Genomic DNA, 111,968 nt, shown 5'->3' with positions numbered 1-111,968 from the left:
AGTCGTAGCGCAGGAGTTCGTCGAGGGCCGCGGGGATCAGTTCGGGGCGGTCGCGCAGCCGGGCGGCGGCGTCCGGGTGGGCGAGCAGGGCCGACACCGCGTTGCCGATGAGGTTCGTGGTGGTCTCGTGCCCGGCGACGAGGATCAGCACGGCGAGCGAGACGAGTTCGTCCTCGCCGAGCCGGTCGGCGCCGTCGCGCGCGGCGATCAGCGCGGACAGCAGGCTCTCGTCGGGCGCCGCCCGCTTGGCGGCGACGAGCCGGCCGAAGTACCCCGCCACCTCGTACGACGCCGCGTCGATGCGGTCCGGCGCGCCGGCCTCGAACAGCTGGTCCGACCAGGCACGCAGCTGTGCGCGATCCGCCTCGGGCACGCCGAGGAGGTGGCAGATGACGGCGACCGGGAGCGGCCCGGCGAGCCCGGCGACGAGGTCGACGGTGTCCCCGGGGCGCCAGTCCCGGGTCAGTTCGGCGGTCAGCTCGTCGACGTAGGGGCGCAGCCGGGCGGCGGCGCCCGTGGTGAAGGCGGGGGCCACCAGGCGGCGCAGCCGGGTGTGGTCCGGCGGGTCGGTGGCGAGCATGGTGTGGGCGAGCGCGGGGTGGAGCCGGCGGTCGGAGGGGCGGTCGGCGAAGTAGCGCGCGGTGTCCTTGGACAGCCGGGGGTCGGCGAGCGCGGCGCGGGCGGCGGCGTAGCCGGTGACGAGGAAGCTCGGCGGGCCGTCGCCGCGCGGTGGCAGGGGATGCACGGGGGCCGCGGACCGCAGGTGGGCGTAGGTGGCATAGGGGTCGCGGAAGAAGTCCGGACCGTACAGGTGCGCGCTCATGGTGTCAGTACCGTAATGGTGTGCGTCGGTACCGTGATGCCTCACGTCCCTACCGTGACGCCACGCGTCAGTACCGTAATACCGTGCCGGCATGACGACGACGCCATCGAACCCCACGGACTTCGCCACGCCCATCGCCGAGCGGTACTTCGAGGACTACGTCCCGGGCGCGGTGTACACCTACGGCAGCATCACGCTCACCGAGGAGGAGATCCTCGACTTCGCGCGGCGGTTCGATCCGCAGAGCTTCCACACCGACCCGGTGGCGGCGGAGGACGGGCCGTTCAAGGGACTGATCGCGAGCGGCTGGCACACGAGCGCGGTGATGATGCGGCTCTACGCCGACCATTACGTGAGCAAGGTGGCGAGCCTGGCGTCACCCGGCGTGGACGAACTGCGCTGGGTGCAGCCCGTCCGGCCGGGCGACGCGCTGTCGATCCGTACGACGATCCTGGACGCGCGCGTCTCCCGGTCCAAGCCGGACCGGGGCATCGTGCGCACCGGTATCGAGGTGCTCAACCAGCGGGACGAGCCGGTGCTGACCCTGACGGCCCTCAACTTCTTCGCCCGCCGGCCGGACCGCTCCTGACCGTTCTGCGCCGGTTCTGCGCCGGATCTGCGCCGGACCGCTCCTGACGGCTCTCCGTCGGCTCGGCCCTAGCGGCTCTCCAGGCGGAGCTGGACCTCTTCCTCCTGGTCGCCCGCGGCCGTGCCGACGACCGACACCACGAAGGCGGGCAGCAGCGCCTTCCGCAGCTGGTCGACCGCCTGGTAGCCGCCTTGCAGGGTGACCGTGCAGGGGGCGGTGAGCTGAGTGGGCCCGGGCGTGTCGCGACTCTGGTTCACGTCGAAGGTCGCGGTCCACACGCTCGGTCCCCCGCCGGCCGTCTCGCGGGGCGCGTCGTCCGCGCTGCGGTCGGACGCGAAGGACGTCCGCAGCGCGGTGAAGATGGCTTGCGCATCCTCCGGCTTGCATCCGCTGCACTCGACCGTGACTTCCGCCGCGTGCTCCGCCTGCGTCTCCTGGTGCGCGCTGTCCACTGTGCAACCTTCCTGTCGAGCCGTACGCGGATACCGTCCCCGTCCAGGCTCACCCCGCGGGATCGCGTGTGCGACCGGGAGGAGCGGGTGTCCGCGCATTGTCACTCGCCCAGCGGTACGAGTGAGAGCAGCCGGGTGCCCGGGCGGACCGACCCGGAAACCGGCACCCGGCGGATGACGCGTCACGGACGGCATGGCCGTCGCCCGCACACCGCCCCCGGGAAGTGTGGTGTGCCACCACATACGCGCGGTGTTCCCGGCTTCCTACCGTGTGGCGACATCGCAACGTCCCCCTTCCGGTTCCGGAGTGAGCCCATGGCCGCCACCGCGCACGTCCCACCCTCCCCCGCCGGTCTGCGGCGCATCGTCGCCGCGAGCCTGATCGGCACCACCGTCGAGTGGTACGACTTCTTCCTCTACGGATCGGCCGCCGCGCTGGTCTTCAACAAGCTGTTCTTCCCGGACTCCGATCCGCTGGTGGGCACGCTGCTGTCGTTCCTGACGTACGCCGTCGGGTTCGCGGCCCGGCCGGTCGGTGCGCTGGTCTTCGGCCACTACGGCGACCGGCTGGGCCGCAAGAAGCTGCTGGTGCTGAGCCTGCTGATGATGGGCGGCGCGACGTTCGCCATCGGCCTGCTGCCCACGCACGCCACGGTCGGGTCGGCCGCACCACTGCTGCTCACCCTGCTGCGGCTGGTCCAGGGGTTCGCGCTGGGCGGCGAGTGGGGCGGCGCCGTGCTGCTGGTGAGCGAGCACGGTGACGCGCGGCGGCGGGGCTTCTGGGCGTCCTGGCCGCAGACCGGCGCACCGGCCGGGCAGCTGCTGGCGACCGGGGTGCTCGCGGCGCTGACCGCGACGCTGCCGGACGGGGCGTTCGTGTCCTGGGGCTGGCGGATCCCGTTCCTGCTGTCCGGCGTGCTGGTGCTGCTCGGGCTGTGGATCCGGCTGTCGGTGGACGAGTCGCCGGTGTTCAAGGCGGCGCTGGCACAGGCCACGGCGCGCAAGGGCAGGGAACCGGCGGCGGAACGGCTGCCGCTCGTCGCGGTCCTGCGATACCACTGGCGCGACGTACTGATCGCGATGGGCGCACGGATGGCCGAGAACATCTCGTACTACGTGATCACGGCGTTCGTGCTCGTCTACGCCACCGAGCACAGCGGCCTGTCCCAGCAGACCGCGCTGAACGCCGTACTGATCGCCTCCGCGCTGCACTTCGCGGTGATCCCGGCGTGGGGCGCGCTCTCGGACCGGGTGGGCCGGCGGCCGGTGTATCTCGTCGGCGCGTTGGGGGTCGCGGCATGGGCGTTCCCCTTCTTCGCGCTGGTCGACAGCGGGAACTTCGGGCTGCTGCTGCTCGCGGTGACCGTCGGGCTGGTCTTCCACGGGGCGATGTACGCGCCGCAGGCCGCGTTCTTCGCGGAGATGTTCGCTACGCGGATGCGGTACTCGGGCGCGTCGATCGGCGCGCAGTTCTCCTCGCTCGCGGCCGGTGCGCCCGCGCCGCTGATCGCGACCGCGCTGCTGGCGGACTACGACAGCCCGACGCCGATCGCGCTGTACGTCATCGCCGCTGCGGTGCTGACGCTGATCGCCCTGTACGCGGCCAAGGAGACGCGGCAGCGGGACCTGTCGGCGATCGAACCGGAGGCTGTGGACAACGCGTCGGCTGTCAGTGGGACGCGGTAGCTTCACGGGTACGGGTGTGGTGTGGAGGGGAGGGAGGTGGAGGAGGGGCGTTGCCACCGGTGGGGAAGCTCTCCCCGTGGATGGGGAGCCGGTGCACCCGGGAGACGCCCTCGCGCAGCTCGGTCCGCGACTGCTCCGTATCTCACTCCGCCAGCGCGGAGGACAAGTGGTGGAGTTGCAGGGCCAGTTGAAGCTCCAACGCTCGCGAAGGCGACTGCCAGCCCGGGCCGAGCAGGCGGCCGATGCGGTCCAGGCGTTGGGCGACCGTGTTGACGTGTACGTGCAGCGCGTCCTTCGTACGAGCCGGACTCATGCCGCTGGCGAAGTAGGCGTCGAGGGTGCGCAGCAGGTCCGTGCCGCGGCGCTCGTCGTAGTCGACGACCTCGCCGAGCGTGCGGCGGACGAAGCCGTCCACGTCGCGGCCGTCGGCCAGCAGCAGGCCGAGGAAGCCGAAGTCCTCGGCGGCGGCGCCCTGTCCGCAGCGCCCGAGGACCCGCAGGGCCTCCCGGCAGCGCCGGGCCTGCGCGTAGGCGGTGGCGACGGCGGCGGGCGTGGCGGCCGGCGCCGGTACGGGCGCGGAGGCGCCGACGGTGACCGGCGCGTGGACGGCGGCGCCGAGTTGGCGGGCGGCCTTCCCGGCGGCTTCGCCGGGGTCGCCGTCCCGGCTCAGCGGGAGGAGCAGGACGACGCCGGCGTCCCGCGCGGCGGCCAGCCCTTGGCGGGTGGCGGCGAGGTGGGAGGCGGCGGACCACAGGCGCTGCCGGCCGGTGGCCCCGGCGGCGTCCGGGGCGGTGGCGCCGGGTGCCTCGGCCCGCACCGTGCCGTCGGCCGGGGCGGTTCCGTCGCCCGACGGGTCTTCGAGGCACGCGGCGAGTACGACGTGCGGCGTGTCCAGGTCGGCGGCGACGCGGGCGGCGCGCTCGCGCAGCAGCCGCGGGTCGCGGTCCGGGGCGTCCAGCAGGTCGTCCAGGAGTTCGCCGCGTACCCGCTGTTCGGCCTCGCCGGCGGTGCGTCGGGCGAGCAGCAGCAGGGAGGTCACCATCGCGGCCCGCTCCAGGGTGCGCTGGTCGACGGGGTCCAGGCGGGGATGGCCGCGGAGGACGAGCGCGCCGAGCACCTCGCTGCCGGAGCGGACGGCGGCCACCCAGTCGTCGCCGTCGCGCACGGCGTGCCCGTCGGCGCGCGAGCAGCGCTCCAGGGCTTCGGCCGGGACCCGGTCGACGTCGGTGAACTCCACGGTGCCGTCGAGGACTTCGGCGACGGCGGCGGCCACGTCCTGCACTCCGCCGCCGCGCAGCACCAGTTCGGCGAGCCGGTCGTGGATGTCGGAGGCGCGCTCGATGACGCCGCTGCGGTCGCGGATGATCTCGTTGGCGGCCTCCAGCTCGGTCATCGCCTTGCGGGTCTCGGCGAGCAGGTTGGCGGTGTCGATGGCGACGGCCGCGTGGGCCGCGTGCGCGGCGAGCAGCGCGATCTCGGCGTGGTCGAAGACCCGGACCCGGCGGTCGGCGGCGAAGAGCACGCCGATGACGCCGCTGCCGAGTTTCAGGGGCACGCCGAGGATCGCGACGAGGCCCTCGTCCCGTACGCCCGTGTCGATGGTCCGGGTGTGCTGGAAGCGGGGGTCGTCGAGGTAGCTGTCGGTGACGTAGGGGCGGGCGGTCTGCGCGACCAGGCCGCCCAGGCCCTCCCCCATGCCCAGGCGCAGCTGCTGGAAGCGGGCGGAGACCGAGCCGTCGGTGACGCGCATGTACGTGTCGCCCGCGACGGGGTCGTTGAGGGTCATGTACGCGGTCTCGGTGCCGAGCAGGGAGCGGGCCCGCTGCACGATGGCGCGGAGCACCGCGTCGAGGTCGCGCAGTCCCGCGAGGTCGTGCGCGGTTTCGTACAGCGCGGACAGTTCGGCCTCGCGGCGGCGGCGGCCTTCCAGCTCGGTGCGGACCCGCAGGGCGAGCAGCTTGGCGCGTTCCAGGGCGGCGAGCCGTTCGGGGGACGCTCCGTCGGCCCGGGCGCGCAGGACGGCGCGTTCGAAGTCCTCGGCGGGCGCGCCGGTGGCGAGCAGGTCGAGGAAGGGGGTCTCGGCCGGTTCCGCGGGCTCGGCGGGCTGCTGGGCTGGCATGGACCCAGGGATACCGCCGGTACGCCGCGGTGCGCCAGTCGCGGCGCGGGGCGGCGGACCGGCGGGGCCGGGCCCGGGGGTCAGTGGGCCGTCCATCCGCCGTCCATGGCCAGTGAGGTGCCGGTGATGAAGGAGGCCTGCGGTCCGCAGAGGTAGGCCACGGCGTCGGCGACCTCGTCGGGCTCGACCAGCCGCTTCACGGCGGAGTCCTTGAGCAGGACCTCGGTCAGCACCCGCTCGGTCGGGATGCCGTGCGCTTCGGCCTGGTCGGCGAGCTGCTTCTCGACGAGCGGGGTGCGGACGTAGCCGGGGTTGACGCAGTTGGAGGTGACGCCGTGCTCGGCGCCCTCCAGGGCCGCGACCTTGGACAGGCCTTCCAGCCCGTGCTTGGCGGCGACGTAGGCGGACTTGTAGGGCGAGGCGCGCAGGCCGTGCACGGAGGAGATGTTGACGATGCGGCCCCAGCCCTGGGCGTACATGTGGGGCAGCGCGCCGCGTACGAGGCGGAAGGGTGCCTCCAGCATGACCTTGAGTACGGTCGCGAAGACGTCGGGCGGGAAATCCTCGATGGGGCGGACGAGCTGGATGCCCGCGTTGTTGACGAGGATGTCGGCGCCGGCCGCGCTCTCCTCTGCGGCGTCCAGGTCGGTGAGGTCGAGGGTGACCGGCCGGAGCGTACCGGGCAGGCCGTCGGCGCGCTCCGCGAGCCGGGCGAGCCCGTCGCCGTCCCGGTCGACCGCGCGGACGGTGGCGCCGTCGGCGGCCAGTCGCAGCGCGCAGGCCGCGCCGATGCCGCCGGCCGCGCCGGTGACGAGTGCCGTGCGGCCGCCGAGGCCGGACGCGGGGGCGGTACCTGGTGTGGAGGTGGCGCTCATGGGCGTCACCTTAAGCAGCGCACGGTGCCGTACCGATGTGGGGCGGGACCATAAGGCACGACATGCGCATGTGTGCGAGGCCCTCAGAGCACCCCACGAGGCCGGAACTGGATGCTGATGCGGGGGCCGGCCCCGCGTGCGGTCTTGGGGATGGCGTGGTCCCAGGTGCGCTGGCAGGAGCCGCCCATGACGATCAGGTCGCCGTGCCCGAGGGAGCGGCGGACGGTCGGGCCACCGCCGTCGCGCGGGCGCAGCGCCAGCACCCTGGGTTCGCCGACGGAGAGGATGGCGACCATGGTGTCCTGGCTTCGGCCGCGGCCGATGCGGTCGCCGTGCCAGGCGACGCTGTCCTCGCCGTCGCGGTAGTAGCAGAGGCCGGCGGTGCGGAACGGTTCGCCGAGCTCCTCGGCGTAGTACGCGCCGAGTTCTTCCCGCGCCTCGTCGAGCACCGGATGCGGCAGCTCCACGCCCTCTGCGTAGTGGCACAGCAGCCGCGGCACATCGACCACCCGCTCGTACATCTGCCGCCGCTCGGCGTGCCAGGGGACGGCTGCCACCAGCTCTTGGAACAGCTCGTCGGCCCCGGTCAGCCAGCCGGGCAGCACGTCGATCCAGGCGCCGAGGCCCAGGGTCGTGCGCTCGACCCCCGCCAACGGCCGCAGACCGATGTCCTCGACCCCGTCGAAGAGCGAGCTCTGCAGATGCGTCGTGACCATGGCGCCAGCGTACGCCGTGTTCGAATTTTTGTGCGAATATCTTTTCGGTCAGGAATCGCGGAACACGGCCGCCAGCTCACCCCGCGAGCGCACGCCGAACTTCGCATAGACGTGTGTGAGGTGGTACTGCACGGTCTTCACCGACAGGAACAGCTCCGACGCGACCTGCGCATTGCTCATCCCGCGCGCGACCAGCCGGGCCACCGCCCGCTCCTGTGCGGTGAGCCGGGAGAACTCCGCCACGCCGTCCCGTTTCAGCCCGCCCGCCTGGAGCTCCCGCTCGCAGCGCTCGACGTACGTGCGGGCGCCGAGCAGCACGTACGCGTCCCGGGCGTTCTGGAGCAGCGCGTCCGCCTCCCGGCGCTTGCCCGCCCGGCGGAGCGTCTGCCCGTACGCGTAGCTCACCCGCGCCCGGTCGTACGGCAGCGGCAGGTGTTCGAGGTGGGCCAGTGCGCCTTCGAAGTGGGCGCGGGCCGCGTCGAGGTCGCCCTCGGAGCCGGCGATGCGGCCGCGTACGTAGCCGAGCCGGGCCATCGTGGAGCGGTGGCCGCGGTCGGCGGCCAGCTCTTCGAAGGGCTTGAGGAAGGCGTCGGCCTCGGGCACCCGGTTGGTCATGACCAGCGCGTTGGCGTAGACGTCCGGCCAGGGCCAGAAGCCGGGCTCGTCGATGCCCTCGCGGTGCCGCAGCCGCAGGACGGGTTCCAGCGCCGCGGTCACCCGCTCGTACTGGCCGCGCGCCTCGGCGACCTGGGCGCGGGCCAGGCAGGCCGGCACCACCATCGCCTCGTAGTGCTGCATGTCGGCGGAGGCCTGCCGGGCGTGGTGGTACGCGGTCGGCCAGTCGCCGCGCAGGGCGTGGACCTGCGCGCCCGTCCAGTGCACCAGCGGGCGCAGCAGCTCCATCCGGACCTCGGCGAGCTGCGCCGCGGCCCGGTCGACCGTGCGCACCGCGTCCTGCCAGGCGCCCAGCGCGAACTGGGTGCGGGCCAGCCAGGCCTGCGCCCACAGCGAGATGCGGGTGGAGCCGCTGCGGAAGCCGGTGGGCACGGCGCCCTCCAGCTCGCGCCGCGCGGCCTCCGGCTCGTCCCTCGCCAGGTCCATCCAGCCCCGGCCCATCTGCACGCGCTGGGACTGGGCGCTGTCCGCGATCCGGGCCAGTACGTCGTCGTAGGCGTGCGCGGCCTCCTCGGTGCGGCCCATGGCGGCGAGTCCGAGCCCGAGGATCGCCTCCGACTCGACCGCCGACGGCTCCATCGGGCCGACCAGGTCGACGGCCTTGCGGGCCCAGTGGACGAGGTCGGCGGCGCGGCAGCGGCCGAGGGAGTGCAGTACCCGGCGGTGGCAGATGGCGGCGGCCAGCTCGGGCCGGCGGGCCGGGTCGCAGCGCTCCCAGGCGTGCGTGAGGCGCACCTCGGCCTCTTCGGGGCGGCCGCGGGTGATGGCGAGGTAGCCGAGGACGGAGTCGCGGAGCGCGCCGGGCGGGTAGCTCTCCAGCTCGGCGGCGAAGGTCTCGGCCTGCGGCCGGTCCCCCGCGCCGACCAGCGCGTCCACGGCCCGCAGCAGCCGGTCGCGGCGGGTGGCGCGAGCGGGGGTGAGCCGGCTGGCGGCGACCAGCGCGCCGGCCACCTGGGACCAGGCGCCTTCGGCGGCCCGGTCGGCGGCGAACCGGTCCAGGTCGTCGGCCAGCTCGGCGTCGGCGGTGGGGGTGGCGGCGACCCGGTGCATCAGGCGGCGGCCGTGGTCCTCGACGATCTCCGCGGCGCGGCGGTGCAGGTCGCCGCGTTCGACGAGGCCGAGCGCGCCGTGCACGGCGGCCCGTACCAGCGGGTGCGGGAAGGTGAGGAGGGTCAGTCCGGGGCCGTCGGCGGTGGTGAGCAGCCCGGCCCGGCGGGCCTCGTCGACGGCCGCGAGCGGGTCGGCGACGCCGGACAGCTCGGCGGCCTCGGCGAACGGCACGGACTCGCCGAGCGCCGAGCAGGCCTCGATCAGGGTGCGGGCCTGCGGGCCGCAGGCGTCGAGGCGGCGGTGCACGGCGGAGGCGTACCGCCGGGGTGCGGGCAGTGCGGGCTGCCAGTCGCGCCAGATGCCGGCGGGCACCTCCTGCAGCAGGTCGGTGATGTGCAGCGGGTTGCCGCGGGTGTGGCGGCAGAGGATGCGGGCGGCGGGGAGCGAGAGGTCGACGCGTTCGGCGCTCCAGGCCAGATGCTGGACGTCCTCGGGGGTGAGCGGGCCCAGCCGCAGCGCCCCGTCGCGGTAGCCGGCGAGGAAGTCCAGTACGTCGACGGGCAGCCGGTGCAGCTCGTCGTCGGCGGCGGCCAGTACGACCAGGACCTTCTCGGTGGACATTCGGCGGACCGCGGAGGCGACGGCGCGCAGCGAGGCGGCGTCCGCCCAGTGGGCGTCGTCGATGACGACGACGGCGGTGTCCGCGCGGTCGGCGCTCCATATCTCGTACAGCCGGCGGCCGGCGGCGAGCGGACCGGGCGGTTCGGCGGGCGCGTCGTCCGGGAACAGGGCGGCGCCCGCCGCCTTGGCCAGCTGGTCGGCGACGCCGAGGTCCAGCTCGTTCTCCCAGCGCACGCCGCCGGCGCGGTGCACGCGGACGGCGCCCTGCCCGGCGGGGCCGTGCTCGCCGGGACCGCTCTCCCGCACGAAGTGCTCGATCAGCGCGGTCTTGCCCATGCCGGAGGCCCCCTCGACCAGCACGATCGAGGGGTGTCCGGCGCGCGCGTCGGCCAGCAGGCGGTGCAGGGCCGCCAGCTCGGCCCGGCGGCCCGCCGGGCCCCGGTGGACCGTCCCGCCCACGCCGTCCGGAAGGAGAGGCGAACCGTCGTGATCGTCCATCGGGACTCACCTTAGCCGCGCGGCGCCGCGGGCTCGCGCGGGCCGCTCATCCCTGGTCACCGCCGGCGACGGGCAGCACCGACGCGGTGATGTACGAGGCTTCGTCGGAGGCCAGGAAGCAGATGGCGGCGGCCTGCTCGTCGAGGGTCCCGTACCGCTTGAGCAGCGAGAATTCCACCGTCTGGTCGACGATCTGCTGGTACCAGGCGCGTTCCTGCGCGTCGGTGGCGGCCGGGCCGCGGGCGACCCGGCGGGGCGGCGCGTCGGTGCCGCCGGGCGCGGTGGCGACGACGCGGATGCCGTACGGGGCGGCCTCCAGGGCCAGCGCGGAGGTGATGCCGTTGACGCCGCCCTTGGCCGCGGCGTACGGGACGCGGTTGACGCCGCGGGTGGCGACCGAGGAGACGTTCACGACGGTGCCGGCGCGCCGGGCGATGAGGTGCGGGAGAGCTGCGCGGCAGGTCCACAGCGTCGGGAAGAGGGAGCGCTGCACTTCGGCCTGGATCTGCTCCGGGGTGTAGTGCTCGTAGGGCTTGGCCCAGATGGTGCCGCCGACGTTGTTGACCAGGATGTCGATGCGGCCGCCGAGCGCCCGGTGGGCCTCGGTCACGGCCGCTTCGGCGCCCGTGTACTGCTCCAGGTCGGCGGTGATCCCGTATGCGGTGGCACCGCCCTCGACCAGCTCCGTCGCCACCTCGTGTACGAGTTCCGCGCGGTCCACGAGCGCGACCTCGGCGCCCTCGGCGGCCATCCGGCGGGCGACGCACTCGCCGATGCCCTGTGCCGCCCCGGTGATGACGGCCTTCTTGCCGGCGAACCGGCCGGGGAAGTGCGTCATCGGGCGGCGCCGACGAGGTCACCGGCTCCGGTGGGAGCGAACTTCTCGTGGTGGAGATTGGCGGGTGTGACGCCCTGTCGCCGGAAGTGTTCGCGTACGCCCTCGACCATGGGCGGCGGTCCGCAGACGTACACGTCCACGTCGCCGTCGTGGAGGTGCTTCGGCTCCAGCCGCTCGGTCACGTACTCCCTGACGCAGGTGTCGTAGGTGAATCCGGGGATCACCGCGGCGTAATCGGCGAGCGTCTCCAGGCGGACCAGGTCCTCGTCGGAGGAGACGCCGTAGATCAGGTGGACCGGGTGGGACGGCGGCTCGGTGGTCATCTTCTCCAGCATGGACAGCATCGGCGCCAGCCCGGTGCCGCCGGCCAGCAGCAGCGCGGGCCGCCGGATCTCGCGCAGGTAGAAGCTGCCCATGGGGCCGGTGAATTCGAGGCGGTCGCCGACCTGGGCGCGGTCCCGCAGATAGCTCGACATCGCGCCGTCCTCGGTGAGGCGGACGAGGAAGGAGCCCAGGCCCTCGGCGGGTCCGTTGCTGAACGAGTACGACCGGGTGACGTCCGTGCCGGGCACGGCGACGTTGACGTACTGGCCGGGGAGGAAGGCCAGCGCGTCGCGGTCGTCGAGTTCGAGCGTGCAGCCGACGGTCGTCGCGGACAGCCGCTCCAGCCCGACAAGGGTGGCCTGATGCCTGACGGCTGCCGTCTTCGCGGCGTCCGACGTGGTGGGGATGCGGAGCACCAGATCGCTCCGCGGGGTCATCTGGCAGGGCAGCGCGTACCCCTGCGCGGCCTCCTCGTCGGTCAGCGCCTCCTCGATGTAGTCGCCGGCGTCGTAACTGCCGCTCTCGCAGCGGGACTTGCAGGTGCCGCAGGCGCCGTCGCGGCAGTCGAGGGGGATGTTGATGCGGGCCTTGTACGAGGCGTCGGCGACGGTCTCGTCCGGTCCGCAGGTGACGAACCGCGTGATGCCGTCCTCGAAGGCCAGGGCGACCTGATAACTGCTCATGGTGAACTCACTTCGGGGGGAAGGGCGTTGTGATCAGATGTGGTAGATGTCGACCACGTGATGAATGCAGTCGTTCTTCAGAACGACCTTCTTCTTCCTGATCAGTGGGGTCTCGCCCGAGAAGTCGATGGTGTAGAACGACGTCCCGAAGTACGGGTCGATGTTCTGGTAGCGGTAGTACAGCGTGTGCCAGTTGAAGCGGATGTCGATCTCGGCGCCGCGGCGCTCGACGACCTCCACGTTGGCGATGTGGTGGCCGGTGCGCGGCTCGGGGAGGCTGGTCGCGCTGGAGCGGTCCGTGCGGATGCGGAAGACCCGGTCCTCCAGGCCGCCGCGGTTGGCGTAGTAGATGAGGGAGATCTCGGTCCGGGGGTCGCGGGTGAGCTCGTCGTCGTCGGCCCAGGCCGGCATCCAGAATTCGACGTCCGGGTGGTAGCACTCCAGCCACTTCTCGAATTCGCGGTCGTCGAGGTGGCGGGCCTCCCGGTAGAGGAACTGGCGGATGTCCTCGACCGTGACGTCTGTGGTGGTCGTCATGGCGTCGCTCCGTCCTCGGCGGCCACCGCGCCGCGCATGGTCTCCAGCCAGTACCCGTGCTGGATCGGGTAGAGGGTCTCGTCCTCGGTGCGCGCGCCGCTGGCGATCGGGTTGATGCCGAGTTTCTTCGCGTCCTCGTCCGGGCCCTCGATCTTGTGGGCGACGCCGCGGCTGAGGTCGTTCCAGGGGGCGGCGCCGGCCAGGTAGGTCTTCTGGCAGGAGCGGAACTCCTCCAGGTCGTCCGGGGTGGCCATGCCGGAGGCGTTGAAGAAGTCCTCGTACTGGCGGATGCGGTTGGCGCGGGCCTCGGCGCTCTCGCCCTTGGGGGCGATGCAGTAGATGGTGACCTCGGTCCTGTCCACGGCGAGCGGGCGGAAGTGCCGGATCTGGGAGCTGAACTGGTCCATCAGGTAGACGTTCGGGTACAGGCAGAGATTGCGCGAATACTCGATCATCCAGTCGGCCTTGACCTCGCCGAACTCCTCGACCAGTTCGTCCCGGCGCTCGTTGAGGGAGCGGTTGGACGGGTCCTCCCACCGGGTCCACAGCAGCAGGTGGCCGTGTGCGAAGGAGTAGTAGCCGCCCTTCTGGCGGGCCCAGCTGCCGGCGTCCATGTTCTTGGTGTCGTTGGCGGACTCGCCGGAGGTGCGGCGCGCGGTGGTGGCCGCGTAGTTCCAGTGGGTGGCGGAGACGTGGTAGCCGTCGGCGCCGTTCTCCGCCTGGACCTTCCAGTTGCCGTCGTAGGTGTAGGTCGAGGAGCCGCGCAGCACCTCCAGGCCCTCCGGCGACTGGTCCACGATCATGTCGATGATCTTGGTGGCCTCGCCGAGGTGCTCGGTGAGCGGCAGCACGTCCGGGTTGAGGCTGCCGAAGAGGAAGCCGCGGTAGTTCTCGAAGCGGGGGACCTTGGTGAGGTCGTGCGAGCCGTCCTTGTTGAACTGCTCGGGGTAGCCGGCGCCGCGGCCGTCCTTGACCTTCAGCAGCTTGCCGGAGTTGTTGAACGTCCAGCCGTGGAACGGGCAGGTGAAGGTGGTGCGGTTGTCCGTCTTGCGGCGGCAGAGCATCGCGCCGCGGTGGCTGCACGCGTTGATCAACGCGTGCAGTTCGCCGTCCTTGCTCCGCGAGATCACCACGGGCTGGCGGCCGATGTACGTCGTGACGTAGTCGCCGATCTCCGGGATCTGCGTCTCGTGGGCGAGATAGACCCAGTTGCCCTCGAAGATGTACTTCATCTCCAGCTCGAAGATCTCCTCGTCGGTGAAGATCTTCCGCCGGGCCCGGTGGATTCCGTTCTCCTCGTCCTCCACCAGGGCGTCGTCCAGGATCGCCCGGGTGGTGACCGACGTCTGCGTCATGGTCCCTCCAAACCTGCGCCCGGTGCCCCGTCGTCCCGTCGGGGGCTCTCACGGCCGCTTGTCAGCACCATGGCAGCGGGGTGACGACGCCACCCCGGGCATTCCCCCAGGGTTGACCCAGGGCCCTATTCAGATTCCTTGCATATCAATAGACGGGAAAAGAGTATTTCTCTCGTCTGAGAGCCGCTGCCTACGATGAGCCGCAGCCGGCGGCAAGGAAGCCAAGGAGGCCCCCATGGAACTGCGCCACCTGCGCTATTTCGTCGCCGTCGCCGAGACCCGGCACTTCGGCCGCGCCGCGGAGAACCTGCACATGGCACAGCCCCCGCTGTCCCAGGCGATCCGGCAGCTGGAGGCGGATCTCGGGGTCGAGCTCTTCACCCGCACCACCCGCCAGGTGGCCCTGACCGGGGCCGGCGAGGTCTTCCGTACCGACGCGGTACGCATCCTGCAGTCGGTCGACGAGGCCACCACCCGCGTGCGCCGCTTCGCGAAGGGCGCGGAGGGAATCCTGCGGCTGGGTCTCACCGGGACCGCCTGCTACCGGCAGCTCCCGGAGATCGCCCGGCTGGTCAAGGAGGAGATGCCCGGGGTGGCGCTGGAGATCCACACCGAACTGCTGACCCCGGCGCAGGAGCTGGCCCTCACCGAGAACCGTCTCGACGTGGGCATGCTCCGGCCGCCGGTCCGCCAGGAGGGCATCGCCTGCCGGGAGGTCGCCCGGGAGCCGCTGGTGCTGGCGGTCCCCGAGGACCACTGGCTGAGCGACGCGGAGGCCGCCGAGGTCGGCCAGCTGCGCCACGAGAACTTCATCATGTACGCGGTCAACTCCCGGTCCGTCGTCAACGACGCCGTCACCCGGAGCTGCCTCGCGGCGGGCTACTACCCGCACTGCGCACACGATGTCACCGAGACCTCGACCGCGCTGGCGCTCGTCGCCGCCGGCCTGGGGATCGCCCTGCTCCCCGACTCCGTCCGCTCGGTCTCCCGGGACGGCGTCGTCTTCAAGCCCGTCCGGGACGCGGAGACCGTCGGACTCGCCCTCGCCTGGCGCGAGAACGACGCCTCTCCCCTGCTGGAGAAGCTGATCGGCGTCCTGGAGACGCACGGCGTGTTCGTCCCGGACCCGGCCGCCGGGGACCACTGAAAGCCACCGCATCCGATCCGGCCCCCGAGGACGGATGACAGCCACCGCAGACGAGGACCGATGAAGATCACCGACATCGAGGCGATCCCCTTCGCCATCCCCTACAAGAAGCCGCTGAGGTTCGCCAGCGGCGAGGTCCACACGGCCGAACACGTCCTCGTCCGCGTGCACACCGACGACGGCCTGGTGGGTGTCGCCGAGGCGCCCCCGCGCCCCTTCACCTACGGCGAGACCCAGGACTCCATCGTCGCCGTCCTCGACAAGATCTTCGCGCCGCAGCTCACCGGCCTGGCCCCGACCGCACGCGAGGCGGTCCACCACCGCCTGAACCGCACGGTCGGCAACCCCACCGCCAAGTCGGCCGTCGACATGGCCCTGTGGGACATCATCGGCCAGTCCGTCGGGCTGCCGGTCACCGAACTGCTCGGCGGCTTCACCGACCGGATGCGGGTCTCGCACATGGTCGGCTTCGCACCGCCGGAGCAGATGGTCGACGAGGCCCGGCGCTTCCGCGACACGTACGGCATCACCACCTTCAAGGTGAAGGTCGGCCGCCGCCCCTTCCAGCTCGACGTCGAAGCCTGCCGCGCGCTGCGCGAGGGCCTGGGCAACGACGTCGAGCTGTACATCGACGGCAACCGCGGCTGGACCGCCGCGGAGTCGGCCCGCGCCCTGCGCGCGATGGACGGACTCGACCTGACGCTGGCCGAGGAGCTCTGTCCGGCCGACGACGTGCTCGGCCGTCGCCGGCTGGTCGCGCACACCGACATACCGTTCGTCGCCGACGAGAGCGCCACCCGCCCCGGCGAGGTGACCCGCGAGCTGCTGGGCGGTTCCGCGACCGCCATCAGCATCAAGACGGCCCGTACCGGCTTCACGTACTCCCAGCGCGTCCACCACCTGTGCGAGGGCCTGGGCGTCGAGGCGGTGATGGGCAATCAGATCGACGGGCAGATCGGCACGTTGTGCACCGCCGCCTTCGGATCGGCGTACGAGCTGACGTCCCGCCGGGCCGGCGAGCTGTCCAACTTCCTCGACATGAGCGACGACCTCCTGGCCGAACCGCTGCGGATCGAGGACGGCACGCTGCGGGTCCGCGAGGGCGCGGGCCTGGGACTCGTACTCGACCCGGAAAAGCTGGCCCGGTACCGGCAGGACACCTGAACGACCAGAGGAGCGACATCATGACCGACACCACCCAGGCCACCGCCGCCGCGTCCGGCGCCTCGGCGACCGAGGCCTTCCGCGCCAAGCAGCGCTCCGAGGCCGCCGTCAGCCAGGAGCGCGTCTCCACCCTTGCCACCGAGGTCATCACCGCGGTGCACGACGTCATCCGCCGCCACAAGGTGACCTACGCCGAGTACGACGCACTGAAGGCGTGGCTCATCGGCGTCGGCCAGGACGGCGAGTGGCCGCTCTTCCTCGACGTGTGGATCGAGCACGTCGTCGAGGAGGTCGCCAACGAGAACCGGCAGGGCAGCAAGGGCACCATCGAGGGCCCGTACTACGTCCCGGAGTCGCCGCGGCACGAGGCGGAGGCGACGCTGCCGATGCGCGCGGACGAGCCCGGCACCCCGCTGCTCTTCCAGGGCCAGGTCCGCGCCGTGGACGGTACGCCGCTGGCGGGCGCGCACGTGGAGATGTGGCACGCCGACGACGACGGGCTGTACTCGCAGTACGCACCGAACCTGCCGGAGTGGAACCTGCGCGGCACCGTCGTCGCCGACGCGCAGGGCAACTTCAAGATCCACACGATCCAGCCGGCGCCGTACCAGATCCCCACCGACGGCTCCTGCGGCAAGCTGATCGCCGCGGCCGGCTGGCACGCCTGGCGCCCCGCGCACCTGCACCTGAAGGTGTCGGCGCCCGGCCACCAGCTGATCACCACGCAGCTGTACTTCCAGGGCGGCAGCCACGTCGAGGACGACATCGCCCAGGCCGTGAAGCCCGAACTGATCCTGGACCCGAAGCCCGCGACGAGCGGGAAGGGCAACGAGGTCACCTACGACTTCGTCCTCGACCCGGTGGAGGCCTGAGCAAGCATGCTGTTCGCAGTGAAGATGGACGTCGACCTCCCCGCCGACCTGGACCCCGAGGTCAAGGCCGACACGATCGCCCGTGAGAAGGCGTACTCCCAGGAGCTGCAGAAGTCCGGGAAGTGGCCGCACATCTGGCGGTGCGTCGGCCAGTACGCCAACCTCAGCGTCTTCGACGTGGAGTCCAACGACGAGCTGCACGACATCCTCTGGGGCCTGCCGCTCTTCCCGTACATGTCCATCGAGGTGACGCCGCTGGCGGTGCACCCCTCCGACATCAACGCCTGACGGAGGAGAGCATGGACAAGGTCGTGGCGTCCGCCGCCGAAGCGGTGGCGGACGTGCCGGACGGCGCCTCCTTCGCCGTCGGCGGTTTCGGGCTCAGCGGCGTCCCCGACGTGCTGATCCAGGCCGTGTACGAGACGGGCGCGAGCGGTCTGCGCGTGGTCTCCAACAACTGCGGCGTGGACGGCGGCGGGTTGGGCATCTGGCTCGGCGCCGGCCGGATCGCCCACGTCACCGGCTCCTACGTCGGCGCCAACAAGGAGTTCGCGCGGCAGTACCTCGCGGGCGAACTGGAGCTGGAGCTGACCCCGCAGGGCACGCTCGCCGAGCGGCTGCGGGCCGGCGGCTGCGGCATCCCGGCGTTCTACACCCCGGCCGGGGTGGGCACGGACGTCGCGGACGGCGGGATGCCACTGCGGTACGGGCCGGATGGCGGCGTGGCGAAGGCGTCGCCGCCCAAGGAGGTACGCGAGTTCGATGGCGTGCCGTACGTGATGGAGCGCGGGATCACCACCGACTTCGCGCTCGTCCGAGCGGCGAAGGGCGACCGGCACGGGAACCTCGTGTTCCACAAGGCGGCGCGCAACTTCAACCCGCTCGCGGCGATGGCCGGCAAGGTCACCGTCGCGGAGGTGGAGGAGCTGGTCGAGCCGGGCGTGCTGGACCCGGACGAGGTGCAGCTGCCGGGCGTGTTCGTCCAGCGGGTGGTCGAGCTGACGCCCGCTCAGGCGGCGGACAAGAAGGTGGAGCGGCGGACGGTCGCCGCGCCGCCGAAGGGCGAAGGGACGGTGCGCGCCTGATGGCCTGGGCCAGGGAAGAGATGGCAGCGCGGGCCGCGGGCGAGCTGCGCGACGGCGACTACGTGAACCTGGGCATCGGGCTGCCCACGCTGGTGCCCAGCTATCTGCCCGAGGGCGTGGACGTGGTGCTGCAGTCCGAGAACGGGCTGCTCGGCGTCGGCCCGTACCCGGCCGAGGACGAGGTCGATCCGGACCTGATCAACGCGGGCAAGGAGACCGTCACGGTGCTGCCGGGCGCGGCGTTCTTCGACTCCGCGCTCTCCTTCGGCATGATCCGCGGCGGCCACATCGACACCGCGATCCTCGGCGCCATGCAGGTCTCCGCGCGCGGCGACCTGGCGAACTGGATGATCCCGGGAAAGATGGTCAAGGGCATGGGCGGCGCGATGGACCTCGTGCACGGCGCCCGCCGGGTGGTCGTGGTGATGGACCACACCGCCAAGGACGGCAGCCCGAAGATCGTCGAGAGCTGCTCGCTGCCGCTGACCGGCAAGGGCTGTGTGCACCGGATCATCACCGACCTCGGCGTCCTGGACGTCGCCGAGGACGGGCTCGTCCTGGTGGAGACCGCCCCCGAGGTGTCCGCCGAGGATCTGCTCGCGCGCACCGCGGCCCCCGTGCGGATCCCCGCCGCACGCGGCTGACCCGCCGTCCCGCCGGCCGGACTCCCGGACAGCCGTCCGGCCGGCGGGAGCGCTGCCCGGCCGGTGCGGGCATCCGGTCCCGTACGCGCCCCGCCGGGTGCCCGGCTCATGCGGCGCGCGACGGGACCCCGCACCGGCCACGGGCGTCCGGATCCGTCGGACGCCCGGCGGCGGTGGCGCGGGCAGGCCGCTCCGTCCTGTCCGCGCCCCGCCGTCCCCCCGTACGTTCCGCAGGAGACCCCGTGACCCGCACCGCTCCCCCACTGCCGCACCACCGCCTGGACGGCCCCGCGGACGCGCCGCCGCTCGTGCTCGGCCCGTCCCTGGGCACCTCGCTCGCCGTGTGGGAACCGCACCTGGCCGAACTGACCCGCACCCACCGGGTGCTCCGGTTCGACCTGCCCGGGCACGGCGCCACCCCCGTCGGCGTGCTCCCCGACCCGGCACCCGGCGCCACCACCGTCGCCCACCTCGCCCGGCTGGTCCTGGACCTGGCCGCGCACCACGGCTGGCACGCCTTCCACTACGCCGGGATCTCGCTGGGCGGGGCGATCGGCGCGCACCTGGCCGTGCACCACACCGACCGGCTCGCCTCGCTCGCGATGATCTGTTCCTCGGCCCGCTTCGGCGAACCGGCCGGCTGGCGGGAACGGGCCGCCACGGTGCGCGCGCACGGTACGGCGGCGGTGCTGCAGGCGACGCCGGGGCGCTGGTTCGCCGATCCCGGCACCGCCGCGGGACCGCGCGGCACGGCGCTGCTCGGCGACCTCTCGGCCGCCGACCGGGCCGGGTACGCCGCCTGCTGCGACGCGCTGGCCGGCTACGACGTACGGTCCGCGCTGTGGTCGGTCACGGCTCGCACCCTCGTGATCGCCGGGCGCCAGGACCCGGCGACGCCGCCCGCGCACGCCCGGGAGATCGCCGACGGGGTGCCGGGCGCCGCGCTCGTGGAGGTCACGGGCGCCGCCCATCTGGCGGGGGTGGAGCGGCCGGACGCGGTGGACGCGGCGCTGCGGGTGCATCTGGACGCGGCGACCGCGGGCCGCTGAACCGCCGTACGCCCGCGCGGCCGGCTGCCGTCAGACGGCCTCGCCGCGTGCCGGGGCCGGCGTCGCCGCCTGTTCCTGCCGGGGTACCGGAAAGCCGCCGGGCGGGCCCGCGAGGACCTTCCCCAGGCGCTGTCCCGGCAGCTCGACCAGCCGGTGCGCGAGCATGCCGAGCGGCAGCAGCAGCGCGAGGTAGGCGGCCACGAGCAGGGGCGTGTCGTGCTGCTGCCACGGCACGGCCAGGTCGCAGACCTCCAGGACGAGCGGGTGCAGGAGGTAGAGGGAGTAGCTGATCACGCCGCAGAAGGCGAGCCAGCGCGGTACGCGGTGGCGCCGCAGGGCCATCGCCGTACCGAACGTGAGCAGCGCGAGCCCGACCGTGAACGCCCAGATCCGCACGGCCGCCTGTGGGGTGGCGCCGCCGGTGACCGCGTCACCGCGGGTACCGATGTGCAGCGCCGCCGAGAGGACGCAGGCCGCGAGCACGGCGCCCGCGACGGCCGTCCCCGCTGCCCTGCTCAGCTGCCCGCGCTCCATCCGGTACAGCACGGTCCCCGTGAACATCAGGGACAGCAGCGCGAGCCCCTGCCAGGGCGGGATGCGGCCGTTGCAGAGGACCAGCACGGCCGCCAGCCCGCCCCCGAGCAGCGCGCCGGCCCGGCACCACGGGGCCCGGCCCGAGGCCACGGCGCACAGCGCGGCGGCCGCCCCGAGCGCGGTCGCCGCGATCACCGGTGCGCCGCCCAGGCCGCGGGTCAGCGCGGCGGCCGGCAGCAGGCCGCCGGCCGCGACGCCGAGCGCGGCCAGGCCGAGGGCCATCGGCGCGGAGCGGCGGTGCTGCCGGAGCGCGAAGAGCGCCACGACGAGGAAGTAGAACGCCATCTCGTAGGAGAGGGTCCACAGCACGTTGAGCGCGTTGGGCACCCCGAGGAGGTCCTGCAGCATCGTCCCGTGCGCGAGCAGCACGCCCAGCGCATCGCGCTCCGCCAGCCCCTCGCGCAGCTGTCCCGGGCCCCACCGGGCGAGCAGCGCCGTGGCCGCGAGCGCCACGATCAGCAGCGGGTAGAGGCGGCAGATCCGGCCCACCCAGAACCGCCGCAACGAACCGCGCCGCTCCAGGGAGGCGGGGATGATGTACCCGCTGACCAGGAAGAAGACGATGACGCCGTACGTGCCGGGGTTGAACCAGCGCAGCACGGTGGCGGAGAGCTCCGGGAGGTAGCGCGGCGCCGCGTGGTGCAGCGCGACCATCAGCGCGCCGATACCCCGCAGCGCGTCCAGCCACGCGAGTCTGCGGTCGGGTCCGCCGCCCACGCCCGGCAGATCGGGCACGTGTGCCGGGCGGGACGATCGGGTCGACATCAGCCACAGCGCCTCACTCATCGTCACACCGTACGTACGCGGCGTAGCCTTCGCATGTCGGACTGACGCCGTATCAGTCGTACGGGTCATCGAGGGTGCTCCGGGCCGCCCGTCGCGCAGCGGGCGGGCCTGCCTACACTGGGCCGACCAGTGGACCGCAGCCGAGGAGCCAGCCGCATGACCGCCGTTCACCCGTCGGCCCGTACCGCAGGCCGGCAGCGCGACGCGGCGCGGACCCGGGCGGAGATTTTGAAGGTCGCGACGGAGGAGTTCGCGCGGCAGGGGTACACGGGCGCCCGGGTGGACGAGATCGCGGCCCGCATCCACACCACGAAGCGGATGATCTACTACTACTTCGGCAGCAAGGAGCAGCTGTTCACGGCCGTGCTGGAGGAGGCGTACGCGGTCATCCGGCAGCAGGAACAGCAGTTGGACGTCGAGCATCTGGATCCTGCCGCGGCGATCCGGCGGCTGGCCGAGCTGACCTTCGACCATCACGAGGCGCACCCGGACTTCATCCGCCTGGTGAGCATCGAGAACATCCACGAGGCGGAGCACATCGCCGCCTCGGAGACGATCGGCCGGCTCAACTCCCCGGCCATCGAGGTGATCGGCCGGATCCTCGAAGAGGGCTACGCGCAGGGCGTGTTCACGACGGAGGTGGACGCGGTCGACCTGCACGCGATGATCAGCTCGTTCTGCTTCTTCCGGGTCTCCAACCGGCACACCTTCGGCGCGCTCTTCGAGCGGGACCTGACGGCCGTGGACCGGCGGGAGCACTACCGCACGATGCTCGGCGACATGGTGCTCGGCTATCTGACGGGGCCCGCCGCGGGCTGAGCCGCACGGCCGCGTGCGGGCGGGAATTGTTTCGGCGAGATGTCTTGACAGTGTCCTGTGGGCGGTTCACGATCGCTGCACCCCCCGCAATTAACTATCTAGTACGTTAACTCGCCGCCACCCGCCCCTCACGCCGGTGGCCCTCCCCCCGTGGAGCAGGCATGTCCGCTCTCTCGTCCGAGGCCGGGGCCCCGCCCCCCGCCCGGCCCCGCAAGGCCGCCGTCGCCGCCTGGATCGGCAGCGCGCTGGAGTACTACGACTTCTTCATCTACGGCAGCGCCGCCGCGCTGGTCTTCCCCAAGGTCTTCTTCGACCCGTCCGACCCGGCGACCGCCACGCTGATCTCGCTCGCGACCTTCGGCGTCGCCTACGCGGCGCGCCCGATCGGCGCGCTCTTCCTCGGCCACTTCGGCGACCGGCTCGGCCGCCGCAAGATCATGGTCTTCACCCTGATCCTGATGGGCCTGTCGACCTTCCTGATCGGCTGTTTGCCGACGTACGCGCAGGTCGGGACGGTCGCGCCGGTCCTGCTCGTCCTGATGCGCGTCCTGCAGGGCCTCTCCGCCGCCGGCGAGCAGGCCAGTGCCAATTCGATGACGCTGGAGCACGCGCCCGAGGACCGACGGGGGTACTACACGAGCTTCGCACTGAACGGCACCCAAGCGGGCCAGATCATCGCCACCCTGGTCTTCATCCCCGTCGCCGCGCTGCCCGAGGAGCAGCTCCACACCTGGGGCTGGCGCCTGCCGTTCCTGGTCAGCGTGGCCGTCACGGCCGCCGGGTACCTCATCCGGCGCAAGCTCTCGGAGACCCCGGTCTTCGAGCAGGCCGCGGCCGAGGACGCGGTGGCCAGGCTGCCGCTCGCGGACCTGCTCCGCAACCACTGGGCCGACGTGCTGCGGGTGATCGCGGCCGCCCTGATCGCCACCGTCAGCACGATCTTCTCGGTCTGGGCCCTGGCGTACGCGACCGGCGACGCGGTCGGCCTGGACAAGTCGGCGATGCTCTGGGTCGGCGTGCTCGCCAACGCGGTCGCGCTGCTCGCGATCCCGCTGTGGGCGAAGCTCTCGGACCGCATCGGCCGCAAGCCCGTCTTCCTGATCGGCTCGCTGGGCTCCGCCGTCATGATCTTCGTGTACCTGTGGGCGGTCTCCACCGGCAGCTACCCGCTGGTCTTCGTCACCGGCATCCTCTTCTTCGGCGTGGTCTACAGCGCGGCCAACGGCATCTGGCCGTCCTTCTACGGCGAGATGTTCCCGACCCGGGTCCGGCTGTCCGGCATGGCGATCGGCACGCAGATCGGCTTCGCGGTCGCAGGCTTCGCCGTGAGCATCGCCGAGCGGATCGCGGGCCCGGCCGGCGACAACTGGCTGGGCGTCGCCGCCTTCACCGCCGGCACCTGCGTGATCTGCTCGCTCGCCGTGCTGACGGGCCGGGAGACGTACCGGGTGCCGACCGTGCTGCTCGGCGAGAAGCCGGGCGTGCCCGAGGACAGCGGCAGCCCGGCCCGCACGGCCTCCGCCTGACCGGCGCCCGTTCCGGAGGGCCGCTGGCCCCCTTTTCCCCGCGGCCCTCCGCCGTCATAATTAACTAACTAGTACGTTCATAGCGCACCACCAGGGAGTCGCGTTGTCCACGCCCTCGTATCTGACCGGCCTCATCGGCTCCGGCATCGGCCCCTCACTGAGCCCGGCCCTGCACGAGCGGGAGGCCGACCGGCACGGCCTGCGGCTGCTCTACCGGACGCTCGACCTCGACACGCTGGGCGTGGCCGCCGAGTCCGTCGGCGATCTGATCGCCGCCGCCCGTACGCTCGGCTTCGATGGACTCAACATCACGCACCCCTGCAAGCAGCTGGTGATCGAGCACCTCGACGAGCTCTCGCCCGGCGCCGCCGAGCTGGGCGCGGTCAACACCGTCGTCTTCCGGGGCGGCCGGGCGATCGGTCACAACACCGACGTCACCGGCTTCACCCAGTCGTTCGCCCGCGGCCTGCCGGGCGCGGCGACGCGGCAGGTCGTCCAGATCGGCGCGGGCGGCGCCGGCTCCGCCGTGGCGCACGCCATGCTCTCGCTCGGCACCGACCTCCTCGTCCTCGTCGACACCGACCCGGCGCGGTCCGGGGCGCTCGCCGAGACGCTCGACGCCCGGTTCGGCGCCGGGCGCGCCACCACCGCCACCCCCGACGAACTGGCCGCCGTACTGTCCGGCGCCGACGGCCTGGTGCACGCCACGCCCACCGGCATGGCGGCCCACCCGGGCCTGCCGCTCCCCGCCGGGCTGCTCCGCGCCGACCTGTGGGTGGCCGAGGTCGTCTACCGCCCACTGGAGACCGAACTGCTGCGTACCGCCCGGGAGTTGGGTTGCCGGACGCTGGACGGCGGCGGCATGGCCGTCTTCCAGGCCGCCGACGCCTTCCGGCTCTTCACGGGCCTCGCGCCGCACGCCGAAGAAATGCTCGCCGACCTCGCCGACCTGGTCGGCGCGGCCGCGGTCTGAGGAGGCCACCATGCGCAAGTCCATCGCCACGGTGTCGCTGAGCGGCTCCCTCTCCGAGAAGCTCAGCGCAATCGCAGCGGCCGGGTTCGACGGCGTCGAGATCTTCGAGAACGACCTGGTGGCCGCCGCGCTCAGCCCCGAGGAGGTCCGGCTGCGCGCCGCCGACCTCGGCCTGTCGATCGACCTCTACCAGCCGTTCCGGGACGCCGAGGCGGTGCCGGAGGACGTCTTCGCACGCAACCTGCGGCGCGCCGAGCGGAAGTTCGCCGTCATGGAACGGCTCGGCGCCGACACGATGCTGGTGTGCTCCAGCGTCTCGCCGGACGCGCTCGACGACGACGCGCTCGCGGCCCGCCAGCTGCGCGCCCTCGCCGAGCGCGCCGCCGAGCACGGCATCCGCCTCGCGTACGAGGCGCTGGCCTGGGGCCGGCACGTCAACACCTACGACCATGCCTGGCGCATCGTCGAGCAGGCCGACCACCCGGCGCTCGGCACCTGCCTGGACAGCTTCCACATCCTCTCGCGCGGCTCCGACCCCAAGGGCATCGAGGACATCCCCGGCGAGAAGATCTTCTTCCTCCAGTTGGCGGACGCGCCCAGGCTGGCGATGGACGTCCTGCAGTGGAGCCGGCACTACCGCTGCTTCCCCGGCCAGGGCGGCTTCGACCTCGCCGGGCTGCTCGGCCACGTACTGCGTGCCGGTTACTCCGGTCCGCTCTCGCTGGAGGTCTTCAACGACGTGTTCCGGCAGGCGGACGCGGGCCGCACCGCCGTCGACGCGATGCGCTCGCTGATCGCCCTGGAAGAGGCGGCCGGGCTCAGCAGCCTGCCCGCGCCGGTCGTCCCGGACGGCTTCGCCTTCGCCGAACTGGCCGCGGCCGACACCGAACCGCTGCGCTCCCTGCTCGGTTCGCTCGGCTTCACCCGCACCGGCCGGCACACCGGCGGCAAACCGGTGGAGCTGTGGCAGCAGGGCGCGGCCCGGGTGCTGCTCAACACCGTGAGCGGCACCCGCCGCGACGGCCCTGGCCTGGTCGCCCTCGGCCTGGAGAGCCCGGAGCCGGCCGCCGCCGTACGCCGCGCCGAGTCGCTGCGGGCGCCCGTCGTGCCGCGCCGCCGCGCGCCCGGGGACGTACCGCTGGACGCGGTGGCCGCGCCGGACGACACCGAGCTGTTCTTCTGCCGCACCGACCGGGACGACCACCCGAGCTGGACGGCGGACTTCGGCGCCCCGGCCGCGCCGGACGGCGGCGCCGGCATCACCCGCATCGACCACGTCGCGCTCACCCAGCCCTGGCACCACTTCGACGAGGCCGCCCTCTTCTACGCGAGCGTGCTGGGCCTGCGGCCGAACGAGAGCCTGGACCTCGCCGACCCCTACGGCCTCTTCCGCAGCCGCGCCGTCGCGAACGCCGCCGGCTCCCTGCGCATCGCCCTGAACGTCGCGCCCGTACCAGGTGAGCGGGGAGTCCGGCCGCAGCACATCGCACTGGCCACCGACGACCTCCTCACGACCGCGCGCCGGGCCCGGGAGAACGGCGCCGCCCTCCTGCCGATCCCGGAGAACTACTACGACGACCTGGACGCGCGGTACGCGCTCGCGCCCGAGACCCTGGCGGCCTTCCGCGAGCTGGGTGTCCTCTACGAACGGGACGCGGACGGCGGGGAGTTCCTGCACTGCTACACCGTCACCGTCGGCCGGGTCTTCTTCGAGCTCGTGGAGCGGCGCGGCGGCTACCAGGGCTACGGCGCGGCCAACGCCACGGTACGGCTGGCGGCCCAGCACACGGCCGGCCTTCGGTGATGCATCAACAGCCTTGTTTCATAAGGTAGTTCACAGGTCCCTCCCAGGAACCTTCGGTACCGTGCGGAACATGACAGAAGAGAGCGCACCTCTTTTCAGCCGCCGCCGGCTCCTGGCCGCGGGCGGCGCCGGTATCGCCGTCGCGGGTCTCGGTGGGGCCGCCCTGGCCGGCGACGCGTCGGCCGAGGAGCCCGCCACCACGGACTGCCTCCGCCTCACGAAGGAGTCCATCGAGGGCCCGTACTACCTCGACTACGACAAGTACCGTTCCGACGTCACCGAGGGGAAGCCGGGCGTCCCGCTGACGCTCCGCATCCGCGTCCTCGACTCCGTGCACTGCCGCCCCCTGTCCCGGGTGGCCGTCGACATCTGGCACTGCGACGCGCTCGGCGTCTACTCCAGCTACGAGGAGGCGTCCTCCGGCGGCGGCACCACACCGCCGGCCGGCACCCCGACCGCCGACCCCACCGGCCCGCCGCCCGGCGGTGGCGGCGGGCACGTCGAGCCGGACAGCGACACCACCTACCTGCGCGGCTTCCAGCTGACCGACCGGGCGGGCTGGGTCACCTTCCGGACGGTCTTCCCCGGCTGGTACCGGGGCCGGGCCGTGCACATCCACACCAAGGTGCACGTCGACGGGGAGTTCACGGGCGGCAAGTACGTGGGCGGCACCGACTGCCACACCGGGCAGCTCTACTTCCCCGAGAAGGCCATCGAGGCCGTCGCACGCACGCAGCCGTACGCCACCAACACCACCGAGCGCACCACCAACGCCGAGGACATGCTCCACACGGGCGACACCGCGGCCGACGGCATGCTCGCGCTGCGGTACGACGAGCGGCGGGTGGGGCGCGGCGTGCACGCGGCGATCACCCTGGGCGTGGATCCGGACGCCGAGCACGACGGTCAGGACGGCGGTTTCCCGGCCCCGACCTCGTCTCCCTCGGCCTAGCGGCCACCGGCCACCTGGCCCGCCCCCTGCGTCTGCTCGTCCACCTCCACCGCGGAGGAGCGGCGGTTCCAGGCGCGGGGGGCGCGCCAGTGGAAGCGGAGGGCGAGCAGTCGGACGGCGAAGGCGACGACGGCCGCGAGGGCGCTGGTGCCGGGGTTGAGGGTGCGGAACTCGATGCACAGCGCGACGATGGCCGCGCCGACGATGGCGGGCACGGCGTAGAGGTCACGGTCCCAGCGGACCAGCGAGGGCACTTCGTTGGCGATGATGTCGCGCAGCACGCCGCCGCCGACCGCCGTGGCCATGCCGAGGGTGGCGGAGGCGGTGAGGCCGAGGCCGTACTCGTACGCCTTGGTGGTGCCGGCGACGGTGAAGAGGCCGAGGCCGGCCGCGTCGAAGACGTTGACCCCGGTCTGGATCCGCTGCACCTGCGGATGCAGGAAGAAGACGAGGACCGCCGCGACCAGCGGGGTGAGGAAGTACCCGAGGTCGGTGAAGGCGGCCGGCGGCACGGCCCCGATGATCAGGTCGCGGAACAGCCCGCCGCCCAGCGCGGTCACCTCGGCGAGCACCGCGATGCCGAAGATGTCGAAGTTCTTGCGTACAGCGAGCAGCGCACCGGAGATCGCGAAGACGAAGATCCCGATGAGTTCGAGCGTGTGCTGGACGGTGGGCGTGAACAGTTGCTGGAGCACACGGCATTCTTACGTGCGAACGGGAAAACGGGCCGTGACGTTCCACACTCCGGGCGGATCGCCCACCGCGGGGCACACCGGCGGCCCGCCGGTCAGCTGATCTGGCGGCGGACCAGTTCGTGGAAGAGGCCGCCGGTGTCGGCGAGCAGGTCGGCGGGGGTGCCCTGCTGGGCGACCCGGCCGTCCGCCATGACGATCACCCGGTCGGCGTCCATGATCGTGGAGAGCCGGTGGGCGATGACGACGCGGGTGGCGTTCAGCTGGCGGGTGCTCTCGGTCACCACCCGCTGCGTCTCGTTGTCCAGCGCGCTGGTGGCCTCGTCGAAGAAGAGGATGCGCGGCCGCCGGATCAGCGCCTGGGCGATCATCAGCCGCTGCCGCTGGCCACCGGAGATCGAGCCGCCGCCGTCGGAGAGCATGGTGTGCATGCCCATCGGCATCCGCTTGATGTCCTCGGCCAGGCCCGCCATCTCCGCGGCCGCCCACGCCTCCTCCTGCGTGAACATCTCGGCGCCGCAGATGCAGTCCAGGATGGAGCCGTTGAAGGGCTGCGCGTTCTGCAGCACCACGCCGCACTGCCGGCGTACGGCGGCCTGGTCCAGCGCCGCCAGGTCCTGGCCGTCGTACAGGACGCTGCCGGCGGCCGGCCGGTCGAAGCCGATGAGGAGGCGCAGCAGGGTGGACTTGCCGCAGCCGCTGGCGCCGACGACGGCGACGAACTCGCCGGGCCGCACCTGGAAGGACACGTCGTCCAGGACCAGCGGCCCGTCGTCGGAGTAGCGGAAGGACAGGCCGCGGGCCTCCAGGGCGCCGGTGAGGGTGCCGGGCCGGGTGGAGCCGCCGCGGACCTCGGGCCGCTCGTCGAGCACCGGCTTGATCTGCTCGAACATCGGCAGCACGGCGGCGGCCTGGAGGAACGCGCCGGTCAGCTGGGTCACCGCGGACAGCATCATGGTCACGGCGGTGTTGAAGGTGAGGAAGGCGCCGGCCGACAGCACACCGCGGGCCGGGCCCGCGAGCAGCATGAACATCACCAGAGTGCACAGCGGCAGGTAGATCGCGTTGAGCACGGTGGTGAGGTTCTTGATCCGGCCGACCTTCTGCTGCAGCTCCCGGCTGCGCGCGAACTCCCCCGCCCACGCGCCGTACGCGAAGGACTCGGCGGCCGCGACGCGCAGCTTCGGCAGCCCGCGCAGGGTCTGGAACGCCTGGTTGTTGAGCTTGTTGGTCAGCTCGATCAGGCGGCGCTGGTAGCGCAGCTGCCACAGCCCGAGCAGCAGGAAGACCGCGGCGATGGCGACCAGCATGGCGATCGCGACGACGGCCAGCTTCGGGCTGTAGACCAGCAGCAGGACGAGGTTCATGGTGCCGACCGTGCAGGCCTGCACCGCGATCGAGCCGATACCGGACAGGATGCGGCGGATGCCGCTGATCCCCATCGCGGCACTGGCCAGCTCGCCGGTGGAGCGCTCGCTGAAGAACTTGGTGGGCAGCCGCAGCAGCCGGTCCCAGACGGCCGGCTGGAGGGTGGACTCGATGCGTCCTTCGATGCGCAGGATGGAGGTGTTCTCCAGCAGCATGAAGACCGCGGCGACCAGGCTCGTGACGATCAGCGCGAGGGTCGTCTGGACGATGAGGCCGCGCTCGGCGTTGGGCACGTACTCGCCCAGCACCTTGCCGGTGGCGATGGGCACCAGCGCGCCCAGCACCACCGCGACCAGCCCGCCGATGGCGAGGTTGCGCAGGTCCAGCCGGGTGCCGCGCATCGCGAAGCGGGCCAGTCGCAGGGGGCCCATCGGGCGGTCCGGCAGCGGCGCGTAGAGCATGACGCCGCGCGGTTCGATCACCGCGGCGGTCTCGGCGTCGAGGCGGGTGCGCGTGCCGCTCGCGCTGACCGCTTCGTAGCGGCCGCGGCGCCACAGCAGCGCGACCGGTTCGCCGGTCTCGGTGCGGTGGCCGACCAGCGGGCCACTGTTCTCCTTCCACCACCGGCCGTCGAGCTTGACGACGCGGGTGCGGATGCGGGAGCTGACGGCGATCCGCTCGACCGGGCTCAGCCGGTCGTCGGTCGTGCCGCCCTCCTTGGGCGAGGTCAGCGCGATGCCGGCGGCGTCGGCGACCTTGCGGCACACGGCGAGCGTGGCGTCGTCGCTGGCGCCGGTGCGCGCGCCGCCGCGGCCCGGCCCGCCGATGGAGGAGATCAGGGTCCGGTCGGCCTGCGAGCGGGCTGCCTCACCCGCCTCGATGCCGGCCGCCGTACGGTCCTCGTGGGCGCGCTCCAGCCGCTCGATCCAGCGGTCCAGGGCCGACAGCAGCCGGTACTGCTGGTCGACCATGCGCTGCCACATCGTGCCGTCGATGAGCAGGTCGGCGGCGGCCTCGGCGCTGTAGTGCGCGCCGTACTGGAGGCTGCCGGGCTCGACCTGCATCCACAGGATGTTCTCGTCGGCCGCGCCCTGCGGATCGAGGACCCCGTCCGCCTCGGCGGTCTCGTACTCGCCGTCCAGCGGCGCCTCGAACAGCACCCGCTGACTGCGCCCGACACCGCGCGCGAAGGCGTCCTCCAGCGGGCTGAGCGCACCGTCGTACGCGGCGTCGCCCGAATACGGGGCCTGCCCCACGTACCGGCCGTACGCGTCGTACTCCGCGTAGCCGCCGTACTCGGGCCGGAACAGCTCGCGCAGCGCGATGCGGCGGACCGCGCAGCCCTGCAGGGGCCGGCCGACGAGGGTGTGCTGCGGGCCCTCGACGGGGCCGAGGAGCACGGTGCCGGGCGCGAGCCGGCCGAGGAAGTACCAGTGGCCCTGCTGCGCCGCGTCGACCGCGAAGAGGTCCATGGCCCCGGCGGTGACCAGCCACAGCACGTGCGGCCCTTCGAGGGGCAGGTTGCGCAGGCCCGTGAGGTCGGCCTCGGTGCCGAGCCCGCCCAGGGCGTGCAGCACGCTGTCGTCGGCGGCCGCACCGGCGGCCGCGGGGTGAGAGGTCGTCACCTCAGGACTCCTTGACCAACTCTGCGTACGCGCCCTGGGCGGCCACCAGGTCCTCGTGCCGCCCGCGCTCGACGACCGTGCCGTGGTCCAGGACCACGATCTCGTCGCTGTCGCGCACGGTGCTCAGGCGGTGCGCGATGACGACGCAGGCACAGCCCAGGCGCCGCAGGTTGTCCATGATGATCTGTTCGGTCTCCGCGTCCAGGGCGCTGGTGACCTCGTCCAGGACGAGGATGGAGGGGCGCCGGACCAGGGCGCGGGCGATCTCCAGGCGCTGCCGCTGGCCGCCGGAGAAGTTCCGGCCGTCCTGCTCGACGCGGCTGTGGATGCCGCCGGGGCGGCGGGCCACCACGTCGTAGGCAGCGGCGTTCTTCAGCGCCTCGATGACGGCCTCGTCGGGGATCGAGGGGTCCCAGAGCGCCACGTTGTCGCGGACGGTGCCCTCGAAGAGGAAGACGTCCTGGTCGACGAAGGAGACCGAGGAGGCCAGCGCGCCGCGGGAGATCTCCTCCAGCCGCTGCCCGTCGATGTGGATGGTGCCCTCCCACGGGCGGTACAGGCCGGATATCAGCCGGGAGACGGTGGACTTGCCGCTGCCGGAGCCGCCGACGAGGGCGACCTGCTGGCCGGGGCCGACGGTCAGCGAGAAGTCGGTGAGCAGCGGCTTGTCCAGCGGGCTGTACCCGAAGGTGATGCTGGTCAGCTCCACGTGGCCCTTGAGGCGGCGGGTGCTCGCGACCGGCTCGGGCCGGGTGTAGAGGGAGTCCACGGGGAAGGACTCGACGTCCTTCAGGCGGGCCACGTCGGCGGCGAAGTCCTGGATGCGGCCCGCCATGCCGTTGAGCCGGGTGATGGGCTGGGTGAAGTTGGTGACCAGCGCCTGGAAGGCGACGAGCAGACCCACCGACATGTGGCCCTCGACGGCGCGCAGCCCGCCGATGTAGAGGATCAGCGCGCTGTTGAGGGCGGCGAGGGTGGGCGCGACGACGGCGAGCCAGGCGGTGGGCACGCCGAGCCGCTGCTGCCCGTCCAGGGTGGTGGCGTGCTGACCGGCCCAGCGGCGGAAGTAGCCGTTCTCGCCGCCGGTGGCCTTCATCGTCTCGATGAGCTGGAGGCCGCTGTAGGAGGTGTTGGTGAGCCGGGCGGTGTCGGCGCGCAGCTTCTGCGTCCCCGTGGCGCGCATCCGTACGACGATGCGCATCGCGGCGACGTTGAGCAGCGCCACGGCCACGCCGATGAGGGTGAGCTGCGGGTCGTAGGACCACAGCAGCACGGCGTAGAGGACGACGACGACGGCGTCCACGGCGGCCGCTGCGATGTCGCGGGCCAGGGTCTCGGCGACGGTGTCGTTGGACTGCAGCCGCTGGACGAGGTCGGCGGGGTTGCGCTGGGCGAAGAAGGTGACCGGCAGCCGGAGCAGGTGGCGCAGGAAGCGGGCGCTGCTCAGGGTGGAGGAGATGATGCGGCCGCGCAGCAGGTTCGCCTGTTGCAGCGCGGTGAGCGCGGCGGTGAGGAGAAGCGTGGTGCCCATCGACGCGAACAACACGCCGAGCAGCGACGTCTGGTCGCCGATCAGGAACATGTCGATGTACGTACGGCTCAGCGCGGGCACCGTCGCGCCGACCACGACCAGCAGGAAGCTGGCGAGGACGGCGGCGAGCATGGTGCCGGAGGTGCCGCGCAGCCGGGGCGGCAGGGCGCCGAGGACGCCCGGCTTCCGGCCGCCCTTGCGGAACTCCTCGCCGGGCTCGAAGGTCAGCACCACGCCGGTGAAGCTGGTGTCGAAGTCCTCGGCGGGCACGAAGCGGCGGCCCCGGTCGGGGTCGTTGATGAACGCGCCCCGGCGGCCGAAGCGGCGGCCCATGCCGTCAAAGACGACGTAGTGGTTGAACTCCCAGAAGAGGATGGCCGGGGACCGCACCTCGGCGAGGGCCGCGGGCTCCATCTGCATGCCCTTGGCCGTCAGCCCGTAGGCGCGGGCCGCCTTGAGAAGGTTGGAGGCGCGGGAGCCGTCGCGGGAGACGCCGCAGGCAATGCGCAGCTCCTCCAGCGGGACGTGCCGGCCGTAGTGGCCGAGGACCATGGCGAGCGAGGCGGCGCCGCACTCCACGGCCTCCATCTGGAGGACGGTGGGCGTGCGGACGGTACGGCCGGTGCCCTTCGCGGGCCTGGGGTCGGTGCGGCGCCGGTCGGGCTTGGCGTTCGGGCGGTGCCGGCCGCGGCCGCCGGGCGGCAGCGGGGGCGTCGCCGGTGCTTCGGGCTGCGCGGTCACGGGAGGAGCCAATCGATCGGGCGCTGCGCGGTCAGGTGGACCGCACCGGTGACGGGTGTCATGGAGCCGATCGCGTTCGGCGGCCCGTCGGCGGTGGACCACTTGTAGCCGGACTTGGTGTCCGCGCGGTCCAGCTCGACGAGGACGGCGACGGGCTGGCCGTGCGCGGTGAACTGCTCGGCCAGTTCGCGGTCGCCGAGGAAGGCGGCGATCTGCCGGCTGCTCTGCGGGGCCCGGCCGACCGCCTTGACCTTGCCGCGCAGCACGCCGTACTGCTGCGTGGGCACGGACTGGACGGTGAGGTCGACGGTGGCGCCGACGGGGACGGTGGCGGCGCTGCGGCTGGGTACGTACGCCATGGCCACCAGCGGTTCGTGGGCGTTGCTGATGCGCTCGACGCTCGCGACGTCGGCGCCGACGGTGACCACCGAGCCGATCTTGCCGACCAGGCTGGTGACGCGGCCGGGCGCGACGGCGCGGACGGCGCGGTCGCCCTGCGCGGTGCGGACCTTGAGGACCGGCGCCCCGGCGCGCAGCGTCTGGCCCTCCTTGGCGAAGACTCCGGTGACCTGGCCGGCGACCGGGCTCTGCAGGACGTAGCTGCCCTGGGGGTGGGTGAGGATGCCGGGCGCGGTCAGCTTGGAGGACACCGACCCGGTGAACGCCCAGAAGGCTGCGGCGGCCATCACGATGACGGTGACGGCGAGGACGAGGCCACCCTGCGGCCGGGCGTAGCGCACGGGCAGGTCGAGCTCTTCAGGCGACTGGAGCTTGGCCAGCGCCTTTTGCCGGAACTGCACGGAACTTTTCCCTCGACTGCTTTTGCCTCGATCAACGCGGATGCGCCCACCAAAGGGCAGCGAAGAAAAAGGCGACCCAATGGGACACGGACGACACGGGCGACATGGCACCCCTATGAGGCAGGAAAATACCCGCCGTTCGGCCATGCCGAGCCATGACCGTAACACAGGCGGAAAAGCCCGCACTTGACGGGAGAAGGAGAAATCGGTCATTGACGTCCGAGAGCCCCGGAACGAATGCTCCGGGGCTCACGGCAAACCTATGGATACGGACATGTACGCATAGGTCGAGTCATGCCTGCGGCAATAGTGCCGACAGTGACCGTGGGTCTCAGAGACCGGCGACGACGCCGTTCACGTTGACGCCGGTGGCCTGCTGCACGGTGCCGGTGACGGTGCCGAGCACGTTGCCGACGGTGCCGCCGGTCACGCCGTCGACGGTGCCGACGACGGAGTCGGCCACGGGGCCGACGACGCCGAGGCCACCGGCGATGTTGTCCAGCTCGGCGTCGGCGATCTCAGCGGTCTCGACCTGGGGGGTGAAGTCCATGACTTGCGCTTCCCTTCAATTGCTGTGGGACGTACTCGAATAACGCGGGGCAGCGGCAGAACATCACCAGGCCGTCGAAAGAGCGGCCCGGCACCGGACGGAAACCGCGGGCATTCGCCGGACCCTCGCGTCGAAATGATCCAAGCACGCCAACTGGTAGCGCGGCCAACCCGCTTGCACCGGTCACTCGGCATATTCCACCGTCTCCGGACGATCGCGTGCAGTTTTGTGCACGCCTTGGTGACGACTCCTTCACAAGGTCGTTTATGCGCGGCGGAACGGCCGCGCGTACACGCCGGACCCATTCGGACATACCCGCGTCAAGCCCCGGACGCCCACTCGCGCTCGCGCGCCGTCGGGCACACGCCGTGCCGCTGATGCGCGGGCGATGTGGAGATTCTTTGAAACCCGCCTGCGCGGCTCAACCTCGGACGTGTGACGGCGTCCCCGCAGGTGCGCACGCGTGTCCGCAGCCACGCCTCAGGAGACCGACACCCCGCCGGGGAGCGCGGCGCGCCAGCCCCGCAGCGTCTCCAGCACCCGTTCCAGCTCGCCGGTGATCCGGTCCAGGTCGCCGGCGGTCCGCGCGTCGCAGGAGTACGGCAGGCGCCCCTCCGCCTCGATCACGCCCACCTCGACCACCGGGGACGTCCGGCCCGAGGAGCCTTCTTCGCACATGATGTGAAAGAGGAGTTGCGGGAAGCTCCGCTCGGGCTGTGCCGAAATGTTCCAGCTGACCGGCTCCGCCAGATGCATGATCCCCTCCCGACCGTCGGCCTCGGCCGCGGTGTGGACACGGTGGCACCACACCGGGCACATCACAGGCCGTACGGCCAGGGTCACGGGATCCAGCACGTCATCCGTCATGAGCACATTATCCGGTCATATCTCCGAAAATGCGCTTGTGCACACCGCGCATGCGGCCGTTCGGGGGTGTCTCTGCTGTTCGGGGGTGTCCCTGCCGTGTGGGGGTGCGGCCCCCGGCTCAGCCGGAGGCGCGGACGAGCAGTTGGGGGGCGAGGCGGATGGCGCGGCTCGGCCCCGCGCCATCGGACGGGCCCCCGTCCGCCGAGCGTTCCGCGAGCAACCGGGCTGCCTCCGCCGCGAGTTCGGTGACCGGCTGCCGGACCGTGGTGAGCGCCGGGTCGGCCAGGCCCGCCAACGGCACGTCGTCGAAGCCGGTGACCGCGACCTCGCCGGGCACGTCGGCGCCCAGCTGGCGGAGCCGCTGGAGGGCGCCGACGGCGATCAGGTCGTTGGCGCAGACGACGGCGTCCGGGCGGGACGGCCAGATGCGGTCGACGGCCGCGCGCCCCCAGGCCACGGAGAAGTCGCCCAGTTCGACCCGGCCGGGCGCCTCCGGGTCCAGCGCCGCGGCGCCCGCCTCGTACGCGGCACGCCGCTCGGCCGCCGTGGTGGTCGTACCGGCGGCGCCCACGAACCACGGGCGGCGCCGGCCGGCGGCCGCCAGGTGGTCCAGCACCAGCTGCATGCCGGCCGCGTTGTCCACCGCGACCGAGTCGGCGACGCCCGGGCCGCAGCCGCGGTCCAGCAGGACCACCGGCACCCGCCGGGCCGCGTCCGCCACCGCCTCCCGGCTGCGCCGCTCGTCGACCGGTATCAGCAGCAGCGCGTCCACCTGACGGTCCAGGAACTCCGCGATCCGGGCCGCCTCGGTCGCCGGGTCGTCGTCGCAGTCGGCGAGGAGCACGGCCCGCCCGGCGGCGTGCAGCGCGTGCTCCAGCTCCTGCACGAGGGCGGGGAAGAAGGGGTTGGTGATCTGCGGGAGGACCAGGCCGACGGTGCCGGTGGCGCGGCGGCGCAGCGCGCGGGCGACATGGTTGGGGCGGTAGCCCAGACGCTCGGCGGCCTCCCGTACGGTGCGGGCGGTCTCGGCCCCGACGGGGCGGGTGCCGGCGAGCACGCGGGAGACGGTGGCGACGGAGCAGCCCGAGGCGCGGGCGACGTCCTTGAGGGTGACTTCGGCCACGGGCGTGCCCTTCGCTCGGCTCGGCTGAGCCGCCCGCACCGGCGTACGCTGCGGAAACGGCGGGCAAACGTTATCACCGGGATGCCGCCGTGATCTGTGGGATGAATCATTGACAAGTGCCCCGGTATGCGGGTGAACTCTTCGCGACACATCGGAGAACGATTTCCCATCGCATCCTCCGGGGTCACCGCACCACCGTTCAACAGGGCAAAGGGGCTCATCCGTTGGCCAGAAAGATCATCCTCGACTGCGACCCGGGGCACGACGACGCGATCGCCATGCTGCTGGCCCACGGCAACCCCGACATCGAGCTGGTCGCCGTGACCACCGTCGTCGGCAACCAGACGCTGGAGAAGGTCACCCGCAACGCGCTGTCCGTGGCGCGCATCGCGGGCATCACCGACGTGCCGTTCGCGGCCGGCTGCCCGCGTCCCCTCGTACGGACCATCGAGACCGCACCCGACATCCACGGGGAGACCGGCCTGGACGGGCCCGTGCTGCCGGACCCGACGTGCGTCCTGGACGAGCGGCACGCCGTCGACCTGATCATCGACACCGTGATGTCCCACGAGCCGGGCGAGATCACCATCGTGCCGACCGCGGGCCTGACCAACATCGCGCTGGCGGCCCGCAAGGAGCCGCGCATCGTCGAGCGGGTCCGCGAGGTCGTCCTGATGGGCGGCGGCTACCACGAGGGCAACTGGAGCGCGGTCGCCGAGTTCAACATCATCATCGACCCCGAGGCCGCGCACATCGTCTTCAACGCGGGCTGGCCGGTCACCATGGTCGGCCTGGACCTCACCCACCAGGCGCTCGCCACCCCCGAGGTCGCCGAGCGGATCGCCGCGCTGGGCACCAAGCCCGGCAAGTTCGTCGAGGAGCTGCTGGAGTTCTTCGGCACCGCCTACCGGGACCACCAGGGCTTCGAGTCGCCGCCGGTGCACGACCCGTGCGCGGTCGCGTACGTGATCGACCCGGACGTGATGACCGTGCGCCGCGCCCCCGTGGACATCGAGCTGACCGGCACCCTCACCAAGGGCATGACCGTCACGGACTTCCGCGCCCCGGCGCCCGCCGACTGCAAGACGCAGGTCGCGGTCAAGCTGGACCACGGCCGCTTCTGGGACCTCGTCGTGGACGCGCTGGAGCGGATCGGCGATCCGGAGCTGCTCGGCGAGAACCCGCAGAAGCCCGGGGACGTCCTCGCATGAACGCGTCCACCACGGCCGGACCGCCCCCCGGCGGCCTGACGGAGCGGCCCGGCGTCCGGGTCGGCGTCCTGGTCACGGCGCTGCTGGCGGCGTGCTTCGCCTTCCAGCTCAACGCGTCCATGCTGAGCCCCGCGCTGAAGAGCATCGAGGACAGCCTGCACGCCACCTCGGCGGAGATCGGTCTCACCCAGACCGCGTTCTTCACCTCGGCGGCGCTCTTCTCGCTGTTCCTGCCGCGGCTGGGCGACGTCATCGGCCGCCGCAAGGTACTGGCCGGGATGATGGCCCTGATGGTGCTCGGCTGCGTCATCGCGGCGTTCGCGACGAGCGTGCCGATGCTGTTCGTGGGCCGGGTCATCCAGGGCGTGAGCGGCCCGACCGTACCGCTCTGCCTGATCATGCTGCGGGTGGAGGTCACCGAGCCGAAGAAGTACGGCACCCTGCTCGGCGTGATCACCGCGGTCAACGGCGGCATCGCCGGCGTGGACTCGCTCGCCGGCGGCTACCTCGCCGACCACTACGGCTTCGGCTCGGTCTTCTGGGCCATGGCCGTCGTCGCGGCGGTCGCCGCGGTCCTGGTGGCCACCCTCACCCGCGAGTCCACCGCGCCCGTGAAGAGCCGGATGGACTGGCCCGGCGTCGTCCTCCTCGTCGTCTCGGTCGGCGCGCTGCTGACCGCGTTCAACGAGGCCGGCAAGCTGGCCGCCGCGAACTGGCCGCTGATCGCCGTGCTCGCCGTGGTCGCCGCGCTCGCCTTCGCGCTGTTCTGGCGTACGGAGGGCCGCAGCGGGCACCCGCTGGTCGCCACCCACCACCTCAAGCAGCGCTCGACCTGGGCCCTGCTGCTGACCACGGTCCTCACCATGACCGGCGTCTTCGCCGTCATGAACGGGCTGATCCCGGCCTTCGCGCAGGACGCCCACGCGGGCCTGGGCATGTCGGCCGAGGCGTCGGCGTGGTGGACCCTCACCCCGTACGCGCTCGCCGGCCTCGCGATGGGCCCGGTGGCGGGCCGCCTCTCCGCGACCTTCGGGTACGGCCGCATCCTGCGGTTCGGGCTCGTCGGCACGGTGGTGGCGATCGTGCTGCTCATCGTCACGAGCGGCAGCCTCTCGCGGGTGCTGCTCCTGGTGCTGTCCCTCCTGGTCGGCATCACGTACGCGGGCGTGGCCAACATCGTGCTCAACGGGCTCGGCATCGTCCTGTCCCCGCGCGAGAACCCGGGCTTCCTGCCCGGCCTGAACGCGGGCGCGTTCAACCTGGGTGCGGGGCTGAGCTTCGCGGTCCTGTACGCGGTGAAGACGGCCGCCGTTCCGGCGAACCCTGGGTCGACCTCGGACTACACGGCCGCGATGATCGCGGGTGTGGTCGTCATCGCTCTCGCGTTCATGACGTCCTTCCTGATCCCCAAGCCGGTGTCCGCCGAGGCGGACGGGTAGCCGACGCAGCGCCGTAGGGGTGCAGGGGACTGCCCGGGCCCGCCACCATCGTGGTCGCTCGCGCCCCTGCGGCGGAGCCGCGTATCGGCACGGCCCGCGCCCCTTATGGGCGCAGGTACGCGCCCAGGCGCTCGATCGCTGACGGGTTGCGGGGGCTTTCCACCAGGTCCGCGTAGTCCAGCGTGATGATGCGCCTGTGCTTGATCGCGGAGACGTTCGCCAGCGGCTTGTAGTGCAGCAGGAAGTCCTTCTTGCGGGCGGCCGAGGTGTCTCCGTAGTCGTTGATGACGATGACGTCCGGGTCCCGCTCGACGACGGTCTCCCAGCCCACGGTCGTCCAGGAGTCCGCGAGGTCGTGGGTGATGCTGCGGCCGCCCGCCTTGGCGATGATGTCGTCGGGCGCCGCGTACCGCCCCGCCGTGAACGGCTTGTCCTGGCCGCTGTCGTACAGGAACACGCTCGGCCGGGCGGCCCCCTTCGGCGCCTTCTTCCGTACGTCCGCGACCCGGCTCTTGAAGTCCGCGATCAGCTCCCGGGCCCGGTCCTGCACGCCGAACAGCTTTCCGAGCCGGTCGAGGTCCGTGTAGAGGGCGTCCAGCGGCGGCATGACGCCGCGCGCCGAGCCGTGGCCGTTGCGGCAGGACTCGGTGAGGACGTAGGAGTCGATGCCGAACTTCTTCAGGGACGCCGGGGTGGCCCCGTTCTCGCCGAAGCCGTAGCCCCAGCCCGCGAACACCAGGTCGGCGTGGGCGTCGACGGCCATCTCCTTGGTGATGGCCCCCTTGGACAGCCACTTCGTCTTCTTGTACGCGCCCTTCCAGGGCACGTGGTCCAGGTCGCCCTTGTCGTCCGGCATGACGTAGCCGGCCATCCGGTCCTCAAGACCCAGCGCGAACATGATCTCGGTGATGCCGACGTCGTTGGTGACCACCCGCTCGGGCACCTTGTCGTAGGTGACCTTCTTCCCGCAGTTCTCGATGGTGACGGGGTGCTGTCCGGTGGCCTTGCCGTCCCCGGACGGGGCGGCGACGCGCGCCCCGCAGCCGGTGAGCGCGAGGACGAGGCAGAGGGTGCCGGCGAGGGCCGCCGCCGGGCGGATACGGGTCACGGACATGCGGGCTCCTGGTCGGGGAGTTCGGTGGGGTCGATGCGGTCGAAGAGCAGTTGGACGGCGCCGGTGACCGGGTGCGTGACGCGGTGCGCCCGGACGCCGAACACCTCGGCCAGCAGCCGTGGTCGCAGGACGTCGTGCGGCGGGCCGGCGGCGGCGACGCGGCCGCCGTCGAGCACGTACAGCAGGTCGCAGTGGCTCGCGGCGAGGTTCAGGTCGTGCAGCGCGGCGAGCACCGTCAGGCCGCTGTCGCGTACCAGGGACAGCACGTCCAGCTGGTGGGAGATGTCCAGGTGGTTGGTGGGCTCGTCGAGGACGAGGACCCGCGGCTGCTGGGCGAGGGCCCGGGCGATCAGTACGCGCTGCTTCTCGCCGCCGGAGAGCGAGCGGAAGCCGCGCCCCGCGAGGTGCCCGGCGCCGACCCGGTCCAGCGCGTCGGCGCACAGCGCGGCGTCCCCGGACGGGCGGCCGGCGAACGGGCCGCCGCGGTGGTGCGGCAGTCGGCCCATCGCCACCACCTCGGCCGCGGTGAAGTCGAATTCGGCGGCGGACTCCTGGGGCAGCGCGGCCAGCCGGCGCGCGGCAGCCCGTGCGTCCATCGCGTGCAGGTCGTCGCCGTCCAGCCGGACCGTGCCCGCGGTGGGGCGCAGGGCCCGGTAGACGCAGCGCAGCAGCGTGGACTTGCCGCTGCCGTTGGGCCCGACCACGCCCACGACCTGCCCGGCGTCGGCGCGCACCGTGATGTCCTCGACGATCCGGCTGCCCGCGAGCTCGACCGTCACCCCTTCGACGTCGACGCGCATCAGCGGCCACCCCCGAACGCGTAGCCGCCGCGCCGCATGAGCAGCAGGAAGCATGGCACGCCGAGCACGGCGGTGACCACGCCGACCGGGATCTCGGCGGGCGCCAGCAGCAGCCGGGAGACGATGTCCGCCCAGACCAGCAGCACGGCCCCGGCGAGTGGCGCGAGGACCAGCACCCGCCGGTGGTCGGCGCCGACCAGCATCCGTACGACGTGCGGCACCATCAGGCCGACGAACCCGATCGCGCCGGAGACCGCGACGACCGCGGCGGTGACGGCGGCGGTGACCACGAACAGTTCGGTGCGCAGCCGGCCCGCGCGCACGCCGAGGGCGGCGGCGGTCTCGTCGCCCATCGCGAGCGCGTTGAGCTGCCCGGCCCGAGTACCGAGGTACACCGTCCCGGCGAGCACGGTGACCGCGGCGAGCGGCACCGATCCCCAGGTCGCGCCGCCCAGGCTGCCGAGCAGCCACATCATCGCGGACCTGGCCGCCTCGCCGCGCTCGGCGCGGAAGACCATCAGCGTGGTGAGCGCGGAGAAGCCGTACGACAGGGCGGTGCCGGACAGCACCAGTCGCAGCGGCGTCAGCCCGTACGCGGTGCGGGCCGCCAGGTAGACGAGCACCATCGCGGCCAGGGCCGAGACGAACGCGGAGACGGACAGCGCCCATACGCCCAGCGCGGCGAACGCGCCGAGCAGCAGGACGGCGTTGGCGCCGACCGCGGCGCCGGAGGAGACGCCGAGCACGAAGGGGTCGGCGAGCGCGTTGCGCACCATGGCCTGCACGGCCACGCCGACCGAGGCGAGCCCCGCGCCGACCACCGCGGCGAGGACGGCGCGGGGCAGCCGGATCTCCCAGACGATCGTGTAGGCGGCGACCTCGTCGCTCCGTATCGTCCCGCCCGTCAGCCCGGCGGTCAGGAAGTGCAGCGTCTCGCCCCACGACACCCCGGCCGAGCCGAGGCCGACGCCGCACACGAGGGAGCCCAGCAGCAGAACGGCGCACACGGCGGCGGAGGCGGGCACCGGGAGGCGGCGAAGCGCGGGCGGTCCGGCCGCGGCGGGTGCCGGGGCGGTGGATATGGCGGGCACGGGCGGGCGTCCTTCACCTCGGGCCGCGTCCGTACGCACAGGGGGCCGCGCTCCAGGTGCCGACCGGGCCCCGTCGCGTCATCCCTCTCGCAGTCCGCGGCGAGCAGTCGGGAATGTGCCACCCCGCGGGTCATCGGACTCACGCGAACACCCCGCACGACCCCCGTCACGGGACCGTGCCGCGCCCTCGCGCACACCGTTGCGGGTCAGCGCCGGACTCTCACCGGACTTCCCCCACGGGACACACCGGCAGCCTAACAGCGGACAAGACGGGCAGGTCGGGGGCCGGGGCCGGGATGTGCAGCGGCCCGGGCCCCCGCGTGGTGCGCGGGGAGCCCGGGCCGGTCCCGCGGGTCGGTGCTCCGGTTCCAGTGCCTCGCGGTCACTCCATCGGTTTCAGTGCTCCGCCGTGGTAGCGGACCGCCGGGTTCCAGAGGAGGAAGGAGTGGATGCCGTCGTCCGCCGCGGCGCGGATCTGGGCGGCCACTTCGGCGTCGCCGTAGGAGACGCCGAGGGAGAAGTCCTGGAGCCAGGGGACGATCTGCGCGTCGGTGTGGCGGGTCTTCTTCACGAAGTCGGCGAGGGACTTCTTGGTGATGGGGTAGGGGTGGGAGTTGGGGTCGGAGACGCCGTACTCACCGGCGGCCCAGTGCGAGGGGTAGACCATCGGCGCGATGTAGTCGGTCTGCTCGGCGAGCTTGCCGATGTCCTGGGCGATCTCCTTCGGGCGGGTGACCGCGACGCCGAAGACCGAGACGCCGAGGAAGGCGCCGTGTTCGCGGGCGACCGTGCGGGTCTGCGCGACCAGGTGCGCTATCGAGTCCTCCGGCGAGGTCTTGCCGAGGCCGGGGAAGGACATCGTGCTGATCTTGCCGTCCGGGCGGCGGATGTAGTCGTAGAGGATGTCGTCGAAGCCGAGCTTCGCGGCCTCGGTGGCGAGGTCGAGGTGGTACTGGCGGACCTCCTTGTCGGCGAAGTTGGTGAAGGACAGCGAGCCGTATTTGGAGCCGCCGCCGTACGGGCCGCCGTCGGGGGTTTGGACGACGCGGTCGCGGTGGCCGTCCTTCCAGGAGGCGGAGGCCAGGATCGGGTCGCGGAAGGCGACGATGCGGCCGACGACCGAGCCGCCCGCCGCGTGGATCTCCTTGATGGCCTTCTTGGCGTCGTAGTAGCCCTTGGCGGCGCCGATCTTCTTGGCCAGCGGCACCTTGGAGTCGTAGCCGATCTCGCCCAGCTCGTCCTTGATGTCGAGCTGGACCGCGTTCAGTTTGTGCTCCTTCAGCAGCTTCAGCACCGGCTTGCGCAGCTGGTCGGAGGCCCAGGCCTGGCCGCTGACGTGCACCGCGCGCAGCTCGGGCCGGCGGACGGTGATCACCGCGTCCGCCCGCGCGGTGTTCCCGGCCTCGTCGGTGGCCACGGCCGTGGCCTCGGCCGGCGGCCGCGGAAGGGTCACGGTGAACGTGCCGTCCTTCGCCACGTGCGCCTTCCGGCCCGCGACGGTCACCTCGGTGGCGTCCTGCGCTCGGCCCTTGACCGTGACCGGGCCGCGCAGGCTGCGGCCCTCGGTGTCGGCGACCGTGAGTTTCGGCGGTGTGGTGTCGACCGTCAGCCGGCGGGTGAGTTCGGAGCCGCCGAACATGGATCCTTCGGAGGCCACCTTCAGCTCGTGCGTGCCGTCGCGCAGGCCGCTCAGACCCACCGTCAGGTGACGGCCCGTCGACCGCACCGGCATCCGCTTGCCGTCCACGGTGACTTCCGCGCCGTGCAGCGACTCCCCGTCCGGCGCCGTCACCTCCACCCCGTGCTTGCCGACGTCGGCGTTCACCACGCCGCCGGCGGACGCGCCGGCCAGCTGAAAGTCGACGCCGCTGTGCTGCCGTACGAGGAGCACGCCGCCGACGACCAGGACCATGGCCAGTACCCCGGCCAGCAGGATGACGAGCGGTCTGCGCGCGGCGCGGCCACGGGAGGAATCCGCGGAAGCAGAAGAAGTCGATGAAGCGGACACGGAAGTGTTGTCCGAGGTGTTGCGGAAAAGCTTCTTCCAGTTGAGCCGCATAGGCACACGTCCCTTTCAGGAGGTCTGGTGCATCTCCGTAGCCGTCGTCCCGTCCCCCTCCGCCGACCCGGCCTCGTCGTCCTCTCCCTGCTGACGCTGGCCGCTTCAGCCGTCTCCTGTGCCGGGTCCCGTGGTGGCGCGCCACCGCCGGAACACCCGGCTCCGAAAACCACCGGTGGTCGGCAGGATGCCCCCTCGGCACGGCCCGAACACCCCTCGCATTCGAAGTCCCCCGCCTCGGTGCACGCCAATGAGCTCGGCGCGGTACCGGTCCTGATGTACCACCAGATGGTCAAGGATCCGTCCAGCCCCTACGACCGCAAGCCGTCGGAGCTCCGCGCGGAGCTGGAGCGGCTGGCCGAAGAGGACTACGTCCCGGTCACCGCGGGCGCGTACAGCACGGGAAAGATCGACATACCGGCCGGGCGGCACCCCGTCGTCCTCACCTTCGACGACTCCACCGACAGCCAGTTCGCGCTCGGCAAGGACGGCGAGCCGAAGCCGGACTCCGCGGTCGGCATTCTGCGTGATGTGGCCGGGCGCCATCCGGGTTTCACGCCGACCGCCACCCTCTTCGTGAACGGCGACGCGTTCCCCGCCACCGGCACGAAGAAGGCGCTGCGCTGGCTGCACGGTCACGGTTTCGAGGTCGGCAACCACACCCTGGACCACGCCAACCTGCGGGACGGCTCCGCCGGGCAGGCGCAGCACCAGATAGCCGCCGGCCAGCAGGTCGTCACCAAGAGCGTGCCCGGCGCGAAGGTCACCTCGCTGGCCCTGCCGTTCGGTGTCCAGCCGAACCCACCGGAGCTGGATCTGAAGGGCGCGGCGGACGGCGTGAAGTACGCGTACGCCGGTGCCTACCTCGTGGGTGCGGGGCCGGCCCCCTCGCCGTACGCCACCTCCTTCGACCCGGTCGGCATACCGCGGATCAGGTCGACCGGCGCGCACGGGCAGGACGCCGCATTCGGTTCCTCGCACTGGTTGGACGAGCTGCGTGACGGTGGGGTGAAGCGGTACACCTCGGACGGCGATCCGGACCGGGTCTCCTATCCGAAGTCGTCCTCGGACCGGCCCGCGAAGGAGTTCAAGGAGCGGGCCCGGCCGTACTGACCGGGCTACCGGGGCGGACAGCAGCACAATGGGGCGCGCACGACATCGCACGCGCCCCATTGCACGGTCCGGCACCGCGCGGTCGAACACCGCACGGTCCGGCACCGCGCGGTCCCCGGGTCGCTACGCCTCGCTCGTGGACACCAGCGGGAACGGCTCCCGGCTCACCCGCTGCGCGTCGTCCAGCGCCCGCCGGGCCTGTGCGTTCCGCGGCGCGATGACGTGGAACGCGGTGCCCAGCGCCCGGGCCCGCCGGAAGACCCTGACCAGCGCCGGCACCCCGCAGCAGGCACACACCCGGGAGCAGGCGGCGAGGTCCACCAGGAGGCTCGCCGCGCCGCGGTTGAGGAGGATGAGCATCTCCTCACGGGTCTGGACGACGCGGGCGCAGTCGAACTCCGGCGGGCGGAGCACGACGGCCCCGCCACTCGACTGACTGCACCAGGGAGACAGGGGAGGACTGGACATCACTGCTCCTGAACGGCCGGGCCGGCGCGCCGCGCCGGCGGGAATGCATATGCCCACACGTGGTCCGCAGCATTGATGTGCCGTTCGGATATCCGGTCACTCTGCTCGGGGGAATTCCACGGTAGGGCGGCGGGTCGATACCCCGCCACCGCAGGGCCCGCCGCCACACGGCATTCGATGCGGATTCGCCCCACTGTTTTCTTCCCGAGCGCCGGCCGGTTCAGTCCTTCAGCTGGGGCAATACCTTTGTGCGATAGAAGTCGAAGAATCCCCGCTGGTCCTGCCCGATCTGGTTCACGTAGACGGTGTCGAATCCGGCGTTCGCGTACTCACTGACCGCCGCGACATGTGCGTCCACGTCGTCACCGCAGGTCACGGCGGAGGCCACCTGCTCGCGGGTGACCAGGGTCGAGGCCTGCTCGAAATGGCGCGGAGTCGGCAGTACCTGGCCCAGTTCGCCCGGCAGTTGCTCGTTGGCCCACAGTCGGTGCGCGGTGTCGATGGCTTCTTCCTTGTCTGTTGCCCAGCAGACCTTGAGGCCGCCGTGCACCGGTTTGCCACCGCCGCCACCCCGCCGGAACCGCTCGATGGCGTCCGCGTCCGGTGCGACGGTGATGAATCCGTCGCCGATCCGGGCGGCCAGTTCCGTGGCGGTCGGCCCGAAGCCGGAGACATCGATCTGCACCGGTTCTTCGGGAACGGTGTAGAGCCGCGCGTTCTGCACGGTGTAGTGCTTCCCGTGGTGACTGACTTCCTTGCCCTCGAAGAGCGAGCGCATCACCTGTATCGCCTCTTCCAGCATTTCCAGCCGGACCGAGGTCTGCGGCCATTCGCCGCCCACGACTTGTTCGTTGAGCGCCTCGCCGCTGCCCACGCCGAGCCGGAACCGGCCGTCCAGCAGGACCGCGCTGGTGGCCGCCGCCTGCGCCGTGACCACCGGATGCAGCCGCTTGGTCGGGCAGGTCACGGCGGTCTCGACCGGCAGGGACGTGGCCTCGGCGAGCGCGCCGATCACCGACCAGACGAAGGGCGACTGGCCCTGTTCGTCATTCCAGGGATGGAAATGGTCGGAGATCCACAACGAGGTGAACCCGGCCTGCTCCGCCATACGTGCCTGTTCCACCAGATTGCGCGGGTCGTGTTCCTCGCAGGAGAGGAAGTAGCCGAATTCCGTCATCACAAGCTCCTTGAATTCCTGGCCCGCCGCACGATCCCGGCACCGGCCAGCGCACCGGCCGTCGCCGCGGCGATCAGGGGGCGGGCGTGCTCGGTGGCCCACAGCTGCGCGGAGCGTCCGTGCGACGCGTCGCCGAAGGAGCCGTGGGCACCGTGATCCCGGCCGTCCGCGCTGTCGACCGGCTTCCAGAGGTTGTCCGGGCTCGGCGGCCGGGACTCCTCGTCCGTCTGCTGCGAGTCGTAACCCGTACGTGCCAGGTAGCGGTCCAGCAGGCCGGGGACGAACCGGTTGGCGAGCACCGTGGCCAGGGTGGAGCCGCCCACGCAGTACTGCCTGCGGCGGGGGTGGCCGGCGGCGTGCACGATGCCGCGCGCGGCGACCTCCGGCTGGTAGATGGGCGGGACCGGCTGCGGACGGCGCGGCAGCCGGGAGAGCACCCAGGAGAACTGCGGGGTGTTGAGGGCGGGCAGCTGGACGACCGTGATCCGTACGTTGCTCTTGTCGTGCATCAGCTCGGTGCGCACCGAGGACGTGAAGCCGAGGATCGCGTGCTTGGCCCCGCAGTACGCGGACTGCAGCGGGATGGACCGCTCCCCCAGCGCGGACCCGGCCTGCACGATGGTGCCCGCGTCCCGCGGCTTCATCCGGGCCAGCGCCGTCTGCGTACCGTGCACGAAGCCCAGGTACGTCACCTCCGTGACCCGCTTGAACTCCTCCGGACGCACCTCGGTGAAGGGCGCGAAGACCCCGGCGAAGGCGCAGTTGACCCAGACGTCGATGGGGCCGAGCTCCGCCTCGACAGCGTCGGCGGCGGCCTCCACCTGCGCCGGGTCGGCGACATCGGTGGGTACCGCCAGGGCCCGGCCGCCGGCCGCCGCCACCTCTCGGGCGGCGGCCTCCAGCCCGGCCTGCCCGCGCGCCAGCAGCCCGACGCGTGCGCCCCGGCGGGCGAATTCACGGGCGACCGCGCGGCCGACGCCCGCGCTCGCCCCGGTGACGACGACGGTCTGGCCCTGGGACATCTGCGTTCTCCTCCTCGCCGGGTACCGGCGAACGGAGCGTCAGCCGGCCGGCCCGGACTCCTCCGGGGTGTGCGGGGGCGGTAGCGGGTCGGGCGCGGGGCCGGGCTCCGGGCCCGGCGTCGGGGGCGTCGGGCTCGGCGGTACCGGGTCCGGCTCGGGCCCCGGGCCCGGCGCCGGGGGCACCGGATCGGGTCCCGGCCCCGGCATCGGCCCGGGCGCGGGGCCGGGCTCCGGTCCGGGCGAGCCCGGTCCCGGGCCCGGCGTCGGGGGGACCGGGTCGGGCGGGGTGGGGCCGGGGCGTCCCGGCGGTTGCGGCGTGGTCACGGATCCTCCAGCTTCTGCGGGCGGCCGTCGCGCCAGGGCGGGGGCGGGGGCAGTGCGCCTGCCCGCCGACCCGCCGGCGTTCCACGGGTGCCCGCGGGATCCGGCCGCTAACACCCGGCCGCGGAACCGGTCCGGTCAGTGGGTCACCGGCGTGGACCAGCGCAGCAGGGCACCGAGGCCGCCGGGCGGCTCCTCGTCGGTGTGGTGCAGCATCACGGCCTGCGCGCCGCCTGCCACGGCGGCCCGCAGCAGCGCGTCGTCGGCGCGGGCCGGCGCCGGGTGCACCTCGCCGAGGTACTGCATCTCCGAGCCGCGCACGGCCAGCTGGTCGGGGCCGGGACCGACCCACACCTCGCGGCCGGCGTCCCCGCCGTCGGGGCTGATGAGCAGCGTGTCGATGCGGTGCTCGCGGGCGGCCTCGATGAGGTTCGGGACCCCGGCGGCGACGTCGGACTCGCCGTTGCTGCGCCCGCTGCCGGCCTGGAAGCGCTGGATGATGTCCGATGTGTGGTCCAGTTCGAGGCCGGCGCGCACCTGGGCGATGTCGCGTTCCAGCCGGGTGCTGTCGGCGCCCCGGGCCCGGCCGCCGTGCTCGCTCTCGTACGCCACGGCGCGCAGCTGCTCGGGCAGCCGGTCGTGCACGGAGCGGCGCTCGCGGGCGTCGCCGGCCAGCAGGATCAGCTCGGCGCCGGAGTGCTCGAAGGCCTGGGCGACGGCGTCGGCGATCTCGCCGGCGTTCTGCTCCCAGGTGTTCTCGACCTTGAGCTGGAAGTGGCGCTCGGACCAGTCGCCGGTGGCGGTCCGGTGCACCGGGTAGTCGTCGCCGCTGACCTGCCCGGCGTCGCTCCGCGCCGTGTCGCTGCGCAGCTCGAAGTCGGCGCCGGTCCGGTCCACGTACACCACGAGGCACACCGGGTTCTCGCCCAGCGCGTCCAGCAGGGGGGCCAGCCGGGGCACCGGGGACCAGGTGACGTCGCGGGTGACGGGCGGTCCGGCCAGCGGGGTGTCCAGGACGACCTCGCCGCCGGTGGCGAAGATCGCGCGGCCCGAGTGGGCGAGCGATTGGCCGGGGCGGCGGAGCGAGGTCAGGCAATCGTGTACGGCGCGGCAGGTGGCATCGTCGGCGCCGAGGGCCGACAGCCGGTCGGCCGCGTCGCGCGCCGACAGCTCCTGCTGCTTGGCCGCGTCCTCCGTGTCGTGACTGACGTCGGCATAGACGGACGCCCACGGGCCGGGTCGTTCGACGATCGGTTGCAGGAGCGAGAGTCGCATGGCGCATCCTCCTCGGAATGGGGCGTTCACCAGGTACGGAACCGGGAAGGCGGGCCGCGCGGGCCGACGGGTTCCGCGCTCCGAAGGTGTCGTCGCTGCGGTGGGTGCATCACTCTTCGGGGTGCCCTGATTGCCACTATTCATGCAGTTCGTCTTCGCCGCACGTCATCCGCCCGACGCGTCACCGCGTACCCGCCTGAGGTGCGGAATCTCCTGGTTACCGAGGCTCGGCCTTCTGGTCCAGTGAGGTTTCCGCACCTCGCGCAGCGGTTACCTGGCGAGCCGAGACACATGCCCAGGCGCCCCCGTCGGCGACTCCGGCACGGCGCGGAGCGGGAAGGAGCCTCCAGAGATGGCGGACAAGAAACAGGAGCAACGGGAGCGGTACTACGCGCACGACCTGAGTGACGGCCCACTGACCACCGACCAGGGCGTGCCGGTCGACCACACCGACGACTCGCTCCAGGCGGGCGAGCGCGGGCCCACGCTGATGGAGGACTTCCACTTCCGGGAGAAGCTCACCCGCTTCGACCATGAACGGATCCCGGAGCGGGTGGTCCACGCGCGCGGCTCGGGCGCGTACGGCTACTTCCAGCCGTACCGGTCCTGCGCGGAGTTCACCAGTGCCGCCTTCCTGCAGGACCCGAGCGTGCGGACGCCGGTGTTCGTCCGCTTCTCCACCGTCCAGGGGCCGCGCGGCTCGGCCGACACGGTGCGTGACGTCCGCGGCTTCGCGACCAAGTTCTACACGTCCGAGGGCAATTACGACCTGGTCGGCAACAACTTCCCGGTCTTCTTCATCCAGGACGGCATCAAGTTCCCCGACTTCGTGCACGCGGTGAAGATGGAGCCGGACAACGAGATGCCCACCGGCGCCTCCGCGCACGACACGCTGTGGGACTTCGTCTCGCTCCAGCCCGAGACGCTGCACACGATCATGTGGCTGATGTCGGACCGCGCGATCCCGCGCAGCTACCGCATGATGCAGGGCTTCGGCGTCCACACCTTCCGGTTCGTGAACGCGCAGGGCCGCGGCACCTTCGTGAAGTTCCACTGGAAGCCCAAGCTCGGCGTGCACTCGCTGGTGTGGGACGAGGCGCAGGAGACGATGGGCCGCGACCCGGACTTCAACCGCCGCGACCTGTGGGACTGCATCGAGGCCGGCGACTACCCGGAGTGGGAGCTCGGGGTGCAGCTGGTGCCGGAGGAGGACGAGCACAACTTCGACTTCGACCTGCTCGACGCCACGAAGATCATTCCGGAGGAGCAGGTGCCGGTCCAGCCGATCGGCCGGATGGTCCTCGACCGCAACCCCGACAATTTCTTCGCCGAGACCGAGCAGGTCGCCTTCCACACGGCGAACGTGGTTCCCGGTATCGACTTCACCAACGACCCGCTGCTCCAGGCCCGGAACTTCTCCTACCTGGACACCCAGCTGATCCGGCTCGGCGGCCCGAACTTCGCGCAGATCCCGGTCAACCGTCCGGTCGCGCCGGTCCGCAACAACCAGCGGGACGGCTACCACCAGGGCGAGATCCACCGCGGCAAGACCAGCTACACCAAGAACACCCTGGGCGGCGGCTGCCCGGCGATGGCCGGCGCCGACGAGTCCGCCTTCCGGCACCTGACCGAGCGGGTCGACGGCCACAAGATCCGCCGGCGTAGTGACAGCTTCCAGAACCACTACAGCCAGGCCGCGATGTTCTGGCGGTCGATGGCCGAGTGGGAGCAGCAGCACATCATCGAGGCGTTCCGCTTCGAGCTGGGCAAGGTGCAGTCCAAGGACGTCCGGGCGCGCACCGTCGACCAGCTCTCCCGGGTCGACCACACGCTCGCCGTCGCGGTCGCCGAGGGCATCGGGGTGGCCCCGCCGGAGCGCTACGACACCCCGGACGTGACCCCGTCCCCCGCGCTCAGCTTCGAGAACAACCGCGGCGACGGCTCGATCGCGACCCGCCAGATCGCGGTGCTCGTCTCGGACGGCGTGGACGCCGACCAGGTCGACACGATCCGCTCGGCGCTCACGGCGCAGGGCGCGAACGTCGAGGTGCTCGCGCCGCACGACGGCGAGTTCACCGGCTCCGACGGCGTCACCCACCCGGTGGACCGTGCGCTGCCGACCGTCGCCTCGGTCCTCTACGACGCGGTGGTGCTCCCCGGTGACCCCGCCTCCGTGCCGCGTACGGCGCAGGACCCGGCGGTGCTGAAGTTCGTCCGGGACGCCTACCGGCACGGCAAGGCCATCGCCGCGCTGGGCACCGGCATCGACGTGTTGAAGCTGCTGGAGCCGGCCCGGCTGCGGACCGCCGACGAGCACGAGCACACCGTCTCCGACGAGGGCGTCGTCACGCACCACCCGATCGGCCCGGCCAGCGAGCAGTTCGCGCAGGCCTTCATCGACGCGGTGGGCGCCCACCGGCACCGGAACCGGCCGCCGCTGCGCCGCTGAGCGCACCGCGGCGACGTGCGGAAGGGCGGGCGGTCCACGGACCGCCCGCCCTTCCCGTCGCCCGCCTCGGCCGGCTACCGGTCCCGCCGGCGTCGCCGGTGGCTGGTGTCGCACCACGGGTAGCGGCGGCTGCGCCGGCACGTGCACAGGGCCACGCGGAAGCGGTCGGAGGTGGCCACACCGCCGTCCTCCAGTTGCACCTCCACCGGGCCCTCCACCAGCATCGGGCCGTCCTTCTGCAAATAGATACGGCGGACGTCGTCGGCCGCGGGGCGCTCGCGGACGTCCGCCGTGGGGTCAGGCGCTTCGTTCGGCACGGATCACCACCAGCTCTTCCTTCTCGTCGTCCGGCGCCATCAGGCCCTGGCTGTGCAGCCAGCCCTGCCGGGACCGCAGCACGGGCCCGAAGGGTACGTAGCGGTGCTCGACCACCACGGCCGCCAGCCCGGCGGCGCGCAGCATCCGCAGTGTCGGTTCGGTGCCGCTGAGCGCCGAATGCACCATGAGCAGCACTCCCCCGGGCGCCAGCAGCCCCGGCGCGTCCCGGCAGATCCGGTCCAGCAGCAGCCGCCCGTCGTTGCCGGCGTCCCAGGCCCGCGCGCTGCCGCGCCGGGGCAGCACCGCGGCGGGCGCCGGCACGTACGGCGGATTGGTGAGGAGCAGCTCGTAGGAGCGGCCGGCCACGGGGGCGAGGAGATTGCCGCGCACCACGCGTACGGGCAGCCCCGCGAGCCGGGCGTTGATACGGGCCGCCAGGACCGCGCGCCGAGAGATGTCGACGGCGGTGACCTCGCCGCCGCGCCGGGCGGCGGCGAGTGCCAGGGCGCCGGTGCCGGTGCCGATGTCCAGCACCCGCGCACCCGGCTCCAGCGGCTCACGGCGCAACGTCTCGGCCAGCAGGGCCGTGTCGTCCTGCGGGGCGTAGACCCCGGGAAGTGTTATCAAAGGCACAAAAAGGGAGTACCCGGATAATTCACTTTCAACGGTGCGGCACCGGAGGCGTCACGGCACGCGCACGAGGTCCAGCTCGATGGCCCTGCGCAGGGACGACTCCCCCGCCTGCCAGGCGCTCAGGAGCCGCTCGCCGAAGCGGTCGTCCAGGAAGCCGGTGGCGTCGATCCCGAAGGCCACGTCCCGCTCCAGGTGCGGCTCGACCGCCAGCAGCCCGTCGACCACCTCGTGCCGCACGACCTGCTCGTGCACCGCGTCGGCCTCGACGTGCTCGTCGTAGAAGAACTCCGCCGCCGGGCCCGCGCCGGCCCGCCGCATCGCCCCGGCCAGCCGGCGGGAGGCGGGCGAGGAGGTCACCTCCACCGCGGCGAAGTGCCCGACCAGCGCCCCGCGCAGCGCCCGGTGCAGCCCGAAGAGCGACATCAGGTTGACCACGGCCAGCATTTCCGCGCCGGCCGCTTCGACGTAGCGCCCGTACGTGGTGTCCAGGCCGAGGTCCGCCATCAGGTCGGCGAAGAGCTGCGCGTGCACCCGCTCGGCACGCCCGCCGCCGAACTCGTCGAACTCCACCGCCGCCATGCCCGCCTTGGCCCGCCCCCACAGCCTGGGCAGCACCCAGGCGTGCGGATCGGCCTCCTTCAAGTGGTACAGGGACCGCTGGGCAGCGTATTCGCGCAGCTGGGAGCGGGTGCCGGAGCGCTCCAGGACGTGCGGGACGCCGTCCCCGCCGACCGGCTCGACGAGCAGGTCGTCCAACGCGGCCGTCGCGCTCTCGTGCGCGGTGGCGTCGGCGCGCAGCGCGTCGAGGAAACGCCGCTCCAGCACGGCACGCACCCGCAGCAGTTCCGGGTCCCACTCGCGCGCCGGGTCCACGCCCGCGAAGCCGCGGTAGTGCAGCTCGTACGCCACGTACAGCGCCAGCTGCAGGTCGTCGCCGTACGGGTCCGCCGTGGCGGCCGCTTCGCCCACGGCCGGCGGGCCGCCGTCCCGCAGCGCGCCGATCATGGCTGCCGAGACCGGCCCCCGGTCCTGCGGCAGCATCGGTCCGGTCGGCTCGTCGCTCATCGCTGTGCTCCACCCCTGAACGTGGTCGGTACCTCTCACCGCCGCCGAGTGCCCCTCAAGCCCGCGGTGTCACTTCGACCCGCACCAGGCGGCAGCAGCGCTGCAGGATGCGGGAGACGTGCATCTGCGAGATGCCGATCTCCTCGGCGATCTGGCTCTGGGTCATGTCCCGGAAGAACCGCAGGTAGAGGATGATCCGCTCGCGCTGCGGCAGGGCCCGCAGCACGGGCGCCGCGCACAGCCGCTCCTCGACCAGCTCCAGCTCCGGGTCCTCGTCACCCAGGAAGTCGGCGAGGTGGAAGGAGTGGCCCGCATCCGTGCTCATGGGGCATTCCAGGGAGAGCGCGGTGTACGCCCCCTGTGCCTCCAGTCCCAGCACCACGTCCTCCTCGGACAGGCCGGTGTGCTCGGCCAGGTCGCCGATGGTGAGGGCGGCGGAGCCGTTGCGGAATTCCAGCTGTTCGCGGGCCTGGTGGACGGTGGCCCGCAGCTCCTGGGTCCGGCGGGGTACGTGGACGGCCCACAGGTCGTCCCGGAAGTGCCGCCGCAACTCGCCGAGGATGGTGGGGATCGCGTACGCCGGGAAGGGCGTGCCCGAGGCGGCGTCGAACCGGTCGACGGCCTTGAGCAGGCCGACCGCGGCGACCTGCCGCAGGTCCTCCTCCGTCTCGCCGCGCCCGCTGTAGCGGCGGGCGAGCCGATTGGCCATCGGCAGCCAGCCGCAGACGATCTCCTCGCGCAGCCGCTTCCTGGCCGGGCCGTCGGGAAGAGTCGCCAGGCGGAGGAATGCGGCGTCGGTGTCCGGGGCATCCGGATGGCGGCGGAGCGCGGTGGAGGCGGCCATGGCTCTTCCCTTCCGGTCGGGATTCCGGCACCGGCGGAATCGCCGTGAACGAACGTGCAATGACCGCCCGTGCCCCGACCGTCGAAAAGATTTTACTTTCCGACTGAAACACTCGTTTCCGAAACCATCGGCCAGGTACCCGAACAGCCCGGGACCGCCCGGCGGCGAACCCTCGGTCCGCTGTCCACATTTTCTCACTTCACCGCCCCGCGCACGCGGACACGGCTTTGCGCGTCCGCTCTCCGCAGTCGAGCGAAGAGCGCCGCGCAGGTACCACCCTGCGTACGCCCGATCCCGGCCCGGAAAATACGCGCTGGTCCAAATGTGTGACACGTGTCGGTTCCGGTTCCCGCGGGTACCCGGCCGATATGACCAGCTACGAGTCCTTGGCGGCTCCCAACCGTGACCTGCTCGTCGGCATCGGTCCGTTCGTCGCGGGCCTCGTCGTCGTGCTCCTTCTCATCGGTGCCGTGGGATACGGCCTGCGGCGCAAGCGCCGGCAATCCTCGCCGTCCGCGCCGACCACACCCAATCCGCTGGGTTACGAAACAGGAATGCGGACAGGTGACGAGGTCACCGCCGACGGCCACCGCCGGATGCCGTACGAGTTCGACCAGACCCGCGGTACCCGCCCGTCCGACGACGACCCCCCGAAATGGCAGGAAGGCCACAGCGGCTCCTTCGGTAACGGCTGACGCCACGGGGCGCGGTGGAGCCACCCGCCGCTGAGCGGTCGCTCGCGGAGAACGTGACCGGCCGCTCACAGCCATGCCCGCCCGCTCCGCCGAACGGCTGAATACCCTCTCCGGAAAGCGGCACGGCGCGCCCTTTGCGGATTGCTCCGGCGCCCGACCGGTCACAGATGCCGACAAGGCACGATGCGGTCGGCCCACGGGCCCGGAGGGAGTTCGGTGCAGGTGTTCCGACGGCGGAGGGCCCGGCCGGCGAACCGGGCCGACGGGGCGGCCGTCGCCGCTTTCACCGCCCTTGAGCAGCGGCTTCCGCTCGTCTCCGGGGCCCGGGCGCTGCTCCGCAAGGCCTTTCCCGACCACTGGTCGTTCCTGCTCGGAGAGCTCGCGCTCTACAGCTTTCTAGTGCTCGTCCTGACCGGCACCTATCTCACGCTGTTCTTCGAGCCGAGCATGGCGGAGACCGTTTACCACGGCCGCCACCTTCCGCTCGACGGCACCCGGATGTCCCAGGCGTACGCCTCGACGCTCGACATCAGTTTCGACGTACGCGGCGGACTGCTGATCCGGCAGATTCATCACTGGTCGTCACTGGTGTTCGTCGCCGCGGTCGGCATCCATCTGCTCCGCGTCTTTTTCACCGGGGCGTTCCGGCGGCCCCGCGAGGTGAACTGGATGGTCGGCGTGACGCTGTTCATGCTGGCGATGCTGGAGGGTTTCGCGGGCTACTCCCTCCCGGACGATTCACTGTCCGGAACGGGGCTGCGCACCGCCAACGCAATCGTCACCTCCATTCCCCTCGCCGGCACCTATCTGAATTTCTTCCTGTGGGGCGGACCGTTTCCGGGGACGGACATCGTTCCGCGCCTCTACGTGCTGCACATCCTGCTCATCCCGGGCATCATCCTGGCGCTGGTCGCCCTGCATCTGATCCTTGTGGTCGTCCTCAAACACACGCACTGGAACGCTCGCGGACACACGAATCGGAACGTGGTCGGGCAGCCGATGTTCCCGCAGTTCATCGCGAAGTCCACCGGCCTCTTCCTGATGGTTTTCGGCGTACTGACCGGACTCGCCTCCGTGGCCCAGATCAATCCGGTTTGGGATTACGGACCGTACCGCCCGGACCAGGTGGCCACCGATGCCCAGCCGGACTGGTACGTGGGATTTCTGGAGGGCGGCCTGCGCCTCATGCCGCCTTTCGAGACGAACCTCTGGGGGCACACCATCATGTGGAACGTCCTCATTCCCACCCTGGTACTCCCCGGACTGCTCTTTTTCGCGCTGTACCTGTACCACTTCTTCGAACGCTGGGTGACCGGCGACCGTACCGAACACCATCTGTGCGACCGGCCCCGGAACCGCCCCACCCGCACCGCGCTGGGCGTGGCCGCCGTCGTCTTCTACGCGGTCCTGCTGCTGGCCGGCGGCAACGACGTGATCGCCTACAGCTTCCGGATCTCGGTCGACGCGCTCACCTGGGTGCTGCGCGTCGCCCTCGTCCTGGCACCGGTCCTCGCCTTCTGCCTCACCAAGCGCCTCTGCCTGGCCCTCCAGGCGGCCGACCGCGAGCTGCTCACCGAGGGCGAGGAGACCGGCGACGTGGTCCAGAACGTCTACGGCGAGCTGAGCGAGGGCCGCACCGGCATCTCCGCCGACCGCACGTACCGCATCCTCGTGCGCGACGTCCCCGCACCGCTGCCGGCACCGGCGGACGGCCGCACCGTGCGCGGGCAGCGGCTGCGGATCGCGCTGAGCGGCTGGTACCACCGCGATCACGTGCCGCTGCCGGTCACCCCCGAGCAGCGGCGGGAGATCGGCGAGCGGACCGCGGGGCCGGACCGCGCTACCGGTCGTTGAACTCGAAGACCAGCCCGAAGGCGCCGGCCACCAGCAGGCCGCAGCCGATGAGGAAGAGCCACAGGCCGTAGACGATGCCCAGCCCCGCCACCGCGGCGCCCAGCGCGGTCAGCGGCGGGAACCCGCTCTTCGGCGGGAAGAAGGCCAGCCGCCCGGCGCGCTCCCGGATCTCCGCCCGCTTGTCGTCCTCCGGCCGGGCGCCCCGGCGCCGGTGGTTCATCGTGCAGAAGAGCGACACCAGGGCGGCCATCAGGCAGGACACCGTCAGCGCCGCGACGCCGGCCGGCTCCAGCGCGAGCAGGGCGTAGACGACGTCGACGACGAGGAAGAACACCGCGACGCCGCCGAACAGGTAGGCCTCGATCTTCATGCGCTCGGCTCTCCGTGCGGGTCGGGGGTCGGTTCCTGCGCGCCGTGCTCGCCGGCCGGCAGCGTGGACAGGCCCAGCAGGAAGGCGCCGATCGAGGAGACGGTGTTGAGCAGGGTGAAGCCGTCGGCGGCGAGGTAGTCGGCGTACCGCCGGGGCATGCCGATCTCGCCGAGCCAGTGCTGGACGAGGAAGGTGGTCTGGAAGCCGACGAACAGCGTCCAGAAGTGGATCTTCCCGAGCCGTTCGTCGAGCATCCGGCCGGTCAGCTTGGGCCACCAGAAGTAGAAGCCGCCGAACATCGCGAAGACCACCGTCCCGAAGAGGACGTAGTGCAGGTGGGCGACGATGAAGTAGGTGTCGGTGACGTGGAAGTCCAGCGGCGGCGAGGCGATCAGCACCCCGCTGAGCCCGCCGAGCAGGAACGTCACCAGAAAGCCGCCGGCCCACAGCATCGGCGTCTCGAAGGAGAGGCTGCCGCGCCACATCGTGCCGATCCAGTTGAAGAACTTCACCCCGGTGGGCGCCGCGATGAGGAACGACATCAGCGAGAAGAACGGCAGCAGCACCATGCCGGTGGCGAACATGTGGTGCGCCCAGACGGTCGCGGAGAGCATCGTGATGGCGATGGTCGCGCCGACCATGCCGACGTAGCCGAAGACGGGTTTGCGGCTGAAGACCGGCACGATCTCGGTGATCACCCCGAAGAACGGCAGCGCGACGATGTAGACCTCGGGGTGCCCGAAGAACCAGAACAGGTGCTGCCAGAGGATCGCCCCGCCGTTCGCCGCGTCGAAGACGTGCGCCCCGAACTTCCGGTCGGCGAGCAGCGCGAAGAGCGCGGCCGTGAGGACCGGGAAGGCCAGCAGCGCGAGGATCGAGGTGAACAGCACGTTCCAGGTGAAGATCGGCATCCGGAACATCGTCATGCCGGGCGCGCGCAGGCACATGATGGTCGCGATGAAGTTCACCGAGCCCAGCGTCGTGCTGAGCCCGGAGAGGATCAGCCCCATCGCCCACAGGTCGCCGCCCTCCCCCGGCGTGCGCACGGCCCCGTTGAGCGGCGCGTACGCGAACCAGCCGAAGGACGCGGCGCCGCCGGGCGTCAGGAAGCCGGCGACCATCATCAGGCCGCCGAAGAGGAACAGCCAGTAGGTGAGCGCGTTCAACCGGGGGAAGGCGACGTCCGGGGCGCCGATCTGCAGCGGCATGACCGCGTTGGCGAACCCGGCGAACATCGGGGTCGCGAAGAGCAGCATCATGATCGTGCCGTGGATGGTGAACAGCTGGTTGTACTGCTCGTTGGTGACCAGTTGCAGCCCGGGGCGGGCCAGTTCGGTCCGCATCAGCATGGCCAGCACCCCCGCGAACAGGAAGAACGCGAAGGCCGTCACGAGGTAGAGGTTGCCGATGACCTTGTGGTCGGTGGTGGTCAGCCAGGTGCGGAGCCGGCTGCCGGACTCGATGCGGCGCGTCGCGGCGGCCGCCGCGCGCGCCTGCCGCTCAACGTGGACCACCGATTGCCTCCGTCCGACCGGTCCGTCCCCGTCACCCTGTCACCACCGACGGCGTTTCCCGCGGTCCGCAGCGCCCGGCGCCCGGCCGCCACCCGGAAGGAGCACGCATCGTTCGGCCCACGGACAGGTCATCACCATCTCTTGGTCACGCAATGATCGCGAGGCGGGGTTTCGCTGCGTCCTCGTACGCCGCAAGAATTGCCCTGCGCACCACGCGCCTCGTCCACCCCCACCGACGAAGAGGTCACCCGCCCATGCCGCATATGGACCGCCGCCGCTTCCTGCAACTCGCCGGAGGCACGGCCGCCTTCACCGCGCTGTCCGGCTCCCTCGCCCGCGCCGCCGCGATCCCCGCCCAGCACCGCTCCGGCACCATCGAGGATGTCGAGCACATCGTCGTACTGATGCAGGAGAACCGGTCCTTCGACCACTACTTCGGCTCGCTCAGCGGCGTACGCGGCTTCGGCGACCCGCGCCCCGTGACGCTGCCCAGCGGCAAGCCGGTGTGGCACCAGTCGGACGGCACCAAGGAAGTGCTGCCCTTCCGGCCGGAGGCCGACAACCTGGGCCTGCAGTTCATCCAGGACCTCAACCACGACTGGGCCGGCAGCCACCGGGCCTGGAACAACGGCAAGTACGACCAGTGGATACCCGCCAAGTCGGCGACCACGATGGCGTACCTGACGCGCGAGGACATCCCCTTCCACTACGCGCTCGCCGACACCTTCACCATCTGCGACGCCTACCACTGCTCGCTGATCGGCTCCACCGACCCCAACCGCTACTACCTGTGGTCCGGGTACACCGGCAACGACGGCAAGGGCGGCGGACCGGTGCTCGGCAACGAGGAGGCCGGCTACAGCTGGACCACCTACCCCGAGCGGCTGGAGAAGGCCGGCGTCTCCTGGAAGATCTACCAGGACATCGGCGACGGCCTGGACGCGGACGGCAAGTGGGGCTGGATCGACGATGCGTACCGGGGCACGTACGGCGACAACTCGCTGCTGTACTTCAACCAGTACCGCAACGCGAAGCCCGGCGACCCGCTCTACGACAAGGCCCGTACGGGCACGGACATCAAGCACGGCGGCGGCCTCTTCGACCAGCTGAAGGCCGACGTCAAGGGCGGCAGGCTGCCGAAGATCTCCTGGATCGTGGCGCCCGAGGCATTCACCGAGCACCCCAACTGGCCCGCGAACTACGGCGCCTGGTACGTCTCCCAGATCCTCGACGCGCTCACCTCCGACCCCGAGGTGTGGAGCAGGACCGCGCTCTTCCTCACCTACGACGAGAACGACGGCTTCTTCGACCACGTCGTGCCGCCGTACCCGCCGTCCTCCGCCTCCCAGGGCCTGTCCACCGTGGACGTCGGCCCGGACCTCTACAAGGGCGGCAAGGGCTACGCCGCGGGCCCGTACGGACTCGGCCAGCGCGTACCGATGCTGGTCCTCTCGCCCTGGAGCAAGGGCGGCTACGTCTGCTCGGAGACCTTCGACCACACCTCCGTCATCCGCTTCATGGAGCGCCGCTTCGGCGTCCACGAGCCGAACATCTCGCCCTGGCGGCGCGCCGTCTGCGGCGACCTGACCTCGGCCTTCGACTTCGCCCACCCCGACGCCCGGCCGGCCGAACTGCCCGACACCGCGGGCTACCGCCCGCCGGACGGCGACCGGCACGACGACTACGTGCCCAAGCCGCCCGCCGACCCGTCCCTCCCCCGCCAGGAGAAGGGCTCCCGCCCGTCCCGTGCGCTGCCCTACGCCCCGTACGTCGACGGCGCGGCCGACACCGCGGCCGGCAAGTACCGGCTCACCCTCAGCGGCGGCGACAAGGCGGGCGCCGCCTTCTACATCACCGCGGGCAACCGCGGCGACGGCCCCTGGACGTACACCGCGGCGGCCGGCAAGCCCGTCTCCGACACCTGGAACACCGCGTACTCCAAGGGCGTCTACGATCTCTCGGTCTTCGGTCCCAACGGGTTCCTGCGCGTCTTCAAGGGCCCGGGGAAGACGGCGGGCCCGGAGGTGACCGCGCGCCACGACGCCACCAGCGGCAACGTGACGCTGACCTTCACCAACCACGGCAGCGCCGACGCCGACCTCACGCTGGCCGACGCGTACGGCAGCCCCACGCAGACCTTCAAGGTCCGGGCGGGCGCCACCGTCACCCACACCGTCGATCTGCGCGCCGGCAAGCGCTGGTACGACCTGAAGGTCACCTCCGAGTCCGACGCCTCCTTCCTCCGCCGGTTCGCTGGCCACGTGGAGACCGGCGAGCCGGGCGTGAGCGACCCGGCGATCCGTACCGTCTGACGAGGATGCCCGGCACCCTCTCATCGGCGACGGTTCGGTAACGGTGGAGGATATGTGTTGGTTCGACAGTGCAAATGTTGCTTAAAGTAACTTTGGCGGCGGCCCGGTGATGCCGAGCCGCGGCCCCACGGGAGAGGACTGACGAGCAGGAGCGGGTGCGCGTGGAGCGAGCTGCGGAGCGGACCGAGCGGTGAGCGGGCGCGTACACCCCGCCACGGCGGCTCTGGGTGCCCTGCCGTACGCGGTGATGGCCCTGGTCATGTTGGTGGACCTCACGGCCGGGCCGGCCGCCGGCTTCCTCCCGCTCATCTCCCTGGGGCCTGCCTTCGCCGGGCTGACCGGCAGCTGGCGGCGGACCGCCCTGATCGGCGTGCTCTCCTTCGTCCTCTGCCTCGTCCTCGGCATGTACGACGGGCTGTTCACCGGGCAGCGGGGCCACACGGCCCTGCTCTCGGTCGCCGGGGTCACCGTCGCGGGCGTGGTGGCCGCGGTGATGCGCCGGCGTCGGGAGGCGGAGCTGGCGAACGTCCGCTCCATCGCCGAGGTCGCGCAGCGCGTCCTGCTGCGTCCCGTGCCGCGCGTCGCGGGACGGCTGAGCGTGGCCGTCTCCTACACCTCCGCGGTGGCCGAGGCCCGGATCGGCGGCGATCTCTACGAGGTCGTGGCCTCGCCGTACGGCGTGCGTGCGCTCATCGGGGACGTACAGGGCAAGGGCCTGGAGGCGGTGGAGACGGCGGCGGTGGTCGTCGGCACCTTCCGCGAGGCCGCGTACGACGAACCGGACCTCGCCGCCGTCGGCACCCGGCTCGAACGCGCCCTGGAACGGGACCTGCCGGACGAGAAGTTCGTGACCGCCGTGCTCGCCGAGGCGGGCGCAGGGCCCACGATCACGCTGCTGAACTACGGCCATCCCGCACCGCTGGTGGCCCGCCCGGACGGCGCCGTGGCGTACCTGACGCCGCCGCGCCGGGCGCTCCCGCTCGGCCTCACCGCGCACGGGGAGGACGGCCCGGAACCGTACGACGTCGACTTCGCGCCCGGCGACCAGGTGCTCTTCTACACCGACGGGGTCACCGAGGCGCGGAACGGCGACGGGCAGTTCTACCCGCTGGACGAGCGGGCCGGACTGCTCAAGGAGCCCGACCCGCAGGCCGCGGTGGACGCCATCCGCGCGGACCTGGTGGAGCACACCGGCGGCCCGCTGCGCGACGACGCCGCGATGCTGCTGATCCGCTACCGCACCGCCTGACCGGCCCGGCCCAGGCCGTGCTCACACTGTTCCGGTCGTGGGTGGAGTGAAGCACCCGCCACTGACAACGCGGCCGGCGCGCGCTCGGACCGGCGCGCTCCCGCAGGTCAGAGCTCCAGCCGATCCTCGACCGCGCGCAGCCAGCCCCGGGCGACGTCGGGGTTCGTCAGGGCGCGGTCCAGCACCAGGTAGAGGAACACGCCTTCGTACCGGCGACGGACGAGCGGACGGATCAGGTGGTACTCGGTGTCGAGGGTGACGAGGATGTCCTCTATGCGTTCCTCGCGGTAGCCGAGGAGTTCGAGGGTGAAGAGCTTGGCGCGCACCACGTCGGTGTCGCCCACCGCGACCTTCTCCAGGTCCGGTCCCGACGTGCCCACCGCACCCAGCGTCAGCCGGCTGAAGTAGTCCACGACGGCGGCGCCGAGCACTCCGTCGATGCGCACGATGTCTCGAAGAGTCTCTTCGATGTCTGCCATTGGCCCACCCGCCCCGTACTGGTACGGGCATCCTGCCACGCAGTCGTCACACCCCGTGGCCGACCACGGAAAGGGGCATGTGCCGCTGCACGCCGCCCGCGGCCCGTCGGTGACCCGGCATCAAGAACGCATAAAGATTGCCGGGTTCTGGCAATGACTTGTTCGAGAACCGTCTGACAAGATCAGCGCTGACCAGGGGAGAATGCGCAACGGGGGAGGTATTCCGATGGTCTGGTTTCTCGGTCTCGGCATCGCGGGAATCGTGGTGCTGGCCCTCTCACTCGTCCTCGACGGCGTACTGGAAGGGCTCTTCGACGGCATCGGCGCGCTCGACGGTCTGTTTGACGGAGTGTTGTCGCTACCGGTGATCGCCGGGTTCGTCTCGATGCTCGGCTTCGCGGGCGCGCTCGTCCTCGGCACCACCGATCTCGGCGCCGGGGCCGCCGCGGCAGCCGGGACGCTCGCCGGCCTCGCGGCCGGGTGGCTGACCTGGCGGCTCTGTCGGGCGCTGCTGCACGGGCCCACCGCGGCCACCCCGCAAGGGGACGATCTGCTCGGCACCGCCGGCTCGGTCGTCACCGCCATCCCGGCCGACGGCTACGGCGAGGTGCTGCTGCGGCTCGCGGGCCAGCCCGTGAAGCTCGCGGCCAAGGGCGACGTGCCCCTGGCCCGCGGCACCGAGGTGTGGGTGGCGGCCACGCTCTCGCCGACCTCGGTCGCGGTCCGTCCCGTCGAGCGCTGACCCGCGCCCTCACACGCTTCCTTCGCTTCCTTCTCCCCCACTGCACCGATCGAATTCCGCTCCTCAGTTCACCCAGTTCACCCAGTTCGTCCAGTTCACCTATTTCACCTAGTTCGCCATTTGGCTCCCACTTCACCGACCGAACCGATCTGCCGTCCGTCTCGCGGGGGCAGGGGGGAATGCACATGAGTCCAGTCCTGACAGCGGTGGCCGGCATCGTCGTCCTGATCGTCCTTCTCGCGCTGGTCGTCGTCACGCGCTACAAGGTCGCCGGGCCCAGCGAGGCCTTCATCGTCACCGGCCGGCGCGGCAAGAAGGCCACCGACCCCGAGACGGGGCGGGTGTTCACCGACAACAGCGGCCAGAAGGTCGTGGTCGGCGGCGGCGTCTTCGTCGTGCCGTTCGTCCAGCAGAAGTTCACCCTGGAGCTCTCCAGCCGGCAGATCCCCGTCGCGGTGCGCGGCGCGGTGACCCTGCGCGGCGTGAAGGCGAACCTCGAAGGCGTCGCGATCGTCAAGGTCGGCGGCACCGAGGACTGCATCCGCGCCGCGGCCCAGCGGTTCCTGCAGCAGCAGGACGAGATCGTCGGGTTCACGCAGGAGGTGCTCTCCGGCGCGCTCCGGGCCATCGTCGGCCGGATGTCGGTGGAGGACGTGATCCGGGACCGGGCCGCGTTCGCCGGGCAGGTCGCCGAGGAGGCCGAGGCCAGCCTGTCGGGCCAGGGCCTGGTGCTGGACGCCTTCCAGATCCACGACATCACGACCGAGGGCTCGTACCTGGAGGACCTCGGCCGGCCCGAGGCCGCCCGCGCCAGGCAGGAGGCCGACATCGCCGAGGCGGTGGCCCGGCGCGCGGCCGAGCAGGCCCGGCTGAAGGCCGAGGAGGAGATCGCCGTCGCCCAGCGGACGTTCGCGCTGCGGCAGGCGGAGATCAAGGCCGAGACGGACGAGGCGGCGGCGCGCGCCGCGGCGGCCGGGCCGCTGGCCGAGGCCGCGCGGCGCCAGGAAGTCCTCACCGAACAGGAGAAGGTGGCGCAGCGCCAGGCCGCGCTGACCGACCGCGAGCTGGACACGAAGGTGCGTAAGCCCGCCGACGCGGCCCGCTACCAGGCCGAGCAGGAGGCCGAGGCCCGGCGGATCGCGCTGGTGAAGGAGGCCGAGGCGGCGGCCGAGCGGGCGCGGCTGACCGGTGAGGGCGAGAAGGCGCAGCGTGCGGCGCTCGCCGACGCGGTACGCATCGAGGGCGAGGCGGAGGCCGCGGCGATCGGCGCGAAGGGCTCCGCCGAGGCCGAGGCCATGCGCCAGAAGGCGGACGCGTTCGCGCAGTACGGCGACGCCGCGGTCCTGCAGATGCTGGTCCAGGTGCTGCCGGACGTCGTCGGCAAGGCGTCCGAGCCGCTCAGCGCGGTGGACAAGATGACCGTGATCTCCACGGACGGCGCGGGCCGGCTCCCCCGGGCGGTCGCCGACAACGTCGCGCAGGGCATGGAGCTGCTCGGCTCCACCACCGGCGTCGACCTCGCGGGTCTCCTGAAGGGGATCACGGAGCGACGCGACGCCTCGGTCCCCGCGCCGGCCGCCGGTGGCCCGGCCGCCTCCAACGGGAAGATCGACATCAGCGAGTGAGCCCGCCTACGGGGGGCGGCCGGCGCCGTCCCCCGTAGGACTATCCCCAGCAGACCTGGGCGACGGCCGCGCCCGCGAACGCGGCGCACAGGCCGGCCACCACGGTCCCCAGCGCGTTGGCCGCGGCGAAGAGGCGAGCGCCGCCCTCGGCCAGCCGCAGCGTCTCGTAGGAGAACGTCGAGTACGTGGTCAGCGCGCCGCACAGGCCGGTGCCGATCAGCAGCTGCACCTGCGAGGAGGCGGCGCCCGCGGCGACCGCGCCGGTCAGCAGCCCCAGCACCAGGCTGCCGACGACGTTGACGGCGAAGGTGCCCCAGGGGAAGACGGTGTCGTGCCGGGCCTGCACCGCACGGTCGGTCAGGTAGCGCAGCGGGGCCCCGACCATGGCTCCGGCGATCACGAGCAGCCAGTTCACCGCGTACGGCCCCCTTCGTCGTCCCGGCCGCCGTCGGCCGGGCGCCGTGCGGCGCCGGGAAGGACGATCTCGCACGCGTCGAGGGTCACCAGCCCCTCGGTCACCAGCTCGTCCAGCTGCGGCAGGAACGCCCGTACCCGTTCCTCGGTGTCGACGATCACCACGGCCACCGGCAGGTCCTCGCCCAGCGACAGCAGCCGGCTCGTATGAATCCTGGAGGAGGCGCCGAACCCCTCGATGCCGCGGAAGACCGAGGCGCCCGCGAGGCCCGCGCGATGGGCCCGGTGCACGATCTCGGAGTACAGCGGGCGGTGGTGCCAGGTGCGGTCCTCGCAGACGAACACGGTGACGCGGAGGGCGGCGCGGGTGGCGGTCACTGATGCCTCCAGGACAGGACGCTCCGGGTGGTGACGGCCGCGGCCCACACCGCGGCCAGCGCCGCGAGCAGGGTCAGCGCCAGGTACGCGAGGCCGGTGCGGAGCGCGCCGTGCTCGACCATGCGCTGGATGTCCACGGCGTACGTGGAGAAGGTGGTGAAGCCGCCGAGCACGCCGGTGCCGAGGAACGGCCGGACCAGCCGGTGCACGGACCGGGCCTCGGCGAGCAGCGCCATCAGGACACCGATGGCGGCGCAACCGAGCACGTTCACGGTCAGCGTCGTCCAGGGGAAGGCGCCGGGCGGCGTGGGCCACAGCAGCGTGGCCCCGTAGCGCGCGACGGCACCGGCGGCACCGCCGAGCGCGACGGCGGCCACGACGGGGCCCTGTCGGTGACCGCCCGCGACGGACCGCGGCGGGACGCGCGGGCCGGTGTCGGGGTCGACCGGTTCGTGCAGCGTGGCGGGGTGGGGCTCTGTCACGTGCTGTCTCCTACTCGCCGGGGCGTCGGCGGATGCGCGTGCCACGGGCACGCGTCGCACCGGCGCGCGTCGCAAGCAGGGACCGTTGGCGACGTCGCTGCCGCGGTTCGGGTACGGCGGGCCCCACCGCCGCGCGGGACCCGCAGATCACCGCTGTCCCCAGCTTACCGGCTGCCCGCCCGGCACCCGGACCCGGCCGGACGGGTCGCGCCGCTGCGCGCGTCCGCCCTCTTCCGCCCATGCGCGCGTCCGCCCTCCGCGGGTGGGAGGGCGGACGCGGCCGTACGAGTCACGGGCTCCGTACGGACGTCACTGCATCGGGAAGATGTCCCCGCTGCCCATGCTCGACTCCTGCTCCGCCTGGCTCTCCAGCTTGCGTGCCTTGTCCTGCAGCCGTTGCCGGTCCTGCGGATCGCTGGTCCGTTCCGCGGCCTCCGACAGCTCCTTGGCCTTGTCCCGCATCTGCCGGATGCGGCCTCCGACCTCACCGTCCATGCCCATGATCACTCCTTGCCCGTACGGGACACCACGTCCGAACCGCCCGCGTCCGGAAGGGCGCGGGCCCTTTCAGCGAAGCAGCTCCACGGCCGCCCCGCATCCGGAGAGCCCGGCGGTCAGCCGGGCCAGGTACCGGTCAGGCGGCGGGTGGCAGTGGCACCGCTGCGGTCCATCGCGGCCTTGACCGTGGCGAAGATGGCCCCTTGCAGCGCCGCCGCCAGCAGCACTTCCTTCCAGGTCCGCTCCTCGTCTCTGGCGCTGGGGGTGTCCCCGTCGTGCCCGAGCCGCTTCCACGTCTGCTTGAACAGCGCCCCGGCGATCATGCCGCTGCAGGCGCCCAGTGCCACGCCGACCGGCGTGTACACCACTTTCGCTGCGTTCATCGGAACCTCCTGGTACGGCTGCCGCAGCGGCGGTGCCCGGCGAGGCCGCGCGGGCGGCCGCTGCGGATGGCGACGGTCCGGACGCCCTTGCGGTCGCGGCCGTGCCGGCGGACCTGCAGCCATATCAGGACGGCCGCGGCGGCGGACACGGCCAGCGCCGGCACGGGGCCGCGTTGCGCGACGTGCGCCGAGCCGTCCTGGGCCCGCGCCCGCGAATGGCCGACGGCCTGCTGGACCTTGGCCCTGGCGTCGCCGGCCTTGCCCTGCACCTTGGCCTTGGCCTCGCCGGCCTTCTCCTTGGCCCGCGTCTTCACGTCGGCCTTGGCGGCCAGCTCCTCCACCGTCCGGCCCAGCTCCTCGCGGGTGTGCTCCACCCGCTCCCGCAGCTGCTCGGTCGTGAGCGACTCGGACTTGTTCCTGCTCCGGGGTTCAGCGGTCATCGGTGGGCCTTCTCCCTCACCTCGGCGACGTCGGCCTTGACTCCGGCGATCGCCTCCTGGGGCGTCGGCGGGGTCGCCCGGCCGATCTCCTTCTTGCCGGTCAGCGCCAGGATCCCGGCGAGCACCAGCAGCGCGCCGGTGACGATCAGGGCCGACGCCCATACCGGCAGTACCAGCGCGAGGGCCGCGATCACGGTGACCACGAGCGCCTCCAGCGCCAGGAAAGCGACCACGCCCGCACCGCCGAACAGTCCGCCGCCGATGCCGAATTGTTTGCCCTTCCGCACCATCTCCGCCTGCGCCAGCTGCATCTCCTCGCGCACCAGCTGCGAGAGCTGCTGCGAGGCGCGGGAGACCAGCACGCCCACCGACTCCTCGGTGTGCTCTGGTCGCGAGGCCGTGTCCGGAGGTGTACCGGGACGCACCGCCCGGTCTTCAGAAGTACTCATCACCGATCAACTGCCTTTCCTGGCCGCGTCCTGTGCGGATCAGACTTCGCCCGGGTTCTCGGCCCGCTCGCGTTCCTCCTCACTCCACGCGCTGGTGTCGCGCGGCTCGACGTACGGCTCGTCATTGCCGGGGTGGCCGCCGGCGACCGCTCGCTCCCGTGCCATCTCGGCGTCGAATTCCAGGCCGAGCAGGATGGCCAGATTGGTGATCCACAGCCAGACGAGGAAGATGATCACACCGGCGAGGGTCCCGTAGGTCTTGTTGTAGGAAGAGAAGTTCCCCACGTACACCGCGAATCCGGCGGAAGCCACCATCCAGATGACCAGGGCGAGGAAGCTGCCCGGGGTGACCCACCGCAGGCCGCGGCCCTTCACGTTGGGCGCGCCCCAGTAGAGGAACGCGATCATCGTCGTCACCAGGATGACCAGCACCGGCCACTTCGCGATCGACCACACCGTCAGCGCGATGGCTCCCACCCCCAGCGCGTCGCCGACCTGGCGCGCGATGCCGCCGGTGAACACCACGATGAGCGCGCTGAGGAGAGCCAGCAACATCAGTACCACCGTAAGGCCCAGACGCCCCAACAGCACCTTCCACATCGGGCGGCCCTCGGCCATGTCGTACACGACATTGGAACTGCGCATGAAGGCAGCCACATAGCCCGAGGCCGTCCAGACGCCGCCCAGCAGGCCGACCACCGCGATCAGCGAGCCGACCCCCGCGTTGCCCTGCAGCTGCTGCACGGCGTCGCTGATGATCTGCCGCACGGAGCCGGGTGCCAGTTGCTGGAGCGTGGCCACCACCTTCCGGCTGGCCGACTCCCCCACCAGGCCCAGCAGGGAGACCAGTACGAGCAGCGCGGGGAACAACGACAGCACCGCGTAGTAGGTCAGGGCCGCGGCCCGGTCGGTCAGCTCATCGCCCTTGACCTCTTTGACCGTGCCACGCAGCACGGCCCACCAGGACTTCTTGGGCAGGGCGGTCAGCTCGTCCGGTTCCCGCTCCTTGACGAGCGGATCCGGGCCCGGAGCCGGTGCCGCACCTGCCTCCTGCCGCGCCGCGGGCACCCGGGCCGTCCGCTCCCCGGGACCGTCACCGGCGCGATGAGTGGGGCCCTCCCGGCCCCCCGGTCGCGTTATCCGTGCCATACGTCGTGGGTTACCGTCCGCCTCGAACCGAAACGGGCCCGGTGCGTTCGGACGGCTACGGACCGCCACCCGCCGAAGGACGCACCGCGGACGGGATACCCCCGAACGGGTGACGGGGGCAGGGCCCCGCGGTGCGCGTGGTGCCGTTCAGCGCCTCCGTGTCAGGAGCCGCTCCCGCCCCCTGTCGCATACCTGCGGAACTCCGTCAGGTACGGCTCTTCGGCGGGATCGGGGCGGTCGGTCGCGTTGAGGGCGCGGTGCCACCACGGGTAGTAGGCCGGCAGCTGCGAGACCCGGGTGAGGGTGTCGCGCTCCTCCTGGGACAGCTCCAGATCCGCCGCCGCGAGGTTGTCGCGCAGCTGGTCCTCGGTACGCGCCCCCAGGACGATGCCGGTGACGCCGGGGCGCCCCAGGAGCCAGGCGAGCACGACGCGGGGCACGGAGACGCCGCGCTCCCGTGCGATGCCGTCCAGCGCGTCGATGATGTCGTAGGCCCGGCCCCAGTCGGTGACGTGCGGCTCGGGCCAGTCGGTGCCCTGCCGGGTACTGCTCGGCGTCTCCTGCCCGCGCCGCACCTTGCCGGTGAGCAGGCCCTCACCGAGGGGGCTCCACACGAAGGTGCCGATGCCGAGGTCGCGCGCTGCCGGCAGGATCTCGTACTCGATCTCCCGCGCCTCCGGCGTGTAGTACATCTGCTGGACGACGGGCGCGGTCAGCCCGAGAGCGCGCGCGGTGTACACCGTCTTGCTCAGCTGCCAGGCGCTGTAGTTGGACGTCCCGAGGTAGCGGACCTTGCCGTCGCGCACGAGGGTGTCCAGCGCGGCGAGCGTCTCCTCGATGGGCGTGACGCCGTCCCACTGGTGCGTGTAGAGCAGGTCGAGGTGGTCGGTACGCAGTCTCCGCAGGCTGTTCTCGACCTCGCGGAGGATGTGGTGGCGGCTCGCGCCGCCGTCGTTCGGGCCGTCGCCGAGCGGCATCCGCACCTTGGAGGTCAGCACGACGTCGTCGCGCCGCCCTCTGAGAGCCTGCGCGGTGATCTCCTCCGCCTCCCCGAAGGAGTACATGTTCGCCGTGTCCACGAGGTTCACGCCGTGGTCGAGCGCGATGTCGAACAGCCGCCGGTAGGCGTCGGCGTCCAGCCCCGCCATCTGCGCGAACTTGGGGTCGTTCCCGGCCGTGAGGGTGCCGAGGGCGAAGCGCGACACCTTCAGGCCGGAGTTGCCGAGGGCTACGTAGTCCGTCATGCGCCCCAACGTAGGCGCAGTCCCGCCGCACACCGCGAATCCGGGCCCACCGGGGCGCGTTGCCCTACTGCCCCCGGAGCGGGGCGAACCGGCGCAGGCTCCGACGATGCCCTCGAACCACGTGGGTACGTGCGGCGTAGGCGGTCCACTGTTCACCGAATCGCCGTGCCACCTCGCCGACGCCCTCGGCCTCGGCCTCGACGCCACGGTCATCGCAGCAGCGACCTTCACCGCCGCCTCCGGACTCCGGCCCCGCCTGCCGGCAGCCACCTCCTGCGCGTGTTCACGTCGATCCCTTATCGTGCGCGCGGACCGCGGAACTTGTCCGCGAGCACGGCCGACGAGGAGTGACGAAGTTGAGCAGCACGCCCTTGCCGCCATCCGGGGTACCGGAAGAACTTCGACGGCGTCTTGGAGTGCCGGACGCCGTGCTGATCGGGCTGGGATCGATGATCGGCGCCGGAATCTTCGCCTCCCTGGCCCCGGCCGCCCGAGCTGCCGGTTCCGGCTTGCTGCTCGGCCTGGCCCTCGCCGCCGTCGTCGCCTACTGCAACGCCACCTCCTCGGCGCGGCTCGCCGCCCTCTACCCGGCCTCCGGCGGCACCTACGTCTACGGACGGGAGCGGCTGGGCGACTTCTGGGGGTATCTGGCCGGCTGGGCGTTCGTGGTGGGCAAGACCGCCTCCTGCGCCGCCATGGCCCTGACCGTCGGCTCCTACGTCTGGCCCGGCCAGGCCCACGCGATCGCCGTCGCCGCCGTGGTGGCGCTGACCGCCGTCAACTACGCGGGCGTGCAGAAGTCCGCCCTGCTGACCCGCATCGTCGTGGCCGTCGTCCTCGCGGTTCTCACCGCCGTCGTGGTTGTCTCCCTCACTTCAGGCGGCGTGGACACAGCCCACCTGGATGCCGGTGCGGACGCGACGTTCGGCGGGGTCCTGCAGGCGGCCGGACTGCTGTTCTTCGCGTTCGCCGGCTACGCCCGCATCGCCACCCTCGGCGAGGAGGTCCGCGATCCGGCCCGCACCATCCCGCGCGCCATCCCGATCGCGCTCGGCATCACCCTCGTCGTCTACGCCGCCGTCGCCGTCTCCGTCCTGCTGCTGCTCGGCACCGACGGCCTGGCCGCTGCCGGCGCGCCGCTGACGGAGGCCGCACGGGCGGCCGGGGCGGACTGGCTCGTGCCGGTCGTACGCGTCGGCGCGGCGGTCTCGGCCCTCGGCTCCCTGCTCGCCCTGATCCTCGGCGTCTCCCGCACGACGCTGGCCATGGCCCGCGACCACCACCTCCCCCACGTCCTGGCTGCCGTGCATCCGAAGTTCAAGGTCCCGCACCGCGCCGAACTCCTCGTCGGCGCGGTCGTCGCCACGGTGGCCGCAACCGCGGACGTGCGCGGGGCGATCGGCTTCTCCTCCTTCGGCGTCCTGGCGTACTACGCCGTCGCCAACGCCTCCGCGTGCACACTCACCCCGGCCGAAGGCCGCCCGGCCCGGATCATCCCGGTCGTCGGCCTGGCCGGCTGCCTCGTCCTGGCGTTCGCCCTCCCCGTCTCGTCCGTCCTCACCGGCGCTGCCGTACTCGCCATCGGAGCCGCCGCCTACGCCATCCGCCGCACGCTCTCCCGCCAGGCTTGACCGCGTGTCCCACTGCCCCACGCAGGGACAGCCCGTGGTCGTGGGGGAGGGAGGGCCGCCGCCTGACCGTCCGCTGTGAAGGGGCGGTTGGACGATGGCCGGCATGGTGCGACGTCTCAGCTCTCCGGGTCCGGATCAGTGGGCATGTTCTCCAGCGCCCGGCGCAGCGCCGCGGCCTCGGTTGCGTCGAGCCCGCCGGCGAAGCGCAGCAGGACACTCGTGCGGTCGGTGGACGAGTCCAGCGCCTGTTCCATGAGCCCGGCCGAGTAGTCGTCGGCGGTACGTAGCGGCCGGTAGCGGAACGACCGGCCGTGTTTGTCACGCTCCAGCCAGCCCTTGGTGCGGAGGCGTTCGGTCACCGTCATGACGGTGGTGTACGCCAGCTGTCGTTCCTCGCCGTTCAGGGCATCGACGATCCCATGGATGTTGAGCGGCTCGTCGCTCGCCCACATGATCCGCATGACGTCGGCTTCCAGCTCGCCGAATGGCCGCATGGGCTCCGCTCCCGCCTGTCCGGTCCACAGCCGCCGGGTGCGTGCCGTGGATGCCGACCGTACCGGTCGGCCATCGGACCCTCGCAACCAACTTCCTATGCCGTGTAGAAATTCTACCCGGCAGCTCGACCCGGCCGGCACACAGCCACCTGCTGATCGCGGCTCATGTGTCACAAGGCTGCCGACCATCGCCCGTTGCCCCCTTGGCAGGAAGCCGCAGTCGGATCTCATAGCCGCCGTCCGCCGTGGAGCCCGCGGCCACCGTGGCGACGTCCGCCCGTGGGGCGGAAGCGAGGGTTCGGCGCCGCTCGCCCTTCAAGGGCCTGTTCTGGCGGCTGCTGGGCGTCCGCCTCGGACGTCGGCTCTTCGACGACGGGTGCAAGATGCCGGAGCGCACCCTCGTGACGGTCGGTGATGACTGCACGCTCGATGCGGGCGCCGTCATCCGGTGCCACTCCCAGGAGGACGGCAGTTTCAAGTCCGACCGCACCTCGATCGGCAACGGCTGCACGATCGGGATCAACACCCTGGTCCACTACGGCGTGACGGTGGGGGACGGCGTCGTACTCGCCCCCGATTCCTTCCTGATGAAGGGCGAGGAAGTACCTCCGCACTCGCGCTGGGGAGGCAACCCCGCCAGGGACATCACCGGCCTCCCGCCGCGATGAGTCCAGGTGCCTCGGTGCCACCTACCCCCTCACACCGAGGCACCGCTCCGCACATCGCCTTTCTGGAGACCGACGTCAACAACCTGAATGAGCGGTGCCGGCAAGGAAGGCGCCGGGGGCCAGGGCGAGCGCTACGGGCAGCGCGAGCACGACAACAGCCACGACCAGGCTCAGGACAGGCACCAGAGTCCTGGCCCGGGTCGGCGCGGCCTTGATCAGGCGGCGGATGCGCTCGGCGGGATCGGTGCCCGTCATCGCCGGCAGCCCGGACACGGTGGTCACAGGTCCCGCGGTGCACATCTCCAGCAGCGCCGAAGCCACCGCGCGCCGACCGTGCTTCTGTGCCGCCTGGTCGTCCGCCGCCATCTCGGCCAGGCGCCGCACCTGCTGCGCGTACCTGCGTGACAGGCCGCTCCAGCCGAGGGCCGAGGTGAGGACGTCGGCGGCGAGGAACGCCCGGTGGTGGCGGAACCTCAAGTGTGCCCGCTCGTGTTCGAGAGCGGCCGCGAGCTCGGTCTCGGACAGCACGTCGAGGGCCGCGCTGGTCACGACGATGCGGGAACCGGCGCGTGTCCCGGGAATGCAGAAGACCACCGGGGCCTGGTGCGTCAGCACGCGTACGTCGAGGTCCTGGATCCGGTCGTGCGTCCCCAGCGTGTCGGCGGTCAGGCGGTGGCGGTCACGCTCCCGGCGGAGCTTCCACAGGCCCCGCACGGTGAGGCCGAGCAGTGTCACGGCCCCCAGGTACAGGACCAGCATTGCGGCACTGGGGATGTCGGCGACCAGCCAGGAGCCGCCGTACGCGTCATGGACAAGTGGCTCGTCGGCGTCGAAGAGCCAGACCATGCCGTGTTCCCACAGGTCATGGGCGACCACGAGCAGGAATGCCACCAGCGAGGCGAGCAGGCTGAGCGCGCAGGCGTGCCAGCTCCGCAGGGCGACCTGCGGGAAGCGGGTGACCCACCGGGCACGGGCCAGCAGGCGGGCGGCCGGCCCGCCGATCAGGACGGCGTAGACGAATAGCGCAGCGATGACGATCACGGTGACGGCCTCAGCTGTCGATGTCGGGGACGGCGGTGGGAGTGGTGTCCAGCGCCCGGCGCAGGGCCGCGGCCTCGGCCGCGTCCAGACGGCCGGCGAAGTGCAGCAGTGCGGTGGCGCGGTCGGTGGAGGACTCCAGGGCCTGCTCCATGAGTTCGGCCGTGTAGTCGTCCGCCGAGCGCAACGCCTGGTAGCGGTAGGACCGGCCTTGCTTGGCCCGCTCCAACCAGCCCTTGGTGCGGAGGCGTTCGGTGACGGTCATCACCGTGGTGTACGCCAGTGAGCGCTTCTCGTTGAGGGCGTCGGTGATGCGCTGGACACTGAGCGGCTCTTCGCTCGCCCACACCACACGCATGATGTCCGATTCCAGTTCGCCGAATGCTCTCAACGCCTTCGACCTGCCCTTCGTGTTCCTCGCGGGGTGGACCGATCCAGGTGTTGGCGATACGTCTCCGGGCGACACGGCCCGAACTTCTACGAGACGTAGTAGTTTGGTGGATGTGAATGCCGCTCGATGCGCCGCGGTAGCACCTCACCGCCTGCCGCCCACCGCCACCACGCCTCCTGCACGCGGCTGCCGCCCTTGCATGTATCACCCCCACTACAGCTGCACCGTGGCGACGACAGGCATCAAGTACCGCGCGCCCGCCCCCGACTGCCGCGTCCCCCCGGCGGGCTTCCCCACCGCCGGCATCGGCGTTCATGCCGCGTCCCCCCGCGTTCGCGCACTTGTCGTTCAGGCCGGCACCTCAACCGTCGACCTCATCGTCAGCGTGGTCACCCCGACCGCACAATGCGATGACCCCGCAGGTAAGCACGGCGGAGGACCGGATGCGGGCGCGCCTGCCGTACGTTCCGTACGCCTCGGAACCGCGGCGCCGCTTCTTCGAGCCAGCAGGGCATCGGGGCCGGCGGCCGCTTGCCAGTCGAGTCCCCGCCCACCGCCCCGCGGCCTGGCCATCGGGCACACCCATCCACAGTTTGCGCACCGCAGCCACCCACTACCGACCGCACGGGGCAGCCAGCATGCAATCACTCATCGAAAACGCCAGGGCTTTCTCGTCGAGCGTCGCGGAACGCCGCGGTGACTTCACCGCACTCGCCGAGGAGCAACGCCCTCAAGTCCTGTTCATCTCCTGCTCGGACGCGCGCATCGTCCCTTCACTGATCACCGGCGCCCGGCCGGGCGAGATCATCGAACTGCGCACCGCCGGCAACATCGTTCCGCGCCACCGGACAGAGGCCAACTGCGCCGTCGGCGCCACCCTCGAATACGCCGTCATCGCGCTGGGAGTGCCCGACATCGTGGTGTGCGGACATTCCTGCTGCGACGCGGTGCAGGACCTGGTGGTGGGCAGGCCGCGGCCGGGCATGGCGATGTTCAGCCGCTGGCTGCAGCGAGCCGAATACAACTCCCGGCCCGCCTCGGTGCGAAGGGGCGTGGCCACCCAGCATCATCTGAAGACCCAGTTGGAACACCTACGCTCCTACCCGTGCGTCGCGCGACGCCTGCGACAGCGGCAACTGCGGCTGCACGGCTGGTTCTACGACATCGCCTCCGGTGAGGTGCTCGCCTACAACAGCCGGGAAATCGCCTTCCGACCGCTCTGAAAGCCTCGCTCACCTGTACTGGACGACTCCGGCGGGCTCCACCGGCCGCCGATCAGTTGCCGCGCGGTTCATCCGCTCAGTCGTGCGGAGCCTGGCCGCTGACCCGGTGGTCGGCATGGCTGAGCGCTTCCAGCACGAGGCGGCGCAGGTGTCCGTCGCTCAGGCGGTAGTAGATGTGCCGTCCCTCCCGCCGCTTCTCCACCAGGCCGGCGAGCCGCAGTTTCGCGAGGTGCTGGCTCACCGCGGTCCGCGAGGCGGGGCAGCGCTCGGCGAGCGACCCCACGTCGGATTCGTCCTGTGCCAGCAGCCACAGCAGGTGGAGCCGGGTCTCGTCGGCGAGCAGCGCGAACACCCCGGTCGCCTCGGCGAGCCGGGCGCTGTCGGGGGCCTGCACATGCGTATGTGGTGCAGGTGGGGCCGCATCGCTTTGGGGCATGCGACCAGCGTAAAGCCGCCGCACGCCACCCGGTCCCCCGCTTCTGCCGGAAAGCCGCAGTCCATAGGTGCACAGATGCGCACATGTTTGTATGGTGAGAGGTGCTCGTCCCCCCCCGACCTTCCGGCCAAGGGGCTGCCGCATGCTCTCCGTACTGCGCAACCGCACCTACCGCCAGCTCTTCACCGCCCAGGTCATCGCTCTGGTGGGGACCGGCCTGGCGACCGTCGCGCTCGGGCTGCTGGCCTACGACCTCGCGGGGGCGGATGCCGGTTCGGTGCTGGGCACCGCTCTGGCGATCAAGATGGTGGCGTACGTCGCGATCGCCCCGGCCATCGGCGCGGTCGCCGACCGGATACCGCGCCGCGCGCTTCTGGTCGGCAGCGACCTCATACGCGCCTCGGTGGCGCTGATGCTGCCGTTCGTCGCTCAGGTCTGGCAGGTGTACGTCCTGGTCTTCGCCCTGCAGGCCGCCTCCGCCGCCTTCACCCCCACCTTCCAGGCCGTCATCCCCGACGTCCTGCCCGAAGAGCGTGACTACACCCGGGCGCTGTCCCTGTCCCGGCTCGCATACGACCTGGAGAGCCTGTTCAGCCCCGCACTCGCGGCCGCGCTCCTCTCCCTGATCACCTACAACTGGCTGTTCGCCGGCACCACCGCCGGCTTCCTGGCGTCGGCCACCCTGGTGGTCTCCGCCGTACTGCCGAAACAGGCCAACGCCCCGCGGACCGGCAGGCCCTACGCCAAGGCCACCGGCGGCATGCGGCTGTTCCTCGCCGACCCGCGGCTGCGGGGCCTGCTCGCCCTCGACCTCGCCGTCGCCGCTGCCGGCGCAGTCGTCACCGTCAACACCGTCGTCTACGTCCGCGACCACCTCGGCCGCTCCACCGGGGACGTACCGCTCGCGCTGGGCGCGTACGGCGCGGGCTCCATGGCCGTCGCGCTGCTGCTGCCCCGCGTCCTCGACCGCGCCGCCGACCGCACGGTGATGCTGCGGGGCGCCGCGCTCCTGGTCATGGTCTTCGTCGGGCTCGGAGTGCTCACCGCGGCCGGTACGGGTGCGTGGCGCTGGCCCGCCCTGCTCGCCGCGTGGGCCGCGTTCGGCGGTGCCTGTTCCCTGGTGCTCACCCCCACCGGCCGACTGCTCCGGCGCGCAGCACCGCCGGAGCAGCGCACCTCCGCGTTCGCGGCCCAGTTCTCCCTCTCCCACAGCTGCTGGCTGCTGACGTATCCGCTCGCCGGGTGGCTCGGCGCGGCAGCGGGGCTGCAGTCGGCCGTCGTGGCGCTGGGGGTGCTCGCGCTGACCGCCGTGGTACTGGCCACGAAGCTGTGGCCGTCCGACGCCCCGCAGCGGAGCTCGCACCTGCACACCACGCTGACCGCCGACCACCCGCACCTGGCCGACGCCGTACAGACCGGGGGCGGCTGGCGACACAGCCACAGTCACGTCGCCGACGCCCTGCACACCACCGGCCGGGTCCCCCCGGGCCACGCCGCTTCCCACTGACGCAGCGGCTGCCCCCCCCCCCCGCTACGGCCGCAGCCGACCTCGGCGTCCTCGTCCGCACGGGCCCGGCCGATCGCCACGTCGGGTCGGCCGATTCACGTGCGCTGATTTCCGGCCAACCGAAAGGGGAGAGAGCTGCGGGTTCACGCACGTCTCCGTCAGCAACGGGCAACGCAGGACCGCGTGCGGGAGGCGCCCCATGTCGCCGCATTCCGCGCAGTCGTTCAACGGTTCAACTGAACAGGTCATGTTGGATCAATGGCACCCAATTCGTCCCGCGCCGTTGCGGCCGTCACCGCACCGGCCCCATCAGCTCGTCCGAGCACCACTCCGTCCATCCGCAGGCTGACAGGCGTCGACCTCGCCCGCGGCCTGGCCGTACTGGGCATGTACGTCGCTCATGTCGGCCCCGACCCGATGGACGGCGGAACGCTGGGCTTTCTGGCCGAGACCGCGTACGGCAGGGCCTCCGCCCTCTTCGCGGTGCTCGCCGGCTTCTCGCTGGTCCTGCTCACCGGCCGTCCGACGCCCCGGACCGGCCGTGCGGGCCGGCAGGCGGTGATCAGGGTGGTGATCCGGGCCGCGGTCCTGTTCGCGATGGGCATCGCCCTCATCGCGCTGGACACCCAGATCGATGTGATCCTCGCCTGCTATGCGCTGCTCTTCCTGCTCGCCCTTCCGCTGCACCGACTGCGCGCCGGGACTCTCGCGGTGATCGCCGCCGCCAGCGCACTGGTACTGCCCCAAGACCTCTATCTCATCAAGGTCTCCATCGAGGAGGGGAACTGGGCCGACAGCATCACCGCCCTCGACCCGCTCGCCAGGATCACCGACTCGGACGGCTTCATCGAGATCCTCTTCACCGGCGCCTATCCGGTCCTCACCTGGATCCCGTTCGTGATCGCCGGCATGGCCGTGGCCAAGCTCGACCTCACCCGCGTACGCGGCCGCCTGGCTGTCGCGGGCGGCGTGCTGGCCGTACTCGGTTACGGCGGCTCCTGGCTCGCCCTGCACCTGGTCCCCCACGCGTACGCCACCATCGCCGCCCGCACCGACGGCAACTCCGCCGGCTCGGCCTGGTGGTCGGACACCGTCGGCGAACCCGACGGGGTGTTCCGCGAATGGCTCCTGGTGGCGGCGCCGCACAGCCAGACCACGTTCTCGATCGTGGGCAACACCGGCGTCGCCCTCGCGGTGCTGGCCGGCTGCCTCGTCGCCGTGGACCGTCTGCCGCGCGTACGGCGACTGGCCGCTCCCGTCATCGCGATCGGCACGATGTCCTTGACCTTCTACGTTCTGCACATCGTGGCCATCTGGGCACTGTGGGACGAGGAACTCCCCAGCAGCCTGCTCGTACTGGCCGCGTTCAGCCTGGCCGCCATGCTGCTGGCCGTCGCATGGCACCGGCACTTCCGGCGAGGACCACTGGAGTACCTGGTGCACAGCACCACCAGGCTTGCGGACCGCATCACGTGAGACGCCTCAGCGTGAGACAACGACCGAACCGATCCCTGGCCCCGTCGAGCGGGCCTGGAATTCCCGGAAAAGATGCGCGGCGAGCCTGAGTCGGCAGGGGTGGCGGGCCGGCGGCGGGGGGGGAAGGCACGAGCGACGGGCCGGCTGCGGGCCTCTCTGCCGAGGCCCGCAGCCGGCCCGTGAACCGCTCGGTCAGAGCCGGTCGAGGATCTTCTTCAGCTGCTCGACTTCGGTGGACTGGGCCTTGACCACGTCATCGGCGAGCTTCTTCGCCGTGGTGTTCTTGCCGTTCTTCTGCTCGTCCTTGGCCATGTCGATCGCACCGTTGTGGTGGTCGATCATCATCTTGGCGAACATCTTGTCGAAGTCCGTGCCCTTGGCGGCCTTGAGCTCCTTCATGTCCTTGTCGGACATCATCCCGGACATGCCGGTCCCCTCGGAGCTGCCGGAGCCGTGGTCCATCCCGGGCATGCTGCTGTGATCCATGCCGCCGCCGGGCGACGTGGGCTCGCCCCACGCCTTGAGCCAGGACTTCATCTTCTCGATCTCGGGGCCCTGGGCCTTCTCGATCTTCCCGGCGAGGTCCTTGACCTCGGCGTCCTTGGCGCGGCCGGCGGCGAGTTGCGACATCTTCACGGCCTGCTCGTGGTGGGGGATCATCGTCTGCGCGAACATCACGTCCGCGTCGTTGGCGGCGCCCGGTGCCGGGTTGCTCCCGGAGGTGGCACTCGCCGAGGGGCTCTTGCTCCCGTGGTCCATGCCGCTCATGTCGTCGTTGCCGCCACAGGCGGCGAGGAGAAGCCCCGCGGCGGCAACGGTGCCGACCAGGGCGATACGGCGCGTGCGCCGACGGTTGACGGTGCGCTTGACTGCGTTCATGACAAGAAACCTCGTGCTGTCTGTCGCTGTGGAATGACCGCTGAACAGGGATTACGGGCAGCAGAAAGTGCCCGCGGTGGTGTTCGGCCTATATCCGCAGGACTGACAGGCGAGCGAGGAGGGGCCTGCGCGGTGGCGGCTCGGGACGCAGGACGACCAGAAGGCCGGCACGAAGCCGTACCAGCCAGTCCGCCCTGCGGCGGAGCGCCGCCCAGAGGAGGCCGGCCAGGGCCCACGTGCCGAGCACGGCCACACACAGCGAGGTCATGTCCATCCCCGAGCCCGGGGCGTGGGAGGGCGCCTTCGCATCGTGGTCCGAGGCGTGCGGGGAGACCACGACAACCGGCGTCGCAGCCGCGTGCATGCCATGGTCCGCGGAAGCGCTCATGGCAGCACCGTGGGCGGCTGCACCCATCTCCATGGTCGCGCCGGTCCCGGAGGTGTCCTTCGGGTGACCCAGCGTGTGCATCACGAAGATCCCCAGCGCGAGCACGACGACGAGCAGCAGGTGCCCCCAGGCACCGGCCGCTTGTGTCTTCCGGCTCAGACGCACAGCTATGACCTCCGGACCCGACCCTACAGAAGGACTCCACCGCCTGCCCTCCGCCCCCACCAAGCACTGGAAGCCGAGTGGGAAGGTCACTCTCCGGATGCGCTTCGACGAGGTCGTCGCTCTCCGTTGACCGGGGCGCGGACCCAGCCTGCGCGCCTGCTGGATGTGAAGTGGCTCGGTGGGCATCATGACGGAGATGAGCGTCTGGGAGCCGGTGCTGGTGCTGCTCGGTATCACGGCTGCGGGAATCGCCCTCTTGTATGGACTCGGCGCGCTGCTGGCCGCGAGACTCAAGCCCCTGGAAACGGTGTCGTTCGCCGGCGGACTGCAGCCGCGAGAGCACGCGGTTTCCCGGTTCCATGTCCGGTGGTACCCCGTGACCATGCTTTTTCTGGCCTTCGACATGGAGATGCTCTTCATGTACCCCTGGGTCAGGGTGGTGAAGGAGATGGGCGCGACCGCGGTGATCGAGATGTTCCTCTTTCTGGGCGTCCTCTTCGCCGCCGTGACGTACGCCTGGCGCGAGGGCGCGCTGCGGTGGACGTGAAAGGCGCGGCGCGGCGGGTGCTGGCCGGCTCTCCGCCCGTCCTGCTTGTCACACTTCCCGGTGCCACCGCGGAGCGGCTGGCGGTCGAAGCCGGACTGCGCGAGCGCGGCTGGCCGTTGGCGGAGAGCCCGGCTGCCGCGGCCGCCCTGGTCGTGGCCGGGGAGCCGTCGGGTCCGCACGTCGAGTGGCTGGGCACGCTGTGGAGCGGCATGCCGCGGCCGAAGGCGTACGTCACCGTCGCCGGTGCGGCGGAGAGCGGGCGTGCCCTGGACGCCGTGCCCCGGCTGCTGATTGCGGAGCCGCTGGGTGCGGGCCCTCAGCCGGGGCCGCCGCACGGTGTCGTCTCTCCTCCGGAAGACCATGAGGTACCCGAGAGCCATGGCGGGCACGCCGACCACGGTGGGCATCACGGCGGCCTGGTCGCCGGTTTGCCGATGGCTGAACGCGCCGACGATCGCGACGGATTGAGACTCGACCAGCTGCACCTTTCGCTGGGCCCGGCCCTGCCCGACTGGCCAACGGGGCTGATCGTCGACGTCGTGATGCAGGGAGATGTGATCCAGCAGGCCGAGGTGCGGCCGGTGCCGGGTGGCCCACCGGCTCAAGGCTCCTTCTGGAATGAGCCGTGGCAACGGGCCGCACGCGGCGAGCCGGTGACGCGCGGCGCCGCCGAGCGACGGCGCTGCGCGGCCCACCTGGACAGTGTCGGCAGGTTCCTCGCCGTCGCCGGGTGGTCGGGCCCCGCCGCCCGGGCCCGGCGGTTGCGCGATGCGGTGCTGGGCGGCGCCGGTCGCGAGGAGCTGGTCGGGGAGGTACGTCCGCTGGTCCGGCAGGTCGATGGCTCACGGACGTTGCGGCGGCTCACGACCGGGATCGGGCCGCTTCCCGCAGCCCGCGCGAAGAGCGTCGGGGTGACCGGGCCGGCGTTGGTCGCCGATGGGGACGCGCACGCCCGCGTCTGCGTATGGCTCAAGGAGATCGAACGCAGCCTCTCCGGACTGGAGGACGCGCGTGCCCTGGCTGTCGATGCCGAGAACACCGAAAACACCAAGAACACCGAGAGCACGGTGGGGCCGCGCGGCCGGTGCGACGGCCTCCTGTCCCCGTCGCGGGCTCTGCTCGACGCGCTGCCCGGCCTGTTGCGCGGTGCCGAGTTCGCTTGTGCCCGGCTGATCGTCGCGAGTGTGGACCCCGATCTCGACGAGCTGCAGGGGGCAGGTCATGGCTGAGTCGGCCGAGACTGCCGGCACCGCACCGCTGTGGGCCGTGGTGCTGCTGCCCGTCGTACTGACCGTTGTCGCCCTCGCGGCCGCCGGATTCGACGCGGTGCTGAGCGCGGGTGCCGAGCACGGCCGGGGCGCCGGCCGGGGTGCCCGTACGCTCCGGGCCGCCGTGGCCCCCGTACGCGAGGGGATCGCGCTGCTGGCCCGGCAGCGGCGCCGTACGACCGCGGACGACGCGGCGCTCGGCCGCATCGGGATCGCGCTCGTACCACTGGCCGCCGTGCTGGCGGCGGCCGTCGTGCCGTGGGGCTTCCGGGCGGTGACCGATCCGGTCGTCGGCATCGTGTGGTTCAACGCGATGGAGGCGCTCGCCTGGGCGGCGGTGTGGCTCGCGGGCTGGGGGCCCAACTCGGTGCTGTCCCTGATCGGCGGGTACCGGTTCCTCGCGCAGGGCCTCGCGTACGAACTGCCGCACATGTTCGCGCTCACCACGGCCGCACTCGGCGCCGGATCGCTGCGCGTCGGCGAGGTGGTCCGGGCCCAGCAGGGAATGTGGTTCGTGGTGTGGATGCCGGCCGCCTTCGCCGTGTACCTGCTGAGTGCGTGTGCCATGGCGTTCTGGGGACCGTTCGGGCATCCGCTGGGGCGCGATGTGGCGGGCGGCGTCGTGGCCGAGTACAGCGGCGTCGACCGGCTTCTGCTGCTCGGCGGGCGGTGGCTGCTGCTCGTGGCCACCGCCGCGTTCAGCGTGCCGCTGTTCCTCGGCGGCGGGCACGGCCCCCTGCTGCCTGCCTGGGCCTGGACGGTGCTCAAGACCGCCGGTGTGCTGGCGCTGCTGATCGTCGGCCGACGGCTGGTGCCGACGCTGCGCATGGAGCGTTACATGGAGTTCGCATGGCTGGTGCTGGTACCGCTCACCCTGCTCCAAGCCCTGGTCGTCGCCGTCGTCGTACTCAACCGATAGCGAGAAGGAGCACAGCCATGCCGGACGTCGCAGTCTTCTGGGCCCTCGGCGCGCTCGCCGTCGTCAGTGGCGTCATGGTGTTCCGCTTCGACTCCATGGCCCGTGCGACGTACGCGCTGCTGCTCTCGTTGCTGTGCGTGGGCGGCCTGGTGATCGTGCTCGGCCTCGATTACCTGGGCGTGGTCGTCGTGCTGATGATGACCATCGAGATGGCCATCATGGCCGTCTTCATGGTGATGTACATGATGAACCCGGCCGGGCTCATGCCGATGTCGATGCTGCACAACAAGAAGGGCGCGGCCGTTCTCTGCACTCTCGTCTTCCTGCTGCTGGCCGCGGGCATCGTGCTCGCTCCGTGGCCGAAGCGGAGCGGCCGGCCGGCCGACGACCCGACGAAGGCCCTCGGCACGGCGCTGATGGGGCCGCACATTCTGACGATGATGACGCTCGGCTTCGCGCTGTTCGCCACCATCGTCGCCACGGTGGTGCTGGCCACCCGCCGCGGCCGGTACGACCGGTTCGGCGACGATCTGCGGGCCCGCACCGCCGACGATCCGGTACGCGGAGGGGTCGGCCGGTGAGCCTGGAACTGTTCCTCCTGCTGGCCGCCGCGCTGTTCAGCGTCGGGCTGTTCGGCGCGCTGACCCAGCAGTCGATCGTGATGCTGATGATGGGCCTGGAGCTGATGCTGGGCGGGGTCATCCTCGCGGCCGCCGCCGTGTGGCACTACGTCGCGCCTGCCGCGACGGACGGGCAGGTGCTGGTCGTGCTGGCGGTCACGGTCATGGCCGTGGAGATGGCCATCGGGTTCGCCGTCGTGACCGCGCTGTTCCGCGCGCGCGAGGTGGACGTGACCGACGAGGCCGCGGAGCTGAAGGCGTGAGCGCGCCGCTGTGGGCGTTGATCACCGTACCGCTCGCCACCGGCACCGTACTCGTCATCGCGGGACGGCGGGCCGACCGGGCAGCGCCTGCTGCGGGCGTGGCCGCAGCCGCCCTTGCCCTCGGCCTGGCCCTGCTCGCGGCCTTCCGGCAGCCGTCCGTCTCCGCAGCGCTGCTGGCGGACCTGCCCTTCGGACTGGCCGCGGACGGGCTGTCGGGCGTGCTGGCGGTGACGGTCGCCGCGGTGACCGTGGCCGTCCTGCTGTTCGGCGTCGGCGACATCGGCCCCGGCGAGGCGCGGGCCCGGTTCTTCGGCCTGATGCTGCTCTTCAGCGGGGCGATGCTGGTCACCGTCACGGCCACAACCCTGCCTGCATTGCTCATGAGCTGGGAGGTCATGGGTGCCACGTCCTGGACACTGATCGCCTACCGGTGGCAGGACACCGTACGGGTGGCGGCGGCGGGAACCGCGTTCCTCACCACCCGCGCCGCCGATCTCGGCCTCTACCTGGCCGCCGGAGCGGCGGTCGCCGGCGGGCGGACCGAGGCGCTCGGCGACCTCGACCGCCTCTCCGGCCCCTGGCTGCACCTCGCGACGGCAGGTGTCGTCGTCGCCGCGTTGGGGAAATCGGCCCAACTCCCCTTCAGCTTCTGGCTGTCCAAGGCCATGCAGGGGCCTGGTCCCGTCTCGGCGCTGCTGCATTCCGCCACGATGGTGGTCGCCGGCGCCTACCTGCTGATCAGGCTCGGGCCGCTGCTCGCCGCCGCCGGCTGGGGCGCGGACGCGGTCGCCTGGACCGGCGCCGGCACCGCGCTGGCGCTCGGACTCGTCGCGGCCGCACAGCGGGACCTCAAGCAGCTGCTCGCCGCGTCGAGCTGTGCCCAGATCGGCTTCATGGTGCTGGCGGCCGGCGTCGGATCGACGGTCGGCGGCACCCTCCAGCTCATCGCTCATGCGGCCGCGAAGAGTCTCGCCTTCCTGGTCGCGGGCTACTGGCTGACCTGGCTCGGCACCAAGTCACTGCCGGAGCTGCGCGGCGCCGCCCGCCGTCGACCGGCCGCCGGGATCGCGTTCACGGTGGCGGCTCTCGGCCTGGCCGGGGTGGCGCCCCTGTCGCTCTGGGCCGCCAAGGACGTACTGCTCGCCGCGGCCCTGGAGCGGAGCACCGGGCTGTACGCGGTGGGGCTGGCGGCCGCCGCGCTCTCGGCGGTCTACAGCGCCAAGGCCCTCTGGTACGTCTGGCAGCCCCGGCCCGACCGGCCCTCCCGGCCGGACCTTCCGCCGTACGCACGGCGGACCGTCCCCCGGCTCCCGGCCTCGCTCACCCTCCCCTTCGCCGCCCTGTCCCTGGCGACCGTGGCCCTCTCCGCCCTCGTCCTGCCGCCCGTGCGCGAAGCCCTCGCGCGCACTCTCGGCGTCACGGGAACGATGCCCAACGCCTGGGAGTTCGCCCTCAGCGCCGTCCTCGCACCGGCCGCCGGCGCGGTCGCCTGGGCCTGGGGCGCCCGGCGAGTCCCGCTCCCAACCCCCGTCATCCGTTGGGTCTCGGGCTGGCTCGGACTCGAACGCGCCGCGCACGCCGTGTGCGTACGTCCCGTGCAGCGCCTGGCCACGGCCCTCGCCGCCTTCGACGACCGGGTCCTCGACCGCGGCGTCGAAGGGCTCGCACGCGGCACCGTACGGCTCGCCGGCGTCATGAACCGCCACGCCGAAGCGGCCGTCGACGGCGCCGTGCAGGGCGTGGCCGCCGTGAGCCGTGGGCTGGGCCGGCTCGCCCGGCGACCGCAGACCGGCCAACTGCACACCTACCTCGCCCAGGCCGTCGCGGCCTGCACCGTCCTCGCCGTCGTCCTCGTCCTCGTGAGGTGACCGCCGTGCTCACGGCCCTCGTCCTGCTCCCCGCCGCCGCGGCCGTCCTGCTGCTGTGCCTGCCGCGCAGCACCCCGCGTACGGCCTTCCGCGTGGTGTGGGTGGCGGTCTCGGCAGCCGTGCTCGCCCTGGCGCTCGCGGTCTGGGCGGGCTATCGAGACGCCGGTGGCATCCAGTACGAGACCCACGCACGCTGGATCCCGAGCGCGGGCATCGGCTACCACATCGGCGTCGACGGGCTGTCGCTGCCGCTGCTCGCCCTCACCGCCGTCCTCTTCCTCGCCTGCTCGGTCCACGCGCTGCGCGGGACGCACCGCGTCCGCGAGTTCGCCGCGCTGTTCCTTTTTCTCGAAACCACGTGCCTGGGCCTGTTCGCGGCGCTCGACCTGATCCTGTTCTTCGTCTTCTTCGACCTGTCGATCGTGGCGATGTACTTCATCATCGCGGGCTGGGGGCACAAGGGTGCCGGCCGCGCGGCGCTGTACTTCTTCCTCTACACGTTCCTCGGCTCGCTCGCCCTGCTGCTCGGCTTCATCGGCCTGTACCTGGCGGCCGAGCCGCACACCTTCGACATGGTGGCGCTCACCGCGCAGAACCCGCTCGCCGGGCGGTCCGCGTACGGCGCCCTGGTCCTGCTCGCCCTCGGCATCGGGCTCGCGGTCAAGACCCCGACCGTGCCCTTCCACACCTGGCTGCCGCCCGCCCACACCGAGGCGCCTGCCGAGGGTTCGGCGATCCTCGCCGGGGTGCTGCTGAAGATGGGCACGTACGGGTTCCTCCGAATCGCCCTGCCGATGCTGCCGGAGGCCTGGCGTTCGTACGCCCTCGTCTTCGTCGTGGTCGGCGTGGTCTCCGTGCTCCACGGCGCGCTCGTGGCCCTCGCCCAGACCGAGTTCAAGCGCATGATCGCGTACACCTCGGTGAACCACATGGGGTACATCGTCCTCGCGATCGGTGCCGCTGCGGCCGCCGGTGGCAGCACGGGCGACGCCCGCCGGCTGGCGGTGACCGGGGCGACATACCAGATGGTCAGCCACGGGCTGCTGACCGGCGCGCTGTTCCTGCTGGCCGGGGTGTTGTACGAGCGGGGCCGTACGTACGACATGGGCGCGTACTCCGGCGTCGCGGCCACCGCACCGGTCTTCGCCGCGCTGACCGGCGTCGCGGCGTTCGCCTCGCTGGGGCTGCCCGGATTCTCGGGGTTCATCGCCGAGTTCCAGATCCTCACCGGCAGCCTCGGGCCCCGCCCGGTCGCCACCGGCCTCGCCGTACTCGGCATCCTCCTCACCGCGGCCCTCTTCCTGCGTGCCCTGCAACGCATCTTCCTCGGCCCGCTACGGCTGCCCGAAGCACCCGGCACGGCACGCCCGTTCGCCGACATCCGTGCACACGAAGGCGTCGCGATCGTGCCCCTGCTGGCCCTCGCCGTCGTCCTCGGTCTCGCTCCGCGCTTCGTGCTCGATGTCATCGAACCCGCGTCGCGCGACGTGCTGGAGCTGCTCGCCCGATGAACGAGAACCCGCTCGACCTGTTGCCCGAGGTACTGCTCGGCGCCTCGGCCGTGCTCGGACTGCTCCTGGGCGCCTGGCTGCCGCGCCGTCGCCAGTGGCTGACGGGCGCACTGGCGGCCGTCGCCTGCGTGGCGGGTATCGCGGCCGCCGTCGCCGCCGCGCCGGGCCCCATGGCGGCCTTCGACGGTGCCTTCGCCATCGACCCCGTGACCGCCACCGCCCGCGTCGTCATCCTCGGCGGCACACTCCTCGTCCTCGTCCTCGGCCGTATCGCCTACCGCGCCGACCCGCGCGAGACCGAGTTCTACGTCCTCCTCCAACTCGCCGCGCTCGGCGCACTGCTGCTGGCCGGCGCCCAGGACCTGCTGCTCCTCGCCGCCGCTTACCTGCTGGCGAGCGTCCCTTCGTACACGCTGGCCGGCTTCCGGAAGGACGGGCCGGGCACCGAGGCCGCGCTCAAGTACTACGTCGTCGGGGCGCTGCTCGGTGTGATGATGCTGACCGGCATCACCGTGCTCTTCGCTGCGGGCCGTGCCACCGCCTACCCGGCACTCGCCGGGGGCCTGGCCACCGCGCCCACCGGACTCGTCGCGGCGGGAGTGGTGGGACTGCTCGCGGGAGTCCTCTTCAAGGCGGGCGGAGTTCCCTGCCACTTCTGGGTGCCGGACGCCGTGCAGGGCAGTACGCCTGCCGTCGCGGCCTTCCTCGCCACGCTGCCGAAGATCGGTGCCCTGGCCGCGCTCTACCGGCTCGCCGCGGTCCCCCTGTCCGCCACCGACGTGCCCTGGCCGGCGCTGATCGCCGTACTGGCCACCGCCTCCATGACGCTCGGCAACCTGGCCGCGTTCTTCCAGACCGACGTCAGGCGGCTCCTGGCGTACTCCACCATCAGCCAGGTCGGCTACCTCCTCATTCCGATCGCTGTCACCGGCCGCAGCGACCAGGCCCAGCCCGCACTGCTCTACTACCTGGCGGGTTACGCCCTCACCAACCTCGGCGCCTTCGCCGTCGTCTGCGCCCTCCCCCGCGCACGCGCCCTCGACGACTACCGCGGACTGCTGCGCCGCCACCCCGCCCTGGCGCTCAGCCTCGTCGTCTGCCTCCTCGGCCTGCTCGGCACCCCGCCCACCGCCGTGTTCCTCGGCAAGCTCCAGGTCTTCACGGCGGCGGTCGACGGCGGGTACACGTGGCTGGCCGTCGTGGCGGCCGTGAACACCGTGGCATCGCTCTTCTACTACCTGCGGTGGATCCAGCCGGCGGTCGCGGGTGCCCGTGCCGATGCCGATGCCGGTGCCGGTGCCGGTGCTGATGCCGGTGCTGATGCCGCGCGGACGCTCACCGTGCGGCGCCCGGCCGCTCTGCTCGCCTGCGCCGCCGCGGCCGCGTCCGTGGTCCTCGGTATCGCGGGCGGCCCCGTACTCGACCTGCTCGGCGGGCCACTCGTCCGCTGACCGGGGCTCCTCCCCGGCATGGATCGCGTACTACGCTCGCATAGTAGGCACGGCAGCTCGGGAAGGTGGACACGGTGGCCCTGGGGGCACTGGAGAACGACGTCATGCAGGCGTGCTGGAACGAGAAGCGCCCGATGTCCGTGCGACAGGTGCTGGATGTGCTGAACGAGAGACGTCCACAGCCGCTCGCGTACACGACGGTGATGACCGTCATGACCCGTCTCGCCGAGAAGGGCATGCTCGACCGCACGCGTCACGGCCGCGGATACGAGTACACGCCGGCTGTCCCCGACGAGGCCGCGCTCGCCGTACGAGAGGTGTTGCGCACGCACGGGGAGAACGCGGTCGCGCATTTCGCGGCCGAGGCCTCCCTCGATCCGGAACTGCGTGAGCGACTGCGCCGACTGCTGGAGGACTCCCCGTGAGGGACACACCGCCGGTTCGCCCCAGTTCTCTACTACATTCGCAAGGTAGTTACTACGCAGCCGTAGTAGCTTGCCGGCGTCACCTGCCGAAGGGAGCCGCAGCCATGGCCGCAGCCACGAAGAAGTCGCAAGTGAGGCACCCGCTCTTCGCCCGGATCTACCCGAAGATCAACGCCTTCGCGGAAGCGCATGGCGCCCTGAAGCACCGCCAGGAGCTACTCGCCGGCGCCACCGGACAGATCGTGGAGGTGGGCGCCGGCACCGGCGCCAACTTCCCGCACTATCCGGAGCAGGTCGACCAGGTCATCGCCGTGGAGCCCGAGCCACGGCTGCGCCAACTGGCCGAGCAGGCAGCCGCGAAGACATCCGTGCCGGTGGAAATCCGTGCGGGACGGGCGGAGGACCTGCCGCTGCCGGACGCTTCGGTCGACGGCGCGGTGCTCTCTCTGGTCCTGTGCTCCCTCCCCGACGTACGCCGGGCACTTTCCGAAGTGGCACGCGTACTCCGGCCGGGCGGTGCGTTGTACTTCTACGAGCACGTCCGCTCCGGGAATCCCCGGTTCGCCCGCAAGCAACGCCTGCTGAACCCTGTTTGGTCCCTCCTGGCAGGTGGCTGCCGGCTGACCCGGGACAGCCAACAGACCATTGTCGACGCCGGGTTCGCCATCGAACGCGTACGGCACTTCGATTTCCTGGTCAACGGACGCACGACGCCGAGCTCCCCGTGCATCATCGGCGTGGCCCGGAAGGCCGGGCCGGCGCTGCCGGGAACGGCGTCCGGTGCCGCGCATGGTGATCAGGCACTCTGAGCACCGATCGCCCGCACGCAGAGGCCGCCATGTCGCCCGAAGACACCGGTCGACGCACCGGCCCATGTCGACCTCGTGACGGCGGCCGAGGAGGAGTGCCGTGCTGACTCAACGCTGACTCGGTGCTGACTTCGTGCTGGCTTGGTGCTGGCATTTGCCGTCAGAGCTCTCCGGCGTCACGGAGAGTGACTGACGCGACAGGACCCTCGCCCGGCTCGGCCGGGCCGCCCTTACACCTCTCCCGCGCCCTCGAACCACGTGGGTGCGTCCTCCGTGGCCTGCTTGATCCGGTCGAGCGCGAAGGCCTCCATGGGCGGCAGCGCGTCCCGCTCGAACCAGCCGACCTCCAGCGACTCGTCGTCATTGACGCGGGCCTCGCCGCCGGTGGCGCGGCAGAGGAAGCAGATGTCCATGAACTGGCAGCGGTCTCCGTTGGGGTAGGTGACCGGCTCCAGGGCCTGCACCAGGAGGAGGCGCTCCGGGACGCAGTGGACCGCGGTCTCCTCCAGGACCTCGCGCACGGCGCAGGCGGCGGGCTGCTCGCCGGGGTCGGGGATGCCGCCGATGATCGACCAGCGGCCGCTGTCCGCGCGGCGGCCCAGCAGCACCCTGCCCTCGTCGTCGAGCACGATGGCGCTGACACCGGGCATCCAGAGCAGCTGGTGGCCTGCGGTCGCGCGGATTTCGCGGATGAAGTCGGGTGTCGCCATGGACCGCACCCTAGCGAGCGCCCGGCAGCGGAACGAAATGCTTCGGGCGCGTTACGGGCCGTTCCGTCGCCGGGCGGCAGGCGAGCCGGCCGGTGCCGCGGGCCGTGGGCTGCCGGCTGGGCGTGGTCGAGGGGCCGCAGGCCGGGGAGGACCGTCAGGCCGGGCCCGGGGTCGGTTTCGGGCGGAGGCCGAGGCGGGAGCGGATGCAGTGGACGGCGGCCTCCGCGTCGTCGACGGTGACGGTGAAGGTGCGGCCGTCACCGAGACGGAGGATCACCGCCTCGCCGCGCCGTACGATCACACCCGTGCCCTGCTCGGGGCGCCAGCGGTAGCCCCAGCCGCCCCAGTGGCAGGGCGTGACGCGGGGCGCGAAGTCGACGTCGACCACGTGCGAGAGCGGGATGCGGCGGCGCGGCAGCCCGATGTGGCCGCAGCGCACTTCGAGGCAGTCCTTGTCGACCCGTACGGCGACGTGGACGAAGGCGAGCGTGCCGAAGAGGACGAGCAGCCCGGCGGCGACGCAGCCGACGACGGCCATCACCAGCGGGGTCACGCCGGACGTCCAGGCGTTGTCGACCGCCAGCTCGATGCCCAGTGCCATGCACGCCGCTCCGGCGGCGGCGAGCAGCCACTGGAAGCGGTTGGTCGCTCGGCCGTGCCAGACCTCGGGGACGGCGGCGCAGGGCGAGTCCTGCGCGCCGTTGCTGTGGGGGGCAGCTGCCCCCTCCTGGGGGTGGTCCCTCATGGTGCGCAGCGTACGCGTCTTCCCGCCGCCCGGCAGCGGGCGACGCGACTTCCCGTGACGCGTGGGGCAGGGGGCGGTGACTGCGTTCGCGGAGGCGGAGCCGATCATTCAGTCGGTGCGCTCCGACATGGGGCAGAACCGTTGCGTGCCGAGCCTGTGAAGGGCGCTCCCCCTGGAGGGCCCAAGGGCGCGCCTAACGGGTCGGTTGCGCCGCGGCCTCTCCGGGAGCGGGGACCGCGGCACCCGTAGGAGCGGCGGAGCCGGCGTCCGTACCGGCGAGCAGCCGGCCCTCTTCGTAGGCCAGCGCCGTCTCCGGGAGCGTGCCCGCGCGCCCACTGAGGAGGACGGTCAGCTCGCGACTCGGGGTGGCCGCGGGAGCCGGCTCGGCGCCGATGCGCCGGAGCGCCTGGGCGGCGACCGCTTCCGCCGAGCCGTACAGGGTGAGCGCGGGGGCCGCCGGGCGCTGCAGCGCGTCCCGGATGCGGTCGGCGACCAGCTCGTAGTGCGTACAGCCGAGGACGACGGAGCGTACGTCCGGCGGAGTGAGGGCCGCGGCGGCGGCGACCGCGGCGGCGATCGCCGCGTCGTCGGCGGCCTCGACCGCGTCGGCGAGGCCGGGGCACGGCACCTCGGCGACCTCCGTGTCCGCCGCGAACGACCGGATCAGGCCCCGCTGGTACGGGCTGCCGGTGGTGGCAGGCGTGGCCCAGATCGCCACCGGGCCGCCGGCGGTCGCCGCCGGCTTGATCGCCGGGACGGTCCCGATCACCGGGAGGTCCGGCTCCAGCTCGGCGCGGAGCGTGGGCAGCGCGTGGACGGAGGCCGTGTTGCAGGCGACGATCAGGGCGTCCGGACGGTGCGCCGCGGCGTGCCTGGCGACGGCGAGCGCGCGCTCGGTGAGGTCGGCCGGGGTACGTGGCCCCCAGGGCATGCCGTCGGGGTCGGAGGAGAGCACGAGACCGGCGTCGGGCCGCAGCCGCCGTACGGCCGCGGCGGCCGCGAGCAGGCCGGAGCCGGAGTCCATGAGCGCGATCTTCACCCGGACACTTTACTCAGCCGGGCCGGGTACGGGCCGCACCGGGCCGGTTCCACGGCGGACGATGCGCCATGGGGCACACTGCCCGGGTGGCTGTGATGGCGTGGATCGCTGGGGCGTCGCTGGTGGCGTGGGGCTGGCTGCTGGCGGGCCAGGGCTTCTTCTGGCGGACGGACGTACGGCTGCCGCCCGGCACCGACCACGAGCCGCCGGACGGCCGCACAGGGCCCGTGCAGGGCCGTCGGGAGCCGCCCGCCGAGTGGCCCTCCGTCGCCGTCGTCGTGCCCGCGCGGGACGAGGCGGACGTGCTGCCCGTGAGCCTGCCGTCGGTGCTGGCGCAGGCGTACCCGGGGCCCGCCGAGGTCTTCCTCGTCGACGACGGCAGTACGGACGGCACCGGTGAGCTGGCCCGGGCGCTGGCGGCCGAGCGCGGCGGGCTACCGCTGACCGTGACCTCGCCGGGCGAGCCCGCCCCGGGGTGGACGGGCAAGCTGTGGGCGGTACGGCACGGCATGGCGCTCGCCCGGGAACGGACGGACGCGGAGTACGTCCTGCTGACCGATGCGGACATCGCGCACGGGCCGGACAGCCTGCGCGCCCTCGTGTCCGCGGCCCGTGCGGCCGATCTGGACCTGGTGTCGCAGATGGCGCGGCTGCGGGTGGCGGACTTCTGGGAGCGGCTGATCGTCCCGGCGTTCGTGTACTTCTTCGGGCAGCTGTACCCGTTCCGCTGGGTGAACCGACCGGGCGCGCGTACCGCGGCGGCGGCCGGCGGCTGCGTCCTGCTGCGCCGGGACGCGGCCGAACGGGCCGGCATCCCGGAACGCATCCGGCACGCGGTGATCGACGACGTGACGCTGGCCCGCGCCGTGCAGCGCTCCGGGGGCCGGCGCGGCCCCGGCTCGGGGCGGATCTGGCTGGGTCTCGCGGACCACGTGCACAGCGTGCGGCCGTATCCGCGCCTGGCGGACCTGTGGCGGATGGTGGCCCGCAGCGCGTACGCACAACTGCTGCACAGCCCGCTGCTGCTGGTGGGCACGGTCCTGGGGCTGGCGCTGGTCTACCTGGCGCCGCCGGTGGCCCTGGTCGCGGGCCTGGTGGGCGGCAGCGTGCCGGTCGTGGCCCTCGGGGCGCCGGCCTGGGCGGTGATGACGGGCACCTACCTGCCGATGCTGCGCTACTACCGTCAGCCGCCGTGGACGGCGCCCCTGTTGCCGTTCACCGCGCTGCTGTACCTCCTGATGACCGTCGACTCGGCCGTACAGCACTACCGGGGGCGCGGCGCCGCCTGGAAAGGACGGACGTACGGGGCGCCGCCTTCAGGCGCGGGGGCCGCCGGCCCTGAAGAGGCGTCGGAGGGCGCCTAGCGGCGTGACCGGGTGCGGCCCCAGGTCGCGTGCGGTGTGCGCGAGCCACGTCCCGAGCGCCTCACTTCCGGCCCGGCGCCCACCGCATGCCCCAGCCGTACGCCTGGTCCACCGTGCGCTGCGGGCTGACGCCCCGCTCGGGGACGAGGTAGCGGGCCTCTCGTTGGATGACCAGTTCGCTGCCGGTGTTGAGGAGCAGCGCCAGTGCGCACACGTTGGAGGGCACGGTGCACTCGTCGAGGGAGAAGTCGACGGGCGCGCCCCGCTGCGGGGTGAGCGTGACCGTCGCCTTCAGGTCTCCAAAACTGCGCGCGCCTTCGTAGATGGTGACGAAGAACAGGATCCGCTTGATGAGGTGCTGGTGGTCGAGGCTGACCGTGAGGTTCTCGCCGGAGGCCACGGCACCGGTGCGGTCGTCGCCGTCGAGGTGGATGTAGGGCGGCGCGTGCAGGGAGCCGAAGGCGTTGCCGAGGGCCTGCACGACGCCCTTGCTGCCGTCGGTCAGTTCGTACAGGGCGCCCAGGTCGAGGTCGAGGGCCGCGGGGCCGGCGAGCGCGCGGCTCAGCTTGCGGCCCCAGCCGGATGTCTGCGGCGCCTGGCGCATCTGCCAGTTGAGGTTTACGCGCAGCGCGCCCGAAGTGCCCCCTTGCTTCGTCAGCGAAACCGCGGGGGCGTCCTTCGTGAGAGTGACTTTCGAGAGACGTACGGGGGTGGGGGCGGACGGGGTTGCGGCACGCGCCGGGGGCGGGGGAGTTGACGCCTCGGGTTGACCCTGCGTCATCGAGTGCGCCGGTGCCGGGCTCGGGTCGTCCACGCTGATCCCGTAGTCCGTGGCCAGCCCGGCCAGCCCGCTGTCGTAGCCCTGGCCGATCGCACGGAACTTCCAGCCGCCCTGCCTCCGGTAGAGCTCACCGAGGACGAAGGCGGTCTCCACGGTGGCGTCCTGGCTGTCGAACCGCACGAGCTCGGCACCACCGGGGGCCGCGGCTTCGGTGCCCAGAGGGCCGGTGTTGCCCGTATTCGTGCCCGTCGCGTCGAGGACCCGGACGCTCAGCTCCGGTACCTGGCCGAACGTTCCGCCGTCCGCGGAGGCCGCGAGCACCACCCGTTCGATCGCCGGTTCCACGGCAGCGAGGTCGACGGCGAGGACGTCGGTGGCGGCGCCGGCCGCGGTCCGCTTGCCCTCGTGGCGCACGGCGCCCGAGGCGTGCGCCGGCTGGTTGTAGAACACGAAGTCGCCGTCGTCCCGCACCTTGCCGCCGTTCAGCAGCAGCGCGGACGCGTCCACGTCCGGGACGCCCGGTCCGGGGCGCCAGCTCAGCTCGATCCGTACCGCGCCGGCTTCCACCGGAGCGTTGCCGCCCTTGGGCATCGACATGGCCGCCTCCTTCGGTTCCACGCTCCCGCTTCGGGGGGCGCCGCCTCCCAACCTAGGGGGTCCGCGACATCCTCCGGCTCCCGTGAAGAGGGCAAGATTTCACCTGTCAGTGAGCCGGGCTTTACACGATTCAAACGGGTGTTGGCGACCGATTTTCCCAGGTTCACCCACATTAGTGATCCGCCACCACTACCGACACGTAAAACAACCCTCTTTTCAGGCTCCCCAACCAGCACATCGTGGGCTTAACTTAAGAGGCATGACCTCCCCCCGCTCTACCTACGGCGGCGGCTACTACGCTTCGCCCTCCTCCTTCCCGGACACCCCGATCTACGACAGCCTCGTCGCCGAGCGCGGCACACCCCAGATCGCGCCGATCAGGGTCCAGCCTCCGTACGACATCGGGTCGTCGTCCTCGTACTCGGCACCGGCCCTGCCGGCGCTTCCCGCACTCCCCTCCGGCCCCTCGCACACGCCCGCCCAGCAGGGATATCCCGGCCAGGCGCCGATGCAGCCCGCGCCCACCCCGTACATCCCGCAGCAGTCCGCGGGACCGCAGGGTCACCCGGGCCAGCACCAGCAGCCCCGCCGCCCGATGAGCACCGGCTATGAGGCGATGCGCCCGGCGGCCCCGGTCGCGCCGCGCCCCGCTCCGTACGAGGACCAGTACGGCCGCCCGCAGCATCCGCGCGGCTACTGACGCCGACGTCCGGACAACTGTCCTGCCACCCGGTCGCTTGTCCGACCCGGCTGGCAGGATGGGCACATGCCGAACTCACGTCTGCGCACCCTCCAGCTGTATCCGGTGAAATCGCTCGCGGGCATCGCCCTGAGCTCCGCCGACGTGGAGCCGTGGGGCCTGTCCGGGGACCGGCGCTGGATGGTCGTCGACGAACAGCGGCAGCTCGTCACGCAGCGGTCCCGGCCGCGGCTGGCGCTGGCCGTCGTGGAGGCCGGGCCTGACGGGGGAATCAGGCTCAGCGCGCCGGGGATGGCGGACCTGTCCGTGGAGGTCCCCGCCCCCGGCGCGACCGTGCCGGTGCGGGTCTTCCGCGACAAGGTGGAGGCCGTGCCCGCGTCCGAGGCGGCTGCCGACTGGTTCAGCACGTATCTGGAAACCGAGGTCACGCTCGTTCACATGGATGACCCGGCCGTCCGCCGGCCGGTGCACCAGGACTACGGGCGGCCGGGCGACACGGTGAGCTTCGCCGACGCCTTCCCGCTGCTGCTCACCACCGCGTCCTCGCTCGACGCGCTCAACTCCCTCATCGCCCAGGGCGACCACGCCGACGAGGGCCCGCTGCCGATGGAGCGCTTCCGGCCGAACGTCGTCGTCGAGGGCACGGCGCCGTGGGCCGAGGACGACTGGCGGCGGGTCCGGATCGGCGAGGTGACCTTCCGCGTCGCCAAGCCCTGCGGGCGCTGCGTGGTGACCACCACCGACCAGCGCACCGCCGAGCGGGGCAAGGAGCCGCTGCGCACGCTCGCCCGGCACCGCCGCTTCGGTGACGACCTCGTCTTCGGGCAGAACCTCATACCCGAGTCGCGCGGCACGCTCCGTGTCGGCGATCCCTTCGAGGTCCTGAGCTGACGTCAGCAGGTGTCCGCATGCTGCCGCGCCTTCCGGAGCGCGTACGCCGCCGCCCGCCGCGGTGCGCGGTCCAGGGGCGCGGCGCAGCCGGCGTACGCCCATTGCTGTGCGCACGGTGCGCCCCTCGCCAGCCGCATTGCGGGGGCCTGTCCGGCCTGCCTAGAGTGAGCTCACAGCGGTTGCGACAGGGAGACTCACTTGCGGAGGACCTCCGGGGACGCGACGGAGCATCGCCTCATCCCGGTGCATCACATGGGACCGGGCGATCACGCCTTCGTCAGTTACGACAACGACGAGGCCCGCTGGGATGTCCTGACCGCCTTCACCCGGCTCGGCCTGGCCCGGGGCGAGCGCGTCATCGTCTTCCCGCGCCCCGGCCTCTCCGAGGAAGAGGTCCTGGCGCGACTGGACTTCCCCCACCGCACCACGGCCACGGCCCGCATCGAAGGACAGTTGGTGCTCAGCAGCATGCGCCGGCTCATCAGCCCCGATCACGTCTTCACGGCGGACCGGCAGAGGAGCCGGCTGCGCGAGGAGACCGCACAGGCGGTCGCGGAGGGTTACACGGGCCTGCGGACGTTCATCGACATGCACTGGGTGCCGGAACTGGACGCGGACGTGCGGACGATGATGCACCGCGAGTCGCACGCCGAGGACCTGTTCACGGGCCGCCCGTACAGCGAGATCTGCGCCTACGACCGGCGCTGGTTCACGCCGGAGGTGCTGACCGCCATGGCTGAGGCACACCCCCGCAACCTCCTCGAGAAGCTCGGCGCGCTGCGTATGGAGCGGACTCCGGACGGTGCGCTGCGCTTCGTGGGCGAGGCCGACGCCGCCACGAAACGGCCCTTCCTCACCGCCCTCGAACTCGCCCTCGTGCAGAGCGCGGGCGCCGGCCGGCTCACCCTGGACCTGGTTCCGCTGCACTTCCTGTCGGTCGGCTGCGCCACCGGCCTCCTCACGCTCGTCCAGGATGCGAGCGGTCACCACCGGGTCGAGGTCCGGTGCGGTCCCGTGCAGCTGCGCCTCCTGCACCGACTGGGCGCGACGTCGATCCCGCGGCTGACCCTGTCGGAGGTGGCGCGCCCGTGCTGACCCCCGAGTCCGCCCGTCCTCAGAGCACGGGCGCCGAAGCGAGCGTCAGGTACCTGCTGCAGCGGCGGTTCACGGCCCGGCTGCTCCCCCAGGTACGCCTGCTCGTCGAGGAGTGCGCGGCCCGTGAGGGGCTGGCGGAGCCGCGGCGCGGGGAGTTCGTGCTGGCGGTGGACGAGGTGGCGAGCAACGCCGTGGAGCACGCGGGCGGCAGCGGCCGGCTGGTCCTGCGCCGGACCGACGACGAGTTGGAGTGCCTGGTCATCGACTCGGGCCCCGGATTCACCGAGGCCGTCATCCCCGAGCTGCTGCCGGGGCTGGACGGTGCGCCCACGGGGCGCGGGCTGTGGATGGCCCGGCTGGTCGCCGACCGGCTGTCGATCTCGCCGGGGCCCGTGGACGGCGCGATGGTCACGCTGGCCGTACGGCTGTTCTGAACACCTCGGGAAGGCCGCTGGACGGCCGCTGAGCGCTTCGGCGCGGCCGCCTGTGCGGGCGGGGACCCGGCCGGTCTCCCAGGCCTCCTCGCGGCCGTCTCGCGATCTCCCCGCCGTCTCCACCGCGTCCGGCGGCGATAGGATGGAGGCCCGTACCGGGTGGGTGCCGGATGCCCAGCGCCCCGCAGCGCCCTGCCCCTCCCGCACCACGCGCCCTGCCGCAGCGGCCGCCGCGGAGCACGGTCATGTCCCGTGATTTTGCTCTCCACTTCGCGAAAACCGTGCATGAAGGGCCCGGATTGAGGTAGTTACGCACACGGAAGGGGGGTGCCGGACAGTGCGCGCGATGAGTGGGGTGTGGCGTTGGCGGCGGAACCCGCTGCGACGCAGAACCGATCTCGCCGAAGCATGGCTGGCGCTCGCCGCCGCCGTACTGATCGTCATCGGGGGCTCGGTGGCCGGCTGGGCGACCGCCCGCAGCGCCGACGGGGCGCTCCAGCAGGGCGTGCGGGCTCAGCAGGCCCAACGGCACCTGGTGTGGGTGCAGGTGGACCGGCTGCTGCCGCATCCGCCCGTGGACCCCGACCCCGAGACGGCCACCCGCCGCGACGCGCACCGCAGGGTGCTCGCCAACTGGCGCGGCGTGGACGGCAGCCGGCACCTCGGTCCCGTCGCGGCACCCCGCCCCGTGGAGCCCGGTGACCACTTCCGTATCTGGACCGACGACCGCGGCCGGCCCACACCCCGCCCCATGGACGCCTCGACCGCGAGCTCCCATGCGGTGCTCGCCGGGCTGGGCGCCGGCGCGCTGGCCGGTGCCGTCGTCGAGGGCGGTCGCCGGCTGGTGCTGTGGCAGCTGATGCGCCGCCGGTACCGCCACTGGGACGAGGCGTGGGAGCGCGCCGGTCAGGACTGGGGACGGGCAGGCGCCGGCAGCTGAGCCGCCCCGCCGCCCCTCGTGCGGCGACCGTCGCCCCCTCATGGGCAAGCCGGCGACCACGTCAACTGCCTTGCCCGGAGCGCGCTACGGTGGTGCAGCCAGCCGCTCGGCTGGGGCCTGCGCAGCCCGTACGCGGACATACACGCGCGTACCACCGCGGGCCGGAAACAGCCGCACGAGGTGGGGGCACGACATCGCCATGGCACAGGGCTCGGTCCAGGTCACGCACTCCGGGACGTCGCGCTGGCGGCGTCGCACAGGGGAGTACAGCTCCCTGGCCGCCGCCCTCGAAGCCGCCGGGGACGGTGACGTACTGACCGTCGCGGCCGGCACCTACCGGGAGAACCTCGTGCTGCGCCGTGCGGTGACGCTGCGCGGGCCCGACGGGGCGCGCGGTTCCGTGCGGATCGCCCCGGCGGACGGCGTGGCGCTGACCGTACGGGCCTCGGCGACCCTGGAGGACCTGCACATCGAGGGGCAGGACTCGGCGGCGCCCGCGCTGCTGGTGGAGGACGGCGCACCGGAGCTGGCCGGGCTGCGCGTGGTGACGCGGTCGGCGGCCGGCATCGAGGTGCGCGGCGGCGCCCGGCCCACGGTGCGGCGCTGCACGGTCGACAATCCGGGCGGCGTGGGCATCAGCGTGCTGGATGAAGCGGGCGGCCTCTTCGAGGAGTGCGAGGTGCTGGCGGCCGGGCAGGCGGGCGTAGCGGTACGCGGCGGGGCGCATCCGCGACTGGAGCGCTGCCGGGTGCATCACGCGAGCGGGGCCGGCCTGTCGGTGAACGGCGAGGGCAGCGCGGTCGAGGCGATCGGCTGCGAGCTGTACGAGATCAAGGGCGCGGGCGTGCAGGTCGCCTCGCGCGCGACCGGGCACCTCACCGACTGCACGGTGCACCGCACCTCGGCGGACGGCGTCACGCTCGACACGGACGCGGTGCTCACGGTCGCCGACTGCGACATCCACGACATACCCGAGAACGCGCTGGACCTGCGGTCGCGTTCGGTGCTGACGCTGACCCGCAGCAAAGTGCGGCACTTCGGACGCAACGGCCTGTCCGTATGGGACCCGGGCACGCGGGTGGACGCCAACCAGTGCGAGATCCACGACAGCACGGGTGACTATCCGGCGGTGTGGGTGAGCGACGGCGCGACGGCCGTCCTGGACTCGACCCGAGTGCACGACGTGCCGGACGCGCTCTTCGTGCTGGACCGCGGCTCGCGGGCGGATGTGGTCGATTCCGATCTCGCGCAGGTACGGAACACCGCCGTCTCGGTCAGCGACGGCGCAACCGTACAGCTCGACGACTGCCGCATCCGGGAGGCCGCGACCGGCGCGTGGTTCCGGGACCACGGCAGCGGGGGCACGCTCTCGGGGTGCACAATCGAGGACACCCGGACCGGCGTGATCGTCACCAAGGGCGCCGACCCGAATGTCGAGCGCTGCACGGTGAGCACGCCCACCGAGGCGGGCTTCTACGTGTCGGCGGAGGGGCGCGGCACGTTCCACAGCTGCCGGGTCACGGGCAGCTCCGGATACGGCTTCCACGTCATCGACGGCTGTCGTACGACGCTGACGCGGTGCCGTACGGAGCGGTGCGCGCGCGGCGGGTACGAGTTCGCCGAGGACGGGCCGACGGCGGTGGACTGCACCAGCGACGAGAGCCGGATGACGCAGTCGGCGGCCGTAGCGGCGGTGCCGGCCGTCCCGCCCCCGCCGACGATGCCGCCGACGACCGCCCCCGCCGTGCAGCCCGCGGCCACCACGGGCCTGCTGGGCGGCGCCCCCGCGGCGCCCGCGGCGGCCACGGCGACCGCCGCTCCGGTCACCGACACCCGGCCCTCCGAGGAGGTCCTCGGCGAGCTGGACACGCTGGTCGGCCTGGAGAGCGTCAAGCGCGAGGTACGCAGCCTGATCAACATGATCGAGGTGGGCCGGCGCCGGCAGCAGGCAGGCCTGAAGGCGGCCTCGGTCCGCCGCCACCTGGTCTTCACCGGCTCCCCCGGCACCGGCAAGACCACCGTCGCGCGGCTGTACGGCGAGATCCTGGCCTCCCTCGGAGTGCTGGAGCGCGGCCACCTCGTGGAGGTCTCCCGGGTGGACCTGGTGGGCGAGCACATCGGCTCGACGGCCATCCGCACCCAGGAGGCGTTCGACCGGGCGCGCGGCGGGGTGCTCTTCATCGACGAGGCGTACGCGCTGTCCCCGGAGGACTCCGGGCGGGACTTCGGGCGCGAGGCCATCGACACCCTCGTGAAGCTGATGGAGGACCACCGGGAGGCGGTGGTGGTCATCGTGGCGGGCTACACCTCCGAGATGGAGCGCTTCCTCGCGGTCAACCCGGGTGTCGCGTCGCGTTTCTCGCGGACCATCAGGTTCGGCGACTACGACCCCGAAGAGCTGCTGCGGATCGTCGGACAGCAGGCCGAGGAGCAGGAGTACCACCTCGCTGACGGCACCTCCGAGGCGCTGCTGAAGTACTTCACCGCGCTCCCGAAGGGGCCGTCGTTCGGCAACGGGCGCACCGCCCGGCAGACGTTCGAGGCGATGGTCGAGCGACACGCGGGCCGGGTGGCGCAGCTCCCCGACCCCAGTACCGACGACCTCACGCACCTCTACGCCGAGGACCTGCCCGCACTGCCCTGAGGCGCGGCGGGCGATGCCCCCGGGGCGGCCTCCCGCTCGGCGGCCGGCCCGCCGGGCTGCGGCGGCACCCCGGGCGCCAGATGGGCGAGCAGCTCGGCACGCGTCGCGTCGAACAACGGGTCCGCCTGGTAGTCGCCGTGACCGAGGATCTGGGCGGGCAGCGGGTGCTGGAGCGTGCGCCCGAAGACGAGCGGGTCGCGCAGCGGCCCGCGGTCGATCACGGCGCCGTCCTCGCAGGTGAGGCGGACCGGGCCGCCGATGGGGTCGGTGAAGCGCCACAGGTTGCGCCAGGCGTCCATCTCGCGGTGCAGCCCGGTGAGCGCGGACGGCCCGAAGAAGGCGGGGAACCAGCGACCGTAGAGGCGCTCCAGCGGTGAACCGTACGTGAGGAGCGCGACCCGGCTGCGCGTCACCGGGTCCAGCTGCCAGACGGCGGCAGCCGCGAGAACGCTGCCCTGGGAGTGCCCGGAGAGGACCAGACGGCCGTCGTGGGTCTCGGTCCAGGTGGCCATCCGCCAGGTCAGGTCCGGTACGGCGCGCTCGGCGTAGCACGGGGGCGCGAAGGGGTGCGCGGCGCGCGGCCAGAAGGTACCGACGTCCCAGAGGATGCCGATGGTGCGGCGGGCCGACTGGTCCTTGTAGGCGCGGCGCCCCATGGCGAGCAGCAGGACGACGCCGGCGCCCATCAGCCAGGAGCCGAGTGCCTGTGCGGTCTCGGCGATGGCGTCCACGAAGACCGGCGCGTCGTCCAGGGCGCGACCCGGCGGCAGTCCCGTGAGGTGGGCGCCGAGCACCGCCCCGGTACCGAGTACGAAGGTGGCGGCGGTGATCACGCCGATCAGCAGTGGCGCCCGGTCGGTGAGTCCGGCGCGGGCGATGGTGCCCGCGATCCGCCGGGCGCGCTGCGCGTCGGGCTTCTCCTCGTCCTCGTACAGGCCGGGGATGTCCGGGAGGACCCTGCGGCGGACGGCGAGCACCTGGAAGGCGGCGACCACGACCAGGACGAGCACGAGGATCAGCAGGACCGGGATGACCGAGGCCTGCCACGAGAGGAGCACGGGCGGGCCCGCCATCGGGGCGTGCGGGTCGCCGGGGGTGGCGCCGCGGTCCAGCCAGTCGGCGGCGCGCTGGGCCACTCCCCCGGTCAGCACGCCGCCCAGCGCGCAGGCCAGCAGCGCGACGGAGGCGCCGGCCAGTCCCCCGGCCGCGGTGCGTTCCGTGCCACGCGCGGCCTTCTGGAGCACCGCGGCGGTCAGCAGCAGTCCGACGACCAGGGCGCCTTGTAGGACGGCGATGACGGCGAAGGTGCTTTCCCCGGGAAGGTGGCCGGAGGAGGTCCAGCCGGAGCGTGCCCAGGCGGTGTGCAGGGCGGTCAGCGCCAAGGCGCCGAGCGCGGCCCACGGCAGCCACCGCACGATGGGCCGGTCGGTCTCCACGTCGGGCTCCGCCTCGCTGCGCGCGGTGCGGCAGACGATGACGGCGCTGAGTACCGCGAGCACGGCAACCAGCGCGGCCAGGGCGTACCCGGTCCAGCGCAGCACCCCGTCGGCGCCGGTCCTGGCGTCGGCGTCGTGCGCGGTCAGCAGCAGGGCGGTGGCGATGGTGAGCAGCCCCGCCGCGGCGTGCGCGGAGCGCAGCCGGGCGACGACGCGGCGGCCGTACCAGAAGCCGTCCAGGCAGAGGGTGGGCCGCTCCGAGGGCGGGGTGTCGCGCGAGGCGCCGGGGCGGCGCGGCGGCGGGGAGGCGGATTCGTACGCGCTCCACGTACGGTGCGAGAGCCACCAGAGCAGGCCCACGAGGAGCAGCGGCATGGTGGCGGCGACCACGAGGCGGCGGCCCGGCAGGCTCCACCAGCCGTCGTGCGCGGTGTTGAGGAAGCCGAGCCAGGAGCGGTCGGCGGAGCACGCGTGGCTGCCCGCGCACTGCCAGGCGATCAGGTCCAGGGCCACCTCGCACGCCCCGGCGGCGAGCAGCACGGTGAGGGTGAGCGCGAGGATGCGCACGAGGACGTCGTAGATCCGCTGCGCGGGATGGCCTCTGGGTGCGGCGGGACGCATCCAGTGGGCGAGGTTGGCGACCATGAAGGGCAGCAGGATCAACCAGAGGGCGCGGCTGCCGTTGCCCGAGGTGAGGTTGCACCAGACGTACGCCTCGCGGACCGGTTCCTCGGGGGCGCCCTCGTGCGGGTCCGGAGGGCGCTCCTCGGCGTCCGCGTCGATGGTGCGGCGGTAGATGGCGGCGGTGTCGTCGCCGGTGACACGCACGACCCGGGGGTCGTCCAGCATCTCGGCGGGTGTGGTGCCGCCGACGCCGTGCACCAGCAGTTCCAGGGCGATCCGGCGTGGTCTGTGCGCGGCGGCGGTGTCCCCGTCGCCGTCCGGGTCCGGCGTGGTTGCGGGCGCGGACCGGTGCGTGGTGTCCACAGTGCTTCCCCCGTTGTCCGTACGTGGATGTGCGTCCCGGATACTTTCTTGCCCGTCCCGGCGCCGCATTCACCTCATCCGGCTCCGGGAGTCCGTGTCGGTGCCTCGTGCGAGGATGTCTCCGAACAGCAGCGCTGGTGCGGCACGGCGCGCGATGCATGGGGACGAAGGGACAGGCCGGGTGAGTGACAACCAGAACCTCCTCGCCGAGCAACGGCGTGCCCTGATCCTGGACGAGGTGCGGCGGCGCGGCGGCGTCCGCGTCAATGAGCTGACCCGCAAGCTGAGCGTCTCGGACATGACGGTCCGTCGGGACCTGGACGCGCTGGCCCGTCAGGGCGTGGTGGAGAAGGTGCACGGGGGCGCGGTCCCGGTGAGCGAGCCGAGCGCGCACGAACCGGGATTCGAGGCCAAGTCCGCGCTGGAGCTGTCGGCCAAGGAGGCCATCGCCGAGGCGGCCGCGCAGATGGCGGCGCCGGGCAGCGCGATCGCGCTGGCGGGCGGCACGACGGCGTTCACGCTGGCCCATCAGCTGCTGGACGTGCCGGACCTGACGGTGGTGACGAACTCCGTCCGGGTGGCTGACGTCTTCTATGCCGCGCAGCGGGCGGCGGCCGGTGCCGGGAGCCCGCGCCCCGGTGCGGCCACGGTCGTGCTGACGGGTGGCGTGCGGACGCCGTCGGACACCCTGGTGGGGCCGGTCGCCGACGCCGCGATCCGCTCGCTCCACTTCGATGTGCTCTTCCTCGGTGTGCACGGCATATCCGTCGAGGCCGGGTTGTCGACGCCGAATCTCGCCGAGGCGGAGACCAACCGGCACTTCGTGCGGTCCGCGCGCCGGGTCGTGGTGGTCGCGGACCACACGAAGTGGGGCACGGTGGGGCTGAGTTCGTTCGCCTCCCTGGACCAGGTCGACGTACTGGTCACCGACCCCGGGCTGCCGGCGCGGGCCCGCGCCGAGTTCGCCGAGTTGCCGCCGCGCCTGGTGGTGGCCGGTGAGCCGGAGGACGACGCAGACATGTGACGGGACGCCAGCTATGGTGTGCGTCGCCGGTATGTTCGACAGTGGGTACCGGCCTCGTCACTCTGTGCAGGGGGTGCTCGTACCGATGATGCGCCGACTGAGCCCCGTGGGGCTCGACTTCGCCGAGTCAGCGCCGCTGCGAATGGTCTTCGCGGCCGGGCTGGCCGCGCCTCCGGATGCGGTGTACGCCGCGCTCGCCGACGACGTCGGCTCCTGGTGCGCATGGTTCACCGGCGTCTCCCGGATCGCGCCCACCGACGACGGCAAGGGCCGCTCGGTGCGGCTGACGGGCGGCACCCGCTTCCGCGAGAGCATCATGGCCGCCGAGCGCCCCGAGCACTACGCCTACCGCGTCGACGAGACGAACGCCCCGGGCCTGCGCGCCCTGCTGGAGGACTGGCGGCTCACCCCCGGCCCCGACGGCGGCACGCTCGTGCGCTGGACGTTCGCCGCCGACGGCCCCGCGCCGTTCCGCACGGTGATGCAGGTGAGCCGTCCGATGCTGGGCCGCGCCTTCCGCGACTCGATGCGGCAGCTGGACCGGCGGCTGGTCACGGTCTGAGCGGCTGGTCACGCTCTGGACGGCCGCCCCGTCACTCCGGCCAGGCGCCCTCGGCGAGGAAGGTCTGCAGAGTGCGGGCGTACGGCGTGATGTCCAGCCCCTGCTCGGCCAGCCAGGCGTCGGAGTAGTACTTGTCGAGGTAGCGGTCGCCGGGGTCGCACAGCAGCGTGACCACCGAGCCCGTACGGCCCGCCGCGACCATCTCGGCGACGATCCGCAGGGCGCTCCACAGCCCCGTGCCGGTCGAACCGCCCGCCTTGCGGCCGATGGCCGCCTCCAGGGCCCGTACGGCCGCCACGCTGGCCGCGTCCGGCACCTTCATCATGCGGTCGATGGCGCCGGGCACGAAGCTGGGCTCCATCCGCGGCCGGCCGATGCCTTCGATGCGGGAGGCGGTGCGGCAGTCGGTCTCGGCATCGCCGTTCAGCCAGCCGTCGAAGAAGCAGCTGTTCTCGGGGTCGGCGACGCAGACCCGGGTGTCGTGCTGCATGTAGTGCACGTAGCGGGCGATGGTCGCCGACGTGCCGCCGGTGCCGGCGGTGGCCACGATCCACGTGGGGTTCGGATACCGCTCCAGGCGCAGCTGCTGGAAGATCGACTCGGCGATGTTGTTGTTGCCGCGCCAGTCCGTGGCCCGCTCGGCGTAGGTGAACTGGTCCATGTAGTGGCCGCCGGTCTCGGCCGCCAGCCGGGCGGAGACGTCGTAGACGGTCCGCGGGTCGGCGACGAGGTGACAGGTGCCGCCGTGGAACTCGATCAGACGGGTCTTCTCCCGGCTCGTCGTCGCCGGCATCACCGCGATGAAGGGCACCCCGATGAGCTTGGCGAAGTACGCCTCGGAGACGGCCGTGGAGCCGCTGGACGCCTCGATGACCGGCTTGCCGGGGCGGATCCAGCCGTTGCACAGCCCGTAGAGGAAGAGGGAGCGGGCGAGCCGGTGCTTCAGGCTGCCGGTGGGGTGCGTCGACTCGTCCTTCAGATAGAGGTCGATGCCCCACTGCTCGGGCAGCGGGAAGCGCAGCAGGTGGGTGTCGGCGCTGCGGTTGGCGTCCGCCTGGACCTTACGGACGGCGTCCTTCAGCCAGTCGCGGTAGGCGGTGTCGGTGCGGTCGACGTCGAGGGTCGACAGCGGCGCCCCTTCGGGGGCGGCCGGCGCGGCGCAGGAGCGGCCGGCGTCGCCCGTGAGGCCGTCGTGCCGCCCGTCCATGTGCTGTGCGGTACTCATTGGGCGTACTCCTCGCGGTCGTCCAGCCCGCCGCGGCCGCCGGGCCCGGCTCGATCATAACCATCCGTCTCACGCTTCTCACCTGCATAAACAAGGCTTTGAGCAGCCCCAAGAAGCAGCGTGGGTAACCGTGTTCGACAGGCCTGCGACCAGGGGAACTGGTGCCCGGGCCGCGATCCGGGCAGACTTCTTGGAGGGCGGGGGCCTCACCCCGAGCCATGTGTGTCGAGGAGGCGGTGCTCCATGAGGGAGCCGGAGTTCAACGCGACCGGTGTGCGCATCGAGCGCTGGCTGCGTTCGTTGACCCGCGCGGGTCAGGTCATCATCAGGGACGGCAGGCTGGCGCTGCTGACGAGCTACGGCACGGAGATCGACAGTGCCCCGCTCGCCGCGGTACAGGCCCATCGCCCACGGCTTCTCGCCCGGGACCGCGCCTTCGCCACGCTCAACGGCCACCGCTACTCCCTGACCATGGGGGCCCCTGAGCGCTTCATGGACGCCGTGCGGGCAGCGGGCGCGGCGCACACCTGACGGCCCGGCCGGCGGGCGGACACGACACGACGACGGGGCCTGCGGGCCGCGTACGGGCAAGGGCGGGGCCATACGGGTCCGTATGCGGGGGAACGCCGACTGCATTCGAGTGAAGTCCGGTGGGACGCGCTGGGGTTGCGTACGGCCTGCGGTTGCGGCCGTACGGGAGCGGGCCGACCCTGGTACTCGTATCACCGAGGGTTCACCAGCGGTGACTCTCCGGTGAACGGGACATCGCCGGACCCGGTCCTCGCGCTCCGTAGCGGCGGGCGCGCCCGGCCTCACCAGGGGAGTCGCGGTCGTGATCAGGCAACCCAGCAGGCACTGCGCGGTGGAGCTCCAAGCCCTGCCGGCACGCATCGGACAGATGCGCAGAATCGTATCGGCACAGCTCCGTTACTGGCGTCTCGACGCCTTGATCGACGCCGCGACCCTCGGGGTGACGGAGCTGCTCGCCAACGTCCATCAGCACGCCGTTCCCAGTAAGCAGTGCACGGTCGAACTGTCCGTCCTACTCGACCAGTTGACCGTGTCGGTACGTGATTTCGACCCCCGCATGCCGCGCCCCACCGCGGCCGGGCCGCTGGACGTCGGCGGTCGGGGCCTGACCCTGATCGCCGAGCTGAGCGAGAGCTGGGGCGCCCGTCCGGAGGACAGCGGCAAGGTCGTCTGGTTCACGCTGCCCGCCCTCAGTCGCGGCCGGGAGGAACCGGGCCACACGCTCACCGGACTGCCGACGGAACCATCGGAGGCGGAGCACGCGGAAGCGAGCGGCGCCGCACGGCCCGCACGCGGCCTGCACGTAGGCTGAGCGCCCGGTCCCCTTGGGGGCCGGGCGCTCAGCCGTTCGCGGGACGACCGTCACCCCTGCGCCAGCGGGAAGAACAGGAACCAGGGTCCGGGACCACCGCCGGGCCAGGGGTTCGCCAGCACATCCATCATGATCAGCCCCTCTGGAGAAGTACGTCCCCCCGAGGGCTCTCTCGCGAGACACTGTAACTACTGGTATGTACATTACCTCTATGGCCATACCTCAACGCCTTGCAGAGCCCCGGTCCGCCGCCCTTCGTACTGTCCTGGGCGACCTGTCCCCCACTGCGCTCCGGGGTCGCTGTGACGCCCACGACCACCTCTTCCTCACCAGTCCGCAACTGCCCGGACAGGAGCTGGACGATCCCGTGGCCGCGGCAGCCGAACTGCGCGCCTTCAAGGAGGCGGGCGGCGGCACCGTGGTGCAGTGGACGCCCTACGGGATGGGGCGCCGCGCGTCCGAGCTGGTGCGGCTCTCCCGGGAGACGGGCGTACAGATCGTCGCGGCCACCGGGCTGCACCAGGCGGTGCACTACGCGCCGGACCTCCTCGACCGGGTGCGGGGCGACCTGGCGGCGCTGTTCGTCGCGGAGCTCACGGAGGGCATCGGCGGGCCCGGAGGCCCGCGGGCCGGCCTCATCAAAGTGGCCGGCGGCTTCCACGGCCTGGACGCGCACGCCCGGCACACGCTTGCCGCGGCGGCCGAGGCGCACCACGCCACGGGCGCGGTGGTCGCCGTCCATCTGGAGCTGGGCACCGGGGCGCTCGACGTGCTGGACCTGCTGTGCGGCACCGCGGGCATGGCGCCGCGCCACGTGGTGCTCGGGCATCTCAACCGCTTCCCCGACACCGCCGTCCATCGCGCGGCGGCCGAAGCGGGTGCCTATCTCGCCTTCGACGGCCCGTCGCGAGCCCACCACGCGACGGACTGGCGGCTTGCGGAGGTGCTGGCCGGGCTGGTCGACGCGGGGTTCGGGGACCGGGTCCTCCTGGGTGGTGACACGACCACGGCGGCGGCCCGTTCTGTCGACGGCGGGCCGGGGCTGCCGTACGTCGTGAACGCGCTGCCGCGTCGCCTGGAACTCACGCTGGAGAAGGCAGCCGTCGCGCGCATGCTGACGGACAACCCGGCGCGCGCGTTCGCCACGGAGTGGCGGGCCTGAGGCCGCAGAACGGGCCGCCGGCCGCCCGCTTCGCCCCGTCGCGAAGCTCACGGAGGGCACGGCCGGCGCCCGGGCGCGAGCGACGGCGCGACCCGGGCGGACGGTGTCCGGACAGGGCCGGCGCCCGGCGGCACGGCCGCGTCTCGGCACGACCGGGGACACGCCCCGGCCGGGAACGCGGCCTGTCAGCCCGTCGCTTCGGCTCCGAGGACGATCAGCGGGTCGTCCAGCACCGGCTGCCAGGCCAGTTCGGCGGCGCCGACCAGCCCGTTGTGGTCCAGGGTGCAGGGCAGGATGGGCACGCTGCCGCTGCGCCCCCACAGGCTGCGGTCCGCCACGACGGCGCGCAACCGTTCCGGGTCGGCCTCCAGGAGTGCGCGGTGCAGCCCGCCCAGGATGATGCGGTCGGGGTTGAGGATGTTGACCAGGCCGGCGATGCCCAGGCCGAGCCGGTCGATCAGCAGCTCCCCCGCCGCCCGAATGGACGGATCGGCGTACTCCTCGCGGAGCAGGTCGGTCGCCTGCTTGAGGAGCGAGCCCTCTGGCCCCGGGGGGCGGCCGGCCGCCCCCAAGAAGGCGAGCGGATCGGCCTCGACGTCCAGGCAGCCGCGGCTGCCACAGTGGCAGGGAGCGCCCTCCGGGTTGACGGTGAGGTGGCCGACCTCCAGGGCCAGCCCGGAACTGCCGCTGTGCAGTCGCCCGTCCAGGACCAGCGCACCGCCGACACCGCGGTGACCGGACGCCACGCAGAGCAGGTCGCGGGCGCCCCGTCCGGCCCCGTGGCGGTGTTCGGCGAGGGCGGTGAGGTTGACGTCGTTGCCACTGAAGCCCACGTCCGGGGTGACGCCCGGTACGCCCGCTTCGGTCAGCGCCCGGAGGAACAGCCGCCGTACGGGGGCGCCGGCGGGCCAGGCGAGGTGCAGGGGGTTGAGCGCCTCACCGTCCGGCTCGGCGACCGCGGACGGCACGGCGAGGCCCGCCCCCAGGCAGCGCCGCCCGCTGTCGCGCAGCAGCCCGGAACCGGCCCGTACGGCCTCGGAGAGGATGTGGGCCGGATCGGCCGGAATCGTGCCGCAGCCGGACG

General features: G+C 72.2%; 105 protein-coding genes and 1 pseudogene (2 of these 106 running past the window's edge). 51 read left to right on the top strand and 55 right to left on the bottom strand.

Translation table 11 applies throughout. The features are described from left to right. On the bottom strand, positions 1–823 hold the 5' portion of the coding sequence (locus IF20_RS23835; protein ID WP_052867318.1) for a cytochrome P450 family protein. It extends 356 nt beyond the left edge of the window; the window shows 823 of its 1,179 coding nt (coding positions 1–823); it begins with the start codon at positions 821–823; its stop codon lies beyond the left edge, outside the window. 91 nt (positions 824–914) lie between these two features. Between IF20_RS23835 and IF20_RS23830 the strand changes: the two genes are divergently transcribed. Further along, positions 915–1,412: a MaoC family dehydratase gene (locus IF20_RS23830; protein ID WP_052867317.1), complete on the top strand. Its 498-nt coding sequence runs from the start codon at positions 915–917 to the stop codon at positions 1,410–1,412. A 68-nt stretch (positions 1,413–1,480) separates the two neighbouring features. On the opposite strand, the gene IF20_RS23825 is transcribed toward IF20_RS23830, so the two are convergent. Then, positions 1,481–1,864, bottom strand: coding sequence for a hypothetical protein (locus IF20_RS23825; RefSeq protein WP_052867316.1), 384 nt, complete (start codon positions 1,862–1,864; stop codon positions 1,481–1,483). A gap of 315 nt (positions 1,865–2,179) precedes the next feature. On the opposite strand from IF20_RS23825, the gene IF20_RS23820 reads away from it, so the two are divergent. Further along, the gene (locus IF20_RS23820) at positions 2,180–3,550 is read left to right on the top strand and encodes an MFS transporter (RefSeq protein WP_052867315.1); all 1,371 of its coding nucleotides are present in this window, start codon (positions 2,180–2,182) and stop codon (positions 3,548–3,550) included. 142 nt (positions 3,551–3,692) lie between these two features. Here IF20_RS23820 and IF20_RS23815 read toward each other — a convergent pair whose 3' ends face one another. The 8 genes from IF20_RS23815 to benA form a co-directional block, all read right to left on the bottom strand. Further along, entirely contained in the window at positions 3,693–5,669 is a 1,977-nt protein-coding gene (locus IF20_RS23815; protein ID WP_052867314.1) for a helix-turn-helix domain-containing protein, read from the bottom strand. Between the two features lie 80 nt (positions 5,670–5,749). After that, positions 5,750–6,544: a 3-hydroxybutyrate dehydrogenase gene (locus IF20_RS23810; protein WP_110944473.1), complete on the bottom strand. Its 795-nt coding sequence runs from the start codon at positions 6,542–6,544 to the stop codon at positions 5,750–5,752. 83 nt (positions 6,545–6,627) lie between these two features. After that, entirely contained in the window at positions 6,628–7,260 is a 633-nt protein-coding gene (locus tag IF20_RS23805) for an alpha-ketoglutarate-dependent dioxygenase AlkB (protein ID WP_052867312.1), read from the bottom strand. 48 nt (positions 7,261–7,308) lie between these two features. Then, a complete protein-coding gene (locus tag IF20_RS23800; protein WP_110944472.1) occupies positions 7,309–10,104 on the bottom strand; it encodes a helix-turn-helix transcriptional regulator in 2,796 nt (931 codons plus the stop codon). Between the two features lie 46 nt (positions 10,105–10,150). Further along, a complete protein-coding gene (locus IF20_RS23795) occupies positions 10,151–10,942 on the bottom strand; it encodes a 1,6-dihydroxycyclohexa-2,4-diene-1-carboxylate dehydrogenase (protein WP_052867311.1) in 792 nt (263 codons plus the stop codon). Further along, positions 10,939–11,949, bottom strand: coding sequence for a benzoate 1,2-dioxygenase electron transfer component BenC (benC, locus tag IF20_RS23790; RefSeq protein WP_052867310.1), 1,011 nt, complete (start codon positions 11,947–11,949; stop codon positions 10,939–10,941). The genes IF20_RS23795 and benC overlap by 4 nt, the downstream gene beginning before the upstream one ends. Positions 11,950–11,982: 33 nt before the next feature. Next, positions 11,983–12,486, bottom strand: a complete 504-nt coding sequence (benB, locus tag IF20_RS23785; protein WP_052867309.1) for a benzoate 1,2-dioxygenase small subunit — start codon at positions 12,484–12,486, stop codon at positions 11,983–11,985. Continuing rightward, positions 12,483–13,841: a benzoate 1,2-dioxygenase large subunit gene (benA, locus tag IF20_RS23780; RefSeq protein ID WP_052867308.1), complete on the bottom strand. Its 1,359-nt coding sequence runs from the start codon at positions 13,839–13,841 to the stop codon at positions 12,483–12,485. The genes benB and benA overlap by 4 nt, the downstream gene beginning before the upstream one ends. A gap of 235 nt (positions 13,842–14,076) precedes the next feature. Here benA and IF20_RS23775 point away from each other — a divergent pair, with 235 nt between their 5' ends. The 7 genes from IF20_RS23775 (at position 14,077) to IF20_RS23745 (ending at position 19,802) form a co-directional block, all read left to right on the top strand. Next, positions 14,077–14,988, top strand: a complete 912-nt coding sequence (locus IF20_RS23775; RefSeq protein ID WP_052867307.1) for a LysR substrate-binding domain-containing protein — start codon at positions 14,077–14,079, stop codon at positions 14,986–14,988. A gap of 60 nt (positions 14,989–15,048) precedes the next feature. Continuing rightward, complete coding sequence (locus tag IF20_RS23770) at positions 15,049–16,152, top strand: mandelate racemase/muconate lactonizing enzyme family protein (protein WP_052867306.1); 1,104 nt, start codon at positions 15,049–15,051, stop codon at positions 16,150–16,152. 20 nt (positions 16,153–16,172) lie between these two features. Beyond that, positions 16,173–17,024, top strand: a complete 852-nt coding sequence (gene catA / locus IF20_RS23765; RefSeq protein ID WP_052867305.1) for a catechol 1,2-dioxygenase — start codon at positions 16,173–16,175, stop codon at positions 17,022–17,024. A 6-nt stretch (positions 17,025–17,030) separates the two neighbouring features. After that, positions 17,031–17,312, top strand: a complete 282-nt coding sequence (catC, locus tag IF20_RS23760; RefSeq protein WP_052867304.1) for a muconolactone Delta-isomerase — start codon at positions 17,031–17,033, stop codon at positions 17,310–17,312. 11 nt (positions 17,313–17,323) lie between these two features. Continuing rightward, positions 17,324–18,109 (top strand): CoA transferase subunit A, encoded by a 786-nt coding sequence (locus tag IF20_RS23755; protein ID WP_052867303.1) that lies wholly within the window; start codon positions 17,324–17,326, stop codon positions 18,107–18,109. Further along, complete coding sequence (locus IF20_RS23750; protein ID WP_052867302.1) at positions 18,109–18,753, top strand: CoA transferase subunit B; 645 nt, start codon at positions 18,109–18,111, stop codon at positions 18,751–18,753. Before IF20_RS23755 ends, IF20_RS23750 begins: the two co-directional genes overlap by 1 nt. A gap of 242 nt (positions 18,754–18,995) precedes the next feature. Next, positions 18,996–19,802, top strand: a complete 807-nt coding sequence (locus tag IF20_RS23745) for an alpha/beta fold hydrolase (RefSeq protein WP_052867301.1) — start codon at positions 18,996–18,998, stop codon at positions 19,800–19,802. A 30-nt stretch (positions 19,803–19,832) separates the two neighbouring features. On the opposite strand, the gene IF20_RS23740 is transcribed toward IF20_RS23745, so the two are convergent. After that, the gene (locus tag IF20_RS23740; RefSeq protein WP_199896717.1) at positions 19,833–21,182 is read right to left on the bottom strand and encodes an acyltransferase family protein; all 1,350 of its coding nucleotides are present in this window, start codon (positions 21,180–21,182) and stop codon (positions 19,833–19,835) included. A gap of 156 nt (positions 21,183–21,338) precedes the next feature. Here IF20_RS23740 and IF20_RS23735 point away from each other — a divergent pair, with 156 nt between their 5' ends. The 5 genes from IF20_RS23735 (at position 21,339) to IF20_RS23715 (ending at position 27,256) form a co-directional block, all read left to right on the top strand. Further along, positions 21,339–22,001 (top strand): TetR/AcrR family transcriptional regulator, encoded by a 663-nt coding sequence (locus IF20_RS23735; protein WP_052867300.1) that lies wholly within the window; start codon positions 21,339–21,341, stop codon positions 21,999–22,001. 161 nt (positions 22,002–22,162) lie between these two features. Then, positions 22,163–23,527 carry an MFS transporter gene (locus IF20_RS23730; RefSeq protein WP_052867299.1) on the top strand — a complete coding sequence of 455 codons (1,365 nt, stop codon included), beginning with the start codon at positions 22,163–22,165 and terminating at the stop codon, positions 23,525–23,527. A gap of 103 nt (positions 23,528–23,630) precedes the next feature. Then, on the top strand, positions 23,631–24,500 hold the full coding sequence (locus tag IF20_RS23725; protein ID WP_052867298.1) for a shikimate dehydrogenase: 870 nt from the start codon (positions 23,631–23,633) through the stop codon (positions 24,498–24,500). A 10-nt stretch (positions 24,501–24,510) separates the two neighbouring features. Next, complete coding sequence (locus IF20_RS23720) at positions 24,511–26,304, top strand: bifunctional sugar phosphate isomerase/epimerase/4-hydroxyphenylpyruvate dioxygenase family protein (protein WP_052867297.1); 1,794 nt, start codon at positions 24,511–24,513, stop codon at positions 26,302–26,304. A gap of 70 nt (positions 26,305–26,374) precedes the next feature. Further along, positions 26,375–27,256 carry an intradiol ring-cleavage dioxygenase gene (locus tag IF20_RS23715; RefSeq protein WP_052867407.1) on the top strand — a complete coding sequence of 294 codons (882 nt, stop codon included), beginning with the start codon at positions 26,375–26,377 and terminating at the stop codon, positions 27,254–27,256. Here the strand turns inward: IF20_RS23715 and IF20_RS23710 are convergent. The 7 genes from IF20_RS23710 to IF20_RS23680 all read right to left on the bottom strand — a co-directional run bounded on the left by IF20_RS23710 (position 27,253) and on the right by IF20_RS23680 (position 36,553). Further along, on the bottom strand, positions 27,253–27,951 hold the full coding sequence (locus IF20_RS23710) for a trimeric intracellular cation channel family protein (RefSeq protein WP_052867296.1): 699 nt from the start codon (positions 27,949–27,951) through the stop codon (positions 27,253–27,255). The genes IF20_RS23715 and IF20_RS23710 overlap by 4 nt on opposite strands. A gap of 92 nt (positions 27,952–28,043) precedes the next feature. Continuing rightward, entirely contained in the window at positions 28,044–30,941 is a 2,898-nt protein-coding gene (locus IF20_RS23705) for an NHLP bacteriocin export ABC transporter permease/ATPase subunit (protein ID WP_052867295.1), read from the bottom strand. Between the two features lies 1 nt (position 30,942). Further along, positions 30,943–33,213 carry an NHLP family bacteriocin export ABC transporter peptidase/permease/ATPase subunit gene (locus IF20_RS23700; RefSeq protein WP_110944471.1) on the bottom strand — a complete coding sequence of 757 codons (2,271 nt, stop codon included), beginning with the start codon at positions 33,211–33,213 and terminating at the stop codon, positions 30,943–30,945. Then, positions 33,210–34,013, bottom strand: coding sequence for an HlyD family efflux transporter periplasmic adaptor subunit (locus IF20_RS23695; protein WP_052867294.1), 804 nt, complete (start codon positions 34,011–34,013; stop codon positions 33,210–33,212). The genes IF20_RS23700 and IF20_RS23695 overlap by 4 nt, the downstream gene beginning before the upstream one ends. A gap of 331 nt (positions 34,014–34,344) precedes the next feature. Further along, on the bottom strand, positions 34,345–34,563 hold the full coding sequence (locus IF20_RS23690; RefSeq protein ID WP_030610889.1) for a hypothetical protein: 219 nt from the start codon (positions 34,561–34,563) through the stop codon (positions 34,345–34,347). A gap of 480 nt (positions 34,564–35,043) precedes the next feature. Then, a complete protein-coding gene (locus tag IF20_RS23685; protein ID WP_052867293.1) occupies positions 35,044–35,430 on the bottom strand; it encodes a DUF6907 domain-containing protein in 387 nt (128 codons plus the stop codon). A gap of 118 nt (positions 35,431–35,548) precedes the next feature. Further along, complete coding sequence (locus tag IF20_RS23680; RefSeq protein WP_052867292.1) at positions 35,549–36,553, bottom strand: LacI family DNA-binding transcriptional regulator; 1,005 nt, start codon at positions 36,551–36,553, stop codon at positions 35,549–35,551. Positions 36,554–36,777: 224 nt separating this feature from the next. Here IF20_RS23680 and uriH point away from each other — a divergent pair, with 224 nt between their 5' ends. Continuing rightward, entirely contained in the window at positions 36,778–37,764 is a 987-nt protein-coding gene (gene uriH / locus IF20_RS23675) for a uridine-preferring nucleoside hydrolase UriH (RefSeq protein ID WP_052867291.1), read from the top strand. Beyond that, entirely contained in the window at positions 37,761–39,203 is a 1,443-nt protein-coding gene (uriT, locus tag IF20_RS23670; protein WP_052867290.1) for a uridine transporter UriT, read from the top strand. The genes uriH and uriT overlap by 4 nt, the downstream gene beginning before the upstream one ends. A 103-nt stretch (positions 39,204–39,306) precedes the next feature. Here the strand turns inward: uriT and IF20_RS23665 are convergent, their stop codons facing one another. The 4 genes from IF20_RS23665 to IF20_RS23650 form a co-directional block, all read right to left on the bottom strand. Further along, positions 39,307–40,317, bottom strand: coding sequence for an ABC transporter substrate-binding protein (locus IF20_RS23665; RefSeq protein ID WP_052867289.1), 1,011 nt, complete (start codon positions 40,315–40,317; stop codon positions 39,307–39,309). Further along, positions 40,308–41,117 carry an ABC transporter ATP-binding protein gene (locus IF20_RS23660; protein ID WP_052867288.1) on the bottom strand — a complete coding sequence of 270 codons (810 nt, stop codon included), beginning with the start codon at positions 41,115–41,117 and terminating at the stop codon, positions 40,308–40,310. The genes IF20_RS23665 and IF20_RS23660 overlap by 10 nt, the downstream gene beginning before the upstream one ends. Further along, positions 41,117–42,199, bottom strand: coding sequence for a FecCD family ABC transporter permease (locus IF20_RS23655; RefSeq protein ID WP_052867405.1), 1,083 nt, complete (start codon positions 42,197–42,199; stop codon positions 41,117–41,119). Before IF20_RS23655 ends, IF20_RS23660 begins: the two co-directional genes overlap by 1 nt. A 391-nt stretch (positions 42,200–42,590) precedes the next feature. Beyond that, positions 42,591–44,216, bottom strand: coding sequence for a putative glycoside hydrolase (locus tag IF20_RS23650; protein ID WP_234426789.1), 1,626 nt, complete (start codon positions 44,214–44,216; stop codon positions 42,591–42,593). A gap of 291 nt (positions 44,217–44,507) precedes the next feature. Between IF20_RS23650 and IF20_RS23645 the strand changes: the two genes are divergently transcribed. After that, positions 44,508–45,380 carry a polysaccharide deacetylase family protein gene (locus IF20_RS23645; RefSeq protein WP_052867287.1) on the top strand — a complete coding sequence of 291 codons (873 nt, stop codon included), beginning with the start codon at positions 44,508–44,510 and terminating at the stop codon, positions 45,378–45,380. Positions 45,381–45,503: 123 nt separating this feature from the next. Here the strand turns inward: IF20_RS23645 and IF20_RS23640 are convergent, their stop codons facing one another. The 4 genes from IF20_RS23640 to IF20_RS23625 all read right to left on the bottom strand — a co-directional run bounded on the left by IF20_RS23640 (position 45,504) and on the right by IF20_RS23625 (position 49,643). After that, entirely contained in the window at positions 45,504–45,848 is a 345-nt protein-coding gene (locus tag IF20_RS23640; RefSeq protein WP_199896716.1) for an STAS domain-containing protein, read from the bottom strand. 220 nt (positions 45,849–46,068) lie between these two features. After that, a complete protein-coding gene (locus IF20_RS23635) occupies positions 46,069–47,025 on the bottom strand; it encodes an LLM class F420-dependent oxidoreductase (protein ID WP_052867285.1) in 957 nt (318 codons plus the stop codon). Further along, entirely contained in the window at positions 47,025–48,047 is a 1,023-nt protein-coding gene (locus IF20_RS23630; RefSeq protein ID WP_052867284.1) for an SDR family oxidoreductase, read from the bottom strand. Before IF20_RS23630 ends, IF20_RS23635 begins: the two co-directional genes overlap by 1 nt. A gap of 459 nt (positions 48,048–48,506) precedes the next feature. Continuing rightward, positions 48,507–49,643, bottom strand: coding sequence for a baeRF2 domain-containing protein (locus tag IF20_RS23625; protein WP_052867283.1), 1,137 nt, complete (start codon positions 49,641–49,643; stop codon positions 48,507–48,509). A gap of 352 nt (positions 49,644–49,995) precedes the next feature. Here IF20_RS23625 and IF20_RS23620 point away from each other — a divergent pair, with 352 nt between their 5' ends. Further along, entirely contained in the window at positions 49,996–52,092 is a 2,097-nt protein-coding gene (locus IF20_RS23620) for a catalase (protein ID WP_052867282.1), read from the top strand. 74 nt (positions 52,093–52,166) lie between these two features. Here the strand turns inward: IF20_RS23620 and IF20_RS38100 are convergent, their stop codons facing one another. The 4 genes from IF20_RS38100 to IF20_RS23600 are packed head-to-tail and all read right to left on the bottom strand — an operon-like array spanning position 52,167 to position 54,952. Continuing rightward, entirely contained in the window at positions 52,167–52,409 is a 243-nt protein-coding gene (locus IF20_RS38100) for a CDGSH iron-sulfur domain-containing protein (protein WP_052867281.1), read from the bottom strand. After that, positions 52,390–53,043 (bottom strand): HemK2/MTQ2 family protein methyltransferase, encoded by a 654-nt coding sequence (locus IF20_RS23610; RefSeq protein ID WP_052867280.1) that lies wholly within the window; start codon positions 53,041–53,043, stop codon positions 52,390–52,392. The genes IF20_RS38100 and IF20_RS23610 overlap by 20 nt, the downstream gene beginning before the upstream one ends. Positions 53,044–53,094: 51 nt before the next feature. After that, a complete protein-coding gene (locus IF20_RS23605; RefSeq protein WP_052867279.1) occupies positions 53,095–54,108 on the bottom strand; it encodes an iron-containing redox enzyme family protein in 1,014 nt (337 codons plus the stop codon). Between the two features lie 55 nt (positions 54,109–54,163). Next, positions 54,164–54,952, bottom strand: a complete 789-nt coding sequence (locus IF20_RS23600) for a SigB/SigF/SigG family RNA polymerase sigma factor (RefSeq protein WP_052867278.1) — start codon at positions 54,950–54,952, stop codon at positions 54,164–54,166. 368 nt (positions 54,953–55,320) lie between these two features. On the opposite strand from IF20_RS23600, the gene IF20_RS23595 reads away from it, so the two are divergent. Then, on the top strand, positions 55,321–55,647 hold the full coding sequence (locus IF20_RS23595) for a DUF6479 family protein (RefSeq protein WP_052867277.1): 327 nt from the start codon (positions 55,321–55,323) through the stop codon (positions 55,645–55,647). 183 nt (positions 55,648–55,830) lie between these two features. After that, positions 55,831–57,501, top strand: a complete 1,671-nt coding sequence (gene qcrB, locus IF20_RS23590; RefSeq protein ID WP_052867276.1) for a cytochrome bc1 complex cytochrome b subunit — start codon at positions 55,831–55,833, stop codon at positions 57,499–57,501. Here qcrB and ctaF read toward each other — a convergent pair. Both ctaF and IF20_RS23580 read right to left on the bottom strand, forming a co-directional pair. Further along, positions 57,488–57,871 carry an aa3-type cytochrome oxidase subunit IV gene (gene ctaF, locus IF20_RS23585; RefSeq protein ID WP_052867275.1) on the bottom strand — a complete coding sequence of 128 codons (384 nt, stop codon included), beginning with the start codon at positions 57,869–57,871 and terminating at the stop codon, positions 57,488–57,490. The genes qcrB and ctaF overlap by 14 nt on opposite strands. Then, complete coding sequence (locus IF20_RS23580; protein ID WP_456113439.1) at positions 57,868–59,385, bottom strand: cbb3-type cytochrome c oxidase subunit I; 1,518 nt, start codon at positions 59,383–59,385, stop codon at positions 57,868–57,870. The genes ctaF and IF20_RS23580 overlap by 4 nt, the downstream gene beginning before the upstream one ends. Positions 59,386–59,639: 254 nt before the next feature. Here IF20_RS23580 and IF20_RS23575 point away from each other — a divergent pair, with 254 nt between their 5' ends. Both IF20_RS23575 and IF20_RS23570 read left to right on the top strand, forming a co-directional pair. Next, positions 59,640–61,697, top strand: a complete 2,058-nt coding sequence (locus IF20_RS23575; protein WP_052867274.1) for a phosphocholine-specific phospholipase C — start codon at positions 59,640–59,642, stop codon at positions 61,695–61,697. A 247-nt stretch (positions 61,698–61,944) separates the two neighbouring features. After that, positions 61,945–62,946 carry a PP2C family protein-serine/threonine phosphatase gene (locus IF20_RS23570; RefSeq protein ID WP_052867403.1) on the top strand — a complete coding sequence of 334 codons (1,002 nt, stop codon included), beginning with the start codon at positions 61,945–61,947 and terminating at the stop codon, positions 62,944–62,946. Between the two features lie 107 nt (positions 62,947–63,053). On the opposite strand, the gene IF20_RS23565 is transcribed toward IF20_RS23570, so the two are convergent. Next, positions 63,054–63,425 carry a hypothetical protein gene (locus tag IF20_RS23565; protein WP_052867273.1) on the bottom strand — a complete coding sequence of 124 codons (372 nt, stop codon included), beginning with the start codon at positions 63,423–63,425 and terminating at the stop codon, positions 63,054–63,056. Between the two features lie 226 nt (positions 63,426–63,651). Between IF20_RS23565 and IF20_RS23560 the strand changes: the two genes are divergently transcribed. Beyond that, complete coding sequence (locus tag IF20_RS23560; protein WP_052867272.1) at positions 63,652–64,167, top strand: hypothetical protein; 516 nt, start codon at positions 63,652–63,654, stop codon at positions 64,165–64,167. A gap of 185 nt (positions 64,168–64,352) precedes the next feature. Then, the gene (locus IF20_RS23555; RefSeq protein WP_052867271.1) at positions 64,353–65,792 is read left to right on the top strand and encodes a flotillin family protein; all 1,440 of its coding nucleotides are present in this window, start codon (positions 64,353–64,355) and stop codon (positions 65,790–65,792) included. A 40-nt stretch (positions 65,793–65,832) separates the two neighbouring features. On the opposite strand, the gene crcB (IF20_RS23550) is transcribed toward IF20_RS23555, so the two are convergent. The 9 genes from crcB (IF20_RS23550) to IF20_RS23510 all read right to left on the bottom strand — a co-directional run bounded on the left by crcB (IF20_RS23550) (position 65,833) and on the right by IF20_RS23510 (position 71,229). Further along, a complete protein-coding gene (gene crcB, locus IF20_RS23550) occupies positions 65,833–66,207 on the bottom strand; it encodes a fluoride efflux transporter CrcB (protein WP_052867270.1) in 375 nt (124 codons plus the stop codon). Beyond that, positions 66,204–66,584 (bottom strand): DUF190 domain-containing protein, encoded by a 381-nt coding sequence (locus tag IF20_RS23545; RefSeq protein ID WP_052867269.1) that lies wholly within the window; start codon positions 66,582–66,584, stop codon positions 66,204–66,206. The genes crcB (IF20_RS23550) and IF20_RS23545 overlap by 4 nt, the downstream gene beginning before the upstream one ends. Further along, a complete protein-coding gene (gene crcB / locus IF20_RS23540) occupies positions 66,581–67,066 on the bottom strand; it encodes a fluoride efflux transporter CrcB (protein WP_052867268.1) in 486 nt (161 codons plus the stop codon). Before crcB (IF20_RS23540) ends, IF20_RS23545 begins: the two co-directional genes overlap by 4 nt. A 309-nt stretch (positions 67,067–67,375) precedes the next feature. Beyond that, positions 67,376–67,567: a DUF6381 family protein gene (locus tag IF20_RS23535; protein ID WP_052867267.1), complete on the bottom strand. Its 192-nt coding sequence runs from the start codon at positions 67,565–67,567 to the stop codon at positions 67,376–67,378. 113 nt (positions 67,568–67,680) lie between these two features. Further along, positions 67,681–67,947, bottom strand: coding sequence for a DUF4235 domain-containing protein (locus tag IF20_RS23530; protein WP_052867266.1), 267 nt, complete (start codon positions 67,945–67,947; stop codon positions 67,681–67,683). Further along, the gene (locus IF20_RS23525) at positions 67,944–68,387 is read right to left on the bottom strand and encodes a DUF3618 domain-containing protein (protein WP_052867265.1); all 444 of its coding nucleotides are present in this window, start codon (positions 68,385–68,387) and stop codon (positions 67,944–67,946) included. Before IF20_RS23525 ends, IF20_RS23530 begins: the two co-directional genes overlap by 4 nt. Continuing rightward, positions 68,384–68,836, bottom strand: coding sequence for a phage holin family protein (locus IF20_RS23520; protein WP_110944470.1), 453 nt, complete (start codon positions 68,834–68,836; stop codon positions 68,384–68,386). The genes IF20_RS23525 and IF20_RS23520 overlap by 4 nt, the downstream gene beginning before the upstream one ends. Positions 68,837–68,875: 39 nt before the next feature. Next, complete coding sequence (locus IF20_RS23515) at positions 68,876–69,985, bottom strand: YihY/virulence factor BrkB family protein (protein ID WP_052867263.1); 1,110 nt, start codon at positions 69,983–69,985, stop codon at positions 68,876–68,878. Positions 69,986–70,146: 161 nt separating this feature from the next. After that, the gene (locus IF20_RS23510) at positions 70,147–71,229 is read right to left on the bottom strand and encodes an aldo/keto reductase (RefSeq protein WP_052867262.1); all 1,083 of its coding nucleotides are present in this window, start codon (positions 71,227–71,229) and stop codon (positions 70,147–70,149) included. 416 nt (positions 71,230–71,645) lie between these two features. Between IF20_RS23510 and IF20_RS23505 the strand changes: the two genes are divergently transcribed. Then, positions 71,646–72,860: an APC family permease gene (locus tag IF20_RS23505; protein WP_110944469.1), complete on the top strand. Its 1,215-nt coding sequence runs from the start codon at positions 71,646–71,648 to the stop codon at positions 72,858–72,860. 116 nt (positions 72,861–72,976) lie between these two features. Here IF20_RS23505 and IF20_RS23500 read toward each other — a convergent pair whose 3' ends face one another. Next, entirely contained in the window at positions 72,977–73,354 is a 378-nt protein-coding gene (locus tag IF20_RS23500; RefSeq protein ID WP_052867260.1) for a BlaI/MecI/CopY family transcriptional regulator, read from the bottom strand. Between the two features lie 308 nt (positions 73,355–73,662). Here IF20_RS23500 and IF20_RS23495 point away from each other — a divergent pair. Next, positions 73,663–74,022, top strand: a pseudogene (locus tag IF20_RS23495) (DapH/DapD/GlmU-related protein); the annotation flags it as partial. A 75-nt stretch (positions 74,023–74,097) separates the two neighbouring features. Here the strand turns inward: IF20_RS23495 and IF20_RS23490 are convergent. Together IF20_RS23490 and IF20_RS23485 are read right to left on the bottom strand one after the other, a co-directional pair. Next, positions 74,098–75,063, bottom strand: coding sequence for a M56 family metallopeptidase (locus IF20_RS23490; RefSeq protein ID WP_052867258.1), 966 nt, complete (start codon positions 75,061–75,063; stop codon positions 74,098–74,100). Between the two features lie 10 nt (positions 75,064–75,073). Further along, a complete protein-coding gene (locus IF20_RS23485) occupies positions 75,074–75,451 on the bottom strand; it encodes a BlaI/MecI/CopY family transcriptional regulator (protein WP_052867257.1) in 378 nt (125 codons plus the stop codon). Positions 75,452–76,089: 638 nt separating this feature from the next. Between IF20_RS23485 and IF20_RS23480 the strand changes: the two genes are divergently transcribed. Next, positions 76,090–76,674: a carbonic anhydrase gene (locus tag IF20_RS23480; protein ID WP_052867256.1), complete on the top strand. Its 585-nt coding sequence runs from the start codon at positions 76,090–76,092 to the stop codon at positions 76,672–76,674. 76 nt (positions 76,675–76,750) lie between these two features. Here IF20_RS23480 and IF20_RS23475 read toward each other — a convergent pair whose 3' ends face one another. Then, positions 76,751–77,110, bottom strand: coding sequence for an ArsR/SmtB family transcription factor (locus IF20_RS23475; protein ID WP_052867255.1), 360 nt, complete (start codon positions 77,108–77,110; stop codon positions 76,751–76,753). Between the two features lie 142 nt (positions 77,111–77,252). Here IF20_RS23475 and IF20_RS23470 point away from each other — a divergent pair, with 142 nt between their 5' ends. Beyond that, entirely contained in the window at positions 77,253–78,617 is a 1,365-nt protein-coding gene (locus IF20_RS23470; protein WP_052867254.1) for an MFS transporter, read from the top strand. 258 nt (positions 78,618–78,875) lie between these two features. Beyond that, the gene (locus IF20_RS23465) at positions 78,876–80,093 is read left to right on the top strand and encodes a DUF418 domain-containing protein (RefSeq protein WP_052867253.1); all 1,218 of its coding nucleotides are present in this window, start codon (positions 78,876–78,878) and stop codon (positions 80,091–80,093) included. A 192-nt stretch (positions 80,094–80,285) separates the two neighbouring features. On the opposite strand, the gene IF20_RS23460 is transcribed toward IF20_RS23465, so the two are convergent. Then, positions 80,286–80,972, bottom strand: a complete 687-nt coding sequence (locus IF20_RS23460; protein ID WP_052867252.1) for a DUF305 domain-containing protein — start codon at positions 80,970–80,972, stop codon at positions 80,286–80,288. Between the two features lie 88 nt (positions 80,973–81,060). Beyond that, entirely contained in the window at positions 81,061–81,525 is a 465-nt protein-coding gene (locus IF20_RS23455; RefSeq protein WP_052867251.1) for a hypothetical protein, read from the bottom strand. Between the two features lie 196 nt (positions 81,526–81,721). On the opposite strand from IF20_RS23455, the gene IF20_RS23450 reads away from it, so the two are divergent. The 10 genes from IF20_RS23450 to IF20_RS23405 all read left to right on the top strand — a co-directional run bounded on the left by IF20_RS23450 (position 81,722) and on the right by IF20_RS23405 (position 91,206). Beyond that, on the top strand, positions 81,722–82,072 hold the full coding sequence (locus IF20_RS23450; RefSeq protein WP_199896721.1) for an NADH-quinone oxidoreductase subunit A: 351 nt from the start codon (positions 81,722–81,724) through the stop codon (positions 82,070–82,072). Continuing rightward, complete coding sequence (locus tag IF20_RS23445) at positions 82,063–83,301, top strand: hypothetical protein (RefSeq protein WP_052867250.1); 1,239 nt, start codon at positions 82,063–82,065, stop codon at positions 83,299–83,301. The genes IF20_RS23450 and IF20_RS23445 overlap by 10 nt, the downstream gene beginning before the upstream one ends. Further along, complete coding sequence (locus IF20_RS23440; RefSeq protein WP_052867249.1) at positions 83,294–84,259, top strand: NADH-quinone oxidoreductase subunit H; 966 nt, start codon at positions 83,294–83,296, stop codon at positions 84,257–84,259. Before IF20_RS23445 ends, IF20_RS23440 begins: the two co-directional genes overlap by 8 nt. Before the next feature lie 17 nt (positions 84,260–84,276). Beyond that, positions 84,277–84,840 carry an NADH-quinone oxidoreductase subunit J gene (locus IF20_RS23435; RefSeq protein ID WP_052867248.1) on the top strand — a complete coding sequence of 188 codons (564 nt, stop codon included), beginning with the start codon at positions 84,277–84,279 and terminating at the stop codon, positions 84,838–84,840. Continuing rightward, a complete protein-coding gene (gene nuoK / locus IF20_RS23430; RefSeq protein ID WP_052867247.1) occupies positions 84,837–85,142 on the top strand; it encodes an NADH-quinone oxidoreductase subunit NuoK in 306 nt (101 codons plus the stop codon). Before IF20_RS23435 ends, nuoK begins: the two co-directional genes overlap by 4 nt. Further along, positions 85,139–87,010 carry an NADH-quinone oxidoreductase subunit 5 family protein gene (locus IF20_RS23425; protein ID WP_052867246.1) on the top strand — a complete coding sequence of 624 codons (1,872 nt, stop codon included), beginning with the start codon at positions 85,139–85,141 and terminating at the stop codon, positions 87,008–87,010. The genes nuoK and IF20_RS23425 overlap by 4 nt, the downstream gene beginning before the upstream one ends. A gap of 5 nt (positions 87,011–87,015) precedes the next feature. Next, entirely contained in the window at positions 87,016–88,521 is a 1,506-nt protein-coding gene (locus IF20_RS23420) for a complex I subunit 4 family protein (protein WP_199896715.1), read from the top strand. Continuing rightward, positions 88,518–89,972 carry an NADH-quinone oxidoreductase subunit N gene (locus IF20_RS23415; RefSeq protein WP_052867244.1) on the top strand — a complete coding sequence of 485 codons (1,455 nt, stop codon included), beginning with the start codon at positions 88,518–88,520 and terminating at the stop codon, positions 89,970–89,972. The genes IF20_RS23420 and IF20_RS23415 overlap by 4 nt, the downstream gene beginning before the upstream one ends. Before the next feature lie 74 nt (positions 89,973–90,046). After that, positions 90,047–90,397 carry a BlaI/MecI/CopY family transcriptional regulator gene (locus IF20_RS23410; RefSeq protein ID WP_234426787.1) on the top strand — a complete coding sequence of 117 codons (351 nt, stop codon included), beginning with the start codon at positions 90,047–90,049 and terminating at the stop codon, positions 90,395–90,397. A gap of 104 nt (positions 90,398–90,501) precedes the next feature. Continuing rightward, on the top strand, positions 90,502–91,206 hold the full coding sequence (locus IF20_RS23405) for a class I SAM-dependent methyltransferase (protein ID WP_052867243.1): 705 nt from the start codon (positions 90,502–90,504) through the stop codon (positions 91,204–91,206). 230 nt (positions 91,207–91,436) lie between these two features. On the opposite strand, the gene IF20_RS23400 is transcribed toward IF20_RS23405, so the two are convergent. From IF20_RS23400 to IF20_RS23390, 3 genes are all read right to left on the bottom strand, one after another. Further along, positions 91,437–91,916 (bottom strand): NUDIX hydrolase, encoded by a 480-nt coding sequence (locus IF20_RS23400; protein ID WP_052867242.1) that lies wholly within the window; start codon positions 91,914–91,916, stop codon positions 91,437–91,439. A gap of 154 nt (positions 91,917–92,070) precedes the next feature. Then, entirely contained in the window at positions 92,071–92,661 is a 591-nt protein-coding gene (locus IF20_RS23395) for a hypothetical protein (protein ID WP_052867400.1), read from the bottom strand. A gap of 193 nt (positions 92,662–92,854) precedes the next feature. Then, on the bottom strand, positions 92,855–93,700 hold the full coding sequence (locus IF20_RS23390) for a glutamate racemase (RefSeq protein ID WP_052867241.1): 846 nt from the start codon (positions 93,698–93,700) through the stop codon (positions 92,855–92,857). A 95-nt stretch (positions 93,701–93,795) separates the two neighbouring features. Between IF20_RS23390 and IF20_RS23385 the strand changes: the two genes are divergently transcribed. Beyond that, complete coding sequence (locus IF20_RS23385) at positions 93,796–95,064, top strand: glycosyltransferase (RefSeq protein ID WP_052867240.1); 1,269 nt, start codon at positions 93,796–93,798, stop codon at positions 95,062–95,064. Positions 95,065–95,125: 61 nt separating this feature from the next. On the opposite strand, the gene IF20_RS23380 is transcribed toward IF20_RS23385, so the two are convergent. Beyond that, positions 95,126–96,442 (bottom strand): TerD family protein, encoded by a 1,317-nt coding sequence (locus IF20_RS23380; protein WP_234426786.1) that lies wholly within the window; start codon positions 96,440–96,442, stop codon positions 95,126–95,128. Between the two features lie 259 nt (positions 96,443–96,701). On the opposite strand from IF20_RS23380, the gene IF20_RS23375 reads away from it, so the two are divergent. From IF20_RS23375 to IF20_RS23350, 6 genes are all read left to right on the top strand, one after another. Then, the gene (locus IF20_RS23375; protein WP_052867239.1) at positions 96,702–97,142 is read left to right on the top strand and encodes a DUF6643 family protein; all 441 of its coding nucleotides are present in this window, start codon (positions 96,702–96,704) and stop codon (positions 97,140–97,142) included. Between the two features lie 66 nt (positions 97,143–97,208). Further along, complete coding sequence (locus IF20_RS23370; protein ID WP_052867238.1) at positions 97,209–98,033, top strand: MOSC domain-containing protein; 825 nt, start codon at positions 97,209–97,211, stop codon at positions 98,031–98,033. A gap of 252 nt (positions 98,034–98,285) precedes the next feature. Next, entirely contained in the window at positions 98,286–99,128 is an 843-nt protein-coding gene (locus tag IF20_RS23365; RefSeq protein WP_052867237.1) for an MEDS domain-containing protein, read from the top strand. After that, entirely contained in the window at positions 99,122–99,562 is a 441-nt protein-coding gene (locus tag IF20_RS23360; protein WP_052867236.1) for an ATP-binding protein, read from the top strand. Before IF20_RS23365 ends, IF20_RS23360 begins: the two co-directional genes overlap by 7 nt. Before the next feature lie 346 nt (positions 99,563–99,908). Further along, positions 99,909–100,502: an Rv1733c family protein gene (locus IF20_RS23355; protein WP_052867235.1), complete on the top strand. Its 594-nt coding sequence runs from the start codon at positions 99,909–99,911 to the stop codon at positions 100,500–100,502. Between the two features lie 199 nt (positions 100,503–100,701). Next, positions 100,702–103,146, top strand: a complete 2,445-nt coding sequence (locus tag IF20_RS23350) for a right-handed parallel beta-helix repeat-containing protein (RefSeq protein ID WP_052867234.1) — start codon at positions 100,702–100,704, stop codon at positions 103,144–103,146. Here the strand turns inward: IF20_RS23350 and IF20_RS23345 are convergent. Further along, on the bottom strand, positions 103,116–105,569 hold the full coding sequence (locus IF20_RS23345) for a hypothetical protein (RefSeq protein WP_407702546.1): 2,454 nt from the start codon (positions 105,567–105,569) through the stop codon (positions 103,116–103,118). The genes IF20_RS23350 and IF20_RS23345 overlap by 31 nt on opposite strands. Positions 105,570–105,750: 181 nt before the next feature. Between IF20_RS23345 and IF20_RS23340 the strand changes: the two genes are divergently transcribed. After that, positions 105,751–106,593 (top strand): DeoR/GlpR family DNA-binding transcription regulator, encoded by an 843-nt coding sequence (locus tag IF20_RS23340; protein WP_052867233.1) that lies wholly within the window; start codon positions 105,751–105,753, stop codon positions 106,591–106,593. Between the two features lie 85 nt (positions 106,594–106,678). Further along, positions 106,679–107,155: an SRPBCC family protein gene (locus IF20_RS23335; RefSeq protein WP_052867397.1), complete on the top strand. Its 477-nt coding sequence runs from the start codon at positions 106,679–106,681 to the stop codon at positions 107,153–107,155. A gap of 31 nt (positions 107,156–107,186) precedes the next feature. On the opposite strand, the gene cds1 is transcribed toward IF20_RS23335, so the two are convergent. Continuing rightward, positions 107,187–108,380, bottom strand: coding sequence for an L-cysteine desulfhydrase Cds1 (gene cds1 / locus IF20_RS23330; protein ID WP_407702545.1), 1,194 nt, complete (start codon positions 108,378–108,380; stop codon positions 107,187–107,189). Positions 108,381–108,623: 243 nt separating this feature from the next. Here cds1 and IF20_RS23325 point away from each other — a divergent pair, with 243 nt between their 5' ends. The 3 genes from IF20_RS23325 to IF20_RS23315 all read left to right on the top strand — a co-directional run bounded on the left by IF20_RS23325 (position 108,624) and on the right by IF20_RS23315 (position 110,884). Next, on the top strand, positions 108,624–108,911 hold the full coding sequence (locus tag IF20_RS23325; RefSeq protein ID WP_052867232.1) for a hypothetical protein: 288 nt from the start codon (positions 108,624–108,626) through the stop codon (positions 108,909–108,911). Between the two features lie 301 nt (positions 108,912–109,212). Further along, positions 109,213–109,722, top strand: coding sequence for an ATP-binding protein (locus IF20_RS23320; protein WP_110944466.1), 510 nt, complete (start codon positions 109,213–109,215; stop codon positions 109,720–109,722). 211 nt (positions 109,723–109,933) lie between these two features. After that, the gene (locus IF20_RS23315; protein ID WP_052867230.1) at positions 109,934–110,884 is read left to right on the top strand and encodes a phosphotriesterase family protein; all 951 of its coding nucleotides are present in this window, start codon (positions 109,934–109,936) and stop codon (positions 110,882–110,884) included. A gap of 185 nt (positions 110,885–111,069) precedes the next feature. On the opposite strand, the gene IF20_RS23310 is transcribed toward IF20_RS23315, so the two are convergent. Further along, a protein-coding gene (locus tag IF20_RS23310; RefSeq protein ID WP_110944484.1) for an ROK family protein crosses the window boundary here: on the bottom strand, positions 111,070–111,968 show its 3' portion. 334 nt of this gene lie beyond the right edge of the window; 899 of the gene's 1,233 nt are visible here — the last part of the coding sequence; its start codon lies off the right edge, out of view; the stop codon is at positions 111,070–111,072.

The organism is Streptomyces niger (assembly GCF_000718305.1).
Lineage (GTDB): Bacteria > Actinomycetota > Actinomycetes > Streptomycetales > Streptomycetaceae > Streptomyces > Streptomyces niger.
This window is presented reverse-complemented; position numbering and strand designations above follow the sequence as displayed.

What these genes read in the sequence shown, in the direction of transcription:
- IF20_RS23415 (WP_052867244.1), top strand. Translation starts at nt 88,518, where the DNA reads ATGAACGAGAACCCGCTCGACCTGTTGCCCGAGGTACTGCTCGGCGCC.
- IF20_RS23400 (WP_052867242.1), bottom strand. Translation starts at nt 91,916, where the DNA reads ATGGCGACACCCGACTTCATCCGCGAAATCCGCGCGACCGCAGGCCAC.
- IF20_RS23375 (WP_052867239.1), top strand. Translation starts at nt 96,702, where the DNA reads ATGACCTCCCCCCGCTCTACCTACGGCGGCGGCTACTACGCTTCGCCC.
- IF20_RS23315 (WP_052867230.1), top strand. Translation starts at nt 109,934, where the DNA reads ATGGCCATACCTCAACGCCTTGCAGAGCCCCGGTCCGCCGCCCTTCGT.
- IF20_RS23440 (WP_052867249.1), top strand. Translation starts at nt 83,294, where the DNA reads ATGGCTGAGTCGGCCGAGACTGCCGGCACCGCACCGCTGTGGGCCGTG.
- IF20_RS23685 (WP_052867293.1), bottom strand. Translation starts at nt 35,430, where the DNA reads ATGACGGATGACGTGCTGGATCCCGTGACCCTGGCCGTACGGCCTGTG.
- IF20_RS23730 (WP_052867299.1), top strand. Translation starts at nt 22,163, where the DNA reads ATGTCCGCTCTCTCGTCCGAGGCCGGGGCCCCGCCCCCCGCCCGGCCC.
- benA (WP_052867308.1), bottom strand. Translation starts at nt 13,841, where the DNA reads ATGACGCAGACGTCGGTCACCACCCGGGCGATCCTGGACGACGCCCTG.
- IF20_RS23515 (WP_052867263.1), bottom strand. Translation starts at nt 69,985, where the DNA reads ATGGCACGGATAACGCGACCGGGGGGCCGGGAGGGCCCCACTCATCGC.
- IF20_RS23770 (WP_052867306.1), top strand. Translation starts at nt 15,049, where the DNA reads ATGAAGATCACCGACATCGAGGCGATCCCCTTCGCCATCCCCTACAAG.
- IF20_RS23380 (WP_234426786.1), bottom strand. Translation starts at nt 96,442, where the DNA reads ATGTCGATGCCCAAGGGCGGCAACGCTCCGGTGGAAGCCGGCGCGGTA.
- IF20_RS23355 (WP_052867235.1), top strand. Translation starts at nt 99,909, where the DNA reads ATGAGTGGGGTGTGGCGTTGGCGGCGGAACCCGCTGCGACGCAGAACC.
- IF20_RS23525 (WP_052867265.1), bottom strand. Translation starts at nt 68,387, where the DNA reads ATGACCGCTGAACCCCGGAGCAGGAACAAGTCCGAGTCGCTCACGACC.
- IF20_RS23480 (WP_052867256.1), top strand. Translation starts at nt 76,090, where the DNA reads ATGCAATCACTCATCGAAAACGCCAGGGCTTTCTCGTCGAGCGTCGCG.
- IF20_RS23820 (WP_052867315.1), top strand. Translation starts at nt 2,180, where the DNA reads ATGGCCGCCACCGCGCACGTCCCACCCTCCCCCGCCGGTCTGCGGCGC.
- IF20_RS23560 (WP_052867272.1), top strand. Translation starts at nt 63,652, where the DNA reads ATGGTCTGGTTTCTCGGTCTCGGCATCGCGGGAATCGTGGTGCTGGCC.
- IF20_RS23630 (WP_052867284.1), bottom strand. Translation starts at nt 48,047, where the DNA reads ATGTCCCAGGGCCAGACCGTCGTCGTCACCGGGGCGAGCGCGGGCGTC.
- IF20_RS23570 (WP_052867403.1), top strand. Translation starts at nt 61,945, where the DNA reads ATGGCCCTGGTCATGTTGGTGGACCTCACGGCCGGGCCGGCCGCCGGC.
- IF20_RS23800 (WP_110944472.1), bottom strand. Translation starts at nt 10,104, where the DNA reads ATGGACGATCACGACGGTTCGCCTCTCCTTCCGGACGGCGTGGGCGGG.
- IF20_RS23605 (WP_052867279.1), bottom strand. Translation starts at nt 54,108, where the DNA reads ATGAGCGACGAGCCGACCGGACCGATGCTGCCGCAGGACCGGGGGCCG.
- uriT (WP_052867290.1), top strand. Translation starts at nt 37,761, where the DNA reads ATGAACGCGTCCACCACGGCCGGACCGCCCCCCGGCGGCCTGACGGAG.
- IF20_RS23470 (WP_052867254.1), top strand. Translation starts at nt 77,253, where the DNA reads ATGCTCTCCGTACTGCGCAACCGCACCTACCGCCAGCTCTTCACCGCC.
- IF20_RS23350 (WP_052867234.1), top strand. Translation starts at nt 100,702, where the DNA reads ATGGCACAGGGCTCGGTCCAGGTCACGCACTCCGGGACGTCGCGCTGG.
- IF20_RS23640 (WP_199896716.1), bottom strand. Translation starts at nt 45,848, where the DNA reads ATGTCCAGTCCTCCCCTGTCTCCCTGGTGCAGTCAGTCGAGTGGCGGG.
- benC (WP_052867310.1), bottom strand. Translation starts at nt 11,949, where the DNA reads ATGAGCAGTTATCAGGTCGCCCTGGCCTTCGAGGACGGCATCACGCGG.
- IF20_RS23720 (WP_052867297.1), top strand. Translation starts at nt 24,511, where the DNA reads ATGCGCAAGTCCATCGCCACGGTGTCGCTGAGCGGCTCCCTCTCCGAG.
- IF20_RS23395 (WP_052867400.1), bottom strand. Translation starts at nt 92,661, where the DNA reads ATGAGGGACCACCCCCAGGAGGGGGCAGCTGCCCCCCACAGCAACGGC.
- IF20_RS23510 (WP_052867262.1), bottom strand. Translation starts at nt 71,229, where the DNA reads ATGACGGACTACGTAGCCCTCGGCAACTCCGGCCTGAAGGTGTCGCGC.
- IF20_RS23405 (WP_052867243.1), top strand. Translation starts at nt 90,502, where the DNA reads ATGGCCGCAGCCACGAAGAAGTCGCAAGTGAGGCACCCGCTCTTCGCC.
- IF20_RS23435 (WP_052867248.1), top strand. Translation starts at nt 84,277, where the DNA reads ATGCCGGACGTCGCAGTCTTCTGGGCCCTCGGCGCGCTCGCCGTCGTC.
- IF20_RS23620 (WP_052867282.1), top strand. Translation starts at nt 49,996, where the DNA reads ATGGCGGACAAGAAACAGGAGCAACGGGAGCGGTACTACGCGCACGAC.
- IF20_RS23690 (WP_030610889.1), bottom strand. Translation starts at nt 34,563, where the DNA reads ATGGACTTCACCCCCCAGGTCGAGACCGCTGAGATCGCCGACGCCGAG.
- IF20_RS23740 (WP_199896717.1), bottom strand. Translation starts at nt 21,182, where the DNA reads ATGAGTGAGGCGCTGTGGCTGATGTCGACCCGATCGTCCCGCCCGGCA.
- IF20_RS23370 (WP_052867238.1), top strand. Translation starts at nt 97,209, where the DNA reads ATGCCGAACTCACGTCTGCGCACCCTCCAGCTGTATCCGGTGAAATCG.
- qcrB (WP_052867276.1), top strand. Translation starts at nt 55,831, where the DNA reads ATGCGGTCGGCCCACGGGCCCGGAGGGAGTTCGGTGCAGGTGTTCCGA.
- benB (WP_052867309.1), bottom strand. Translation starts at nt 12,486, where the DNA reads ATGACGACCACCACAGACGTCACGGTCGAGGACATCCGCCAGTTCCTC.
- IF20_RS23535 (WP_052867267.1), bottom strand. Translation starts at nt 67,567, where the DNA reads ATGGGCATGGACGGTGAGGTCGGAGGCCGCATCCGGCAGATGCGGGAC.
- IF20_RS23830 (WP_052867317.1), top strand. Translation starts at nt 915, where the DNA reads ATGACGACGACGCCATCGAACCCCACGGACTTCGCCACGCCCATCGCC.
- IF20_RS23625 (WP_052867283.1), bottom strand. Translation starts at nt 49,643, where the DNA reads ATGCGACTCTCGCTCCTGCAACCGATCGTCGAACGACCCGGCCCGTGG.
- IF20_RS23755 (WP_052867303.1), top strand. Translation starts at nt 17,324, where the DNA reads ATGGACAAGGTCGTGGCGTCCGCCGCCGAAGCGGTGGCGGACGTGCCG.
- catC (WP_052867304.1), top strand. Translation starts at nt 17,031, where the DNA reads ATGCTGTTCGCAGTGAAGATGGACGTCGACCTCCCCGCCGACCTGGAC.
- cds1 (WP_407702545.1), bottom strand. Translation starts at nt 108,380, where the DNA reads ATGAGTACCGCACAGCACATGGACGGGCGGCACGACGGCCTCACGGGC.
- IF20_RS23660 (WP_052867288.1), bottom strand. Translation starts at nt 41,117, where the DNA reads ATGCGCGTCGACGTCGAAGGGGTGACGGTCGAGCTCGCGGGCAGCCGG.
- IF20_RS23475 (WP_052867255.1), bottom strand. Translation starts at nt 77,110, where the DNA reads ATGCCCCAAAGCGATGCGGCCCCACCTGCACCACATACGCATGTGCAG.
- IF20_RS23325 (WP_052867232.1), top strand. Translation starts at nt 108,624, where the DNA reads ATGAGGGAGCCGGAGTTCAACGCGACCGGTGTGCGCATCGAGCGCTGG.
- IF20_RS23750 (WP_052867302.1), top strand. Translation starts at nt 18,109, where the DNA reads ATGGCCTGGGCCAGGGAAGAGATGGCAGCGCGGGCCGCGGGCGAGCTG.
- IF20_RS23735 (WP_052867300.1), top strand. Translation starts at nt 21,339, where the DNA reads ATGACCGCCGTTCACCCGTCGGCCCGTACCGCAGGCCGGCAGCGCGAC.
- IF20_RS23795 (WP_052867311.1), bottom strand. Translation starts at nt 10,942, where the DNA reads ATGACGCACTTCCCCGGCCGGTTCGCCGGCAAGAAGGCCGTCATCACC.
- IF20_RS23715 (WP_052867407.1), top strand. Translation starts at nt 26,375, where the DNA reads ATGACAGAAGAGAGCGCACCTCTTTTCAGCCGCCGCCGGCTCCTGGCC.
- IF20_RS23815 (WP_052867314.1), bottom strand. Translation starts at nt 5,669, where the DNA reads ATGCCAGCCCAGCAGCCCGCCGAGCCCGCGGAACCGGCCGAGACCCCC.
- IF20_RS23775 (WP_052867307.1), top strand. Translation starts at nt 14,077, where the DNA reads ATGGAACTGCGCCACCTGCGCTATTTCGTCGCCGTCGCCGAGACCCGG.
- IF20_RS23575 (WP_052867274.1), top strand. Translation starts at nt 59,640, where the DNA reads ATGCCGCATATGGACCGCCGCCGCTTCCTGCAACTCGCCGGAGGCACG.
- IF20_RS23665 (WP_052867289.1), bottom strand. Translation starts at nt 40,317, where the DNA reads ATGTCCGTGACCCGTATCCGCCCGGCGGCGGCCCTCGCCGGCACCCTC.
- IF20_RS23335 (WP_052867397.1), top strand. Translation starts at nt 106,679, where the DNA reads ATGATGCGCCGACTGAGCCCCGTGGGGCTCGACTTCGCCGAGTCAGCG.
- IF20_RS23465 (WP_052867253.1), top strand. Translation starts at nt 78,876, where the DNA reads ATGGCACCCAATTCGTCCCGCGCCGTTGCGGCCGTCACCGCACCGGCC.
- IF20_RS23555 (WP_052867271.1), top strand. Translation starts at nt 64,353, where the DNA reads ATGAGTCCAGTCCTGACAGCGGTGGCCGGCATCGTCGTCCTGATCGTC.
- IF20_RS23460 (WP_052867252.1), bottom strand. Translation starts at nt 80,972, where the DNA reads ATGAACGCAGTCAAGCGCACCGTCAACCGTCGGCGCACGCGCCGTATC.
- IF20_RS23365 (WP_052867237.1), top strand. Translation starts at nt 98,286, where the DNA reads ATGGGACCGGGCGATCACGCCTTCGTCAGTTACGACAACGACGAGGCC.
- IF20_RS23530 (WP_052867266.1), bottom strand. Translation starts at nt 67,947, where the DNA reads ATGAACGCAGCGAAAGTGGTGTACACGCCGGTCGGCGTGGCACTGGGC.
- IF20_RS23635 (WP_052867285.1), bottom strand. Translation starts at nt 47,025, where the DNA reads ATGACGGAATTCGGCTACTTCCTCTCCTGCGAGGAACACGACCCGCGC.
- IF20_RS23520 (WP_110944470.1), bottom strand. Translation starts at nt 68,836, where the DNA reads ATGAGTACTTCTGAAGACCGGGCGGTGCGTCCCGGTACACCTCCGGAC.
- IF20_RS23595 (WP_052867277.1), top strand. Translation starts at nt 55,321, where the DNA reads ATGACCAGCTACGAGTCCTTGGCGGCTCCCAACCGTGACCTGCTCGTC.
- IF20_RS23805 (WP_052867312.1), bottom strand. Translation starts at nt 7,260, where the DNA reads ATGGTCACGACGCATCTGCAGAGCTCGCTCTTCGACGGGGTCGAGGAC.
- IF20_RS23600 (WP_052867278.1), bottom strand. Translation starts at nt 54,952, where the DNA reads ATGGCCGCCTCCACCGCGCTCCGCCGCCATCCGGATGCCCCGGACACC.
- ctaF (WP_052867275.1), bottom strand. Translation starts at nt 57,871, where the DNA reads ATGAAGATCGAGGCCTACCTGTTCGGCGGCGTCGCGGTGTTCTTCCTC.
- IF20_RS23565 (WP_052867273.1), bottom strand. Translation starts at nt 63,425, where the DNA reads ATGGCAGACATCGAAGAGACTCTTCGAGACATCGTGCGCATCGACGGA.
- IF20_RS23810 (WP_110944473.1), bottom strand. Translation starts at nt 6,544, where the DNA reads ATGAGCGCCACCTCCACACCAGGTACCGCCCCCGCGTCCGGCCTCGGC.
- catA (WP_052867305.1), top strand. Translation starts at nt 16,173, where the DNA reads ATGACCGACACCACCCAGGCCACCGCCGCCGCGTCCGGCGCCTCGGCG.
- IF20_RS23450 (WP_199896721.1), top strand. Translation starts at nt 81,722, where the DNA reads ATGAGCGTCTGGGAGCCGGTGCTGGTGCTGCTCGGTATCACGGCTGCG.
- IF20_RS23385 (WP_052867240.1), top strand. Translation starts at nt 93,796, where the DNA reads ATGGCGTGGATCGCTGGGGCGTCGCTGGTGGCGTGGGGCTGGCTGCTG.
- IF20_RS23500 (WP_052867260.1), bottom strand. Translation starts at nt 73,354, where the DNA reads ATGCGGCCATTCGGCGAGCTGGAAGCCGACGTCATGCGGATCATGTGG.